Below are 115,343 nucleotides of genomic sequence, written 5' to 3'. Positions count from 1 at the left end.
CTGAATGCGGTCGATCAGCGTCGGCTTGATCTGCTTGCCGCCGTTGGCGATGACCGAATAGGCCGAAACCATGCGCAGCACCGTCGTTTCGCCGGCGCCCAGCGACATGGCGAGAACCGGGTTCATATGGTCGTAGATCCCGAAGCGCTCGGCATATTCGGCAACCAGCGGCATGCCCATGTCGGAGGCAAGACGAACCGTCATCAGGTTGCGGGAATGCTCGATCGCGAAGCGCAACGTATGGACGCCGCCGCCCTCGCCTTCGTAGTTCGTTGGCTTCCACACATCGCCATTGCTGAGCGTGATCTGCAGCGGATCGTCCAGAATGACCGAGGCCGGCGTATAGCCGTTATCCATGGCGGCCGCGTAGACGAAGGGCTTGAACGACGAACCCGGCTGACGCTTGGCCTGCGTCGCCCGATTGAATTCGGACTGCGCATAGGAGAAGCCGCCGACCATCGCAAGCACGCGGCCGGTATGCGGGTCCATGGCAACGAGACCGCCCTGCACCTTCGGTGGCTGGCGCAGGCGATAGCTGCTCGAATCGGCATTGCCGGTCTTCTGTACGTAGATCACGTCGCCGGGGCTCAAGACGCCGCCGGGCGATTTGACCGACTTGCCGCCGGCCGAGCGGTAGGCCCAGCGCATGTCGGCGGCAGAGATCGTGCCGCGCTGGCGCTCCGTCGACACCTTGCCCGCAGCATCGACGCGCGGCTGCAATCCGATGTCGACGCCCTGATCGGATACCGAAAGGACAGCCGCGACCTGCCATTCCGGCACGTCGCTCAGGCTTGGAACCTTGGCGAGCTCGGCTCCCCAGTCCTGCGAGGTGGCAATCTGCTTGATCGGGCCGCGATAGCCGCGACGCTCGTCGTAATCGACCAGACCATCCTGCAGCGCCTTGCGGGCTTCCAGCTGCATCTGCGGATCGAGAGACGTACGAACGGAAAGGCCGCCCTCGTAGAGGGTCTTTTCGCCATATTGATCGATCAGCTGGCGGCGAACCTCTTCGGCAAAATAGTCCGATGCAAACAGCGAAGGGCCGCTCTTCGGCTGCACGACGCCGAGCGGCTGCTTCTTGGCCTCTTCGCCGTCGCTCTGGCTGACATAACCATTCTCCACCATGCGATCGATCACCCAGTTGCGGCGCGTAAGGGCTGCTTCGGCGCGGCGGAAGGGATTGTAGTTCGACGGGCCTTTCGGAAGCGATGCCAGGTAAGCCGATTCGGCGATGGTCAGCTCGTTGACCGACTTGTCGAAATAGGTGAGTGCGGCGCCGGCGATACCGTAGGAGTTGAGGCCGAAATAGATCTCGTTCAGGTAAAGTTCGAGGATCTTGTCCTTGCTGTAGGCCTGTTCGATGCGGAAGGAGAGAATCGCTTCCTTGATCTTGCGGTCGAACGTCTGGTCGGCGGAAAGCAGGAAGTTCTTGGCGACCTGCTGCGTGATCGTGGACGCGCCGACGAAGCGGCGGCCCGAACCGATATTTTGCAGATTCACGACGACCGCACGCAGCAGACCGTTAACATCGACGCCGGGATGATTGTAGAAATTCTTGTCTTCCGCCGAAAGGAACGCCGCCTTGACGCGATCGGGAATGGCCTGGATCGGCACGAAAAGCCGGTTCTCGCGCGAATATTCCTTCATCAACGCGCCGTTGCCGGCGTGGATGCGCGTCGTTACCGGCGGCGCGTATTTGGCAAGCACCTCATAATCGGGCAGTTCCTTCGAGACCACGCTCAGATAGATGGCAGCCACAGCCGCTACACCCAGAAACAGGAGGCAGCCCAGGCCAAAGAAATATCCAATCAGTCTGATCATCTGATACTACCGGTGCTTGTTCTTCATGCGGTACGTGCGCGAGATCATCGCATAATCACGGGCGTTTTGCACGCTCGCGGCGTGAATGCAAGACGGCAATGGGACAAAGCCATGCTTCAGACGCGAGCAAATGATACTTCGCTGTAACGGCGGGAATGTGAGCAAAATAGGGCTCGCCGCCGGTATTCCAATTTCATCCAATTCTAAAGTGCGTAGCTGTTACATGGAAGCCACGGCGGATCGCCCTATCCGGAGCCCTCAGCCGCCGTTTGCAATAATCGCCACGCGATACTGCTTCACCGCCTCCGTCAGCCGATCGGCGACCTTCTGCCGCCAGTCGGGATCGAGCAGCAGCTTCTCATCCTCCTTGTTGGAGAGAAAGCCGAGTTCGAGCAGGATCGAGGGCACATCCGGCGCCGTCAAGACCTGGAAACCGGCATGGCGATGCGGGTTGTTGATCATGGAGACCTGGCCGTTGAACGAGGACAGCACATCCTGCGCCAGCGAAATGGAGAAGGCTTGCGTCTCGCGGCGCGTCAGGTCCATCAGAATATCGTTGACGGCGGTGGGTTGTGCCTTGCTCTCGGTCCCGGCGATCTGGTCGGAATTGTTTTCGCGATCGGCCACCTCACCGGCGAGCCGGTCGGACGCCTTGTCCGAGATGGTATAGACGGTCGCGCCGCGAATATCCTTCTGCTTCAGCGTGTCGGCATGCAGCGAGATGAAGAGCGAGGCGTGATTCTGCCGGGCGATCGTCACACGTTCGGACAGGGATAGATACTGATCCTTGTCGCGTGTCAGGAAGGCCTTGATGCCGGGTTGCGCATTCAGCTTGTCGGCAAACATCTTCGCAAATGCAAGCGTGATGTCCTTTTCCTGCGTGACACCGTCCGTACCGGTCGCACCCGCGTCGATGCCGCCATGACCGGCATCGACTGCAACGAGAAACGTGTTGGGATCGGCCTTCTGCGTCGGCTCGACCGGACCGACATCCTTGGCGGTATCGTCGGACGTCCAGCTCTGCTGCTTTACCAGCTGAGCAAATTGCTCGGAAGGCAGCATCTCGGCGTCAAGCACCAATCGCTGCCCCTTGCCATCCTCATTCGCCTGCACCTTGGCCGTCACCAGCTTCACCGGCTTTTTGGCCGTCAGCACGATGCGGGCACTGTCGGCATCCATCGTGCCGTATCGGATATCCTTGAAAAGACCGGTCGGCTTGAGATCGGCAGCTGGAAAACCGAATGCCGTCGCCGGGAGATCGACCACAATGCGAACGGGATTGTCGAGATAATGCACTGTGAAGGCGGGCTCGCGATCCATATCGATGACAATGCGCGTGCGGGCATCGTCGCCGGCGATGCGCGCGCCATAGGCAAGCAGGGGATCGGCCGCTGCCTCAACGGGCGCGAATGCAGAGATCGCTACAAGAATTGTCAGGGCGAAGGCCGCCGTTAGAAATCGCAAAGCCCTCACGCCATTCTCCGCCACATGCCGCAATCCCTTTACCAAGTGCCCAACGCGCCCCATATTGGTTTCGACGTTGTTTTTGAAGTCCCAATAACGAGAACCAAGTTTGACCTGATGGCCGCGCTCGGTGATGCGTCGGGAGACGAATCGACAAGACACCCTCCCGCGTCCTCATCATCCGACGAATCCATCAATATTATGGCATACTTGGCTTTTCCCTTGCTATTGTGACAGATAAAACATACAACGCATATTAGGGTAGAAGTGTTGACGGGATAGAGTCGTCGCAAAGGCAGCCACCTCGAGTACCAGGCGCCAATAAGCGGCATTCATCCGACGTCTGCAGTGCTTCTGCTCCAAACAGTGGATATCTGAATTTCCAGTTTCACACGGGGAATTCATCGGTGGAGAGCCACCAAACGCTCTTTAGAGAGCACATTCATCGGGCCCGATTGGGTCTTAGGCATAGTCGATCTCGCTTGGTTACGGATGTTACCGCAGCAGCTTTTTAAGAAAGTCAACAGACCCCAGGGAAGCAATGCCCCGGCCGCCGTCTGGATGCTGTCATCTCCGAATAAGCCATCGCGACTTTCATTATCCGGTGCAGCAACGGCGGAACACATCCGGCTTGTCCCAGTGACAGGCAGGCCCTCTTCCGCTTGCCGGCGCCGAGGAGCACAGCTTTCATGGCAGACAAAATGCTTATCGATGCGTCTCACGAGGAAGAGACGCGCGTCGTTGTCGTTCGCGGGAACCGCATAGAAGAGTTTGACTTCGAGTCCCAGCACAAGAAGCAGATACGCGGCAACATCTATCTCGCAAAAGTAACGAGGGTCGAGCCCTCGCTTCAGGCTGCTTTCGTTGATTACGGCGGCAACCGGCACGGCTTCCTGGCCTTTGCGGAAATTCACCCCGATTATTACCAGATCCCCCTCGCCGATCGTCAGGCGCTGCTGAAGGCCGAGGCTGAAGAGCATCGCCGCGAGGACGATATCGAGCATGTCGAGACAGCGCTCGACCTTTCGCAGCAGGAACAGCCGGATGTCGGCATTGTTCCGAAGGAGAGCGAAAAGGCCGAAGCGCCGGCCGCGATCGTGGAAGAGGCCCCTGCTGCCGAAGAAGCAGCGCCGGCCAAGAAGGCGAAGCCGCGCCGCAGCCGCAAGAAGACGGTAGCAGACGCTCCCGCCGAAGAAACGCCCGCGCCTGAAGCAACGGCCGCCGTCGATGCGCCAGGCGAGGATGAGGAAGGACCGTCGGGCGAAATGGCCGCGATGGTCGAGACTGATTCGATCTCCGAAGACGTCACGACCTCCAAGCGCCGTCGCGATGACGATGACGACGATGACGATCATGACCACGAAGAGGAAGTGATCGAATCCGTTGGCGCCGAAGACGCGATGGAAGAGGTTCCGGACCGCGTGCAGCGCAAGCCGCGCAAGCAATACCGCATTCAGGAAGTCATCAAGCGCCGACAGATCCTGCTGGTGCAGGTGGCCAAGGAAGAGCGCGGCAACAAGGGCGCGGCGCTGACTACCTATCTCTCGCTCGCGGGCCGCTATTCCGTTCTGATGCCGAACACGGCGCGCGGCGGCGGCATTTCCCGCAAGATCACCAATCCGCAGGACCGCAAGCGCTTGAAGGAAATCGCCAAGTTGCTTGAAGTGCCGCAGGGCATGGGCGTCATCCTTCGCACCGCCGGCGCCAACCGCACCAAGGTCGAGGTCAAGCGCGACTTCGAATATCTGATGCGCCTGTGGGAAAACGTCCGCACGCTGACGCTCGCATCGACTGCGCCTTGCCTGGTCTACGAAGAAGGCAGCCTGATCAAGCGCTCGATCCGCGACCTCTACAACAAGGATATCGGCGAAGTCATCGTCTCCGGCGAGGAAGGCTATCGTGAAGCGAAAGACTTCATGAAGATGCTGATGCCGAGCCATGCCAAGGTGGTTCAGCCCTATCGCGATATCCATCCGATCTTCTCGCGCTCCGGCATCGAGGCGCAGCTCGACCGTATGCTGCAGCCGCAGGTGACGCTGAAATCCGGCGGCTACCTGATCATGAACCAGACGGAAGCGCTGGTTTCGATCGACGTCAACTCCGGCCGCTCGACCCGCGAACACTCCATCGAAGACACTGCGCTTCAGACGAACCTCGAGGCAGCCGATGAAGTGGCCCGCCAGCTTCGTCTGCGCGACCTTGCCGGCCTGATCGTCATCGACTTCATCGACATGGAAGAAAAGCGCAACAATCGCGCCGTCGAGAAGAAGCTGAAGGAATGCCTGAAGAACGATCGCGCCCGCATCCAGGTCGGCCGCATCTCGCATTTCGGCCTTCTGGAAATGTCGCGCCAGCGCATCCGCGCATCGGTTCTCGAAAGCACCACGCAGATTTGCTCGCATTGCGGTGGAACCGGCCATGTGCGCTCGCAGTCCTCCGTCGCGCTGCATGTCCTGCGCGGCATCGAGGAATACCTGCTCAAGAACACCACGCACGACATCACCGTTCGCACCACGCCGGACATTGCGCTCTATCTCCTTAATCACAAGCGCCAGACGATCATCGATTACGAAGCCCGTTTCGGCGTTGCGATCGTCATCGATGCCGACAATGCCGTCGGTACGCAGCATTTCGCGATCGATCGCGGTGAGCCGGTTGCCAATCCGGTGAAGATCGAAAGCTTGTTCAACTTTGCAGCCATCCCTGACGACGATGACGACGATATCGTCATCGAGGCCGATGAGGAAGAAGACGAAGAGCTGGAAGAAAAGGCTGTAAGCACCGAGCAGCAGCCTGCCGCCCGCTCGGAGAACAATGACGGCAACCGCAAGCGCAAGCGTCGCCGCCGTCGTCGCGGCCGTGGCAATGATGGCCAAGCAGCTTTGGCTTCCGATGACGACTCCGCAGCAAATGCTGCTGAAGATGTCGAGGGAGAAGAAGGTGACGATGAGGACGCCGATGCCGGCGCGGAAAACGCCGCATCCGCCGGTGGTGACGACGACGACGCGCAGCAGAAGCGCAAGCGCCGCCGTCGCGGCAAGCGCGGTGGCCGACGCAATCGTGAAAACGAAGGCAACGAACAGGCCGTAAGCGATGAAGCCAATTCCGGCGAAACCGATGAGGCTGACGCCGAAGAAGGTCAGGAAGCAACCGTAACTGTAGCAGAGATCGCCGTTGCCGAAGGCGAAGCCGCCGTCGAGGGACAGCCCGCCATGGCAGCGGTCGAAACGGCAGCCATCGTCACCGAGGACGTCAAGCCCGCCAAGGGCCGCGGCCGCCGGAAGGCAAAGGCCGTCGAGGCATCGCCGGTCGAGACGCCTGAGGTCGAAGCAGCACCCGCGGCAGATGTCGAAATCGAAGCGGCCGCTGAGATCGCCGAAGTTCTGGACAATCCGGCAGAGGCGTCGGCGACCGAAGATGCGGCCAAGCCGGCCCGCGCCAATCGCGAATCCAACGTTTCCTCCTCCGCTCCGGTGGTAAAGTCCACCCGCACCAATGAAGGTGGCGACGGCGATGGAGATCCGACCAAGCCGAAGAAGGCTGGCTGGTGGCAGCGCCGCGGCTTCTTTTAAGAAGTTCTACAGCGAATGATTTGACCGAAATCCGGCCGTGGCGACGCGGCCGGATTTTTCGTTTCTGCTGACGGAGGCTTTGAAGGATGTGCGTAAGCGAGCCGGACAAAGGCACCGCTGTTTTGCGATTGCCCCAGAATCCAGAGCATTTCCGGCTTGGAAATGCTCCATCTCATTGTCTTCACACAATTCCGGTCGCAAGCCGCTTCGCACTTTTGCTGGAATCGCTCCAAGCGAAGGAACCAGGTCTGAAAAAGATCGTGACGCATCATATGCATGCAACTTCAGAGCCTGCGAAAATACTTCCACAAGTCTGCGCAAATCATTGATTGCAGATTCTATTTCAGCCAGGCCGCCATGCGTTCGGTGGCTTCCTCGATCTCGGTATTCGAGCCGGCATAGGAGATGCGCATCGCGCGATGCCCTTCCAGCGGATCGAAATCGAGGCCGGGCGTGGTGGCAACGTTGATTTCCGACAACATCTTTCGGGCAAAGGCCATGCTGTCATTGGTGAAGCGGCTGACATCGACATAAGCATAGAAGGCCCCGTCCATCGGCGAGGCGATGCGGAAGCCGATCTCCGGCAGCCGGCGCATCAGGAAATCACGGTTGCGGCCGTAGCTCTCGCGATAGATATCGAGTTCGGCACCCGCGCCGAGAGCCGCCTCGGCGGCAATCTGCGACAGTTCCGGCGCGGAGATATAGAGGCTCTGAGCCACGCGCTCGATCGGGCGGACCAGCCGCTCCGGCAAGACCATCCAGCCGATGCGCCAGCCGGTCATGCAATAATATTTCGAGAAGGAATTGATGACGATCGCTTCGTCGGTCAGCTCCAGCGCGCTCGTTTCCTCGCCGACGAAGGTCAGCCCGTGATAGATTTCGTCGGAGATGAAGGCGATCGAGCGATCGGCGCAATAGTCGGCCAGCGCCTTCAATGCCGCCCTGCCCGTCACCGTGCCTGTGGGATTGGCGGGGCTTGCGAGCAGCACGCCCTTCAGGCGCTTGCCGCTTGCTGCCTGTGCTGCTTCGAGGCTCTCGGGTGTCAGCGTAAACTGCGTTTCCTCGGCCACCGGCACTTCGACGACATCGAGGCCAAGCGCTGCAAGGATATTGCGATAGGCCGGATAGCCCGGCCGGGCGATGGCGACGCTGTCTCCGGCATCGAACAAGGTCAGGAAGGCGAGATTGAAGCCGGCCGACGATCCCGTCGTAATCGCAATGCGCTTGGGATCGATGCTCAAGCCATGGCGTAGCTGATAGTGGGCGGAGAGCGCCTGCCGCAGGGCCAGCGTGCCGAGCGCATCGGTATAGCCGATGCGGCCGTGACCGAGAGCCGCGCGTGCGGCCTCCAGCGCCGCCTGGGGCGCCGGATGGGACGGCTGTCCCACGGCCATCGAAATGACCGGGTGTCCGGCCTGGCGTCGCCGCGTCGCTTCCGCCAGCACGTCCATGGCATGGAAGGGTTCGACATCGCTGCGCTTGGATAGGGAAAACAAGATCAATTCTCTCTCGGATCGGATTGGCAAGCGACATTTGCCGCAATATCGGCTCGTTCACAATCCTGCGATTGCGGCTTTGTCGTGAAAATTCCTGTTTCTGGAAATAAGGACGCACCGTAAATTGCCAATGCCTATTTGCGGATGCTGACCCGACGATGCTATGGCGCATCTAGGAACGACGTCTCCGCTCAGATCCAAACGAGGACCCAATGACCTTTTCTCTCAAAAGCCTGCTGACGGTTTCGGCGATTGCCCTGACAGCATCCTTCGCCACAATCCAGCCGGCCGCCGCGCTGGATGACCAGCAGAAGAAGGAAATCGGGGAGTTCATCAAGGAATATCTCGTCGAGCATCCGGAAGTGCTGCTGGACGCCCAGGCGGCACTTGAGAAGAAGCAGGACGAGGCCCGCGTAGCGCAGTCGGCCCAGGTGATTACCCAGAACAAGGACGCGATCTTCAACTCCAAGGACGATGTGGCCATCGGCAATCCGAAGGGCGACATCACCGTCGTCGAGTTCTTCGACTATAACTGCACCTATTGCCGGCATGCGCTTGGCGACATGGACAAGCTCCTGCAGCAGGACAAGAATGTGCGTTTCGTCCTGAAGGAATTCCCGATCCTCGGCCAGGATTCGGTTGCCGCATCGCGCGTTTCCGGCGCATTCCGTCTGCTCGCGCCTGAAAAATACGCCGAGTTCCATCACAAGCTGCTGGGCAGCGACGGCCGCGCCTCCGAAGACACCGCCATCGATGTCGCCACCTCGCTCGGCGTCAACGAGGCAGCCATCCGCGCTGAAATGGCAAAAGCCCCGAACACCGACATGATCAAGGCGACCTACCAGCTTGCCTCCGATCTCAACGTCACCGGCACGCCCGCCTACGTCATCGGCAACGAGATGATTTCCGGCGCAATCGGGCTCGACGCCATCAAGGAAAAGATCGCCAACGTCCGCAGCTGCGGCAAGACGAGCTGCTGAACGGCGCGACAGCCGACCTTCGAAACGAGGAGGCAAACAGCCTATTCGCATTTTTCAGAACTTTAAAACGGCGCCGCGGCATCGTGCGGCGCAAAAATGCCAAAATCCCGGCGTTTCCACACCTAGAGGCACGCAACCTTCGCTCCGGGGCTTTCCTATAAGGCCTCGGGAGTCTATAGGTTGCGCTGCACTTTGACGGAACCTCTGATGGCGCAAACTATTTTCGTCCTTAACGGACCCAATTTGAATGCCTTGGGCAAGCGCGAGCCGGGCATCTATGGCGGCAAGACGCTCAAGGATATCGAGGCAGACTGCAAGTCCGTGGGCGAGAGCCTGGGCTTTGTCGTCGATTTCCGCCAAAGCAATCATGAAGGCGTGCTGGTCGACTGGATGCACGAGGCTGGCGACAGCGCCGTCGGCGTCGCCATCAACCCTGGCGCCTATGGTCATACGTCGATCGCACTGCATGACGCGATCCGCGCCATCTCCATTCCCGTCGTGGAGGTGCATATCTCCAACATCCACGCACGCGAAGAATTCCGGCACAAATCGATGATCGCGCCCGCCGCAAAGGGCATGATCTGCGGTTTCGGACCTCATAGCTACATCCTGGCGCTTCATGCGCTGAAATCCATCACCCAATAACAAAAATACAGGGCAAGAAATCCAATGGCTGAAAAGAAATCGGGTATCGACCAGGCGCTGATTCGCGATCTCGCCAACATCCTCAACGACACGGATCTGACCGAGATCGAAGTCGAGCAGGAAGATCTGCGCATCCGCGTGTCGCGCGCCGGCACGATGCAATATGTTCAGGCGCCGATCGGCGCACCGGCCGCTTACGCCGCTCCTGCCGCCGTTGCAGCAGCCCCGGCCGCTGCCGCTCCCGCAGGCAAGACCCGCAACCCCGACAACGTCGTGAGCGCGCCGATGGTCGGCACCGCCTATCTGGCGGCGGCACCGGGCTCGCCCGCTTTCATTCAGGTCGGCGCAGCCATCAAGGAAGGCCAGACGCTGCTCATCATCGAAGCAATGAAGACGATGAACCAGATTCCTGCGCCGAAGTCCGGTACGGTTACCGAAATCCTCGTTCAGGATGGAAGTCCCGTCGAATACGGCGAAGCCCTGGTCGTCATCGAGTAGGCCCGCCCATGCCCATGATTTCGAAGATTCTGATAGCCAATCGCGGAGAGATCGCTCTGCGCGTGCTGCGCGCCTGCAAGGAGCTCGGCATCGCCAGCGTCGCGGTGCATTCCACCGCCGATGCCGACGCGATGCATGTACGGCTTGCGGATGAGAGCGTTTGCATCGGCCCGCCGCCGTCTCGCGAAAGCTATCTCAACATCCACCAGATCGTTGCCGCCTGCGAGATCACCGGCGCCGACGCCGTGCATCCCGGCTATGGGTTCCTGTCGGAAAATGCCAAGTTCGCCGATATTCTCGAGGCACACGGCATCACCTTCATCGGCCCGACGGCGGATCACATCCGTATCATGGGCGACAAGATCACCGCCAAGACCACCGCATTGCAGCTCGGCATCCCGGTCGTTCCCGGTTCCGACGGCGAGGTAAAGACCGAAGCGGATGCGCTGAAGACCGCGCGCGAGATCGGCTACCCGGTACTCATCAAGGCAACCGCCGGCGGCGGCGGCCGCGGGATGAAGGTCGCGCGCACGGAAGCGGACCTGATCGAGGCCTGGTCGACGGCACGCACGGAAGCCGCAGCCGCTTTCGGCAACGAATCCGTCTACATGGAAAAGTATCTCGGCAAGCCGCGCCATATCGAAGTTCAGGTATTCGGCGACGGCGAAGGCAATGCTGTCCACCTTGGCGAACGTGACTGCTCGCTGCAGCGCCGTCACCAGAAGGTCTGGGAAGAAGCAAATTCTCCGGCGCTCAACATCGAGCAGCGGATGAAGATCGGCAAGATCTGCGCCGACGCCATGAAGAAGCTGAAGTATCGCGGCGCCGGCACCATCGAGTTCCTCTACGAAAATGGCGAGTTCTATTTCATCGAAATGAACACCCGCCTGCAGGTGGAGCATCCGGTCACGGAAGCCATCACCGGCATCGATCTCGTGCATGAGCAGATCCGTGTCGCCTCCGGCGGCGGCCTCTCGGTGACGCAGGATGAGGTGCATTTCCATGGTCACGCCATCGAATGCCGCATCAATGCCGAAGACGCCCGCACCTTCGTTCCCTCACCCGGCACGATCACGCATTTCCACGCGCCTGGCGGCCTCGGTGTCCGCATCGATTCCGGTGCCTATCAGGGCTACAAGATCCCACCCTACTACGACAGCCTGATCGGCAAGCTGATCGTGCATGGGCGCACCCGCGTCGAATGCATGATGCGCCTGCGCCGCGCGCTCGACGAATTCGTGGTGGACGGCATCAAGACCACCCTGCCGCTGTTCCAGGATCTGGTTTCCAATCAGGATATCGCCAATGGCGACTACGATATCCATTGGCTGGAAGACTACCTGGCGAAAACATCGGCCTAGCCTGTGCCCGGAGCGCGCGGCAAACGTCCCGGCATTACCCCGGAGATTTTGTTGCGCGCTTATTCCATCGGGCTTTTCCCGATGGCCGAATCGGCAGACGATCCGGAAATCTTCTGGGTCGAGCCGGAATTGCGGGGTATCATCCCTCTCGATACGTTTCACGTCTCCAAGAGCCTCGCTAAGAAGATCCGTCAGAAGCCCTTCGATATCCGTTTTGACACGGATTTTGAGGCCGTTATCTCTGCTTGCGGCGAGCAGACGAGCGACCGCCCGAGCACCTGGATCAACGAGACGATCCGCTCGCTCTACGCCACCCTGCACCATATCGGCCATGCCCATTGCGTGGAGGCCTGGGAAGGCGACCGCTTGGTCGGCGGTCTCTACGGCGTTTCGCTGGGCTCGGCCTTCTTCGGCGAAAGCATGTTTTCCCGCGCCACGGACGCCTCCAAGATCTGTCTCGTCTATCTGGTGGAGCGTCTGCGCGAACGCGGCTTCACCCTGCTCGATACGCAATTCACCACCGAGCACCTGAAGACGTTCGGCGCCATCGATGTACCGAAGGATGCCTATGCCAAGATGCTGGAGAAGGCGATGGAATCGCCCAATCTCAGCTTTTCAGAGCATTGATCCCGGATAACCGCTCGCAGGCATTGCAGTCGAAAACACTTCAAATTCTGATTGCAGTCTGCTATCCCTCCCAGCGAAGAGCGTTGGTGCATAGAGGTTCCGCTTTACCGTCGTAAATACCGGTCTCATCCAAATCACCCAGTGCATCGGGGCGGCATAACGCTGTCCGATGCGTATCTATGTCCATCGGGTGATGGCCTGAGACCGGTTTGGCATTGTCAAAACGCGCCCAACGCAGCCACCGCTGTCTCAGCTCTTCAGCCGTCCCGCAACATCGCCATACCGTGCCCTGACGGGCTTGTCTCACCGCCAGCTTGGTGGACTTCCAGAAGGAAGACCAAGACGGCATGTGCAATATTCTTCGGGTCCGATGGACCATTTCTCCTCAGACCGCACCCCAACCATGGATTGCCTGCAGCGGCTGCGGGTCTCTGAAACCCTTCAGATCGAGCGGCAAGATCCGGCTCAACGCCAATGGCAAGCGGCTCGATGCCTGGCTTGTGTACAAATGCATCGATTGCGACAAGACATGGAACCGAACCCTCTTCGAGCGTCGGACCGTTCACGATCTCGCCCCCTCTACGCTCGAGGCGCTGCAGCGTAGCGATCCGGATTGGGTGCGCGCCCAGGAATTCGATCTCGACGGCCTGAAGCGAAGGGCCAAGCATATCGACGAACCCTCGGATGCCATCATTCGGAAAGAGACGCTGCAGGCAGCAAGCGATTGGACAACGCTCGAAATCGCAATGTCGGTCGTATTTGCTCCAAGCCTCCGCCTCGATCGACTGCTTGCGTCAGAGCTGGCGATCTCGCGTTCGCGTCTCCAGGCTCTCGGCGTTGGTGGCAGATTGAAAGCCTATCCGGGCCACGGCGACTTGCTGCGTCACAGGGCCAAGGACGGCATGAGGATCGTCCTCGATCTGTCGGATATCGCCGATCGTCAAGCGATCGGTGAAGCCGCCGCTAATCCGAAGCAAAGCTAAAATTATGCCCGCAGGAGCACGGCTTCCGCGGGCTATCCAATTCTGCCGCGCATATCTTGAAAGCGACTACTTCGCGCCGGCAGTGTCCGGCGCCGGCACGTCCGACTTCTGCTTGCACTCTTTCAGCCAGACGTCATAGATCGGATGCTCGACCGCGTTGAGGCCGGGGCTGTCGGCGAACATCCAGCCAGTAAAGATACGGCGGATGCGGCGATCAAGCGTGATCTCGTCGACTTCGACGAAGCCATCCACCTTCTGCTGCTCGGTATCATCGCGCGAGTAGCAGGCACGCGGTGTCACCTGCAGCGCGCCGAACTGCACGGTTTCATTGATATAGACGTCGAAGGTGGTGATGCGACCGGTGATCTTGTCGAGGCCGGAGAAAACGGCGACCGGATTGGCGATGCGAGCCGCCTCGGCGTGAGAGGCCGACATAACGCCGGCCAGGAGAGCAAGACCTGCTCCCGATATTGCACGCAAAGAAGCGCTCCGCGTGAAAACCGTCATATCCGCCACTCTCCGCTTGGTCTCGGTCAAAGCGCCGAGCAAGAGCCGGCATCTCTCGCGCCTAAAGCCCAATTGTGGCCAAAGGACGAGCCGGCTCGTTATGCTCAGTTGCCCGGGGTCCAGGCGTCATAGTCGCCGGTCACGCGCGGACGCTCGCCGGCAACGGCCAGCGAACCCGGCGGGCGATAGGCCTGCGGCGAGCCGGTGAGGTTGGCGCGATGACCCTTTTCCCATTCCTTGGCGGCGTAGTTGTCCTTGGTCGGCGGAACGTCGGTGCGGTGATGCATCCAGCCGTGCCAGCCCGGAGGAATGGCCGAGGCTTCGGCATAACCCTTGTAGATCACCCAGCGCTTGGGGAGACCGTAGGAAGACATGCCGCCTTCGTAATAGACATTGCCGAATTCATCCTCGCCGACGCGCTTGCCAAAACGCCAGGTCGCAAAGCGCGTCCCCATTGTCTGACCATTCCACCAGGTGAAGGTTTGTACGATGAGATTCCACATGTCTTTTCCTCGATACCCGCTGAGGCGAGCGATACCAGAATTCGATAGCTTGCTTATGCCGCCACCAGACCGGCTTGTCCAGTGATTCCGGCAGGCAAACACGGTCATTTCAACGCCATCTTGAAACCAAGATGGCTCGGCTTGAAGCCTAATCTCTCATAGAAGCGATGGGCATCCTTGCGCGCCGCATTGGAGGTCAACTGCACCATGCGCATACCGCGGCCTTTTGCCTCGTCGATGCAGAAATTGATCATCGCAGCCCCGATCCCCTGCCCGCGCATGTCGCCCCGCGTCTGGACCGACTCGATAATCATCGCGGACGATCCCCGCCCGTGCAGCGAGGTGACGACGATCGTCTGGAAGGTACCGACGATCTCGCCGGCAAGCGCGGCAGCGTAAAGCGTCTGGTCCGACGACGCCCTGATGGTGCGAAAGGCACGCAGATAATCGTCATAGGCGGCGGGATCAGTCGTATCGCCATGCCCGCCTACGGCATCGGCGGCGAAGAGGCCGATCAGGGAAGGAAGGTCGGATTCTTTCGCTTCGCGGATAAGTAGTTCTTGTGAGGGCAATGTATCGTACCTACGTCTTTGTTCCGTGGGGGAACTGAAAAGCGCTCATGTTTACCAGTGACATATACACGATCAAATACTCGAAAGCTGAATTGGAATTTAAGGCAGCCGCGCAGATATTTGCTGCGATCCTGCTTGGCTTGATAGCTTTCCTTTCAGCGAAAGACCCAATCGGGAGCACACTCTGGGTCTCAATTGCCTTAGTAATAGCCTTCTTTGCCTGCTTGAATTTGCATAAACTTATCTTTCAAACGCAGAAGGCTATTTTGGTCATAGCACCTGAGGGAATTAAGGATATCCGCTTGGGACCGGATTTCATTCCTTGGGCTGCAATAGAGAAAATTGATGTTCATGGCCCCCGCCTCAGCGCAGCCACGCTATTTCTGGGCTTTGGGTTAATAATGGTTGCAGCCCTTTTTCTCACCGATGGCGGTGTTTACGCCGGATCGGGCGACGGAGGGCAGCCAAAGCATCATATTTGGCTTTTGATAGCTCCTGGTCAGCGAGTTGCTGGACAAATGCGCGGCTTTACGCGCAGCATCAAAAACGTCAACACAGACACACAACAGGTTTGTATCGCTACCTCGAATCTTACTCACGGAAAGCAACGGATTCTGGATCTGCTTCGCGGTTTCCATGCCCGATATGCGACTGTTGCCAATGCCGAGAACGTCGCCTAGTCAACGAGAAGAACATTGAGTGGTCAAGTGGAGCCAGCCGGCTACTGCGTAGCCAGCGGCTTCTCGAATATCAGCGTCGGCAAGCCCGACTGCCCCTGCCCGCTATTGTCCGCGCGGCCGGCTTCAACGAATCCATGCGCCTTGTAGAAGGCAATCGCCGGTTCGTTCTGCGGGTCGACTTCGAGACGCATGATCTCTGCGTCCGGGAAACAGGTCTCCAGTTCGGCGAAGATATCACGGCCGACGCCCTGTCGCTGATGGCGGGGGCTGACATAGAGCATGTAGAGCATGACGGTCTTGCTCATCTCTGTGGACATGGCGGCATAGCCCATGCCGCCGATCGTCCTGCCGTCATCGGCCACCAGGAATTCGGAGTTCTTGTTCGCCAGCCGCGCCTTCAACGACGCCAGAGAATGCCAGGAGGCATGCAGTTCGCTGACCTTGTTCGCGCCATAGATATGGTCGTAGGTCGCGTGCCAGGTCTCACCCAGCAGAGCGCGGACCTTTTCCAGATCCTGCTCGCCGGCGGTGCGGACGAAGAACACCGCTTATTCCTCTTCGATGCCGAGCTTGGCCTTGACCAGCGCCTGAACGGCTTGCGGGTTGGCCTTGCCGCCGGTCGACTTCATCACCTGGCCGACGAACCAGCCGGCAAGCGTCGGCTTGGCCTTGACCTTGGCGACCTGATCCGGGTTGGCGGCGATGATCTCATCGACGGCCTTTTCGATCGCACCGGTGTCGGTGACCTGCTTCATGCCGCGCGCCTCGACGATTTCGGCGGGATCGCCGCCCTCGTTGAGCACGATTTCGAACAGGTCCTTGGCGATCTTGCCGGAGATGGTTTCGGCCTTGATGAGATCGATGATCGCGCCGAGCTGGGCGGGCGAAACCGGAGTCTCTTCAATGTCCTTGCCGGTTTTGTTCAGAGCGCCGAGCAAGTCGTTGATCACCCAGTTTGCAGCAGCCTTGCCGTCACGGCCGGCAGCGACCGCTTCGAAATAGTCGGCGATCGCCTTTTCCGAAACGAGCACGGAAGCATCATAGATCGAAAGGCCGAGCTCGCGAACGAAGCGCTCCTTCTTGTCGTCGGGCAGCTCAGGCAGATGCTTGGCAAGCTCTGCGACGAAGGCATCGTCGAATTCCAGCGGCAACAGATCCGGATCGGGAAAATAGCGGTAGTCATGCGCATCTTCCTTGGTGCGCAGCGACCGCGTCTCGCCCTTGTTCGGATCGAACAGGCGGGTTTCCTGATCAATCTTGCCGCCATCCTCCAAAATACCGATCTGTCGGCGCGCTTCGTATTCGATCGCCTGGCCGATGAAGCGGATGGAGTTGACGTTCTTGATTTCGCAACGCGTGCCGAATTCACCGCCTGGGCGCCGAACGGAAACGTTGACGTCGGCGCGCATCGAGCCTTCGTCCATGTTGCCGTCGCAGGTGCCGAGATAGCGCACGATCGAACGTAGCTTCGTCATGTAAGCCTTCGCCTCGTCGGACGAGCGGATATCCGGCTTGGAGACGATTTCCATCAGCGCAACGCCGGAGCGGTTCAGGTCGACATAGGACATGGTCGCATGCTGATCGTGCAGCGACTTACCGGCGTCCTGCTCCAGATGCAGACGCTCGATGCCGATCTCGATGTCTTCGAACTGGCCCTGACGATCAGGTCCCAGCGAAATGACAATCTTGCCTTCGCCGACGATCGGGTCCTTGAACTGCGAGATCTGATAGCCCTGCGGCAGGTCGGGATAGAAATAGTTCTTGCGGTCGAAGATCGAACGGTTGTTGATCTGAGCCTTCAGGCCGAGACCGGTTCGCACCGCCTGCTTGACGCATTCCTCGTTGATGACGGGCAGCATGCCGGGCATGGCTGCATCGACGAGCGAGACGTTGGAATTCTGCGGCTTGCCGAACTCGGTCGAAGCGCCGGAGAAGAGCTTGGAATTGCTCAACACCTGGGCATGGACTTCCATGCCGATAACGATTTCCCAATCGCCGGTGGCACCGGGAATGAAGCGTTTCGGATCTGGCGTACGGACGTCGACAAGGGTCATGGGAAGCTCTTGAAATGCTGTTCTTCTGAACTTTGTGAGGTAGAGCAATTGGCGAGGCGGCGCAAGGCTTTCGGCGCGCGGATACGCTATATGCCCGGCCCGTAAACGCCGTCGCTCTCGTCGACCAGCGATTTCGAAAGCCCGACTGTGGGAACGTCGCTATCGAGCTTCGGGGAATAGACGATCGACAGCCAGCGGATCTCATAACCACGCGCCCTGAAGAAGGCGATGGCATCCGTATTGCCTGCATGGCTCTGTAGGGAAACCTTTTCCAGTCCCTGCTCGCGCACATCCGCTTCGATCCGCGCCAGAAGTGTCGAGCCGAGCCCGCGCCTCAAGAAATCCGGATCGATCCAGAAATCGGAAATTGCCTCGTCCAGCGCCTCGCGCGCTGCCCAGCCGACCGCCTCGCCGTTCAGCTCGATGACTGATATCGTCAGCCAGAGATTGCGGGTGAAATTCGTAAAGGCTTCGCTTGCGCTCTCCAAAAGCTCGCCCGTGCCGCCGATCGCACCCATGGCCTTCTGCCAGGAGCGCAGGCCAATACTCGCCAACACCGCGGTTTCACCCTCATGGGCATTGCGAATATGGATCATCGAGCCCCCGCCATTTCCGGTAGTAAAGCACCGGAGCGCGGCTTTTTCCAGCGGCGAGATTCATGGACAAACCTCACTTCGCTGGCCATCGATATGGTTGAGGCTTGACTGTCGGGTGCAACCTGTTTTACACACGGCGCCTCGACGGAGTTTTTATGTCCACCTTTTGTCAGACCCGGTAAAGGCCTCGCTCGCAAGTTCTCTTGCGTGCCGGGCCTTAAAAAACGAAGCCCCGACTTCCCTTGAGGGAAGCTTCGGATCGTTTTGTTGCGCCCTATGGCGCATTACGGATTCTGACTCCAATGGATATTTCACGCGCGGAACAGCGCATTCTCCACCTGCTCGCCCAGGGCGGCCGCATCGAACTCGAACGCACTGAAAAAAAGAAGATCGAGACCGCCAGTTGCTACACGCGCGACGGCTGGCTCTATCCCGATTTCAACATCGAGCTCTTTCGCAGGCTCAGACGCCTGAAGGCCATCCGGTCCACTGACGGCCAACCCTACCGGATCTCGGAAAAGGGACTGAAGCTGGTGAGGGCGCAACTGGATAATCGGTAAAGCAAAGATGAGAGCCGCTCAAAGGGGCGGCTCTCATCTGTTGATGCGGCTACGGGACGACTTGCCGATGGCGGTTAGAATGTTCTGATGATGTCCGCCACCTGCCCGCCCAGGCTATCGCTGTCTTTCAGCGCGGCAGCACGTTTTTCGCTGACGGCGGCAATCTGGTCTTCGCTATCCGCCAGGGCCTTCAAATAGCGCTTCTTCAAATCGCTATTCTCAGGCACCGCGCCGATATTCCGTCGTATGCGCTCCTGGTCATTGGTGAGCTTTTCTATTTCATTGTCGAAATTCTGCAGATCGCTTTGGGCGGCGACCTGCTTTTTGCGCATCTCAGCCAGGTTCGCGAGCTTGTCGGTGAGTGCCTTGTCCTGTGTCGAAGCCGACCATCCGAGCAGCATGTCCGGATCGGTATCGACCAGGGCGTAGCTGTTGCTTTGGAGCTGCTCGTCGACCGCCGTCAGTGTCTTCTCGGTGCCGGCCGGCACAACGATCTTGAGCCGTTGGTGTGTTGCCGTCTTGCCGAAGCCTTCAGCCGAGGAGAACGTCCAGCCATCCCTGATCGGGTGCTCGACGATGACGGTCCGTTCGCCGTCGAGCGCGCCCGAGACGGTATAGGTCGTCGTCTGGCGATATTTGACGACGGCATTCATCACGCCATCCGAAACCTTCAGGGAGGCGATCTCCTCGGTCGGCGTCTGCTGCTCGCTGATCGATACCTTGCGATCGGTGGCGAAGCTGGCAAGCCGCGTGTCGTCCTTTGGCAATGCGGAGAGCTGGGAATCGCCGATATAGCCGGTCTTGCTGTCGTAGAGCGTCAGAATTCCCGCCGGCATGCTGACGCCGGTGGTGTTCTTCAGCATCACGGCGGCGATGGGATTGCGATAGGCGCTGCCCGCCCGATACATATCCACCATATCGGCCTCCACATCCGCATCCATGATCGGCACCGACAAGGTATCGCCGTTAGCGAGATCATAAGTTCCGGGAAGTTCAAAGGTGGCCGAGATATCGCTTTCGGTCGCGGTGGCGGTGTTGCCGGCGGCAACTTGCATTGGTTCTGCCGGCCGCGCCAATTCATCACTCGCGTAGGCCTGAGCGTCGGCCATCTTTCTGGCCTCATTCCTCGCTGCCCCGGCAGGAGCGGACATTACCGGCGCCATGCTCGACCCCAGACGTAGCCTGTTGGAGAGGTCGCCGCTGTCAGCATCGGGCACATTGTTCGACGCCGTGTTGACCGGCACCTCCTGCCGCTCGCGCCAATAGAGCTGGTGCAGACCCTGCTTCAGCGTCACCGGCTCGGCGGACGTCAGTGTCAGCTTGATGCCCTTCCAATCCTCGCCGCTTGCATTTTCCAGCACCGTCCACGCCTGCAGGCGCGCCTTGTCATTTCCCTCGACGACGACCTTGTAGGCCGTTTTCCAGATCGGCGACGGGACGACATAGGTCAGGCCGATATCGCCGCTGTTCTTGACGCCGTTCACCTTGATATCGATGGCGCGGGTGCGATCGTTCTTGCCGCGGGCAATGGCTGCCGCCGCCTTGGCGAGCTTTGCCCGCATGTCGGGATCGTCGAGCCGGACGGACGCATCCTCGCCGAGCGCCAGCGTCTCCACCGCGCCATCCTTGTCGATAACGGTGAGCAAGGGCACCGTCGTCTTCTCGTCGATTTTCCTCGTCTCGATGCCAAGAATGCTTCCCTCGACCGTTTTGCCGCCGCTCGTGACGGACACCTTGCCGCCCTGCATCGACGTCAGAAGCGACGGCACGGATGAGAACGCCTCCCGCGTGAACGGCAAGCCTTTGAAGGTTTCCTGCAACGGCTTCGGCCCGGCAAGCGACATGCCCGCCACCGAGCCCGCGGACCCGTTGACCACAAGGCTCTTCAGGATGTCATTCACCTGATCGAGGGGAACCTCGATCCGGATCACGCCGTCGCTATTGACATCGGCCGATCGGGAAACCTCGGCCAAGCCGCCAGAGGACAGGGTAATGGATCGAATGGCCCCATTGTCGGCCGCCAGCGAGATCGCCGGACATGACACGCTAAGGAGCAGGATCGCCGTAACTTGCTTGAGCATGAAGAGACCTTCCGATTCGGTTGCAAAGGATGAGACCAAGCGGCCCGCTGCAATTTATGATCGTGTTTCGGTCCAAAATGTGATGCCGACTGGGCGGAATATTGACAACCACCTGGGGCCGGTCCTCATGCACGTCTTTCGCTATTCTTGACGGCCATTCGCAATCCCGTTACTTCATCGCTTATGAGAAAGAACCGCGCCCTTAATTCTGCAGCCCCGCATTTTGATGCGGTGTTTCTTGCGCGCCGATTTACTTGCGGCCAGCCGGACGGCTTGGCACGCGGTTTCTGATGCGCTCAATCTAGCGCGCATTTTCTCCGCCTAGGTTCCAGCCTCCAGCGTGGTCGTGACAGGTACGCACTCGTGCGCCCATCCTCCAGCCCAATGCTAAAGGAGCCCATCTCATGGGGAGCCATAATTTAACCCGCGCTCAACTCTCGACCGCGCTTGCAAAACGCGACCTCTCCGATCCGGAAGAGGGAATTCATGCGGTCAATATTGTCGTCGATCAAATAAACCAGGCGCTTAGAAAAGCTTGGTCAATCTCACCCGAAGTCCACCGGCGTTTGCCCATCGTGACCGTCGCAGAGAACTATGATCGGCTCTACTATCCTGGCGATGCTCCGGCTCGATCCGAGCGATATGCTCGCTATCTGGGTCACGATCTGATGCTTCGCACCCAGATGACATCGAGCATTCCGGAACTCCTTTCTCAGATTCGGGGCGAAGAGGTCGACCGAGTACTGCTATGCCCCGGTATGGTTTATCGCCGCGATTGCGTCGACCGAAATCACGTCGGAGAACCGCATCAGCTTGATATCTGGCGCATTACCGATGGCGCCCGCCTCAATGACGGCGATCTAAGCGATATGATCGCTTGTATTGCCGAGGCGCTGTTGCCCGGCAGACGTTGGCGAATTCAAGCCGCTGACCATCACTACACCACAGACGGGCTGGAAGTGGAGGTTGAGATTGACGGGCGGTGGCTGGAGATTCTCGAATGCGGCCTGGTCCATCCGCGGCTGCTTGTCGATGCAGGGCTGGAGCCAGACTTATGGAGTGGCCTGGCAATGGGAATCGGGCTCGATCGCATGGTCATGTTGATCAAAGGTCTCGATGATATCCGTCTGTTGCGCTCGATGAACGCACAGGTTGCTCGCCAAATGGATAATCTCGATCCGTGGCAGCCGGTTTCCAAATACCAAGCCACAACACGCGATCTTTCGATTGCCATTCACACTGGGGCGGAGCTTGAGGAGATCGGTGACCGCCTTCGGCTCGCCCTTGGAGATGAGGCCGAACTGATCGAGGATGTTTCTCTCCTCGGCCGCCATCCAGCGACATCATTGCCGCAGACGGCAAGGCAACGGCTCGGTCTACGATTGGATCAGGAAAATCTGCTCCTTAGGATTATCTTGCGCTCGATCGATGGAGACATTGGCCGGGACGCAGGCAACCAGATTTACGACCGGGTTTACACCGCTCTGCATGAAGGAGACGCCGCCGGCTATTCGCGATGATTTCCAATCGGGCGGTCGTTGGCCGCCCGATTGTTCTATCCATTCATGATATGCAAGCCGCTCCGCGAAGCCCTTATATCAGCGACAAACACGCTCCAGATGCACTTTCGTCAAATTGATCGAAAGCGCAGCATCAAACTCTTCGCCTTGCCATACGATTTTGAAGCCGTGTTTCTGGTAGAGGCCGATTGCTGGGACGTTGCTGGCGAGAGTGTCGATCTTCTGTGTCGCGACGCCTTCCAGCTCCATGCTGGCAATGAGGTGCTGCAGAAGCCTGGAACCGACGCCCCTGCCATGAAATGCAGGGTCCACCCACAGATCGGAAATATTATCGGGACGCTCCTCGCGGGCGATCCAGCCAACGACGACACCATCAATTTCGGCAACGATGACTTCGCTCTTCGCGTTAGCAGGATAAGCAACGAAGGCACGGCGAGCGGCTTCGATGACGGCTCCGCTCTGAAATCTGGCATCCAAGGCACCGCCGCTCAACCAAGCGGCAAAGCCGACCGCGCCGACCATGTCGTGATCGGCGGCGGCCATAGGTCTTAGAAGGATAGTGTTTACCACCACTTCGCCGGCGTGAACTTGCCGGCGGCCTGTTCGATGACGTGGGCGGTCTTGAAGAGGGTTTCTTCTTCGAACGGCTTGCCGATGAGCTGCAGGCCGAGCGGCAGGCCCTTCGGGTCGAGGCCGGCGGGGACGGCGATGCCGGGGAGACCGGCCATGTTGACCGTCACCGTGAAGATGTCGTTCAGGTACATCTTCACCGGATCGGAAGCGAGGTCCTCGTCAGCAATGCCAAAGGCCGAAGACGGCGTAGCGGGCGTCAGGATGGCGTCGACGCCGGCGTTGAAGGCCAGTTCGAAGTCGCGCTTGATCAGCGAGCGAACCTTCTGGGCGCGCAGGTAGTAGGCGTCGTAATAGCCGGCCGAGAGAACATAGGTGCCGATCATGATGCGGCGCTTCACTTCCTGGCCGAAGCCGGCGGCGCGCGTCTTCTCATACATGTCGACGATGTCCTTGCCGTCGACGCGGAGGCCGTAGCGAACGCCATCGTAGCGGGCGAGGTTCGAGGAAGCCTCGGCGGGAGCGACGATGTAATAAGCCGGCAGCGCATATTTCGTGTGCGGCAGCGAGATGTTGACGATCTCGGCGCCGGCATCCTTCAGCCAGGCAATGCCCTGCTGCCAGAGCGTCTCGATCTCTTCCGGCATGCCGTCGACGCGGTATTCGTTCGGAATGCCGATCTTCATGCCCTTCAGCGACTGGCCGAGCGAGGCTTCGTAATCCGGCACCGGCAGATCGACCGAGGTCGTGTCCTTCTTGTCGACGCTTGCCATCGACTTCAAGAGGATGGCGGCGTCGCGCACGTCGCGGGCGATCGGGCCGGCCTGGTCGAGCGACGAGGCGAAGGCGACGATGCCCCAGCGCGAGCAGCGGCCATAGGTCGGCTTGATGCCGACGGTGCCGGTGAAGGCGGCCGGCTGGCGGATGGAGCCGCCCGTGTCCGTAGCAGTCGCGCCGGCGCAGAGATGCGCGGCAACGGCTGCAGCGGAACCGCCGGACGAGCCGCCCGGAACCAGCTGCTGGTTGGAACCCTCGGCACGCCAGGGGTTGATGACCGGGCCGTAATAGGAGCTCTCGTTGGAGGAGCCCATGGCGAACTCGTCCATGTTGAGCTTACCCAGCATGACAGCGCCGTCGTTCCAGAGGTTCTGCGTGACTGTAGATTCATAGCGCGGCTTGAAGCCATCGAGAATGTGGCTGCAGGCCTGGGTGTGGATGCCTTCGGTGCCGAACAGGTCCTTGATCCCGAGCGGAATACCTTCGAGCGCGCCGGCATTGCCGGCGGCGAGGCGTGCATCCGAGGCCTTGGCCATCTCGCGCGCCTTGTCGGGCGTGACAGTGATATAGGCATTAAGCTGACCGTTGGCCGCGTCGATCGCCGAGATATAGGCCTCGGTCAGTTCGGTGGCGGTAATCTGCTTGGCGCGCAGCTTGTCGCGGGCTTCGGCAATGGTCAGGCTGGTGAGTTCGCTCATTTTGTTTCGCTTCAGATCTGGAATTGGGCAACGGGTCGGAAAGGCTCGAAAGAACCGTTATTCGACGACTTTGGGCACCAGGAAGAAATTCTGATCGGTATTCGGCGCATTGGCGACGATGTCGGCGGCCTTGTTGCCGTCGGTCACTTCGTCGGTGCGCTTCTTCATTGCCATCGGGGTTACCGAGGTCATGGCCTCGACGCCATCGACATTCACTTCGGAGAGCTGCTCGACGAAGCCCAGAATGCCGTTCAGCTCGCCCATCATCCGCTGCGCTTCGTCTTCATTGACGGCGATGCGGGCAAGATGGGCGACGCGTTTGACGGTGGCGAGATCGACGGACATGGCATTCTCCGGATAGGATTTTTCACACTCGCTATAAAGGCCATGTCCGCCATACGCAACGGGTATCGTCAGGCAGAAACGCTCTCGCCGACCTTCGGCGCGGCGACCGCGGTCTTCGAACCTTCCATGCCGGCGATGAACTTTTCCGGGGTCTGGTCGATGATCGGGAAGGTGCCGTAATGGCAGGGAATGGCGGTCTTGAAGTTGAAGAAGCGCTGGCAGGCGAGTGCGGCGACGGCTCCGCCCATGGTGAAGCGGTCGCCGACGGGCAGGATGCCGATATCGGGCTGATGCAGCTCGTTGATGAGGGCCATATCCGAGAAGATGTCGGTATCGCCCATGTGGAACAGGCTCGCCTCATCATCAAAATGCAGCATCAGGCCGTTGGGGTTGCCGAGCGCGTGCGAGACGCCGTCCTCGGTGATCTGGGCGGAGGAATGGAGCGCATTCGTAAAGGTGGCCGAGAAGCCGCCGAGACCGACAGTGCCGCCGGTATTACCCATTTCCAGCTTCTCGACACCCTTGGTGCTAAGCCAGGAGGCCAGATCGGCATTGGCGAGAACGACGGCGCCGGTATCCTTGGCGATCTGGACCGTGTCGCCGACGTGATCGGCATGACCATGGGTCAGCAGGATGTGGGTTACGCCAGCTGCGGCATCCTTGATGTTGAGGCCAGCGGCCGCAAACGAGGAATTGTACGTCAGGAAAGGATCGATAAGGATTTTTGCCTTGGCCGTTTCGATGCGAAAAGCGGCGTGGCCGAGCCAGGTGATCTTCATTGGATTGCTCCTTAAGACTTGATTTGAAATGGAAGGCTAGTGTCCGGAGCATTTCCGGTGGAAACGCTCCGTCTATTTGTTCTTCCGCATCTCCGGACGCAAAACCGCTGTGCGCTTTTGCTGGAAATGCTCTAGGAGATATCCCAAACCGCAGCAAAGAAAAGCGGCTTTGACTTCAATTTGTTTTGACGAGAGCGAGACCCCCGATGACGACGCTGACCATCGAAGACCTAGCCGTGATGTTGCTGCCCGGCCAGGCGATTGCAGGCCTCGACCTCGGCACGAAGACGATCGGACTTGCCATGTCCGATCTCGGGCGGCGTTTTGCGACGCCACGCCCGGTCATCAAGCGCGTGAAGTTCACGCAGGACGCCGAAACACTACTTGCCTTCGCCGAGAAGGAGAAGGTGGCGGCCTTCGTCATCGGGCTGCCTGTCAATATGGACGGCTCTTCAGGGCCGCGCGTGCAGGCGACCCGCGCCTTCGTGCGCAGCATGTCGGAAAAGACCGCCCTGCCCTTCGTCTTCTGGGACGAGCGGCTTTCGACCGTTGCGGCCGAGCGGGCGCTTTTGGAAATGGACGTCTCTCGCGCCAAGCGCGCCGAGCGCATCGACTCGGCGGCGGCCAGCTTCATTCTTCAGGGAGCCTTGGACAGGCTGTCGGCACTCGGAAGAGCAATCTTGCTTGATCCCGACGCCTCCTGACGGCGCTTCCACCATCCAATGACGGCGGCGCGACGGCGAAAGCCATAGATCGCGAAGACCAGCACGCTGTCGAAGGCAATGGCGCGGGCGACCAGCGGCGGGATGGTTTCCGGCGGAATCCCGAGGATCTTGCCGTAGATGTCGAAAACCAGATCGTGTGCCTGTCGCGTCAGCATGAAGATGCCGAAGCTCATGTCGTAATACGACAGGTAATACCAAGCCCCAAGGAAAGAAACTGGGGCGGCCCAGCAAGTCAACAACCACTTCATGCGGTACCTCTTCGACGCTGAAATTGCGTCGTGCCAGCCGACAGGACGAGCCAGTTCGACAATGCCATGGCGCTCAACACCATTGCGGGCAGCGTGATATCTAGTGCGAGCACGGCGAAGAACATCACCGCCGTCACGAGAAACACTAATTTTGCGGGTCTCAACCCCATGGCTGCACGCTTGATGGTTAACTAATCGTCTCTTCACAGTGACGAGTTAACCGCTGCGGCGCAATGTAAACCAATTGTTAAGGTTAACGGCACGGCGGGCTTGTGGATATCCCCCGCTTGAGCCCCGGCATCAGCCGTAGACGCCGCGCACGATCCGCTTCAGGGCCGTTGCCGCCTTCTCCCAATCCTTGCCGTTTTTCAAGGCAAGACCGGCGCATTGATCGCTGACGGCTGAAGCCAGAACGATATGCTGGATCGCCGCAAAGATCATGGCGTTGACGGCCTGGGCATCGACGCCCTTTGGCGGCACCAGCGAGCCACGCATCCGCTCGATCCAGCCGGCAAGCGCCTTGGAGCGGGCTTCCGACAGCCTGCGGACCTGCTCGCTATTTTCCGAGACTTCCCAGGCGACGATGCGGCGCATCAGCGGATCGGCGCGCAAGGCATCGAGAAAGAGCAGCGACAGGCGCTCCATCAGATCGCCATAGGTCAGCAGAAACATGCCGCCGGTATCATCTGGGATGCGATCCGCGACCCAGCTGCCAAGATCGGTGCCGATGGCCTCCACGAGACCATTGAGACCGCCGTAATAGCGGTAGATCAACTGCTTGTCGCAGCCGGCCCCACGGGCAACAGCATTGATACCGAAATTCTGGAACCCCTCCTCCGCCAGCAGCCGCTTGGCGGCATCGAGGATTGCCTGCTGGGTTGCGGCGCGATTGCGCACGCGCTTTTCCACGATCACAGGCACTTCCAAGGGGATTTTAACGGCTGCATTTGCGGGGGCCATCGACTCGACTCCAATCTGTCACCGAGCGGTGAATAGCAAGCCGGATCGTCCCGAACAACAAAGCTGCTGAGGCCGGTATCGCTCAAACCCACAAATCCACAGATTAAAGAGACTGGCCGAACCAGACAGTAGTTTCCGATGCGAGACCGGGCGGCAACTCGACGGGCACGAAGCCGCGCGACGACCAGAATCGGATGCCGCCATGATTGCCGATATTGGCGCCGAGATGAATACCCTTGACGCCGTTGGCGCGCGCATTCTCGATCCAACGATCCAGCAATGCCGTGCCAATGCCCTTTCCCTGAGCCCTCGGCAGCAGATTCATATGAATATGCGCAGGGAAGCGCGCGATAAGAACAGCAGGCGCGTGCTTGGGATGGTGGATCGCCGATATCCGCTTTTGATCGGCATTCCATAGCGCCGGGTCGCCTGCCGGGTCGGCGTAGCGACGCCGCAGGTCTGGCCACCACTCGCGCTCCAATCGCTCCTCGAAAGCATCAGTATCGAAGACACCGGAGATGTAGCCGAAAACGCCCTCATCATCCTCTGCAACGAAAACCAGCTCAGGGTGGAGCGTCGCATAGGGTGCGGAATAGATGTGCCCGATCAGGCGGCCGTCATGATGGAGCGGCGTCGCATCCTTGCCGGCATCGCCGGTCAGTAACGAGATGGCGTAGAGCTGATCGATGTCACCGGTCTGGACGGTTCGAATTGAGGCCATGCTCAGGTCGCCGGCGGATACAGCAGATCGACGATGTAGCTGGCGTCGAAACGCGAATCGAGCATGCCGTAGGTCGCGCGCCAGCCACCGGCAAGGCGGGTTTCGATGAAGGCATCGGCGATCTTGCCGGCACCGAGGCGATAAAGTTCGGCGGCACCGGCTGCGAGCGCCATCTGCTCGACCAGCAGACGGGCAGCGCCCTCGTCCTGCTCGCAAAGCGCCATGGCCGCGCGCAGCACGTCGATGGTCTTCTTGCCGGCCGGGCCGAGGTCGCGGGCAAGACCGGCAAAGACAGTCTCGAACAGGTCTTTACCCCGGTTCAATACGCGCAGCACGTCAAGCGCCATGACGTTGCCGGAGCCTTCCCAGATCGCGTTGACGGGAGCTTCGCGGTAATGGCGGGCAATCGGACGCTCCTCGATGTAACCGCTGCCGCCAATGCACTCCATGGCTTCATAGATCAGCGCCGGCGCGATCTTGCAGCACCAGTATTTGGCAACCGGCGTCATGACGCGGGCATAGGCGGCGTCTTCGCTGCTGCCGCTCGCCTTGTCGAAAGCCTCGGCCAGACGGAAGGCGAGCGCGGTGGCTGCGGCGACATCGAGCGCCATGTCGGCGAGGACGCGGGTCATGATCGGCTGGTTGACCAGCATCTTGCCGAAGACGCTGCGGCCGCGCGCATGATGCACGGCTTCGGCCAACGAAGCACGCATGATGCCGGCAGAGGCCAGCGCGCAGTCAAGCCGCGTCAGCGTCACCATGTCGAGGATCGTGCGGATGCCGCCATCGGGCGCCCCAAGCAGGAACCCGAACGTATCGGTGAACTCGACTTCCGAGGAGGCATTCGAGCGGTTGCCCAGCTTGTCCTTCAGCCTCTGGAAGTGCAGACCATTCGCCGAACCATCCTCCAGCAGCCGCGGCACGAGGAAGCAGCCCATGCCGTCCTTGGTCTGGGCCAGCATGATGAAGGCATCGCTCATCGGCGCCGACATGAACCATTTATGGCCCGACAGCCGATAGATGCCTTCGCTAACCTTGTCGGCGCTCGTCCGGTTGGCGCGCACATCCGTGCCGCCCTGCTTTTCCGTCATGCCCATGCCGATGGTGACGGCGCTCTTCTGCATGGCCGGCTTGTTGGACGAATCGTATTTGCGCGAGAGAATTCTCGGTGCCCAGTCCTTCTGCACGGCCGGCGATGCCATCATGGCGGCCACGGAGGCGCTGGTCATCGTCAGGGGGCAGAGGTGGCCGCATTCGAGCTGAGCCGTCAGATAGAATCGGGCGGCGCGCACCTTGTGCGAGTGGCCCTTCGCCTCCGGATCGGCCTGTGCATCCCAGATCGAGGAATGCAGGCCCATCGCCATGGAACGGCGCATCAGCGCATGCCAGGCCGGGTGGAATTCGACGACATCCAGACGCTCGCCGCGCGGACCATGGGTGCGCAGCTGCGGCGTGCCCTGGTTCGCCATGCGCGCCAATTCCTGCGCCTCGTGCGAGGTGACGAAACGCCCGTGCTGCTCCAGCTCGTCACGCGTAGAACGCGGCAGACCGGAGGTGAGATCGACGATCAGCGGATCGGAACGATAGGCATTGATACCGGTCCAGAGACTTGGCTGGTTCAGGTCGGCAAAAGGGTCGTCAGTCCGGGTCGGTTGGGTCATGAATCGCTTGTAGAGCAAGAAGGTTGCAAAGGGAAACTGGAAGTTATGTCTCCCACCGGCATCGCTCCTGTAGCGGGATTCGGGCGAAATTGCATGGGGAACAAACGGGCTCGACGCACACCCCCGCTTGCCCCATCGGCGCTCCCTCTTTATAGACCGCGTGACGAAATCCAGAGGGCAGGTTCATGGTCTTCTTTCCCCACCGCCACCTCATCGGCATCAAGGGCCTCACCGAGCAGGATATCACCTATCTTCTCGACAAGGCCGACGAGGCGGTCAAGATCAGCCGCCAGCGCGAGAAAAAGACATCGACGCTTCGCGGTCTCACGCAGATCAATCTCTTCTTCGAAGCATCGACGCGCACGCAATCCTCCTTCGAGCTGGCCGGCAAACGGCTCGGCGCCGATGTGATGAACATGTCGGTCGGCAACTCCTCCGTCAAAAAGGGCGAGACGCTGATCGACACCGCGATGACGCTGAATGCGATGCGGCCCGACGTGCTCGTCATCCGCCATTCGAGCGCGGGCGCTGCCGCACTGCTGGCGCAGAAGGTTTCCTGCTCCGTCGTCAACGCCGGCGACGGCCAGCATGAGCATCCGACACAGGCGCTGCTCGACGCGCTGACGATCCGCCGCGCCAAGGGCAAGCTTTCGCGCATCATCGTCGCCATCTGCGGCGACGTTTTGCATTCACGCGTCGCCCGCTCCAACATCCTGCTCCTGAACGCCATGGGTGCGCGCGTCCGCGTCGTTGCTCCCGCCACGCTGCTGCCGGCCGGCATCGCCGACATGGGCGTCGAGGTTTTTCATTCGATGAAGGAAGGGCTGAAGGACGCCGACGTCGTGATGATGCTGCGGCTGCAGCGCGAGCGCATGTCCGGCGCCTTCGTACCGTCGGTACGCGAATATTATCATTTCTACGGGCTCGACGCCGAAACCCTCAAGGTCGCCAAGGAGGATGCGCTCGTCATGCACCCAGGTCCGATGAACCGCGGTGTCGAGATTGCCTCCGAAGTCGCAGACGGCCCGCAGAGCGTCATCGCCGAACAGGTGGAAATGGGCGTCGCCGTGCGCATGGCCGTCATGGAGACCCTGCTCGTCTCGCAGAACCAAGGGCCTCGCAGCGAGGGAGTGGGCGCATGAGCAACTCGATCGTCCTCCAGAACGTCCGCATCATCGATCCCTCCCGCAATCTCGATGAGGTCGGCGCGATCGTCGTCGAAGACGGCGTGATCGTTGCGTCAGGCAAGGATGCGAAGAACCATGCAACCCCAAAGGGTGCGGCCATTCGCGATTGCAACGGCCTCGTCGCCATCCCTGGCCTGGTCGACGCGCGTGTCCATGTCGGCGAGCCCGGTGGCGAACATCGTGAAACCATCGCCTCTGCCAGCCGTGCGGCAGCAGCCGGCGGCGTCACCTCCTTCATCATGATGCCGGACACCGACCCGGTCATCGACGACATCGCTCTTGTCGAATTCGTCAGGAAGACGGCACGCGACACGGCCGTCGTCAATGTCTATCCGGCAGCGGCCCTGACCAAGGGGCTTGCCGGCGAGGAGATGACGGAAATCGGCCTGCTGCGGGAAGCCGGAGCCGTGGTCTTCACCGACGCCCATTCCAGCGTCCACGATAGCCAGGTTCTGCGCCGCATCATGACCTATGCGCGAGAATTCGGCGCGGTCATTTCCTGCGAAACGCGCGACAAATATCTCGGCGCCAACGGCGTCATGCATGAAGGCTTGCTGGCGAGCTGGCTCGGCCTCTCGGGCATTCCGAAGGAAGCCGAACTGATCCCGTTGGAGCGCGACTTGCGCATCGCGACGCTGACGCGCAGCCACTATCACGCCGCCATGGTCTCTGTGCCGGAATCGGCCGAGGCCATCCGCCTAGCCCGCTCCCGCGGCGCCAAGGTCACCTGCGGCATCTCGATCAACAATCTCGCGCTCAACGAGAACGACATCGGCGAATATCGGACCTTCTTCAAACTCTATCCGCCGCTGCGCTCCGAGGATGACCGCACGGGCATGATCGAGGCGCTGGCCGACGGCACGATCGACATCATCGTGTCCTCGCATGATCCACAGGACGTCGACACGAAACGCCTGCCGTTCGGAGAGGCCGAAGATGGTGCTGTCGGGCTCGAAACGCTGCTTCCAGCCGCACTTAGGCTTTATCATAGCGGCCAGGTCAGCCTGATGCGGCTCGTCGATGCACTCTCGACACGCCCGGCGCAGATCTTCGGTCTCCCCGCCGGCACGCTGAAGCCCGGCGCCAAGGCCGATATCGCTCTCATCGATCTTGACGAACCTTGGATTGTCGCGAAAGACATGCTTTTGTCGCGGTCGAAGAACACACCCTTCGAGGATGCGAGAATGAGCGGCCGGGCGGTTGCAACCTATGTCGCCGGCAAGCTGGTTCACAGTCTCTAAGGCGGCCTCAAGGGTTTACGGAGAATAGACGTGATGGCGGATTTCTGGACTTGGCAGCTTACCCCGCAGACCGTGCTGGCCGCCCTCGTCATCGGCTACCTCCTCGGCTCGATACCCTTCGGCCTGTTGCTGACGCGCATGGCCGGCCTCGGCGACGTCCGTAGTATCGGCTCGGGCAATATCGGCGCGACCAATGTGCTGCGTACCGGCCACAAGGGGCTTGCTGCGGCAACCCTGCTGCTCGACGCCTTCAAGGGTACGGCCGCCGTCTTGATCACCGCGCATTTCTTCGGCGAGGACGCCGGCGTTCTTGCCGGTTTCGCTGCCTTCATCGGTCATATCTTCCCGGTCTGGATCGGCTTCAAGGGCGGCAAGGGTGTGGCGACCTATCTCGGCATCCTGCTCGGGCTCGCGCCGCTGATGGCCCTGATTTTCGCCATCGTCTGGCTGGCGATCGCCTTTACCACCCGCTACTCCTCGCTTTCCGCACTGGTTGCAACCCTTGTCATACCGGTTGTATTGTGGATATTGGGGGTCGATAAGATCGCCGCCGTGATGGCGCTGATGACCATCATCTCCTGGTACAAGCACAGGGCCAACATCGCCCGGCTGACCGCGGGAACGGAAGGCAAGATCGGAGCGAAGGGATAATGGACACAGGCAGCGCAAGACGAACCGGAGTTGCGCTGACCGAAAAACAAAGGATCGCCTGGCTCAGGCTCATCCGCTCCGACAATGTCGGTCCGTCCACCTTTCGCGATCTGATCAATCATTATGGTTCGGCGGAAGCCGCACTCACCATGCTGCCGGAACTTTCGCAGCGTGGCGGCTCCACGCGCGCCATCCGCATTGCAGACGAGCGGGACGCATTGCGGGAGCTGGAAGCGGCACATCGCTTTGGCGCGCGCTTTGTCGGTATCGGCGAACCGGATTATCCGCCTGCTCTTCGGGAAATCGATGGCGCTCCGCCGCTGCTTGCGGTCAAAGGCATCGTGCCGACTGCAACCCGCCCGGCAATCGGCATCGTCGGCTCGCGCAATGCCTCGATAAGCGGCGCCAAATTCACCGCCATGATTGCTCGCACCTGTGGCGAGGCGGGCTATATTGTCGTTTCCGGTCTGGCGCGCGGGATCGACACGGCAGCCCATCGCGCCAGCCTTGCGACCGGCACGATCGCCGCCATGGCTGGCGGGCTTGATCGGCCCTATCCACCCGAGAATATCGGCCTCCTTAACGACATCTGGGACGGCAACGGGCTCGCCGTCAGCGAAATGCCGTTCGGCTGGGAGCCGAAAGCCCGCGACTTCCCGCGCCGCAACCGCCTGATATCAGGCATATCGCTGGGCGTCGTGGTCGTCGAGGCGGCAACCCGCTCCGGATCGCTGATCACGGCGCGTCTTGCCGGTGAATTCGGCAGGCTCGTCTTCGCCGTTCCCGGCTCGCCGCTCGATCCGCGCTGCGAAGGCACCAACGACTTGCTCAAGGACGGCGCGATGATCGTGACGACGCCGAATGATATCGTCGAGGCGCTGCGGCCGCTCGCCGAACCCGATCTCTTCCATCCGCGCCCTCCCGAAGCGCCGGTCGAGCGAAGCAAGCCGCCGTCCACGCTCCCCGATGATGCCGAGCGCGACCACATCGTAGAGGCACTCGGGCCGACACCGGTGGAGATCGACGATATCGTCCGTCACACCGGGCTGCCGATCTCGGCTGTTCATTCCATCCTTCTCGAACTGGACATGGCCGGCCGGCTGCATCGTCATCCCGGCGGATTGGTGTCGATCTCCATGCAGGATTGAAAACTGTGACACGCATACCAATTCTAAGCATCGCGTCGTCGCGCCAAGCGCAAAAATCGCCTTCGCCTCTTGACCGCGACGATTTCCCTGTCCATGTCGGAAAGCCGGGAAGACGGAAAAACCCGGTATCTCCCGCGTCTTATACCGACGCGACCTCATATTCAGAGACTTGATGATGAACGTTGTAGTGGTGGAATCGCCGGCCAAGGCCAAGACAATCAACAAATATCTGGGACCCGGATATAAGGTTCTTGCTTCCTTCGGCCATGTGCGCGACCTGCCCGCCAAAGACGGTTCGGTGCTGCCGGACCAGGATTTCGAAATGCTGTGGGAAGTCGATGGCGCTTCGCAAAAGCGCATGAAGGACATCGCCGATGCGGTGAAATCCTCCGACGCCCTGTTTCTCGCGACCGACCCGGATCGCGAGGGCGAAGCCATTTCCTGGCATGTGCTCGATCTGCTCAACAAGAAGCGTGTCATCAACGGCAAGCCCGTCAAGCGCGTCGTCTTCAACGCCATCACCAAGAAGGCCGTGCTCGACGCGATGGCCGACCCGCGCGATATCGACGTGCCGCTGGTCGATGCCTACCTCGCCCGCCGTGCTCTCGATTATCTCGTCGGCTTCAACCTGTCGCCGGTCCTGTGGCGCAAGCTACCGGGCGCCCGCTCTGCAGGCCGTGTGCAGTCCGTGGCGCTTCGCCTTGTCTGCGATCGTGAATCCGAGATCGAGCGCTTCATCTCGGAAGAATACTGGAACCTTTCGGCCATCCTGAAAACGCCGCGCGGCGACGAATTTGAAGCCCGGCTCGTATCCGCTGATGGTAAGCGTCTGCAGCCGCGTGCGATCGGCAATGGCGACGAGGCCGGCAGGCTGAAGGCCTTGCTCGAAGGTGCCTCCTACGTCGTCGACACCGTCGAGGCAAAGCCCGTCAAGCGCAATCCGAGCCCGCCCTTCACCACGTCGACGCTGCAGCAGGCCGCCTCCTCGAAGCTCGGCTTCTCGGCATCGCGCACCATGCAGGTGGCGCAGAAGCTCTATGAAGGTGTCGACATCGGCGGCGAGACCGTTGGTCTCATCACCTATATGCGTACCGACGGCGTCCAGATGGCCCCCGAAGCGATCGATGCGGCACGCGCCGCCATCGCCAACCAGTTCGGCGACCGCTATCTGCCGGAAAAGGCACGCTTCTATTCCACCAAGGCCAAGAACGCTCAGGAAGCGCATGAAGCGATCCGCCCGACCGATTTCGACCGCGTGCCGGATCGCATCCGCAAGTTCCTCGATGACGATCAGCTCAGGCTCTACGACCTGATCTGGAAGCGCGGCATCGCCAGCCAGATGGCATCGGCCGAAATTGAGCGCACCACCGTCGAGATCCTGGCCGACAATGCCGGCAAGAAGGCCGGCCTGCGTGCCGTCGGCTCGGTCATCCGTTTCGATGGCTTCATCGCCGCCTATACCGACCAGAAGGAAGATGGCGAGCAGAGCGACGACGGCGAAGAAGGCGGCCGTCTGCCTGATATCAATGCGCGGGAAAATCTCGCCAAGCAGAAGGTCAACTCGACCCAGCATTTCACCGAACCGCCGCCGCGCTATTCGGAAGCGTCGCTGATCAAGAAGATGGAAGAGCTCGGCATCGGCCGCCCGTCGACCTATGCGGCGACGCTCGCGACCCTTCGCGACCGCGACTACGTGACCATCGACAAGCGCAAGCTGCTGCCCCAGGCCAAGGGCCGACTGGTGACGGCCTTCCTCGAGAGCTTCTTCACCAAATACGTCGAATATGACTTCACCGCCGATCTGGAAGAGAAGCTCGACCGCATTTCCGCCGGCGAGCTGAACTGGAAGGACGTGCTGCGCGATTTCTGGCGCGATTTCTTCGCCCAGATCGAGGATACCAAGGAACTGCGCGTCACCAACGTTCTCGACGCGCTGAACGATGCGCTGGCGCCGCTGGTCTTCCCGAAGCGCGAAGACGGCAGCGATCCGCGCATCTGCCAGGTCTGCGGCACGGGCAACCTGTCGCTGAAACTCGGCAAATACGGCGCCTTCGTCGGCTGCTCGAACTATCCGGAATGCAACTATACCCGCCAGCTCTCCTCGGAAGGCGGTGCGGAAGCCGAATCGAACGGATTGAACGAGCCGAAGGCGCTTGGCGCCGATCCGGTGACGGGCGAAGAGCTGACGCTGCGTTCGGGCCGTTTCGGACCCTATATCCAGCGGGGCGATGGCAAGGATGCCAAGCGCGCATCGCTGCCACGCGGCTGGAAGCCCGAAGATATCGACTATGAAAAGGCGATGGCGCTGATCTCGCTGCCGCGCGATATCGGCAAGCACCCCGAAACCGGCAAGATGATCTCTTCCGGCATCGGCCGCTACGGTCCCTTCCTGTTGCATGACGGCGGCTACGCCAACCTCGAAAGCGTGGAAGACGTCTTCACGGTGGGCCTCAACCGCGCGGTGACATTGATCGCCGAAAGGCAGAGCAAGGCCGCCGGCGGCAAGGCACGCGGCGCGGCAGCGGCGCTGAAGGAGCTCGGCGAGCATCCGGATGGCGGCGGTGCGATCACCGTTCGCGACGGCAAGTACGGCCCCTATGTCAACTGGGGCAAGGTCAATGCGACCCTGCCGAAGGGCACGGACCCGCAGGCGATCACCGTCGAGGAAGCGCTCGCCCTGATCGCCGCGAAGGCCGGCAAGAGCGGCAGCAGCACCAAGAAGGCGCCCGCCAAGGCAAAGACCGCGGCAGCCGGCGCAAAAGCGACGAAAACGACCGCCAAGCCGAAGGCTGCTGCAAAGAAGCCCGCGGCCAAGACGGCAGCGAAAAAGAAGAGTGCAGAGTGAGCAGAGAACCGCGCGGCAGGAACCCATCGTCGGAACGACGTTCCGGCAAACCCGGCCGCGCCGGTAAGGCAGGCGGTGATGCCGAGCCGATGATGGCGATCGAGCACGGCGTTCTGCCGCCGCGCGAGGTCATTCTGCGTTTCATCGCCGATCATCCGCAGCAGGCTTCCAAGCGCGAGCTGGCCAGGGCCTTCGGCTTGAAGGGCGAGAGCCGCGTCGCGCTGAAGGAACTGCTGCGCGAACTCGAAGAAGAAGGCATGGTGCAGAAGAGCCGCAAGTCGCTCATCCGCCCCGGCGCGCTGCCGCCGATTGCCGTTCTCGATATCACCACCCGCGACAAGGATGGCATGTTGATCGGCCGTCCCGCCGAATGGGCTGACGAAAACGGCGTTGCTCCGGCTGTCATGATCAAGCAGTCCTCCTCGCCCGCCGGCCGCAACGGCAAGGGCAAAGCGCCGGTCGCCGGCATGGGCGACCGCATTCTTGCAAAGATCTTCCCGGCCGTGGATCGCGGCGGCCCCGCCTATACCGCTCGCATCATCAAGGTTATCGACAAGCGCCAGGGTGCCTCCATGGGCGTCTTCCGCGAGACGCCCGGCGGCGGTGGCCGGCTGATGCCGATCGAACGGCGCGGCGAGGAAATGGCGATCGACCCGGATTATACCGGCGGCGCGAAGGATGGCGATCTGGTCGAAGTCGAAGTGGCACGTCTCGGCCGCTTCGGCCTACAGCGCGCCAAGGTTCTCACGGTCGTCGGCTCGGTCGCCTCGGAAAAGGCGATCTCCATGATCGCAATCCATGCACACGGAATACCGCATGTCTTCCCGCCTGCCGTCATCGCTGAAGCGGATGCCGCTAGGCCCGCGACCATGTCGCATCGCGAGGATTGGCGCAGCCTGCCGCTGATCACCATCGATCCGGCCGACGCCAAGGACCACGACGACGCAGTCTATGCGGAAATGGACCCCTCGCCCGACAATCCGGACGGCGTGATCGTCACCGTCGCCATTGCCGACGTGTCCTGGTATGTGCGTCCCCATTCGCCGCTCGACCGCGAGGCGCTGAAGCGCGGCAATTCGGTCTATTTCCCCGACCGCGTCGTGCCTATGCTGCCGGAGCGCATCTCCAACGATCTCTGCTCGCTGAAGGAGGGCGTCGATCGCCCCGCCCTTGCGGTGCGGATGATCTTCTCCAAGGAAGGACGCAAGGCGGGCCACACCTTCCATCGCATCATGATGAAGAGTGCCGCAAAGCTTTCCTACCAGCAGGCGCAGGCTGCGATCGACGGCCAGCCCGACGACAAGACCGGGCCGATGCTGGAACCGATCCTGAAGCCGCTCTGGCACGCCTACGAGACCTTGAAGAAGGGCCGCGACCGGCGTCAGCCGCTCGAGCTCGACATGCCCGAGCGCAAAATTCTGCTGAAGCCTGACGGCACGGTCGATCGCGTCGTCGTGCCGCCGCGCCTCGACGCGCACAAGCTCATCGAAGAAATGATGATCCAGGCGAACGTCGCCGCCGCCGAGACGTTGGAGAAAAGGAAGCAGGTACTGATCTACCGCATCCACGACGGCCCGACGCTCGCCAAGCAGGAAGTGCTGCGCGAATTCCTGGCGACGCTCGGCATATCGCTCCCCAAGGGCGGCAATGTCCGGGCAAACAGCTTCAACGGCATTCTGGCGAAGGCCGAGGGCACGGCGCATCAGACCATGGTCAACGAGATGGTGCTGCGCTCGCAGAGCCAGGCGATCTACAGCCCGGACAATATCGGGCACTTCGGCCTCAATCTGATGAAATACGCCCACTTCACCTCGCCGATCCGCCGCTATGCCGATCTGATCGTGCATCGCGCGCTTGTGGGCTCGCTCGGCTTCGGCGAAGGCGGGATCACGCCGGACGAAGAGGCGGCGCTCGACGATATCGCCGCCGAGATCTCCACCTTCGAGCGCCGCGCCATGGCTGCCGAACGCGAGACCGTCGACCGGCTGATCGCCCATCACCTGGCAGGCAAGGTTGGCGCGGAATTCGAGGCACGTGTCGGCGGTGTGACAAAATCGGGACTTTTTGTCACCCTGCCCGATTATGGCGCCGACGGTTTCATCCCCATATCTACGCTCGGCACCGATTATTTCATCTATGACGAGGCCCATCAGGCGCTGACGGGTGAAAGAACCGGGCTCGGCTACCGTCTCGGCGACGATGTGACTGTGAGGCTGGCGGAAGCCGTGCCGCTTGCCGGAGCGCTGCGCTTCGAGATGCTGAGCGACGGCAAGCCGATGCCGACCGCGGTGCGCTCCTTCCACAAGGCGACACGCCGCAACAAGAACCAGGCCCGCAAGGCGCCGGGCACGAGACCGCCGCGCGGCCGCAGATAAAAGACGGCTGCCGGCACGGAGGAAGCGCATTCATGACGGGCAGCCCATCCGACTCCCCCATCCGCTTCGGTGGCTCAGACGAGAGCGAGCGTCCGCTCGGACGGTCGATTTGCCGCGGCATGCTGAACCGTTGCCCGCGCTGCGGCACAGGCAAACTCTTTCGCGCCTTTCTGAAGCCTGTCGACCGTTGCGCGGTCTGTGACGAAGATATTTCCCATCAGCGCGCCGATGACCTACCACCCTATCTGGTAATCCTGGTTCTCGGCCACCTCGTCGTCGGCGGCTATATGCTGACGGACATGGCCTTCAAGCTGCCGCTCTGGGCGCATTTTTCCATCTGGACACCCATCACCATCATCGCGGCGCTCGCCATCATCCAGCCGATCAAAGGCGGCGTCATCGGCCTGCAATGGGCGCTGCGCATGCACGGCTTCGGCGGCCACGACGACAGCCCGGAAGAATGGGATCAAGGAAACGGCCAGTCGTGAACATGCCGTTCGGTTCATGCTGTCAATCTCTCTCGATGGCAGAGATTGTTTCCGCGCATTGCGCCCTTATATCGGGAATTGCTGACGTTTTGTTGCTTATTCGTGCTTCAGGCGAATTGCTTCACCGGCAAGCGCTTGACATCAGCAGCATTTCTTGTCTGAACATGCCGCGCGTCATAGGGACCATTCCGGAGGGTGTGACCGATCACATGAAAGCCGACCCGTCACCTGAATTTGGCCGAGCCGTGCCTTCCTGTGTTCCGCATTCGGATCGATTCGCCCGCCTCACGCCCCAGGGATTTGTTTATGCTTGAACCGACGAACGACAAGGCCGGCCATGTTGAAGAAATTCACTGGCCTTCGCTCGTCGCAGCCATTGCCTCCGTGTCCGCCGTGGGCATTGCCATCGGATTGGGCCTGCCACTCCTCAGCATCATCCTGGAAAAGCGCGGCATACCCTCGAGCCTGATCGGCCTCAACACGGCGATGATGGGCGTAGCGGCGATGCTTGCCGCGGTCATTACGACGAAACTTGCGCATCGCTTCGGTGTTGTGCAGACGATGATCTGGGCCGTCATACTTTCCGCACTGAGCTCGCTTGGCTTTTATTATGCCGACAATCTGCTGCTGTGGTTTCCGCTGCGCATCCTCTTCCATGGGGCGACGACGACGCTGTTCATCCTGTCGGAATTCTGGATCAATGCCGCTTCGCCGCCCTCCAAACGCGGCTTCGTGCTCGGCCTCTATTCCACGGTCTTCTCTCTCGGCTTTGCGGCCGGCCCCCTGCTCTTCTCGCTCGTCGGCAGCGAGGGCCTGATGCCGTTCATCATCGGCGCCTGCATCATCCTGGCCGCCGCCATCCCGATTTTCATCGCCCGCAACGAGAGCCCGATCGTCGACGAGAAGCCGGAGCTGCATTTCGTGCGCTACATCTTCCTGGTGCCGACGGCAACGGCTGCGGTTTTCGTGTTCGGTGCCGTGACCGTCGGCGGCGGCTCGCTGTTTACCAGTTATGCGACACGCCTCGGCTTCAACGAATCACAGGCCGCATTGCTGCTGACCGTCATGGGTGTCGGCAATTTCGTCTTCCAGATTCCGCTCGGGCTGCTTGCCGACCGTATGCGCGACAAGCGGCCGCTGCTGTCGATCATGGCCACAATCGGGCTCGTCGGCGCGCTGCTGTTGCCTTCACTGTCCTCCAACTGGATCATTCTCGCCATCATCCTGCTTTTCTGGGGTGGCTGCGTTTCGGGCATGTATACGGTGGGCCTCAGCCACCTCGGAACGCGGCTGACCGGCGCCGATCTCGTGGCGGCCAATGCGGCCTTCGTTTTCTGCTATGCCATCGGCATGGTTCTCGGGCCGCCGACGATCGGTACGGCGATGGATTTGGTCAACCCCAGCGGTTTTGCCTGGGCTGTGGCCTTTTTCTTCGGCCTTTATGTCTTCCTTTCGGGGATACGATTGCTTTTCATGGGCAACAGAGGTTGACTTTTCGGGCGCGATTTGTATTTTCGCGCCAGAATTCGCCGTGGACCTCCGCACTGGCCGTCCACGGCGTTCATTTTTATTAAAGGCAGGACGACCATGGCCAAGGCTACCACTATCAAGATTAAGCTGCTGTCGACGGCCGACACCGGTTTCTTCTACGTCACGACGAAGAACAGCCGTACGATGACGGACAAGATGACGAAGACGAAGTACGACCCGGTTGCTAAGAAGCACGTCGAGTTCAAGGAAACGAAGATCAAGTAAGTTTCCTAAACTTCAGGTTACAAAAAGGCGCGACCGACAGGTTGGCGCCTTTTTTGTTTTGTTGGCACTTTCCCGATCGGCGTCCCATTTTGCTTCACCGGGTAAGAATGTCCGAGCGCTGGAGCAACAAGAAAAAACGCCGCCTTCGATGAACGAAGAGCGGCGTTTTAAATTGGGGGCCGGCTAGCCTGCAAAACGGCACGAGGAACCGTTATCTTCTGCCTGCCAGCCGACCGACCCCACGACCCAGGAGATGCGGCGGACCTGAGCATCATGGGGTATCTTGGAACCCTTGCGGGTTGTCTGTGTACGGGACTAAATTCGCGCGAAATCGAAAGGAAATCAACAAATTCTTAATGATAAAAAATACTTGTCTGCTCGGATGGTTAAAATTCATGACTTTGGTGGAAAGGAATGTCCGATAGTCTTAGGGAAATAAAGTCAAGAAATCATCAAGAATAAAGTGATAAATCCTCCTTTGGTAGAAAAGATCGAATACAGATATTCAAGAGTATTTGAATATACAAATTACTTTCAGTTAATCCCCTACCGCCAAGCCCGTGTCTCTTCAACAAACCACAAACAAAACAAAACTATATAATAAGACAACAGGAATATTTCAAAAGTACTCCTGAAGCGAAGGCACCTACCAAAACCAAAAGTATAGGTATGCGGATTTTCTCTAAACGAGACCTAAGTGGCAATGTCCGCAAGATAAAGAACAAAAAAATTTGAATCGTTGTTCAAAACCTGAAAAATACCCTCGATATTGATGGGTTACCGCCATTCTCGGCCGTTTCCCACTATGCCGCTGAGGCGACGACCCTGTTGCGGCCCGCCCTTTTGGCTTCATAAAGCGCCAGATCGGCCTGCTTCATCAATTGCTCCGGCGTCTCGACTGTCTCCAAACGGCACGAGATCCCGAACGATGCGGTGATGTTAAGCACTACACCGCCATCGCGTAATTTCACCGGCATATTTTCTACCGCAGCGCGCAGGCGTTCCGCGACCGCAGCGGCAATATCAGCGGGCGTGTCCGGCATGACCACAACGAACTCCTCGCCCCCATAACGGCAGGCGAGATCGGCGCCGCGCACCGTGGAACGGATTCTCGCGGCAAACTCCTTCAGCACTTCATCCCCGGCATCGTGACCATGGGTGTCGTTGACGGTCTTGAAGCGATCTATGTCGGTAATCAGGATCGAAAGCGGCCGACCCCGCGCCAGGGATCGGTCGAAAAGCACCTTGAGGTGATTGTCGAGATAGCGCCTGTTGTGCAAGCCGGTCAGCGCATCGGTGACGGCAAGCTCGATGGTCTGCTGCACGCTGGCGCGCAGGCGGTCGTTATAGCGTTTGCGGCGTATCTGCGTCAGGCACCGGGCCACGAGTTCATTCGGGTCGATCGGCCGAACGATATAGTCGTTGACGCCGAGATCAAGCGCACGGACGATCATGTCGTCGGCGCCCTGCTCCGTCACCAACAGCACAGGCAGAAAGCGCGTGCGCTCCAGCGAACGAAGCTGCGAGCAAAGGCGCAGCGGGTCGTAGTCGTCGAAGTTCGAATTGACGATGACGAGCTCGAACGGCCGCTCAGCCGCTTCGAACAGCGCGGCCTGCGGATCGGACATCGCGACGACCTGGGCAATCGGCTTGAGCGTGCGGATGATACGCTCCTGCGAATTGGCACGGCTGTCGACCAGCAGCACCTGACCGGCTTCCTCGGCGCGGCCGTCGCCGGCCCGCATCAGATCGTCGATACCGAAATTGCGCGCCGTCTCGTTGCGCATGGACAGTTCGTCACTCAAAGTCTTGAGGCGAAGCAGGCTCTTGACGCGCGAAATGAGCTGCAGGTCATTGACCGGCTTCGTCAGGAAGTCATCGGCACCGGCCTTCAAGCCGCGCACACGGTCGGCGGGCTGATCGAGCGCCGTCACCATGACGACTGGGATATGTGCGGTGCGCGGATCGGATTTCAGCCGCTCGCACACCTCAAAACCATCCATGCCGGGCATCATGATATCGAGAAGGATGAGATCGACCTGCGTATTCGCGCAGATGGCGAGCGCCTTCAAGCCATCCTCGGCCGTCAGCACTTCGAAGTATTCGGCCAGCAGCCGCGCTTCCAGAAGCTTTACGTTGGCCGGAATATCGTCGACTACCAGAATGCGTGCGGTCATCAGCTCTTCCCCATCATCAGGCGTCGCCCAGATAGGTCTTAATGGTCTCAATGAATTTCGGCACCGAAATCGGCTTCGAGACGTAAGCCTCGCAACCGCCCTGGCGAATGCGCTCCTCATCACCCTTCATGGCGAAGGCCGTAACCGCGATTACGGGGATGACGTGCAGATCATCGTCTTCCTTCAGCCATTTGGTGACTTCCAGGCCGGAGACTTCCGGAAGCTGGATATCCATGAGGATCAGGTCCGGCCGGTGCTTGCGCGCGAGATCGAGCGCCTCCATGCCGTTACGGGTCTGGATCGTCGTGTAGCCGCAAGCCTCGATCAGATCGCGAAAGAGCTTCATATTCAGCTCGTTGTCTTCTACAATCATTACCTGCTTAGGCATGGAAAGCTGTCCCTGCATCCGGTATTGCATCCATTCTCTCGAAATATAGGGTCGCGAGGAACCGATTCCAGAAATACTTGAATCGCAAACTACCGGCATTTGGTTGAAAAATAGGTAACTCACCCTTCAAAATGCAAAGTAACTTCAAGAACCCGAAGAAGAGCGCGGCTGACCCGCAAGAGACAGCGATTGCCGTACTCGGCTGGCTGGCCAACGAACCGGATATGTTCGGCCGCTTCTTGGCGCTGACCGGTGTAGAACCGGCGCAGCTGCGCAACGCCATCAACGAACCTGCCTTTCTCGCCGGCATGCTCGACTTCCTGATGGCCCATGACCCGACATTGCTGGCCTTTAGCGAGGCCAGCGGCATTCCGCCGGAGGCCGTTGCCGCCGCATCGGCGCATTTTTCGCCGCCCGGTCTAGCCTCTGGAGAATATTGACCATGGATGCGCCGCTCGAATTCGACGTATCGCATATTCGGCTGCAGGAGCGGCCGTTGATCGTTTGCGATGTCGACGACGTCGTCTTGCATTTCTTTGAACCTTTCCTGACCTTTATCGGCGTCGAAGGCCATGAGTTCCTGCCGCGCTCCTTCAGGCTGACCGGCAACATCGTCTCCAGGGCCAACGGCTCCGCGCTGGAAGAAAAGGATGTCCACCGGCTGATCGAGGCCTTCTTCGAGGCGCAGGAACAATGGCAGACGCCCCTTGATCGCGTCGTCGATACGCTCGATGCGTTTTCGAAAGATGCAGACATCGTTTTCCTCACCGCCATGCCGCCGCAATTCTGGGAGCAGAGACGGCGGCTTCTCGACAGGCTCGAGCTTGCCTATCCGCTGCTTGCGTCGCTGCAGCCGAAAGGGCCGATCGTGCGCTCCCTGCATCGGCAGCGCGCGATGCCCGTCGCCTTCGTCGACGACATGGCCCACAATCTGCATTCGGTCAGCGAGCATGTTCCGGAATGCCTCCTCATCAACCTGAAGCCGGATTCCATCGTTCACCGCATGGCGCCGGCAGCAGCCGCGGGGATTCCGGAAGCCAACGAATGGACCCAGGCAGCGCCGCTGATCCAGGCCCATATCGCGCGCTGACCACACCCGACCGCCCTCAAAGAACGAGGCGCATCAGTGGCCTGCCATCCTTGCGCTTCGCAACTTCCGAAAATCCGGCAGCCTCGAATATGCGCTGCGAGCCGACATAGAGGCCGACGGATTTCGACTGCTTCGTACGCTCGATCGGACAGCCTTCCAGCAGCCGCGCCCCGGAAGCGCGGGCGAAATTCACGGCCTCCGACAACATGCGATGGCTATGTCCCTTGCCACGATCCTTCGAATTCATGAAGAAACAGCTCACCGCCCAGACCGAACCATCCTCCGCATCGGCGGGATCGAGCGGGCGCGATACGGTCTTTTCAGAGTTCCATTGCGGCAACTCGGCACGCGGACCAACCTGCACCCAGGCGACTGGCTGCCCATCGATGTAGCCGATGAGGCCGGGCGGCGGTCCGGCCAAGATGCGCTCCCGGATAAATTGCTTCTTCGCTGCCGCATCCATGGTCTTGCGTTGCGATGTCGGGACACGGAAATGGGTACACCAGCAGCCATAGCAGGCGCCGCTTGGCCCGAACAGCGCTTCGAAATCGCCCCAGCGACCTGGAATCAAGGGTTCCACGCTTAAGTTCTGCACTCCGTCGCCCCTCCCTGTTTTCCGGCTTGAGACTCGCAAGCTTAAAACATAAAGTGACGATGTTCAATTTTTGTTCTCGTTCAATGACCCATGCGCCCGACAAGATCTCAGGCTTCTGTCGCGATTGCTTGAGCGAGCAATCGGCGGCACGAACGCGCTGTCGGAGCTGCGGCAGCCCTCGCCTCGTCTACCACCGGGAACTCTACGCGCTGACGCTGGCGCATATCGATTGCGACGCCTTCTACGCCTCGATCGAGAAACGCGACAATCCGGAGCTGGCTGACAAGCCGGTCATCATTGGCGGCGGCAAGCGCGGCGTCGTCTCCACCGCCTGCTATATCGCCCGCATCCATGGGGTGCGCTCCGCAATGCCGATGTTCAAGGCGCTGGAAGCCTGCCCGCAGGCCGTCGTTATCCATCCGAACATGGAAAAATACGTCCGCGTCGGTCGCGAGGTTCGGGCCATGATGCAGGAACTGACGCCACTGGTGCAGCCGCTTTCCATAGACGAAGCCTTTCTCGAACTCGACGGCACACAGCGGCTCCATCACGATCCGCCTGCCCGCATCCTGGCCAAATTCGCCAAGCGGGTAGAGCAGGAAATCGGCATCACCATTTCGGTCGGGCTCTCCTATTGCAAGTTCCTCGCCAAAGTGGCCTCCGACCTGCAGAAGCCGCGCGGCTTTTCCGTCATCGGCCGCGAAGAGGCGCTCTCCTTTCTGGAGCCGCGATCGGTCACGACCATCTGGGGTGTCGGCAAGGCCTTCGCCGCGACACTGGAAAGCGACGGCATTCGCACCATCGGTCAACTGCAGGGCATGGAGGAAGGCGACCTCATGCGCCGCTACGGCGTTATCGGGCAGCGGCTTTTCCGTCTCTCGCGCGGCATCGACGACCGGACCGTGCATCCGAACGAAGCCGCCAAGAGCGTATCTTCCGAAACCACCTTCTTTGAAGACATCTCCCGCCATGAGGATCTCGTGCCGATCCTGCGCGATCTTTCCGAGAAGGTTTCCCGGCGTCTGAAGCGCAGCGGCATTGCCGGCCAGACGGTGGTATTGAAGCTGAAAACGTCGGACTTCAAGATCCGCACGCGCAATCGCCGGCTGGAGGACCCGACCCAGCTTGCGGACCGGATTTTCCGCACGGGCCTACGTCTGCTTGAAGCCGAAACCGACGGGACGAAGTTCCGCCTCATCGGTATCGGCGTCACCGATCTTGGCGATGCCGACCGCGCCGACCCGCCCGATCTTATCGACGTACAGGCGACGCGGCGGGCCGCAGCCGAGGCTGCGATGGACAGACTCCGAGAAAAATTCGGAAACAAGACGGTCGAGACCGGCTACACGTTCGGCGGGAAACGCCATAAATAACAAGTAATTATGATAAATCACCCCTCGGTGACAACTGACTACAGTCAGAAGTGTACCGTCACGCGCGCGATTCTTTGCGCGGATAAAGGTCGGATTCAAACTTTTTTGGTAAATTTCCATTAGGACTTGGATTCTGTGTATTCCGGGCGGCGTGAATTCGTCGTCGATTGTGTTTTGCGTACGGGTTCCTATGCGTCTATCGGCTGTATCGACCATTTTTCTCGCCTGCCTGACAATCTCAGGCTGTGCCGCCCGAGGCGAGCGCGAAGCAGCGCAAGCCGCTCCGCCTTCGAAAGAATTGACCGGCTCCATCACAAAGACCAGCAGGGCAGTGCCATCCGTCGAAATCGGCGAAACGGTTTCGCGCGTCGAGCAGCAGCAGGCGCTCGCAGTCGCCATGCCGACGAATCTGCGTCCGGAGGGCATCATGCCTTCAGACCAGAGCGACGACGACACGCCCGTGCCGCTGCAACGGCCGCTTGCCATGCTTTCGCCATCGAACCCGGTGCCCCGCGCTCTGCGACAGCAGCCGATGCAGATCTACAGCCATCGTTTCCGCGATGCCAAGCCGATCAATTTCGGTACGTCCACCTCGCCCCGGAAGCTCGCGGTCCATGGCGTCGATGTCTCGCGCTGGCAGGGCGAGATCGACTGGGACACGCTGCGCACGCAGGGTGCGAACTTCGTCTACATCAAGGCGACGGATGGCGGCGATCATCTCGATCCCATGTTCAAGAAGAACTGGCGGGCCGCTCAGCAGGCCGGCCTGAAGCACGGCGCCTATCACTTCTTCTATTGGTGCCGGACCGCCGGAGAGCAGGCAGACTGGTTCATCCGCAACGTGCCGAGGGAAGCAGGAGCCTTGCCGCCTGTCATCGACGTGGAATGGAACGGCGAGTCGAGCTGCAAGCGGCGCCCCTCGCGCGAGCAGGTGCTTGCCAAGATGCAGGTGTTCATGGACAAGCTGGAAAAGCACTACGGCCAGCGTCCGATCGTCTACACGGCGCCGGATTTCTATCGCGACAATCTGAGCGGCGAGCTGCTCAACTATCCTTTCTGGCTACGCTCCGTTGCCGCCCATCCTTCCAAGGTCTATCCGGGCCGCAGATGGCTGTTCTGGCAGTATTCCGGCTCCGGCGTCTCCCATGGCGTCGACGGCAGGATTGATCTCAACGCCTTCCACGGCAGCGAACAGGACTGGCACAACTGGGTGGCGTCCAGCGCCCACTAACCCGTCTAAGCTCAACTTCCTAGTCATCGCCGAGGCAGAGTTTGACCGCTCCGCTTCGGCGATGTCGTATTTGTCGATGGCGACGCAGGCCCCTCCTTCTGAAGAGCAACAAGGCGATGCTTTTCGGCAAGTCTTCCTTAAACTTCGAAGTCTAACCTTGGGCGCAACGAGTATTGCGTTTTGGTTTGTGTCTATGAAGCCGTTTTTATTGCTTGGGCTGGGGCTGCTGTCAGCCACCGCCCTTTCTCATCCCGCCGTTGCTGCGCCGGATGCCCGCACCCTGCAGATCGTGGTATCGAAGGACAGGCAGTCGCTTGCGGTCTATGACGGCGACAAGGTGGTCGCGACCTCGAAGGTTTCGACCGGCAAACGTGGCCACACGACGCCGAGCGGTATCTTCTCCATTCTGGAAAAGAAGGTCTATCACGAGTCCAATCTCTATTCGGCTGCGCCCATGCCCTTCATGCAAAGGCTGACATGGTCTGGTATCGCGCTGCATGAATCCAACTCGGTTCCGAATTATCCGGCCTCGCACGGCTGCGTGCGAATGCCGAAAGCCTTCGCCAAGATGCTTTACCAGATGACGGAACGCGGCGTGCATGTCGTCATCGCCGATCAGCCACTGGTGCCGCAGCCTTTCGAAAATTCCATGCTGTTCCAGCCGCAGCCGGCACCTCCACCGGCGCTGTTTTCCGGTATCGAGCTTCGCCCCATGACGGCAAGCTTTCTGCCGCAGGGACAATCCTTGCAGGTTGCGACCAATGATGTGACCTCGATCCAGATACCGAAGGCGCAGGAGACCCTTGCGCCGCCTGCCGATCCCGCGCCGCTCAGCATCCTCATCACCCGGCGCGGTCTGCGCGAAAATGTCCGTGACCTCCAGGGCATTCTAAACGGCATGGGTTTCATTGCCGGAACGCCCGATGGCATGCTCGGGCCGGCGACTGTGCAGGCGATAGAAGACTTCAGGAAGGCACACGACATCAAGACGACGGGCGGCCTTGTCAGCCCCGCGCTGATGAAGGCCGTCTATGCCGCCGCCGGCAAGGGCGAGCCGCCAAACGGCGCGATCATGGTCCGGCAGAATTTCAAACCGCTCTTCGAAGGTCCCGCCATCATTGCCGAGCCGCAGGAGGCGCTCGGCGTGCATTTCTTCACCGCCAATGCGATCGACCGCATCAGCGGCAAGGCCGACTGGTTCGGCATGACCCTCGAAGAAGATCTGAGCAAGCAGGCGAAGAAGCGCTATGGCATCACCAGCGAGGAGCAATCGCAGTCCCTCGATGCCGCAGGACAGGCGCTCAGCCGCATCACTATCCCCGACGATGTCCGCCACCGCATCGAGGACCTGCTGACGGCCGGGTCGTCGCTGACGATTTCCGACACCGGCATCGGGCCTGAAACCGGCAACGAGACCGATTTCATCACCGTCACCAACAATGGTGCGCTGGGTAAGAAGGGCTAGAGCGCTTCTCCGGGAGTTGCTCTAGACCAGCTCCACGTCGATCACGCCCGGCGCCGTGCGCAGCGCGGCGGCGATTTCCGGCGTGATGCGATATTTGTCCGGCAGCGCCACCTCAACCTCGCGCATCCCTTCCTCCTTGATGACGATGAAGGAGACGAGGCCGTCGCCCCTGGCATTCAGATGCGCGGCAACCGCCTTCAGCGGTCCGGAATCGCGGACATAGACCCGCAGCGCCTTCTGCATCTGCAGCGACTTTTCCTCCAGCGACTGCGCCGTCTGCAGGCGCAGGCTGATGCCTTCCGGGCGCTCGTCCGCCTGGGCGGTTATGACGAAGGATTTGCCGACTTCGAGAACATCGCGATACTGGTTGAGCGTTTCCGAGAAGAGCACGGCTTCGAACTGGCCTGAGGCATCCGAGAAAACGAAGATGCCAATCTTGTTGCCGGTACGCGTCTTGCGCTCCTGCTTCGAAATCACCGTGCCTGCCAGGCGCCCATTGCCGGCGCCCCGCTTCACCGCGGCGGAGAAATCGGCGAAGGGCTGCACGCGCATCTTGTCGAGAACGCTCTTGTAGGTGTCGAGCGGATGCGCCGTCAGATAGAAGCCGAGTACCTGAAATTCACGCAGCAGCCGCTCCGAGGCGAGCCAGGGCGTGTAGGCCGGGAACACGATCTTTTCCGGGCCCGAGGCCGCACTTCCAAACATGTCGTGCTGGCCGCTGCGCTTGTTTTCCTGCGCCACCTGGGCATAGCCCATGATGCGGTCGAGACCTGCGATCAACTGGGCACGGTCGATCTCGAAGCAATCGAAGGCACCGGCGCAGATCAGGCTTTCCAGGACGCGACGGTTGATCTGCTTAGGATCGATGCGCAGGCAGAAATCCTCGATACCGGCAAAAGGCTGATCGCCACGCACCTCGACGATATGGTCGACGGCGGACTCGCCGACGCCCTTGATGGCGGCCAGCGCATAATAGATGCGATTGTCGCCCGTCTCGAAATGGCGGAACGACGTCTGGACCGAAGGCGCGATGACCTCGATACCCAGACGCTTGGCATCCTGCCGAAAGTCGTTGACCTTTTCGGTGTTGGACATATCGAGCGTCATAGACGCTGCCAGGAACTCCACCGGATAGTGCGCCTTCATATAGGCGGTCTGGTAGGAGACGATGGCGTAGGCCGCGGCGTGCGATTTGTTGAAGCCGTAGTTGGCGAACTTCGCCAGGAGATCGAAGATGACGTCGGCCTGCCCCTTCGAAACCTCGTTCCTGATGGCGCCGTCGACGAAGCGCTCGCGCTGCTGGTCCATCTCCGCCTTGATCTTCTTGCCCATGGCGCGGCGCAGAAGATCGGCCTCGCCGAGCGAATAGCCCGAGAGTACCTGAGCGACCTGCATCACCTGTTCCTGGTAGACGATGACGCCCTGCGTTTCCTTCAGGAGGTAATCGATCTTCGGATGGATCGATTCGATCTCTTCCTCACCATGCTTGCGGGCGTTATAGACCGGGATGTTCTCCATCGGACCGGGGCGATAGAGCGCCACAAGCGCGATGATATCCTCGATGCAGTCCGGGCGCATGCCGATGAGCGCCTTGCGCATGCCCGCACTTTCCACCTGAAACACGCCGACTGTCTCGCCGCGCGAAAGCATGTCATAGGTGTTCTTGTCTTCGAGCGGGATGCTGGCGAGATCGACGCTGATGCCGCGCTTGGCGACGAAATCGACGGCGGTCTTGAGAACCGTCAGGGTCTTCAGGCCGAGGAAGTCGAACTTCACGAGGCCGGCCTGCTCCACCCATTTCATGTTGAACTGGGTGACCGGCATGTCGGAGCGCGGATCGCGATACATCGGCACGAGCTTCGAGAGTGGGCGGTCGCCGATGACGATGCCGGCGGCGTGCGTCGAGGCGTGGCGGTAAAGACCCTCGATCTTCTGGGCGATATCGAGAAGACGGGCGACCACCGGCTCCTTGTCCGCCTCTTCCTGCAGACGCGGCTCTTCCTCGATTGCCTTGCTGAGCGGCGTCGGATTGGCGGGATTGTTCGGCACCAGCTTGCAGATCTTGTCGACCTGTCCATAGGGCATTTCGAGCACGCGGCCGACGTCGCGAAGGGCGGCGCGCGCCTGCAGCGAACCGAAGGTGATGATCTGCGCCACCTGCTCGCGGCCATATTTGGCCTGCACGTAGCGGATCACCTCTTCCCGCCGGTCCTGGCAGAAATCGATGTCGAAGTCCGGCATCGAGACGCGTTCAGGATTGAGGAAGCGCTCGAACAGCAGCGAGAAGCGCAGCGGGTCGACGTCGGTGATGGTGAGCGCGTAGGCGACGAGCGAGCCCGCACCGGAACCGCGACCCGGGCCGACAGGGATGTCATGGCGCTTGGCCCATTTGATGAAGTCGGCAACGATCAGGAAGTAGCCGGGGAACTTCATGCGCTCGATGACGCTGAGCTCGAATTCCAGCCGGTCGCGATATTCCTTCTCCTCGTAGCCCGGCGCCATGCCGAGAGAGGCGAGACGCTGGTCGAGGCCTTCGACTGCCTGGGCGCGGAGTTCAGCCGACTCGGCGCGTACCGCCTCCTCCGCATCGTCGGTGGCGCCGGTGAAGCGCGGCAGGATCGGCGCCCGCGTCTTCAGAACGAAGGAGCAGCGACGGGCGATCTCGACGGTATTCTCCAGCGCCTCGGGCAGATTGACGAAGAGCTTCGCCATGTCAGCCCGGCTCTTCAGATAATGATCCGGCGTCAGACGGAACCGCGTATCGTCCGAGACGATTGCATTGTGGGCGACCGCCATCAGCGCGTCATGGGCGTCGTAATCGTCGCGCGTCGGGAAAAAGGCCTCGTTGGTCGCAACGAGCGGAATCTCGTGCTCGTAAGCCATCGCGATCATCTTCTGCTCATGGCGACGATCATAGGTGCCGTGACGCTGCAATTCGACATAGAGCCTGTCGCCGAACATTGTCTTCAACATCAGCAACCGGGACAGCGCCTGGGCGGCGTGCCCCTCTTTCAGCGCCATATCGACCGGCCCGCTCGACGAGCCTGTCAGCGCGATCATGCCCTCGGTGCCGATCTCATCCAGCCATGACGCCGCGATGTGAACCGCACCATTGCCTTCGCCGCCGAGATAAGCGCGGCTGACGAGATCGACGAGGCGCTCATAGCCCCGCTCGGTAGCGGCGAGCAGCACGATGGACGGCAGCTTCGCCAATGCCTGCTGCGGCCCGCGCTTCTCGCCCTCGCCGCCATCCTCCATGTCGATTGACACCTGGCAGCCGATGATCGGCTGCAACCCCTCATCCATCGCTTTCTGCGAGAATTCGAGAGCAACGAAGAGGTTGTTGGTATCGGTGATGGCAATGGCCGGCTGGCTGTCGCCGGCAGCCTTGGCCAGTATCTTCTTGAGCGGCAATGCGCCCTCTAGCAGAGAATAGGCAGAATGAACCCTGAGGTGTACGAATTCCGGCATTTCGCCGACCGGCGCAACCGCGCCGCTGTCACCCACATCCGCCATCTCAAACCCTTCCGCATGCTCGTATGAATCGGCATCATTTTCGGCATTGCGGATCGTAAAGTCCATAAGTTGTCCCCATCAAATATGGGAACAGCATGTGCAAACGGGGGATAAGATTCACATCGCCATCATGATGAGGGAAAAGCTGGCAACGAACATCACGATGGAGGTGAATGCTGCAACGTCTCGAATGATATCGGTCATTTACGCGCTCCTTACTCGTTATGTTTCTTTTTTGTTCTATTTTTGTTCGAGAGTCAATAGACGCTTCAATAAATTTCATCCCCGGCTTTTCGACCTCGGATGGACGGCGGCTCGACCCGACGCTATGCAAGGCAAACCGGGGGAGATTACGATGAAAACACTGGGCTGCGCTCTCATTCTTCTTGCCCTTGCTGCCACGGCTCATGCCGAGGACGCAATCGCGCCCGGACGCATCGTCGACGCCGCGATCGGCGACTGGAACGAGGACGGCAAACCGGATCTCGCCCTATTGGTGGCACCCGCCTCGGATGATCAGGCTGACAATTCGATCTGCACCTACATCTATCTACGTGACGACGAGCATTCCTTGCTGAAGCTAGCCGCAAGTGCGCCGAACAAGATATGGGGGAGTGTCGAGCCCGGCGGTCTCGTCGGCCAGGAACCGTCGATCTCAGCACTGCCGAACGGTTCAATCGCAATCGCCTCGCAGAATGACAGCGTCGGACGCGACCGCTGGGAGCAGACGCTGACACTTGCTTATCGCAACAGCAGTTTCGTGGTCGCCGGCTACACCTACGCCTCCCGCGATACGCTCGAACCGGACAGCAGCCATAGCTGCGACTACAATGTGCTGACCGGCAAAGTGACGAAGGATGGCAAGGCGCTGAGGGCCGATGCTAGGACTGTCAGCATCCAGGACTGGCGGGACGATATGGGTCAGAAGGCTTGCGGAAACGACCAATAGCGACAGACGTTCTCTTTTTGTTCTTTACAAATCTTCCGACGAATGACATTGTGACCGCTCACCAAAATGGAGAGTGGTCATGCCGGATCTTGCCGCGCTGAACGATTTCATTGTCACCGCCAAGGCCGAAACCTATGTCGGCGACGGTGAGAGGCTGCCCTCCTGCCGCAGCGGCTCGCACGACATCGGCTATGTCAGCGGCCGCTGGCGTTATCTCGACAGCTATTTCGGCGGCACGGATTTCGCCGGACAGGAGCTCGTCTGGCTTGACGACGAGCCGGTCTGGGCGATGAATTATTTCGGCCACATCATCGAGCCCGATCTGATCGACAGCACCCGCGCCGGCATGGTCATCAAGGCAGCACTGCTGCGCCTCTATCTGGATGAAAGGCGCTTTCTCGGCGGCTTCGAGTTCGAGCACGCCTTTGGCCGCTATAGCGACCAAAGCACAGGAACCTGCGACCATTTTATCGGCCATGAGGCCATCATGGTAAGAGAGCGCAAGGCCTACGAGCTGGACTATCGCGGCGGCTTGATCGTTCCCTAAAGCACGTCACGATCTTTCAGATTCGCTTCCTGTGCTCTAGGTCTTTGATTTTGCACATGTCGTTGTCGCAAAACCGCTCCGCACTTTTGCGCGACATGCTTTAACGAACGATCAGACTTCCACCACCTTGCCGTCACTGAGCGTGACGCGGCGGTCCATGCGGGCGGCAAGCTCATGATTGTGGGTGGCAATCAGGGCGGCGAGGCCCGATTGGCGCACCAAGGCTTCCAGCGCGTCGAAGACATAATGCGCTGTTGCGGGATCGAGATTGCCCGTCGGCTCGTCGGCCAGCAACACCAGAGGGGCGTTGGCCACCGCACGGGCGATGGCGACGCGCTGCTGCTCACCGCCGGAGAGTTCGGCCGGGCGATGGTCGCCGCGATGGCCGATGCGCATATAATCAAGAAGCTGGGCAGCGCGGACGCTCGCATCCTTGCGCGAGAGGCCGGAAATGAGCTGCGGCATCATGATGTTCTCGAGAGCAGAAAACTCCGGCAGCAGATGATGGAACTGATAGACGAAGCCGATCTCGCTGCGGCGTACGGCCGTGCGCTTGTCGTCGGGCAAGGCTTCACAGGCCTGACCATTGACGAGCACCTCACCGCCATCCGGATGCTCAAGCAGGCCCGCGACATGCAGGAGCGTCGATTTTCCCGTGCCCGATGGAGCGACAAGCGCCACCATCTCGCCGCTGCGCAAGGTGAAATCGGCGCCCTTCAGGATCGACAGGCGCGTCTCCCCCTGCCCGTAATGACGCTCCACGCCCGAGAGCTGGAGAACGACGTTGCGTTTCATCAAATGCGAATTCCTTATTCGTAGCGCAGCGCCTGCACCGGATCGAGCCGCGAGGCACGCCAGGCCGGAAAGATAGTCGCAAGGAAAGACAGCGTGAGCGCCATCACAATGACAGAGACGGTCTCACTGAAATTCATTTGTGCCGGCAATTTGCTGAGGAAATAGACTTCCGGATTGAAGATCACCGTGCCCGAAATCCAGGAGAAGAATTGCCGGATGGACTCGATGTTCAGGCAGACCAGGACGCCGAGTATGACGCCGGCAAGCGTACCGACAATACCGATTGCCGCCCCCGTCATGAAGAAGATACGCATGATCGCGCCCGATGTCGCGCCCATGGTGCGCAGGATGGCGATATCGCTGCCCTTGTCCTTCACCAGCATGATCAGGCCCGAAATGATGTTCAGCGCGGCAACGAGGACGATCAGTGTCAGGATCATGAACATCGTATTGCGCTCGACCTGCAGGGCCGAGAAAAAGGTAGCGTTGACCTGCCGCCAGTCTGTCAGAAAGATCTGTCGTCCGGCGGCCTCCTCTATCTTCGGCCTGAGATCGTCGACGTCATCCGGATTGGTTATGAAGAGCTCTATCTTCTCGACGATGCCTTCAACGTTGAAGAAGAGCTGCGCCTCCTCGAGCGGCATGAAAACCACGGAGGAATCATACTCCGACATGCCGACCTGGAAGATACCAGAGATCGTATAGGCCTTGACGCGCGGATTGACGCCGAAAGGCGTGACGTCGCCATCGGGGGCCGTGAGCGTGATCTGATCACCGACCGTCAGACCCAATTGCTGCGCAAGGCGGCTGCCGACCAGCACGCCCTGCCCGGAGGCGAAACCGACCATATCGCCGGAAACGATGTGATCCGACACCGACTTGAGTTTGGTCAGATCTTCCGCCCGAATACCGCGCACCAGTGCGCCAGTGCCGGAGCCGCCGCGGCCGGAGGCGAGCGTCTCGCCCTCGACGAGCGGCAGAGCCATGGTGACGCCGGGGACGGCAGAAAATTTCTTCGCCAGCTCAGCATAATCGTTCAGCGGCGAATCGATCGGCTGCACGACAACGTGACCATTGAAGCCAAGGATCTGTTTGAAGAGTTCGGCGCGGAAACCGTTCATGACCGCCATGACGATGATCAGCGCCGCGACGCCGAGCATGATACCGACCAGCGAGAAACCGGCAATCACCGAAATCGAGGCCTCCTTGCGCCGGGAGCGCAGATAGCGCCAGGCGACAAGCCGTTCGAATCCGGAAAACGGACGAGACGATGGGCCGGCCTTGAGCGAATTTTCCTGCTGTTCCACTGCCGCACTCACCGCCATTCGCCTTCCATCCTTTGTATCGTCAATCAGCCCGCCAGCCGCTTGAGTGCTGCTTCGACCGTCATCGTCTCGCGAGCGCCGGTCTTGCGGTCCTTCACTTCCACTTCGCCGTTCGCGATCGATCGCGGGCCGACGATGATCTGTACCGGCACGCCGATCAGATCAGCCGTCGCGAACTTCGTTCCGGCACGCTCGTCGCGATCGTCGTACAGCACGTCCTTGCCGGCCTTCGACAGTGCGGCATAGACCGTTTCGCAAGCCTCGTCACAGGCCTGGTCTCCAGCCTTCATGTTGATCACCACGACATCAAACGGCGCGACCGAATCCGGCCAGATGATTCCGTTCTCATCATGCGATGCTTCGATGATGGCGGGAACAAGGCGTGTCGGACCAATACCGTAAGATCCCATGTGGACAGCGTGTTCCTTGCCGTCCGGACCCTGGACTTTCGCACCCATCGGCTCGGAATATTTCGTGCCGAAGTAGAAGATGTGGCCGACCTCGATGCCGCGCGCCGACAGGCGTTCGCCCTCGGGAATAGCATTGAAGGCAGCTTCATCGTGCATTTCCGAGGTGGCGGCATAGACCGAAGTCCACTTGTCGAAGATGCTCTTCAAGCCCGCGACATCATCGAAATTCGTGTCTTCACCGGGGATGTCGAAATTCACGAAATCCTTGTGGCAGAAGACTTCCGACTCGCCGGTGTCGGCAAGAATGATGAACTCATGGCTGAGCTCGCCACCGATCGGGCCAGTATCGGCGCGCATCGGGATCGCTCTCAAGCCGAGGCGGTCGAAGGTGCGCAGATATGCCGTGAACATCTTGTTGTAGGCAATTACGGCGCCTTCCTGCGTCAGATCGAAGGAATAGGCGTCCTTCATCATGAATTCGCGCGAGCGCATCGTGCCGAAACGCGGACGGATCTCGTCACGGAACTTCAGCTGAATATGATAGAGGTTCAGCGGCAGGTCCTTGTAGGACTTGACGGAGGACCGGAAGATGTCGGTGATCATCTCCTCATTGGTCGGACCGTACAACATGGGCCGGTCCTGCCGGTCCTTGATGCGCAGCATCTCCTTGCCATAGGCGTCGTAACGGCCGCTTTCCTGCCAGAGCTCGGCCGACTGCAGCGTCGGCATCGACAGTTCAATGGCGCCGGAGCGGTTCTGCTCCTCGCGGATGATCTTGTTGACCTTATCAAGCACGCGCTTGCCCAGCGGCAGCCAGGAGTAAATGCCTTGCGACTGCTGGCGGATCATGCCGGTGCGCAGCATGAGCCGATGGGAAACAATTTCAGCCTCTTTAGGATTTTCCTTCAGAATGGGCATGAAGTAACGAGACAGACGCATGACGCTTGTTCCAGCTGGTTTGACGTTCCGCACATGGCGGAATCGTTAGCAAATTATGTACTGGAGGCAGTTCATAACTGCTTCGGCGCAGGAAGGAAACCCGCATTCTTCAATAGAAGAATTTGACAAAAGCCCGAGAATACAGGGGATAGAGACTATTTTTGATGTTTCGAAAAAGCGCACGTTTATAAGGATTTACGACAGAAATCCGTCAACGGAAAAATTCTGCGCGACTGTAGCAAAAAAGCAAAAAAAAGGATGACAAAGCTCAATGTTTGAGCTAATTTTAGCTCACAAAAGAGGCAAGAAGGCTAAATTCTTGCCGTTTCGCGGTCAAGTCTTGGGAGGATCAGATCTTAGGCGCGTTCACTCGCTGCCCCGGCAACGGATAAGGATCACGCGATACTTTAAAACAAGGCTTATAGCCTTGTTTTTTTTTGCTTTCTCAGCGCCTCAATATTTCCAAGCCTGCCTGGAACCTTTGGTTCGCTCTTCAGCTGAAATAATATACATGACCTGTAAATTCTTTGCGCCACCCTCATGACAGGCGTGTGACGAATTGATGGCAATCGCGAGGCGCCCACTTTCCAGGCGCCTTTCATCTACAATTTAGATCACTTGTAGCTTGGAACGATCTGGGGAATGGAGTCTATGCTCAGCCCGAAATAGTGCGAGGCGACATACCAGGCGCCATAGATGAGCGCCGACACCAGCGTCGTGACAAGAACCACCCGCCAGGCACGAAATTTCGTCGGCGCGCTTTCGACCGTGCCAAGGATAACATGCTCATCCTCGGCCTGGGTGCGCAGACCGAACGGTAGGACGGCGAAAAGCGTAATCCACCAGATGACGAAATAGACGGCGAAACCGGCGGCGATCTGCTGTGCCATTATGCTCCCTCCGAGACGAGTTCATCGCCTCTTCCTCTTCCAGGCTGCTTATAGGGGCAAAGCAGTCGTCTTTCAAAGCGCCGATCAGCGTTTTAATGTCACACTTGCTCAAGCTCGATGAGCGTGCCGAAGAAATCCTTCGGATGTAAAAACAGCACCGGCTTGCCATGCGCACCAATTTTCGGCTCGCCATTGCCGAGCACGCGCGCGCCCTTGGCAACCAGTTGATCACGTGCGGCGAGGAGATCGGCAACCTCGTAGCAGATGTGATGCATGCCGCCATCCGGATTCTTCGCAAGGAAGGCAGTGATGGGCGAGGCTTCGCCCAAAGGTTCCAGCAGCTCGACCTTTGTGTTGGGCAGCTCGACGAAAACGACGGTAACGCCATGTTCCGGCAATGCCTGCGGGGCAGATACCGTCGCACCGAGCGTTTCGCGATAGGCCCTGGAAGCAGCGGCAATGTCTGGAACGGCGATTGCGATGTGATTGATACGTCCCAGCACGGCGCTCTCCTCCCCGATCGGACCGTAAACTCAGCTACCCGTGCGGGTTACAAAGACAGTGACGATAGGCTTTTTGCCCCAGCCCTGGTTGGCGGCGGCGCGCACCGCGCGGCGAGCGGCCTCCTGCAGCATGTTCAGATCCTTGCGGCGGGCGCGGGGAATGCTCTCGATGGCGCTGACGATTGCATCGAAGAGCGTATCTTCCATCTCCTCGCCCTCGTCATCATAGGCCGGCAGGCCGATCGCCACCAAATCCGGATCGCCGACGATGTCATAACGGGCATCGAGCACGACGTTGACGGCGACGTGACCGACATAGGAGAGCTTCTTGCGCTCGCCGATCCCCATCTCATCGAAATCGCCGATCAGAATGCCGTCCTTGAAGATACGCCCATGCGGCGCCTCGCCGATCACCTCGACGGGACCGGGCGCAAGACGGACAACATCGCCATTGCGTACGCGCGGTACGGTGGCAATGCCGCTTTGTTCGGCCAGTTCCTTGTGCGCGGCCAGATGCGTCGCCTCGCCATGCATGGGAATGACGACCTTCGGGCGCGTCCACTCATACATCTTCTGCAGTTCGTTGCGCCGGGGATGGCCTGAGACATGCACGAGCGCCTCCGCGTCGGTTACGACATGGACGCCCTGTTCGATCAGGCCGTTCTTGATATCGCCGATAGCCTTCTCGTTGCCGGGGATGGCGCGCGAGGAGAAGACGACGATATCGCCTGACGCAAGCGCGACATTGCGCATTTCGTCCCGTGACAGCTTGGCAAGTGCGGCCCTCGGCTCACCCTGGCTGCCAGTCAAAATGACCACGACCTTGTCACGCGGGATATAGCCGTATTCGTCTTCGGCGATAAACGGCTTGATGCCCTCCATCAGGCCGACATCGCGCGCGACATCGACGACGCGCTTCAGCGAGCTGCCGAGCAGCAGCACTTCGCGGCCCGCCGCCTCGGCAGCCTCGGCAATGGTGCGGATGCGGCCGACATTCGAGGAGAAGGTCGTGATCGCCACCCGGCCTTCGGCATCTTCGATGATCTTGCGCAAGCTTTCCGAAACGTCCTTCTCCGAGGGAGAAACGCCATCTCGGAGCGCATTGGTGGAATCGCACATCAGCGCCAGCACGCCCTCGTCGCCGATCTGGCGGAAGCGAGTTTCGTCGGTCAGCGGACCGAGCGAGGGCTCATGATCGATCTTCCAGTCGCCAGTGTGAACGACATTGCCGAGCGGCGTGCGGATCATCAGCGACATCGGCTCGGGGATCGAATGGTTGACGGCGACGCCCTCGATACTGAAGGGGCCGACATTGATACGGTCGCCGGCCTTGAACGGAGTGATCGGAATCTCACCCATCGTCTTTTCATAGTCGCGCTTGGCTTCCAACAGGCCAGCGGTAAAGCCCGAGGCATAGACGGGGACGTTCAGACCCGGCCAAAGATCGTTCAGAGCGCCATAATGATCTTCATGGGCATGCGTGATGATGATGCCCTTGAGGTTCTTGCGCTCCTTGGCGAGGAAACGGATGTCCGGCAGAACCAGATCGACGCCGGGAAGATCCGGCCCAGGGAACGTGACGCCGCAATCGACCATGATCCACTGGCGCTGCTCCGGCGGGCCATAGCCGTAGAGCGCGAGATTCATGCCGATTTCGCCGACGCCGCCGAGAGGCAGAAACACCAGTTCATCTTGTTTCGCCATGTGATCCCTACCCATTACCTAAAGAAAACGTCGCCCGCGGCGATCGGCATGATCCTGCCGTCGTCGGTCTCGAGCATCAACAGGCCATTATCATCGATTCCGGAGAAATGGCCCGAAATCGAGCGATCCGGCAAGTTTACCGTGATCTTTTCTCCGATGCCGCATGCAAACTCACGCCAGCGGGCTGTAATTTCCCGAACGCCCTTGCCGCGGTTCCAGACATCGAGCGATTCGGACATGGCAGCATAAAGATGGGCAAACAGCTCGTCCGGCGATACCATCGAACCCTGCTGCCTGAGGCAGGTGACCGGATACATCGGATTGTCAGGCATGACAGCGATGTTGATACCGATGCCGATGACGAGCGCATGACGGCCGTCCGGCAAGGCCTCGCCTTCGATCAGGATACCGCAGGTCTTCTTCCGGCCGATCAGGATATCGTTTGGCCATTTGATCTCGGCCGGCTCGGCAGCCAGCGGCAACACTGCGCGCACCGCCCGATGGACAGCAACCGCGACCGCAAGCGGCAACGAGCCGAGACGGTCCATGGGAGCGGGATCGATCAGAAGGAGAGATGCGTAGAGATTGCCTGCTTCCGACACCCAGGGACGTCCGCGGCGGCCACGTCCGCCCGTCTGGCGCTCGGCCGTCACCCAAAGGTTCCCGGGATCGCCTGCGCGTGCGCGTTCGAGGCACACGCTGTTTGTGGACGAGGTTTCCTGAAGGGCATCGTGCCGGAAGTCGGCGAGCGACTTCCGGCCGTTGGTATCAGACGCCATCAAAACAGCGTCGCAGCAGCGAGATCGGCAGCACCGCCGATTGCACCGCCGAAGAAGACGTAGGCGATGACGAACAGGCCGGAAAGGCCGAAGACCAGGCGCAACGAACCAGCCGTGCGCGCGAATTCGTCCTTGGCTTCATCGAACCACATCACCTTGATGACGCGCAGATAGTAGTAGGCGCCAACGACCGACGAGAGAACGCCGATGATGGCAAGCGCATAAAGATGCGCCTGGATGGCAGCGACGAAGACGAAGTACTTCCCGAAGAAGCCGGCGAGCGGCGGAATGCCGGCCAGCGAGAACATCAGCGCCGTCAGCACGACCGCCATGAAGGGATTGGTCGCGGAGAGACCGGCAAGATCTTCAATGGTCTCGACCTGGCGGCCGTCCTTGCGGCGCATAGCCATGATGATGGCGAAGACGCCAAGTGTCATGACCATATAGATGACCATGTAGAGCATGACGCCGGAGACGCCCGTCTTGGTGCCGGCGGCAAGGCCTACCAGCGCGTACCCCATGTGACCGATGGAAGAATAGGCCATCAGTCGCTTGAAGTTGCGCTGACCGATTGCGGCGAAAGCGCCGAGCAGCATCGAGGCGATCGAGATGAACACGATGATCTGCTGCCAGTCGGCCAGCACCGGATGGAAAGCGGTGACAACGATACGGGTCAGGATCGCCATGGCGGCAACCTTCGGGGCAGCCGCGAAGAAGGCGGTGACCGGGGTCGGAGCGCCTTCGTAGACGTCCGGCGTCCACATATGGAACGGCACGGCAGAGATCTTGAAGGCCAGACCGGCAAGCACGAAGACCAGACCGAAAACGAGGCCGAGCGAACGTGTCTCGGCACTCAGTGCCGTCGCGATCGCATCGAAGGTGGTGTGGCCGGTAAAGCCGTAGACCAGCGACATGCCATAGAGCAGCATACCGGAGGACAGGGCGCCAAGGACGAAATACTTCAGGCCGGCTTCGGTCGACTTCAGGCTGTCGCGGTTGATGGCGGCCACAACGTAGAGCGCCAGCGACTGCAGCTCCAGCGACAGATAGAGCGAAATCAGATCATGCGCGGAAATCATCAGCAGGATGCCGAGGGTCGCCAGTAGCAGCAGGACCGGGAACTCGAAGCGATCCAGCTGCTGCTCGCGCGCCTGCCCCATGCTCATGAACATCGCGACGATCGAGCCGACCAGCGCGACGATCTTCATGAAACGGGAGAAACCGTCGGCGAGATAGGCGCCGCCATAGGCGAGCCCTTCGCCGGGGACAAAGATGATCCAGAGACCGGCCACCGCGAGAACCGCAATGGCAAGACCGGTGACCGTGGGTCCGGACCGCTCGCCCGAAAAGACGCCGATCATGAGCAACGCAAGCGCACCGACCGCCAGGATGAGCTCCGGAATGGAAAGATGCAGGCTTGCAAGAATTGTGTCAGCAGTCATGTCGAATAGGTCCCGTCATCAATTCATCGACAGCGCAACATTCTGCGCAGCGTGCAGGGCAGCGGTATAATTGTTCACCAGCAGATCCACCGAGGCCGCTGTGGCATCGAAGATCGGAGCCGGGTAGACGCCGAAGAGGATCGTCAGCGCAATCAGCGGATAGAGGATCAGCTGTTCACGCGGCGACAGATCCAGCAGCTTCTTCAGGTTTTCCTTGTCCAGCACGCCGAAGATCACCCGGCGGTAAAGCCAGAGCGCATAGGCCGCGGACAGGATGACGCCGGTGGCGGCGAACAAAGCGACCCAGGTATTGACGCGGAAGACGCCGATCAGGGTCAGGAATTCGCCGATGAAGCCTGAGGTGCCGGGCAGACCGACATTGGCCATAGTGAAGACCATCATGGCGACGGCATATTTCGGCATGTTGTTGACGAGGCCGCCATAGGCCGCGATTTCGCGGGTATGGGTCCGGTCGTAAATCACGCCGACGCAGAGGAAGAGCGCGCCCGAGACGATGCCGTGCGACAGCATCTGGAAGATCGCACCCTGCACGCCCTGCTGGTTGGCCGCGAAGATGCCCATCGTCACGTAACCCATGTGGGCGACCGAGGAATAGGCGATCAGCTTCTTGATGTCTTCCTGCATCAGCGCCACCAGCGAGGTGTAGATGATGGCGATAACGGACAAGGCGAAGACGAACGGCGCGAAATATTCCGACGCGTTCGGGAACATGCCGAGCGAGAAGCGGATGAGACCGTAGCCGCCGAGCTTCAGGAGAACGCCTGCCAGGATGACCGAGCCGGCCGTCGGCGCCTGAACGTGCGCGTCGGGCAGCCAGGTATGAACCGGCCACATCGGCATCTTCACCGCGAAGGAGGCGAAGAAGGCAAGCCATAACCACGTCTGCAGCTGCGGCGGGAACTTGTAGGCGAGCAGCGACGGAATATCGGTCGTGCCGGCCTGCCAGTACATCGCCATGATGGCAAGCAGCATCAGCACCGAGCCGAGCAGCGTGTAGAGGAAGAACTTGTAGCTGGCGTAGACGCGATCCTTACCGCCCCAGACGCCGATGATGAGGAACATCGGGATGAGGCCGGCTTCGAAGAAGACGTAGAACAGCACGATATCCAGCGAGACGAACACGCCAATCATCATCGTCTCGAGGACGAGGAAGGCGATCATGTAGTCCTTCAGGCGCTTTTCAACCGAGAGCCAGCTTGCCAGCACGCAGAAGGGCATCAGGAAGGTCGACAGGATGACGAACAGCATCGAAATGCCGTCGACGCCCATGTGATAGCTGATGCCGCTGGTCAGCCAGTCATGCTTCTCGATCATCTGGAAGCCCGGATTGGCATTGTCGAACCAGATCCAGACGAACAGCGACACGATGAATGTGACGATGGTGGTCGCCAGCGAGATGTTCAGGATATTCCGGCGGCCGTTGGCGCCGTTCTCCTGCGTGAACAGCAGGAGTAGGACGCCGACCAGCGGCAGGAACGTGACCGTTGAAAGAATAGGCCAATCGGTCATCAGAGGGAACTCCCGAGCATCATCCAAGTAACGAGGGCGGCAATGCCGAGCAGCATCGCGAAGGCGTAGTGATAGAGGTAGCCGGTCTGCAGGCGCACGACGCGGTTGGTGACATCGACGACGCGGGCGGCAATGCCGTTCGGGCCGATGGTATCGATGACCCCGATGTCACCCTTCTTCCAGAGGAAGCGGCCAAGCGCCTTGGCGGAGCGAACGAAGAGGAAGTCATAGAGCTCGTCGAAGTACCACTTGTTCAAGAGGAACTCGTAGAGCACGCGCTGCTGCTGAGCCAGCCTGCGCGGCGTTTCGGGCGACTTGATGTACATGTACCAGGCAACCCCGAAACCGACGACCATCGCAACGAAGGGGCTAAGCTCGACCCAATGCGGGGCATGCTCCATCTCTTCGAGGATCTTGTTGTCAGGCAGCGTGAAGAGCGCGTGCTTCCAGAACTCCTCGTAGTCGTGACCGACGAAGTAATCGTGGAAATACCAGCCGGCGAAGACGGCGCCTATCGCCAGCAGATAGAGCGGGATCAGCATGACATTCGGCGATTCATGCACATGGTGCATGACTTCGTGCGAGGCACGCGGCTTGCCGAAGAAGGTCATGAAGATCAGGCGCCAGGAATAGAAGCTGGTGAACAGCGCAGCGATGACCAGCAGCGTGAAGGCAAAGCCCGAGGCCGGATTATGCGACGTATACGAAGCCTCGATGATCGCATCCTTCGAGAAGAAGCCGGCGAAACCGATCGGCGAGAACGGAATGCCGACGCCGGTGATCGCCAGCGTTCCGATGATCATCATCCAATAGGTCTTCTTGATGTGCGTGCGCAGGCCACCCATATGGCGCATGTCCTGCTCGCCGTCGACGGCGTGGATGACCGAGCCGGCGCAGAGGAACAGCAGCGCCTTGAAGAAGGCGTGCGTGAACAGATGGAAGATCGCTGCGCCGTAAGCGCCGACGCCGAGGGCGACGAACATGTAGCCGAGCTGCGAACAGGTCGAGTAGGCGATGACGCGCTTGATGTCGTTCTGCACGAGGCCGACGGTAGCGGCGAAGAAGGCGGTGATCGCGCCGATGATGGTGACGAAGGTCAGGGCATCAGGCGAAAGTTCGAAGATCGGCGACATGCGGGCGACGAGGAAGACGCCGGCGGTGACCATGGTTGCGGCATGGATGAGCGCCGAAACCGGGGTCGGGCCTTCCATGGCGTCCGGAAGCCAGGTGTGCAGCAGGAACTGCGCCGACTTGCCCATCGCGCCCATGAACAGCAGCAGGCAGACGCCGGTCAGCGCCTGCGCGCGATCGAGATGCATGCCGAAGAGGTTCAAGACGATATCGCCCGGCTGGCCGCCCTGCCCTGCGGCAAAGCTCTGCGCATTGCCGAAGATGACGTCGAAGTTGATCGAGCCGAAGAGGGCGAAGACGCCGGCAATGCCGAGCACGAAACCGAAGTCGCCGACACGGTTGACGACGAAGGCCTTGATCGCGGCTGCCGATGCAGAAGGCTTCTTGAACCAGAAGCCGATCAGCAGATAGGAGGCCAGACCGACGCCTTCCCAGCCGAAGAACATCTGGGCGAGGTTGTCGGAGGTCACCAGCATCAGCATGGCGAAGGTGAAGAGCGAGAGATAGGCGAAGAAGCGCGGACGATGCGGATCGTGATGCATGTATCCGATCGAGTAGACGTGAACCAGGGTCGAAACCGAGTTCACGACGATCAGCATCACGGAAGTCAGGGTGTCGATCCGCAACGACCACGACGCGTCGATGCCGCCGGACTGTATCCAGCGCAGCACCTCGACCTTGATCGGTCCGTCCGTATGGCCGAGCGCCACCGTGAAGAAGACGACCCACGAGAGGACGGCAGCGACGATCATCAGGCCGGTGATGACGTATTCCGAAGCCTTGGCGCCGATCGCGCGGCCGAAAAGGCCGGCGATAATGGCGCCGATCAGGGGAAGAAAGACGATAGCCTTATATAAAAACATAGCTTTATCAGCCCTTCATCACGTTGACGTCTTCAACCGCGATGGAGCCGCGGTTACGGTAGAAGACGACGAGAATTGCCAGACCAATGGCAGCCTCGGCGGCGGCGACGGTCAAAATGAATAGAGCGAAAACCTGGCCGACGATGTCGTTGAGGAACGACGAGAAGGCGACCATGTTGATGTTGACCGCGAGCAATATGAGCTCGACGGACATCAGGATGATGATGACGTTCTTGCGGTTGAGAAAGATACCGAAAACGCCGAGCACGAAGAGGATGGCGCTGACCGTCAGGTAGTGGGAAAGTCCGATGACCATGTTCTTGTTCCTTTGATCCTCGTGCCTCGCCTCAGACGCCCTGACCCGGCTTGACCTTGACCACCTCGACGGCGGTCGCGGGCGTGCGGGCGACCTGTTGGGAAATGTTCTGACGCTTGATGTGCGTACGATGCTTCAATGTCAGCACGATCGCGCCAATCATTGCCACCAGCAGCACAAGGCCGGCAATTTCGAAGAAATAAACGTAATTGGTGTAGAGCACGTCGCCGAGGGCGGCTGTGTTCGTCCGGGTCGCCGGCGCCGGGATCGGCATGGCGACGGACTTGGCGATCGTCGGCGAGATCACGCTGCCACCGATGACGACGATGAGCTCGGCCGCGAGGATGACCCCGATCAATGCGCCGATCGGCGCATATTCCAGAATGCCGGCCCTCAATTCCGAGAAGTCGATATCGAGCATCATGACGACGAAGAGGAAGAGAACCGCCACGGCGCCGACATAAACGACCAGCAGGATCATCGCCAGGAATTCAGCCCCCATCAGCAGGAAGAGGCCAGCCGCGTTGAAGAAAACCAGGATGAGGAACAGGACCGAATGGACCGGATTCCGCGCCGAGATGACCATGAACGCCGACGCCACTGCGACAAAGGCGAAGATATAGAAAAAAAGAGCCTGCAGACCCATGTTGGTGCCTTTTTCGTCTTCCCCCGGGCAGCAGGGAGTATCCCCTGCCCGATGGAGCTCGGTCGGACGACTTTCGTCCGGCAAGCCCCGGTCTAGATTCAACCGCGACGGCGATGCTATCGACCGCCTGTCACGGCATATTCAAAACTCCGCTCAGCGGTACGGCGAATCCAGCGCGATGTTGTGCGCGATTTCGCGTTCCCAGCGGTCGCCATTGTCCAAGAGCCGCGCCTTGTCGAAATAAAGCTCTTCGCGGGTCTCGGTGGCGAATTCGAAGTTCGGCCCTTCGACGATGGCGTCGACCGGGCAAGCCTCCTGGCAGAAGCCGCAATAGATGCACTTCACCATGTCGATGTCGTAACGCACCGTGCGGCGGGTACCGTCGTTGCGGCGCGGCCCGGCCTCGATGGTGATGGCCTGGGCAGGACAGATGGCTTCGCAGAGCTTGCAGGCGATGCAACGCTCTTCGCCGTTCGGGTAACGGCGCAGCGCATGTTCGCCACGGAAGCGCGGGCTGACCGGCCCCTTTTCGAACGGGTAGTTGATCGTTGCCTTCTGCTTGAAGAAGTAACGCATCGACAAAAAGAATGCGCCGACAAATTCCTTGAGGAACAGCGAGCTGACGGCGTTGGAAATTCCGGCCATCTTCAACCTCCAAATCTGCTTGAAGCGAGGATCGACATCATCATGCCCATCCCGCCAGCTTCAGCACGAATGCAACGATAACGACCATGGCGAGCGACAGCGGCAGGAAAACCTTCCAGCCGAGGCGCATGAGCTGGTCGTAGCGGTAGCGCGGCACGAATGCCTTCACCATCGCGAACATGAAGAACACAAAGCACGACTTGAGCAGGAACCAGATGATGCCCGGAACCCAGTTCAAGATCCAGATATCGACCGGAGGCAGCCAGCCGCCGAGGAAGAGGATCGTCGTCAACGAGCACATCAGGACGACGGCTGCATATTCGCCGAGCATGAACATCATGTATGGCGAAGAACCGTATTCGACCATGAAGCCGGCAACCAGTTCCGATTCCGCTTCCGGAAGATCGAAGGGCGGACGGTTCGTCTCAGCCAGTGCCGAAATGAAGAACACGATGAACATCGGGAACAGCGACAGCCAGTGCCAGTCGAGGAACGAGGCCGGCAAGCCGAGCTTGGTGCCGAGGCCCGTCTGCTGCGACAGCACGATGTCTGTCAGGTTCAGCGAACCGACGCACAGCAGCACGGTAACGATGACGAGGCCGATCGAGACTTCGTAGGACACCATCTGCGCGGCCGAGCGCAGCGCGCCGAGGAACGGATACTTCGAGTTCGAAGCCCAGCCGCCCATGATGATGCCGTAAACTTCGAGCGACGAGATCGCCAGAATGTAGAGGATGCCGACGTTGATATCGGCGACGACCCAGTTCTGCGCCACCGGCACGACGGCCCAGGTGGAGAGCGCCAGCACCACGGAAACCAGCGGAGCCAGCAGGAACACGGTCTTGTTGGCGCCGGCCGGGATGATCGGCTCCTTGAACATGAACTTGAGCAGGTCGGCGAAGGACTGGAACAGGCCGAAGGGGCCGACGACGTTCGGGCCGCGGCGCAGCTGGACGGCCGCCCAGATCTTACGGTCGGCAAGCAGAATGTAGGCGATGAAAATCAGCAGGCAGACCAGGAGCAGCAGCGACTGGCCAATCATGATCAGCGCCGGCCAGAGATAGGTCGAAACGAATGAGTCCATAGTCCTGTGCCCTTACTCTGCCGCAACGCGGAAATTGTTGCGGGCCAATGCCGAGCACTCAGCCATGACAGCCGATGCGCGCGTTATCGGGTTCGTCAAATAGAAGTCTTTGATCGGCGAAGCAAATGCCGATTTGCCCATCGCGCCGGCTTTTTTCGCAAGTGCGGCAATTTGGGCGCTATCGCCTTCGGCAATCTCGTCGATGCCGGCGAAATGCGGGAAGGCTGCATAGAGCTTCGCGCGCAATTCTCTCAGCGAATCAAAGGGAAGCTTCTTGCCGAGCACGTCGGAAAGGGCGCGGATGATGGCCCAGTCCTCGCGAGCGTCGCCCGGTGCGAAACCGGCGCGATTGCCCATCTGGACGCGGCCTTCGGTGTTGACCCAAGTGCCCGACTTTTCGGTGTAGGCGGCGGCAGGAAGGATGACGTCGGCGTTCTGAGCGCCGTTGTCGCCATGCGAGCCGATATAGACGGTCAATTTCGCGCCCTTGCGGCTGAAGTCGAGCTCATCGGCGCCGAGCAGGAAGAGAACGTCCATCGACGACAGCATGGCAGCCGCATTGACGCCCTTTGCGCCCGGCACGAAGCCGAGATCGAGGCCGCCGACGCGCGAGGCCGCCGTGTGCAGCACGGCAAAGCCGTTCCAGTCTTCCTTGATGACGCCGACGGCTGCGGCGAGCTTGGCGGCATTCGCCAGCACTTCGGCACCGTCTTCGCGGGTAAGAGCGCCCTGCCCGATGATGATCATCGGCTTCTGGGCGTTCTTCAGGACGTCGGCGAAGCTGTGCGAGCCGCTGACGAGATCGGCCAGCGTATCCGGGCCGGCGCCGAGATAGTCATAGGAGTAGCGAAGATCGGCAGCTTCGCCGATCACGCCAATCGGGAATTTGCCGCGGCGCCAGCGCTTGCGGATGCGCGAGTTCATGACAGCAGCCTCGAAGCGCGGATTGGCGCCGACGATCAGCAGCGCATCGGCGGCTTCGATACCCTGGATGCTCGGGTTGAAGATGTAGCTTGCGCGGCCGAGCGACGGATCAAGCGCCGTCCCGTCCTGGCGACAGTCGAGATTTTCCGATCCAAGCGATTTCAACAGCTCGCCGAGAGCGTACATTTCCTCGACCGAGGCGAGATCGCCGGCGATGGCGCCGATCTTGTCGCCGCTGGTGGCCGAAACGGCCGACTTGATGGCAGCGAAGGCATCGCTCCAGCTTGCGGGCTGCAGGCGGCCGTCCTTGCGGACATAGGGCTTGTCGAGACGCTGCGTCTTCAGGCCGTCCCAGATGAAGCGGGTCTTGTCGGAGATCCACTCTTCGTTGATCTGCTCGTTGACCCTCGGCAGCACGCGCATGACTTCGCGGCCACGCGTATCGACGCGGATTGCCGAGCCGAGCGCGTCCATGACGTCGATCGATTCGGTCTTGTTCAGTTCCCACGGACGGGCCGTGAAGGCGAAGGGCTTCGAGGTCAGTGCGCCGACCGGGCAAAGGTCAACGACGTTGCCCTGCAGCTCGGAGGTCATCGCCTGCTCGAGATAGGTGGTGATTTCGGCATCCTCGCCGCGGCCGATGAGGCCAAGCTCGGAAATGCCGGCAACCTCCGTCGTGAAGCGGACGCAACGCGTGCAGTGGATGCAGCGGTTCATCACGGTCTTGACGAGCGGGCCGATATACTTGTCTTCGACGGCGCGCTTGTCTTCCTGATAGCGCGAGCTGTCGATGCCGAAGGCCATGGCCTGGTCCTGCAGGTCGCATTCGCCGCCCTGGTCGCAGATCGGGCAATCCAGCGGGTGGTTGATCAGCAGGAATTCCATCACGCCTTCGCGGGCCTTCTTGACCATCGGCGTATTGGTGAAGACTTCCGGAAGCTCGCCGTTCGGGCCGCCGCGGATATCGCGCACGCCCATGGCGCAAGAAGCCTGCGGCTTCGGCGGGCCACCCTTCACCTCGACGAGGCACATGCGGCAATTGCCGGCCACCGACAGTCGTTCATGGAAGCAGAAGCGCGGGACTTCGGCGCCGGCTTCCTCGCACGCCTGGATAAGCGTGAAGTGATCCGGAACTTCGATCTCTTTACCGTCAATCTTCAGTTTTACCATCGTCCACTCAGTCCTATGTCACGTCTTCAGCCCAACCTGGCCGCAGACAATTTCATGATCGCAAACCGGACTGCCACCGGCGCGGCATGAAACCGCATGGCACCGGTTCGCTCACAATAAGCTTTGCCAAGCCTTGTCCCCACAAGACCAGCTTTGCGATCGAGCCATGCGGGTCACACCCGCAGCGTCTCCATCGCCTTCATTCACCCTCCCCGGCCGTTGATACAGCCGAGAAATAATCTCAACTCCGGCCCTTCGGCAGCAGCGCCTTGGCCTGGCCGACCCAATCGTCGCGCCGGATGCGGCCGTCAAAGCCGAATTCCGCGTCGACCCGCTCGACGTCCGCATCGTTCCAGGCGGCGATATCGGCAAAGCGCTTGATGCCGCGTCCGTTCAGCACCTGCTCCAGCTTCGGACCGATGCCGGAAATCCGCTTCAGATCGTCGGCCTTCTCGGCCACCTTCCGGCTGCGCGCTGGGGCCCGCCTTTCGGCACCTGGCGCAACAACTTCAATCTTCGCCGTCTTCTTTGCAGTTGTTGCCGCCTTGGATGTGGCGGCAGCAGGCTTCGGCTCGGCCTTCTTCACCACAACCGGCTTCTGCCTTGCAGCAGCCGGCTTCGGTGCGACTGGCTTCGGCGCAGCTGCCCTGGCAACGGGCGCTGCCTCTACAGGTTTTGCATCCTCTGCCCCACCATTCCTAGCAGCCGGCTTCGCAGGCGCCGAGGCCTGAGGCTTTTCGTCTTCCAGGGCTTCGGCCAGTTTGGTGGTTGCTTCAACCGCGCCCTGGAAAGCCCCGAGGAATGCGCCCGCCAGCTGCGAGGTAAAGCCGAAGCCGATCGCCGTAACGGCGGCAAGAGCTGCCGCCGGATGGGCCATCAGCGGGTGGATCGGCATGATCGGCGCGTTGCCAAAGATACCCGCGGCGACGCGATGAAGATCGGCCGATGCATTATCGGTCTCTCCGCTGTCCTGCCTGATATCGTTGGTCTTCGCCATCTTCGATCCTTACTCGGCTGCTTCCAGTACCGCGCCGTGGCTTGTGGCGTTGGCGGTATACTGGTCGATGCGCTTCTCGATCTCGGGACGGAAATTGCGGATCAGGCCCTGAACCGGCCATGCGGCTGCGTCACCGAGCGCACAGATGGTATGACCTTCGATCTGCTTCGTCACCTGGAACAGCATGTCGATCTCGCGCTTCTGCGCGTTGCCGCGTGCCATACGCTCCAGAACGCGCCACATCCAGCCCGTTCCTTCGCGGCACGGCGTACACTGGCCGCAGCTCTCGTGCTTGAAGAAGGCCGAGATGCGGGCGATCGCCCTGATGATGTCGGTCGACTTGTCCATGACGATCGCGGCCGCCGTACCGAAGGACGACTTGACTTCGCGCAGGCCGTCGAAATCCATCGGGCAATCGATGATGTCGGCCGCCGGAACGACCGGGCATGACGCGCCGCCGGGGATGACGGCAAGCAGGTTGTCCCAGCCGCCGCGAATGCCGCCGCCGTGCTTTTCGACCAGCTCACGGAAGGTGATGCCCATCGTCTCTTCGACCGTGCAGGGACGGTTGACGTGACCGGAGAGCATGAACAGCTTCGTGCCGACATTGTTCGGACGACCGAAGGAGGAGAACCACCCGGCGCCGCGACGCAGGATCGTCGGAGCAACGGCAATCGACTCGACGTTGTTGACGGTGGTCGGGCAGCCGTAGAGGCCCATATTGGCCGGGAACGGCGGCTTCAGGCGCGGCTGGCCCTTCTTGCCTTCCAGGCTCTCGAGCAGCGCAGTTTCCTCGCCGCAGATGTAAGCGCCGGCACCATGATGAACGTAAACATCAAAGTCCCAGCCGAGCTTGTTGTTTTTGCCCAGCAAACCCGCATCGTAGCATTCGTCGATCGCCGCCTGCAGCGCTTCGCGTTCACGCATGTATTCGCCGCGAACGTAGATGTAGGCGGCATTCGCACCCATGGCAAAACCGGCGATGACGCAGCCTTCGATCAGCGTATGCGGATCGTGGCGCATGATGTCGCGGTCCTTGCAGGTGCCCGGTTCGGATTCGTCGGCATTGACGACGAGATAATGCGGACGGCCGTCGCTTTCCTTCGGCATGAAGGACCACTTCAGACCGGTCGGGAAGCCTGCGCCGCCACGACCGCGAAGGCCGGAAGCCTTCATCTCGTTGATGATCCAGTCACGGCCCTTTTCGAGGATTTGCTTCGTGCCATCCCAATGGCCGCGCGACATCGCGCCTTTCAGGGATTTGTCCTTGAGGCCGTAGATATTGGTAAAGATGCGATCCTGATCTTGTAACATGCTTCACCTCTTACCGCGGCTTCTTGCCGAAGACCTTGATATATTCCGCTTCGCCACCCTTAGCGAGTGCCTCAGCCTGCCTGACCCACTCGTCGCGTTCGATCCGGCCCTTGAAATTCAGATAGCCGTCGACCCAATGGCGCTCGGCCTCATGCCAGCTCGCAATCTGCGCGAAGGTAAAGATGCCGAGCTCGTGCAAGGTCCCTTCGATCTTCGGGCCGACGCCTGAAATGAGCTGCAGATTATCCGGCTGTGCGGGTCTTTCGATACCGGCCGGGCGATTCTTGTCGTCAAGCGACGGCTTCCCGGCGACAGGCTCGGCGGCGGCTGTGCCCGAAAGCGGCTGCGTTTCGGCCGCTTTGGCATTCTTGGCTGCTTCCTTCGGTGCCGTTGCCGGCGTCTTCAGGCTCTGATTGGTCTCCGCATCCGTGCTCTTGGCGCGGCCGGCTTCGGACGGCGGGATCGACACGGCTTCAGCAGTGGCCTTGGCCACCTTGCTTGCCGTGCTCTTTGCTTTCGCCTCATCCGATAGGAGAGAGGTCAAGCCACCCTCCGGAGCGGAGAAAACGCGATCGATCTGCGGACCGGTCGGAATTTCATGGCCCTTGCCTGCGGCGAAGGCATCGATGATCTCTTCGAGACGTGTCGGCGTCAGATCCTCATAGGTATCCTTGCCGATCACCACCATCGGTGCGTTGACGCAGGCGCCCTGACATTCGACCTCTTCCCAGGAAAGAGTGCCGTCGGCATTGCGATCAAAGGCATGATCGTTGATGCGGCTCTTGCAGACCTTGATCAGCCCCTCGGCGCCACGCAGCATGCAGGGCGTCGTGCCGCAGACCTGAACATGGGCGCGCGTACCGACCGGGTTCAGCTGGAACTGCGTGTAGAAAGTCGCGACTTCGAGCGCCCGGATATAGGCCATGTCAAGCATGTCGGCGATCGATTCGATAGCCGCCTTGGTGACCCAGCCTTCCTGCTCCTGCGCACGCATCATCAGCGGGATGATCGCGGATTGCTGGCGACCATCGGGATATTTCTGGATCGTCTTTTCAGCCCAGACCGCATTCTCCTTGGTGAAGGCGAAGGCAGCAGGCTGGAATTGATCTTCGGCTAGTCGACGAACGGACATCTTTCACGCCTTATCTCAGTTTAAGGACCCACACCGCGTATTCGTCAGAGACGAAAATTCGCAGGCATAGGCCGACTGGTCTTTCTGCATAAACAAAACGAACTTGCCGCCATTCGGCACAGCGGCCTTGATTTGATAACCGCGAGACAGGAGATCCGCGACAGTCGCATCTCCTCCGCTCGCCGTAACCCCATTTCCACCTTGCGCAGAATTCGTGCTCGTCGCATTCGAACCCTGCAAGTTGATGCTTGGCAGGCCCTGCGTCTTGACGGCCTGCTGTGCCGACGCACCGCAGGCTACCAGAAGCGCCGGAATAACAACCTGCCAGGTCCGCATCAACGATCGACCTCACCGAACACGATATCGAGCGAACCCAGCACAGCAGCGACGTCTGCCAGCTGGTGGCCGCGGCACATGAAGTCCATGGCCTGCAGATGCGCATAGCCCGGCGCACGGATCTTGCAACGATACGGCTTGTTCGAGCCATCGGAGACGAGGTAGACGCCGAATTCGCCCTTCGGCGCTTCGACGGCTGCGTAAACCTCGCCGGCCGGCACGTGATAGCCTTCGGTGTAGAGCTTGAAGTGGTGGATGAGAGCTTCCATGGAACGCTTCATTTCGCCGCGCTTCGGCGGAACGACCTTGCCATCCAGCGACGAGACCGGTCCGGCCTTGGCATCGCCCAGCAGGCGATTGACGCACTGCTTCATGATGCGGACGGACTCACGCATTTCGATCATGCGGATGAGGTAACGGTCGTAGCAATCGCCGTTCTTGCCGATCGGGATATCGAATTCGAGATCGGAGTAGCATTCGTATGGCTGGGCCTTGCGCAGGTCCCAGGCAGCACCGGAGCCGCGAACCATGACGCCCGAGAAGCCCCAGGCCCAACAGTCTTCCAGCGAGACCACGCCGATATCGACGTTGCGCTGCTTGAAGATGCGGTTGCCGGTCAGAAGGTCGTCGATATCGTCGAGCGCCTTCAGGAACGGATCGCACCAGTCGCCGATGTCCTGAACCAGTTTTTCCGGAAGATCCTGGTGAACGCCGCCCGGACGCACGTAGGCTGCGTGCATGCGCGAGCCTGAGGCGCGCTCATAGAACACCATCAGCTTTTCGCGCTCTTCGAAGCCCCAGAGTGGCGGCGTCAGCGCGCCGACGTCCATGGCCTGCGTCGTGACGTTCAGGAGATGCGACAGGATACGGCCGATTTCCGAATAGAGAACGCGGATCAGCTGGCCGCGGATCGGGATGTCGATGCCGAGCAGCTTTTCGACGGCCAGCGCATAGGCATGCTCCTGGTTCATCGGCGCCACATAGTCGAGGCGATCGAAGTAAGGAACGGCCTGAAGGTAGGTCTTCGTCTCGATCAGCTTTTCAGTGCCGCGATGCAGCAGGCCGATATGGGGATCGACGCGTTCCACAATTTCGCCGTCCAGTTCGAGGACAAGACGCAAAACGCCGTGCGCAGCCGGATGCTGCGGGCCGAAATTGATGTTGAAGTTGCGAACGTTATGTTCTGTCATGGCGGCGATGCTCGCGTTTTCAGAATTTCATAGAATGGCAGGCCGAAGCCCGCCACACGCCAACAATCAGGCTTTCGCCTTCTCGTCGCCCGGAAGCACGTAGTCGGTGCCTTCCCAAGGAGACAGAAAGTCGAAGTTGCGGAATTCCTGCTTCAGTTCCACAGGCTCATAGACGACCCGCTTGGCGGCATCGTCATAGCGAACCTCGACGAAACCGGTCGTCGGGAAGTCCTTGCGCAGCGGATGGCCTTCGAAACCGTAGTCCGTCAGGATACGGCGCAGATCCGGGTGTCCGGTGAAGAGGACGCCGTACATGTCCCAGGTTTCGCGCTCGAACCAATCGGCGCCAGGATAGATGCCACAAGCCGACGGCACAGGCTGATCCTCGCCGACCGGAACCTTGACGCGGATGCGCAGGTTCTTCTTTGGCGACAGCAGATGATAGACGACGTCGAAGCGCTCGGGGCGCTGCGGCCAGTCGACGCCGCAGATGTCCGTCATGTTGACGAAGCCGCACTTGGCATCGTCGCGCAGGAAGGTCAGCAGGGCGATAACGTTTTCGGTCGTCGTCGTCACGTTCAGCTCGCCATACTTGATCTCGCTCGACGAGATCAGGGCGCTGCGAACTTCCGTGAGGTAGGCGGCGAGCTCGTTCAGGGCTTCACTCATGATACCTTGTCCCCTGCCTTACCGTTCGATCGTGCCGGTGCGCCGGATCTTCTTCTGCAGCAGAAGCACGCCGTAAAGCAGCGCTTCTGCCGTGGGAGGACAGCCCGGAATATAAATGTCGATCGGAACGACACGGTCGCATCCGCGTACGACGGAATAGGAATAATGATAGTAGCCGCCGCCGTTGGCGCAGGAGCCCATCGAAATGACGTAACGCGGCTCGGGCATCTGGTCGTAGACCTTGCGGAGCGCGGGCGCCATCTTGTTGGTGAGCGTGCCGGCGACGATCATGACGTCGGACTGGCGCGGCGAAGCGCGCGGCGCAAAACCGAAACGCTCGACATCGTAACGCGGCATCGACACCTGCATCATCTCGACGGCGCAGCAGGCGAGACCGAAGGTCATCCACATCAGGGAGCCGGTGCGGGCCCAGTTGATCAGCTCATCGGTGGAGGTGACCAGAAAGCCCTTGTCGGCAAGCTCGTTGTTGATCTCGCCGAAGAACGGATCGTTGCTGCCGACTGGTCTGCCGGTCGCGGGATCGATGATCCCCTTCGGTTGCGGCGCCACGAGCGGCGTGTTGCTTGGGGCTACTCCCATTCCAGGGCTCCCTTCTTCCATTCATAGATAAAGCCGATGGTCAGCACCGCGAGGAACACCATCATCGACCAGAACCCGAACCAGCCGATCGCACCGAAGGATACGGCCCAGGGGAAGAGGAAGGCGACTTCCAGGTCGAAGATGATGAAGAGAATCGATACCAGGTAGAAGCGGATATCGAACTTCATGCGGGCGTCATCGAATGCGTTGAAGCCGCATTCATAGGCCGACAGCTTCTCGGAATCAGGCGCCTTGAAGGCGACGGCAAACGGCGTAATCAACAACGCCAGGCCAATCACCAGGGCAATACCAATGAAAATCGCTATCGGAATATAGGAACTGAGCAGTCCAGTCATCATGTCCATCCCTGCCTGCAATCAGCGCCGGGGCGGCGCATCTGAGCAAATGCCCAAGCAAGCGAAAGAGTGTTGCAACAAAGCCGTGGTTAGCGCAGCCGGAGCGCGCGCGCAAGCCTTTTGAATCTGTCCGTTAGGGTACTATCGAGCGGTAGATATCAATGTGTTGCGACGGCAACGCGACAAATCGGCGCTGATGCGAAAGGGCTCTTTCGCAATCGCAATAAATTGATGTTTGATTGTAATGGCTTGGAGAAAATGGCGCGAGTGACGGGGCTCGAACCCGCGACCTCCGGCGTGACAGGCCGGCACTCTAACCGACTGAGCTACACCCGCGCATTGTTTGGCCTTTCAGCCGAGGCAGACCCGGAATTTATCTTGAAATGGCGCGAGTGACGGGGCTCGAACCCGCGACCTCCGGCGTGACAGGCCGGCACTCTAACCGACTGAGCTACACCCGCATTTCATTTCAAGCATTCCAGATGCTTCCGCACCCATCAAAGCGGCCCTCGCCGTTCGATGAGCGGCTAACTACGGGGTTCGTGTTTGGGTGTCAAGCAGGTTTGAATACAAATCGATGACAGAGCGCGAATTGTTTTGGACAAGCCGTCCTGCAATTTTCCGCTCCGTCGATTTGGCATGGCAGGTTCCCGCCCCACGCATTTCATAGACGCCTGATATGCACAGGAACAATCCGGCGGATCTCATATCTGCACATTGGGATAACCACGATCGAGGATGCGCAAAACTCAAAAAAATCAAAAAATCTTCACAAACACTCTTGCGGTTTTTCCTCGTTCCGCATAGATCACGGCCACCGAACGCGGCGGGCAAATGACCTGCTTCGCAGAAGGGCGATTAGCTCAGTTGGTAGAGCGCCTCGTTTACACCGAGGATGTCGGGAGTTCGAGTCTCTCATCGCCCACCACTCCCAAAAAATCACATTGATTTTCCATCGTTTTCTTCCTTGTTTGTCTCACTTGCCGTTTTTGGCTCGAAAAGTGGGACACTTGAGCGCTTTTCATATGCCGCCTTGCGCTCGAATGCGTTCGTCCGCATGCGCCGCTTTTCAGCCTTCTCGATATAGATTTGAGCCGTCTTGAAATTTGTCCATCCGAACAACGCCATTAGCTCAGGAGCCGATGCACCGCTTTCGGCGTATGCGACGGATGCAGCCTTGCGCAGGCCGTGGGACGAGCAATGCGGCAAACCCGCCTCCCCGCACCAGCGGGAGAAGGCGTTTCCGAAGCTCTCTATAGTATAAGGAGTGCCGCGAGCGCTGAGGACATAGGAATCAGTGCCGACTTCCGTCTTTTCCAGCGCATCTATCAGCTCCGGCGTAAGGCGAGCTTCCATTTCCACAGGAAAGCGGTTGCGGCCCTTATAGGCAGTGAAGCGCGTCCAACGCTCGCCCTCACGCTTGAACTCGTTCTTCGGCCCGATGCGCGCAGCGTCGGAACGGCGCGCGCCAATGTTGATCATGACCTCCATCGCGAGGCGCGGTGTGGTGCCAATGGCCCAATGGGCGCGAAACTGATCGATCTCATCAGGCGTCCATGTATGAAAGCCGCCCTTTCGCTTGTTGATCGGCTCGATACCAACGGCTGGGTTATGGCTGACAAGCGCCGGCTTCTGGTTCATCGCCCAATTGAAGACGGCGCGCAGAACCTTCACCAGCTTATCGGCCGCTCCAGGCGTATCCTTACGAGCCTGCTGGCTCTTTTCCATGTCTTCGCGACGATACTTCTTATACGGCAACTCACCCGCCTTCTCCGCGAATCGGGTGAGAACGCTGCGCTTGTCCCTCTGCGTATCAGCCTCGAATTTTTTGAAGGCAGCCGAGCGGTAATACTGATCAAAGAGCCAGTTGAAGGTTTCTTCGCGCGGCATTTCTGGCTTTTTCGGCGCCTGCTCAGATTGCAGCGTGGCCTTAGCGGCCCAATAGGCCGCCATGAATTCGCGGGTAATGTTGCCCGTGGCATCCTTAAAAGTTTCGCGGATACGGATCTTGTGCCGCCCTTTGATTCGGACGTAGTAGCGATCGTTCCCGCGCTTGTCGGGATCGTGCACAAGGTAACGAAGCTCTGTCTTCATCACGCCACCATATTATCAAACGGGTTTTCGCCCCCGTCGTCTGCATGCGATTCGCGGTACTCGTTCAGGGCCTGCCACGCTGCGCGAATCAACTCGGTGTCCCAAAGGACAACGCCGCCGATCTTCCTGCCCTCTGGCATAAGACCGTCCTGCACCCAGTTATCGAACAGGGAGGGTGAAATCGCCAGAGAAGCCGCAACCTCGTCTCGGCGAAGCGCGAAACGAGGCAACGACAATGAGCGAAGGGTTGCTCCGGCTACACTTTTCATGAGCGTCCCTCAAAACCGGCTGCTGCGAACTCTCCTCCCGAAAAGGAGCGCAATAGGTGCAGCGCATAATCCGAAGCCACCCCGCACAAATGCTCGTTGCTTAGAAACAGATTAGCCTTGCGTTGAATATCGCCCAGCGAAGCACAAGGGTACGCAGCAAGGGCCAAAAGCGCCTTCTCTTCCGTGTCCGCTTCGGACGTATTGGCAGGAACCGTGCCGCCCTTTTCGGTGTCGATCCATGCGGCGTGCGCGGCCTTCCACGCGGAAATGCAATCTTCCAGTCTGGATGCATTGTCGGCCTTAGCGGCGGCGCGCATTTCGTAAGAGAGCTGCAGAAGCTCTTCGGAAAGCTCAGTTGCGATACGGTCGGCGCGGGTTGCGCGATCCACAACGTCGCTCGTCATAAAGTCGATGTGTCTGCGTTCGCGCGCATCAATCTGATAATAGTCGTCGGCCCAAATTGCCTTGATATGATCGCTTGCCTTGCGTCCCGGAAAGAGAACATCAACGATATGGCTCGTCGCAATTTCGGCAGCGCAAAGCGTATCCTGCGTATCGCCGGTCAGGCAGTCTAGGCGGGTGGCAAGTTTAGAAAGTCGGTCTAGAGCGGTTGCGTGATCGATATTTTCTGTAGTACGTTTTCTCTGCACTTTGGTGCACCTTTCGAAGAGGTTAGATAAAAAGCCGACGCAGGTTCCTAGGCCGTTGCGTCGGCTTTTTTCGTTTCTACGTTTGATGCCTCCATTCCGACTTCAACGAGTTGCCGGATTGCTTCCGCGCGGGTGCGGATGCGTTTCGCAAAGCTCCAATCGTCGATTTTTTCCACCATCGTCGGCTCCATCATCATCGGAACTCGAACCGTCTTCTTCTGCATGAGACCTCCAAATTCTATGCAATCTGCACCAGATGTGCCGATTTTTTCACTATTGATCTCCCAGCGTGTTTAGTCAATAGATTGCTTGCGCAATGTGTGCCGATTTTTTGAGAGATGTTATGGTTGAGCCGCGAGAAAATCGTGTCCATATGATGCTGTCGAATAGCGAGATGGAGGCCATAGATGATTGGCGCTTTGCAAATCGCATCGCAACTCGCTCAGATGCTATCCGCCGACTTTGCCATATCGGATTGACGTTTGATGAACATCGCGCGGAATTCATAGAGGCGTTCAAAGGCCAGTACGAAGAGCTGACAAAGGCACTACCAATCCTTGCGGATACGGTGCACGGTCAAGATGCGACGGAACGCGAGAAGGCGCTCGGCCAAATTGTCCTGCGCACTATATCAAAACAGATATCATCGTTGGTGCTCGTCCGCGTTATAACTGGGATAGCAAACAACGCGAAAGCCGATCGAGAGATAGAGGATATTTTGAAAGATACCCGTGAACTTACGGCCGGCCTTTCAGATGAATTCCAAGACGGCCAGACAAAGACTGATATCGATTAAGCTTCTCCATCTTGCAGCATGATAGCATATCCGCTATATAGCATACATGAGATGGACAGTCGAAACGCACGATGCCGCCGATGCTGAAATCGAGGCATTGCCTCCCGGCCTTCAGGCGCGATTGATCCGTCTTATGGAGGCCGTCGAAAATGTCGGCCTTGAACAACTGCGCGAACCGCATGTGAAGCATCTCGAAGGCAAGCTTTGGGAGCTACGCGCCAAGGCGGCCGAAGGCATCGCGCGCGGCATCTACGTGACCGTCACGGGCCGTCGTGTCATCGTACTGCATGTTTTCGTGAAGAAGTCACAGAAGACGCCACCGGGCGCACTGGCGATTGCCAGAGAGCGAATGAGCGAGGTGAAGCCATGACCAAGATTGCCGAACTGAAAAAGAAGCTTATGAGCAACCCCGAATTCCGGCTGGAGTACAAGAAGGCGGATGCAGAATTTCAGCTTGTCGAAGCCCTTATCCGCGCTCGGACGAAGGCGAATCTTTCACAGGCAGAGCTTGCCCGCCGCATCGGCACCACGCAATCGGCCATCGCACGGTTGGAAGGCGGCGGCGTATCGCCTTCGCTGAATACCTTGCGGCGCTACGCTGAGGCCACCGGCTCGAAGCTGGAAATCAATCTGATTCAGCCGTGAAGGGCGGCAAGGTGACACGGCCTTGAAAGTCTAAGCCACTGAATCCGTTTCAATTGGGAACAGCTTAGAATGTTCATATCTTTTCTTGTGCCACCGTTCCCCGCTTTAAAGACCATTCCCTGCGGAAGTGGCTTTGGAGAGCGTTTTAGCCGAAATTCGGTAGCAGCGCAGTTCTAGCGAGAGGACCCAGCATGAAAGTGTTGATCAATAGCTTGGCGGCCCTATGTGCGTTCGGAGCGTCATGGTTCTGGTACAAGTCAGCTTCTGTGTTCGTCCCGGACCCTCCTGCGGGCGCATTTGCAGAACAGGTCATGCCCGCCTTGGCCGATTATCGAGAAGCTGTGCGACGCGCGGCGCAGGCGAATCGTTGGGCGGCTTTGCTCAGTGGAGCGTCGGCGGTATTCGCAGGGATTGGCCTTGTCTGGCCGTCATAATGTTGGGGTTGAAATAACAAACGCCTGCGGAATGGCGGGCCGTTTGGGATTACATTGTTGGCTAGACAGGCGAAGAAAGCACAGTGTCACGCTGTTAACAATCCCCTTCAAAAGAGCCATAAAACGAAGCCCTTGATAACGTCTCGAGCAGCGCCGAGGGCTAATCCAGTCATTACGGTAGTGGCGATTGTCCTATGAACATACCAACCAATACGGCTCTTTTTGTAGTACTCCATCGGTGGAAACAGCCAGCGAATATATTTAAAGACGAATTGCGCCACCAGTAGCGAGAGTAAGAGTGTGTATATCCCCAATATAACGTTCAGGAAAATTGACTTATTTTCGAGCCAATTCGCAATCTCTTCTCCTCTATGGTAAAACAACCAAAGTAGTACCGGCAAAAATATCAGATATACGAAATAATCGTATGTGCCCGATCCGTGAATCACTGGTCGAAAGGCTTGCCTTTTTTTAAAGAAATTTTGAATCCGATCAGTGGTCGAAATTACCCAATCTTCATCTCTTCCGCTAACATTGATGACGCTGCGATTACTCGAAGGGTTGGAAGGCATCGATTGAATATCGATTTTCAAAGACGGCTTGTCGAAGCCGATAAACGCCTCCACCGCATTTAGAGGAGTAACTTTGATCGCTCGCTGGGCGTAAGCGACGTTGGAGACAAACATAGACTTCAGGTCGTCCGGAAATGAATATTCATCAGTCTTAGGTATTCCCAAGCCCTGAACAGAATCGCCGTTAGTGGCGAGATAATTGTATTCGATTTGCACGAATTCATTGACTCGATCGCGTGCTTGCTCAGGACTTTCGAACCCGCTGAGGTCAAGACTATTGTATTCTAAGATCCTTGCTTTCTCATTCACCTCATTCAAGAGCTGGCAAAACTCCTTAATGTCCTCGGCAGACAAGACTATATTCTTTGGAAAAATGTCGCGCCGATACTGCGGAATACGGAGCGGTTTCGTGTTAGCGAGGTCGTTCTGGGCCTCTGCCGCGGGCTGCGTCTCAACAATTTTTACTTCGGTGCTCAATCGAACTTTCCCCAGTGTTAGCAGCGTACAATATTGAGTTTACTGATTCCGGACAACTATAGAGCTAGCCAATCCTCTGGCTTATCTACTGGCCTAACCGTTCCAACCGAATAATCGTCGAGACGCGTTAGATCTTGTTACATCGGCAACTTCCGCAGCCCGCCGCTATTCTCGCGCTCTCTGTGGCACCTAGGGGCGATCCAACGCCTCGGCGCCGTGAGGAGACGTGCTGCTGGAAGCGATCGTTGATAGCCTGTCCGCTTATCAATTTTGCCCGATCACACAAGAGACCCTGCCAAGCATACCAAGCGCCGAAGCGAGCGGCGTCCACAGCCGTATAACTCTAAGGGCGGCCGCCCGACTGGACTGCCCGCTTGTTCGGCATAAACTGAGCCAAATATCGGAGGGGACATCTTATGGCAACTTGGCGGAATGACGTGGTGACGGCCTTGGAGAGTATCGGCGGGCAAGGATCTCTGTCAGAGATCTATGAAGCGGTTCGAGCAAATCGCCAGGACACCCTTCCAAAGTCGTGGGAAGCCATCGTCAGACGCGAGTTGGAATACAACTCCAGCGATAGCGAAAGCTATAAGCGTCGGTATAACTTATTTCGAAGCGTGAACGGCATAGGTTCAGGAGTGTGGGCTCTGCGGGCAAACGGTCCAGATACTAATCGCACCGACAGGGAGATCTGGTCAGAAGGAGAGGTCACGGCACTTGTGGCTGACTACTTCGCAATGCTGAACGCAGAAATCCTTGGTCAGCCGTATTCGAAGACGGATCATAGAAAAGTCTTGATGCGGACTGTCTCAAGAACGGAGGGCTCAATAGAGCGCAAGCATCAGAACGTGAGCGCGATACTGCAGAGGCTGGGTTATCCATGGATCGATGGATATAAGCCGCTGGGAAACTTTCAGGACGCCCTGCTTCGGGAAGTATTGCGTCATATTTCGGACCGGATCGTCTCTCTGGATGCTGCGATCGCCTCCCCTGAGATATCAGACACGACAATTCAGACGGTATTTGTCGATCGCCCTGCCGGTAATGAACGATCTCAATTTTCGGTCGAGATCGAACAACTAGACCCTAGGCTTGATCTTGCAGAGCGTGACGCCAAAAATCGTGACCTCGGACGAGCAGGAGAGGAATTTGTCATCTCTGTCGAAAGAGCTCGACTGGCCAATGAAGGCTTGGGACATCTGGTAGCTGATGTCTCCTGGATTGCTCGCGATATAGGCGACGGCTTGGGATATGATGTAATTTCGTTCGATGAGAACGGCGAGGAGATCTTTATTGAAGTAAAGACGACGCGAGGCGGCGAGAATACTCCATTTTTCATAACCGAGAACGAGCGCATGACTGCCATCCGTAAGGGTGGTCGATATCGATTATATCGGGTGTTTCAATTCAGTAGGCGTCCAAAAATCTACGTAATTCACGGGCCTCTTGATGACGTTCTGCATCTCGATGCGACGGTGTATCGCGCCATGATCGCGCGCTAGATTATGCTATCCGGCTGATAGCTTCGTTCACTGCTTTCATCAAACTATCATAATCTTCGAAGAATTGTGGGACCGTCGCGACAGCTCTGCCCATCGTTTCTGGATCTGGATAACGCGGCACATGGATCGAGTATGGTTCGTTGATGAAGCCAATCATCTTCCCAATCCGCTCATCGTTTTGAAGACCAAGATCAATTGATCGGAGATAAAGCTTCTGAAGTTTGTGGCCGTATTTATGTTTCAATTCCTCTCTACTCTCTCCTTTCGAGAGTAAATAGGCTTTGAGTACCAATTCAATTGCGAGGCCAAATAATGCAAGTTGCGGCCATAGAGGCATGAATCCAGGGTGAAAATCTGGGAGTATTCTACACGCACTATAAAAGTCATGAGCGCGTATTAAATAGTCCCTGGGAACTAACAAATCAGGGTACGCAAGCTGTTCTTGATCCATTTAGCGCGACTCCATATTACTGAGACCTGCCTCGCCGGAATCTCCGAGAAAATTTTCACAACGATGAAGAATTAAACGCCGCACGCATCGAGTCAACCAATAGCTTCATGCATATTGCTCGCATTGCCTTGGGCGCTGTACTTGTTCTCGCTGCCAAATACGATTGAGTATAACTCCGCGAAGATTCCTAAGGCCGCGTCAAGTAGCTGGCCACGAACGGTCCCATAGCAGCGGGTCAAAGACAATCAGTTGAACGAAGTAAGCCGCCAGACTAGTTGGCGGCTTATGACATTGGGAGTTCTCACTTCATCTTCAAACGAATAAGAAGCTGCGGACGAATGCAGATCGGCAGGACATTCGACTCGGTGTGAATTTCGCGACCCTTGTCGTGCGGAAGATCGTCAGTGGAGACGAATACCTTCGTATCCGGGTCGGGGCGGCGGTTCGCGCCGCTGATCGTGTCCGGAGGCGCGATGTAGCGCTTGAAGAACGGTGTCCCGAGCGGAACCACAATCGCCTCATCATCGGCCACGGCCTTGCGAGAAACCAGCGTGCCGTTTGACTGGCGAACCTTGTATTCCTCGTCAATGCGCTCAAGCGTCAGGCCGGCATAGGAGAAGGTGTCCTGAATGTCATCGCGGCCCGGATTGGGCGTCTCGCCCTTGTAGCCGCGCAGCTCTTCCAGCACGTTCGGATGGCCCACATACTTGTCGAAGAACTCGCCACCGGCAAGGACGCGAAGGCCGGATGCCGGCGTGCCGCGCAGCTCACGACGGATATAGGCTTTGACCTGCCGATTGAGCGGCGCGATTTCGGTGGTGGCGGTGTCGAGATCGTATTCGACGCTATGTTCGATCAGGTCGAACTTTTCGTAGACGTTCAGCAACTGCTTGCCTTCGCCATCGAGCACGATGCCGTTTAGCGCACCCCAATCGAGGTAGCTGTGCGTCAGATCGTGCTTGCCGCGCATGTTGATGAGGCGGTCGTTATAGACATCCTCAAGGCTCGCCATGATCACGTCGCCTTCGCCCCAGGTCGTGAGGTTCTGAATGTCGGCCGGCGTGATCGCGTCATCGAGCGGGAAATGCGGGATATCGAAGGACACGCCGCTCTTGTCGCCGCGCATGTTGAGGTTCGTTTCGCCACCACGTTCGCGGGCCGGAATGACGGTCAATTCCTGCTCGGAAACGCCGAGGCGGACATAGGTCGTATGGATCGGCGTATCGGTGAAGATGCCGAGCTGCGCCGGGCGTCCGGTCACGTAGGGCGGAATGTTGATGCTCTCGGTCAGCCGGTCGTCGGCAAATTCGGGAGCGTTGAGATAGTCGAGTGGAGTAGGCACTGGATTACACTCCCATGCGTGCGATGATGCCGAGGGCGGCAAGTTGATCGAGGGCGGCTTGTTTCTGCGCGGCGGTGATCGCGGCGGGCCAGACGAGGTTTTGCAGAACGACTTGCGCGCGGCGCTTGAGGTTGACTACCTCCTGATCGCCGGCGGTCGCGTCCGCGTGCTGAAGGATGATGGCAGCGGCAATCTGCGTGCCGTCCGTCGCATCGGGAGCGAGCGGCTTGAACTTGCCGCCGTTCGTGAGTTTTCCGAGGACGGTTCCGGTCACGACCTTGCCGGAACCCGAGCCGAGGATATCCGTGTCGCGGGAGAAGCGATTTCTACCCTCGTCTTTGACGATATCGCTTTCCGTTTTGTAGCTAAAAGTCTGCATGACGGCTCCCCTATTCGATGCCGTGACGGCGCTTCATGTTGGCGGAGAGGCTGGCGCGCTTGCCGGTGTCGGATTTCGTAGGAGGCGGGCCAAGAACAGGATAGCAATTAAGACCTTGCGCGTTCATACGGCGCGGCGGCACGTATTCTTGTTCGACCGGGGCGGCGCGCGGCGCGGCGTTCATGAGTGCGACGGCCTCTTCAACAGACATGCTGGTTTCAAAGGCCAGGTGCTCGGCAAGCGCCTCGCGGCCTTCGGCCTCGTCGGATTTCATGATGGCCTTCAGGCGGGCTTTGACTGCGTTGGCTGCATCATCCTGCGGCATGGTTTTCTCCTTGGGTTTCGGCGCGTTCTGCGCCTTCTGCGGGTTGCTGGAACCCCAGTTTTTGGAAGCCGCAAGCGCCACCAGCTTTTCAGGCGCGTTGCGGAATTGGCGGTAATCGAAGGCAGCGACAATCGCGCCGGACTTGGCGCTGCTGGCATCCGCGAAACCAGCGCTTGCCGCCTCTTCCGGCGTGAACCACGTTTCGGCCTTCATGATTTCGCGGCAGGCGGCGACGCTCTTGCCCGACTTCGCCGCATAGACACGGGCGTAAGCCGTCGCGAGCGCTTCAAGGGCTTCAATGGTCTTGGAATGATCGTTGCTGTTGCCGATGGTGACGGCGGCAGGGTCGTGGATCATCATCACGGAACCCGCCGCCATGGTGACTTTCTTGCCGGCCATTGCGATCAGCGAGGCGGCGGATGCGGCAATGCCCTCAACGACGACATCGACGCGACCGGGATGGGATTTCAGGAGCGCGTAAATCGCGGCACCTTCGGTGGCGATACCGCCCGGAGAATTGATGTGGACGGTGATCGCGGCTTTGTCATCGAAGCCGGCCAGCGCATAAAACACGTCCGTCGAGGTGAAGCCCTCTTCACCCGATGGAAACTCGCCGGATTGCACGGAACCGGTCAGGCGAATGATATTCTTGTCAACGATGACGCTCATTTCAGGAACTCCCCAGAGCAAAGGACGGCGCGCGGATCGGCGTCAATGCGGCGAAGCACGTCGATCCCGCAGTGTTCGGCATGGCGAATGATCGCCTCTTCGGCGCATTCAAGCTCCAACAGCTCGCGTTCGGCCTTTTCCAGCTCGCGAGCGCGATCAGCGGCCGAGATGCCTTTTGCAGAGCCGTAGCTTTTAGAGATCGCGCCGCCGATCAGGTCGCGGAGCGGCCCGGCAATCGCAGCGGCGATGAATTCCGTAGGAACGCCGCTGGTCGGCTGGCGATAGCCGGCAGTGACGAAACGGGCAGCAAGGTTTTCGACGGCGCTGCCAGCGGTTGCCACCTTGATCCAGTCGTTCAAACGCTGCAAGGCTTCGTCGGGCGAAACTGGAGCTTGCTGGATTTTGCCGATGGAATAGCGCTTGAGGACGATGCGCTTGCGGATATCCTCAAGCGTCGTCAGCAGCGTTTGGCCGCCCGCGACCGACTTTTCCACGATGCGGCGGAGATCGATATCGCTCATTGTGCGCCTCCGTTCTGGACGTGCTGCGCGGCCCACGCTTCGCAGGTCTTACGCAGGCGATGGGCGGCGGTCGCACGCTCCTGAAGCAGTTCGATCGAGGCTTCCTGTTCCTCGATACGCTTGTCGATTTCGGACTGTTTGGCGCGAAGCTGCTCGATGCGGCGGCGGATGCTGCCGCGCTCGCTGGCCAACCCGTCGCGGCGCTGTTCTGCCAGAAGCTGGCGACGAACCTCTTTCGAGGCGGACAAGTCCACGTCGAGCGTGGCGCGGGCCTGTTCGAGCGCGGCGTTTTCGCGGGCGCTGATCGTGCCGAGCACAGTCAGGCGGCTAAGGTCGATGGTCATTCGGTATATCCCCGTTGATGATTTGGAAAATCCCAGCCGCGACCTGAAATTCAAACGGGCTCTTGAATTTCACGTTCGAGGATCTGGCGAAGGCGGGCTTCCTGCGGCATCCGCATTCCGGCGTTGAGGACACGCCAGAAGGTCGTGAACGGCTCCGAAGACGGCGCGGAACTGGCGCTTTTCTCGCGTTTCCAGCGCCCGGCCTCGTAGCGCTCGAAGGCTTGCCGCATGCGGCGGCTGGCAACGCTCGGAGCCAAGGTGCTCCACTCCGGGTGAATGTTGCGAAGGTGCCGCAACATGTCGTCGCGCTGGGCGTTCTTCATGGCATTCGCGGCACTGATGCCGCCATGGCGACGCGTTCCGAAGGCTTGATCCAGCGAGATTTCGCCAGCGGTTTCGAGGAAGGGCGAGAGCCCTTGCAGCAGGAAGAGCGACAGGTGGTGAGGAAGCGGACGGCCCGCCGCCACATAGTGCGCGACCTGCCCCAACCAGCGCAGTGTCGTTTTCGGGTCGGTGCTCGCCTTAGTCACGGCCACCACCCGTGCAGATGCGTGCAAAATACGTGTGCACACGTGTATCCGTGTACCGCTTGCGAAGGGTGCAACTGACGAAATCGCGCAGTCCCCCAGGCCCGTCCAGCAGGCTCTTTGGTCGCACGGTCCCTGAATGGGGGGCTTGCCGGCAGTCTGCGCGGCTATGTGTCCGCCGCCGCGCGAGTGTCTCCATCGCGCTAGCCATCCTGATCGTCACTCGTGCGAGCTGAGACGCAGAGAACCATCGGCGCGCGTGTGCAAGTAGGCAGGCAATCGGTGCTGTCGCAAGCATTCGTCACCGCCTTGCGGCACGTAACGGTCGATTGCCTTGAAGGTGAACACGTTGACCCTGCCAAGGGCTATCGACATGCAGCACCTTCAAAGCCTTTTTCACGACTTCGTCGTACTCAAAGAGAGAGTTTTTATCTCTTGTCATTGAAGTGCTCAAACCTTTGAACCCTATCGCCTTCATGATCCAGCGAAGCCACGAGGCGCAAACGATCTTGATGATGTTGGTGAGGCTCTTGCGCCCTTGCTGCGGGCGCTCGCGAACGCTGATATGCGCAAGCTGCTTAGAGCGTGCCTTGCGGATAGCGTTCTGCACCGACGTACGGCCGACGCCGGCTATCTTGGCGATCTCGTCAATGCACAGGTCACAGAAGCCCTTGAGCTTGCACCGCTCTGCGATGACCGCCAACACGGCGCGCTCGGCTTCCGAATAGAGCGCGCGAATGTTCGCCGGCATGTTGCCGCCGCCCGCCCAGGTGCGACGACGTGCAATCTCCTTGTTACGCTGCTCGTCTGTCGGCTTAGCACGTCTTACGCGCTTCACGATACGCTCAGCGGCCATTGCCGCGCCCTGACGCTTGTAGGTCTGAGTGGCGGCCTTAGTGCCGTTCCCGCTTTCATAGTGCTGGTCAAGCGAAGCATCGGCACGTGACATCAGGCGCGGCAAGGTACGCAAGAGTGCATTGCTGACTTGGAAGGAGCTGGCCATCACGCCACCCTCCCGAACTGCAACATGTGGGCCGCCTTCGTAACCTCGATGGCTTCGAGGTTCGAGATACCAAACTTGCTTTTAAGAAACGGAATTACCGGGCCATCGATGGCCAAGCGATTGAGGATAAGCCAGCGTGCAGCATCCTCAATTGATGAGACAGTACCATTTCCGAAACACTGAAAAGCCTCAACTTTTTCAGATGTCTCATTTGCCGCTAAACTATTGTTTTTAGGGGCTTCTTGTGGGCTCTCATCGCCCACCATTTTCCACAGATTGAATTGTCAGTTTGATTGGCCATCGGCGGATCGTTGCGATCGCGATGAACGGCTCCAGGCGGCCGATCCGTTCGGCTTAGTAATTGCCGAGAATAATGACGGCGAGAAGCACCACGGAAACAAGCACGAGGGCCGCTATGATAACAAGCAGCTCCTTCAACATGAATCGTTCCATCTTGCTGTCATCCATGGCGTTTGCTCCCGGCAAACCGTTGTCCGCATTCATTCCCAGTGTCGAATCGCCGCGCTGGGTTCCGTATCAGTCCACATGTAAGCAGCCACATTGTCAATTTCAGCCTGCAGGGCGTCGTCGGGCTACCAATTCCTCGTTCATCGTCCTCACGGTACACGAAGCTTCATCGGCCGCTGTCTCGGCGGCGGGTCGATGTAGGCGTCAGGCAGATTGACCGTCCGCGATAATAACCTCTCAGCGATCTGTGCGGCGGCGGCGCGTGCCCCCTCCCCGGAACAGAAGTTGCCACGCACCTGCAAAGCCGCGGCCAACAGGCGAAAGAATGCGCCACGCAGCTCCGGCGACGGCGCCGCCGGCTCCAGCCAGAACTGATCCAAGCTCCCCTGGTCGCTCAAGCCGTCGATATCGTAGATCGCGGCGCCCAGCACCTTGACCGGCTTGCCCGCCTGCAGGGCCGAAAGCGCTGCAGTCGAATTGACGGTCACCATGCCCTGACTGGCGGCGATCAACCGGTCGAGGCTGCCACCGTCGATCAGATGGATGCGAGACGACAATCCGCATGAGGCGTCGATGCTGTCGACATAGGCCCGCCAATCCACGAGCCCGTGGTCGAGCGGATGGATCTTGAGGACGAGATGCGCGTCGGGAGCGGCATGTTCCGCGAAGGAGCGGAGAATCAGCCGGATGGCATCCTGCTGCTGGTGAAAGGGCGAGTGCGCTCGAAGCTGGAAATCGGTCTGAAGCTGCAGCGGATAGACGAAGAATCGCCTATCGCCGGCAATCAGATCATCGATGACGCCCTCCGCCTCTCGTGCCCTTCTGCTGCTGGAAGGAAGTTTCTTCAGCCACCCGGCATATTCCATCAAGGGATGGTAGAGTCCGTGCCGCCGGTAGCCTGGGTAGAGAAACCACAGAAAGACGGTCGGGAGATAATAGGCGAGATCGTAAAGCGCCTCCGCCAGAAAAGTCTGGCTATAACGGCGCTTCCAATCCGGTTCCGGCAGCTTGGACGACGCCTCCATTATATGGGAGGGGTCGGCCGGAAAGTGCGAATTGGAGGAGAGGCCGTCTCTCTCGAGCGTCACCCAGTCCGGCCGCAGATATCCCATCTCCACGACATTGACGGCGACGCCTGCGCGCTGCGCCTCTTCGATGGCGACCCGATGATAGGGGCGCTCCTCGCCGTGCAGAATCATGTCGGTGACGCTCTCCGCCTCGATTCGCTGCCTGACATAGGCGCGCCAGCCGGCAAGGTCGCCGCGATAATTGAAGGCACCGTGCCAGCGCCACGAAATCCAGTCTCCGGCATTCAGGTTGATGCGGATGCAGCGGCTGCCGGCCGCTCCCAAGATCCTGGCGATCCCGACGAACAGCGGCGAGGACGGCCCCTGCAGGAACAGGAAGACGCGCGGGCGCGCCGCCTCCTCCGCATTGACCATCACTCCGGAACCTCAGTGGCAAGGCCTGCATAGTGCAGCAATGTGCCGATAAGGTTCCAGGGCGCCTCTTCCTGCGCCGGTTGCGGCTTTTGGGAATGCGCGCGCGCGCGACCGAGAGGAACGATGACGTAATCGGTCCGCGGATCGGGGAACGGATCGGCAAAGGCCTTCAGCAAGGGCGCATGATCGCCATAGAAGAGAAGCCATACCGGGCGATCCAGCCTGTCGAGATGATGGGCGAGATTGCCGAGTGCATGATCGGCGCGCATCAGGAGCTCGCCGTAGATATCCACCGGATTGACGAGATCGCCGCAGCGGCCCGGCTCCCACGGGCCGTGATTCGCCATGGATGCGACAAAGAGGAAATTCTTGCTCGTTCCATCGTCATCGATCATCCGAATCACGCTCTTTGTCAGCTGGAGGTCGCTGACATAGGGGCCGTCGCGTTCCGGATTGTGATCGAACTCGTCGAGCATCATCATCCGGTCGAAGCCGAGCTGCGGCAATGCCTTGTGACGCAGAAAGAACGTCTTGTCGTAGGGGTGGACGAACTGAGTCTTCCAACCCGCCTTTTTCAAGCGCGCCGGCCAGACGACATCCTTGTAGTGGCTGGCGCGCAGATAGGGGTAGCTGGCGTCGATATGCACATTTTCGGGCAGCAGCCCGCTCAAGACAGCGAATTCGGTTCGCAGCGTATAGCCGCCCTCGAAGACGCTGGTCATGCGGCCCCATTGCGCGGCCTGCTCACGCAGACGATCGAGATTCGGAAGCTTGATGTTGTCGACCCCGAAATGTCTGAGGTCGATGAAGGATTCGGATTGCCAGATGACAATCAGCGGCTCGTCTTCACCATGCTCCCAAAGCTCTTGAAGCGCCGACATGAAGCGCCCGGAGAGTTCCGCTACGATTGCCTCGCGCCTGACACCGACCCAGATGACGTAGTGAAAGACGACAGAGGCGAAGGTGCCGAATCGCACCGTATCGATCTTCACGTCAACCTTGCCGAGAAATTTCTGCGTTAAACGGCAGACTGGTTCGCTGACGACCCTGCTGAACAATGCAAACCATGGGGCAAAGGCGACAGCCAGCATCAGCAGGACCCATAGCAACCCGTTCGACGCCGGCAACACCGATGGTTCAAGATACATGTAGAGGCCGCTGAGGCCGAAGACGTAAGCGAAGGCGATGATCCAGAAGACTATATTCAGCGAGGTCGCGTAAAAAATCTCCTTGTATTTGAAGACATCCACGACAAGCGCGATGTCTGAAAATACCAGAGGCTCGCGGATGAACTCGAACTTCGCCCTCGATATGCCCGTGAAGATGACGAAGAAGCTGATGACGGCCTGCGTGCTGTAGATCGGCCGCCAGGAAATGGCGAAGAAGGCGGCATAGATCAATATGATGACCGGAATTCTTGCCACCCAGTCACAGGCCACCCGCCGCCAGCTTCTTTTCATGCGGTTCTCGGCATTGATGGCCGCCGGCATCGCGAAAGGATCGGTCAGAAAGACGATGACGCAGGAGAACGCGAAGCCGGCAAGCGTCAAAAGAATTGGAAAATCATGAAGCTTCAAGATTGTGCCATCCAAATGCCCACTGCTTGCGCAGCATTCTCCACATTCGCGAGGAACGGGCCGCCAATTCCCTGACTTACCTTCTCTTGCACTTGTTTTGCCGGCAGCGCAACATCGGCGGTTGTTTCGTATTACTAATCATTATCAAAACCATGCTCGGCGGCATCGGCAAGGCCGCGACCCGATTCCCCACCAAATATTTTTCGCGTCTTGCGCGAAAACCACCATTGCAGCGATGGTTTTATCAGCGGCCCGAAGAAAGCAAGCGCCGTCAGCGAAAATCCGAAATGGATTCTTTGCCGGCCTTGGTCCATTCCCCGGACGATTCTTGCCGCAACCGCCTCGGCACTCCACGGCCTGACGGACCCCATCAACAGCTCCGCTTCGCGAGGTCTCAGAGATATTTCCCGGAGGTATTGCGGCGTCAGCGTATCGGGCGGGAAGCAGATGGAAATCTGCACCGCCGAAGTGGCAGCCTCGGCGATCAAAGCTTCGGCAAAGCCGGCCAGCGCCGACTTGGATGCGCAATAGGCGGTATAGCCGAAGATGCCGATCAAGGCAGCGCCGGAGGAGATCATCATGATCCGGCCGCTGCGCCGGCTCTTCATTCCCTTGTAGACAGCGCGAACCGCATTGGCGGTCCCGAGGAAATTGATCGAGATCTGTTCGTCGAAAACCGATGCCGGCATTTTATCGAAGGCGCGAGGCTCAACGATGCCCGCAGAAGCGATGAGGATATCGCAGGGGCCGAAGGATGCTTCACAAAGCTCCATCGCCTCTGCGGTCTGTGCGGCCGAGGCCACATCAACGGAGGCTGCCCGGATAGAAGCGCCGTCGACACCGGGAAGCGATGTGATCTCGGCTCGCGCCGCCTCAAGGCGTGCCGGATCGCGCGCGAGAAGCGAAACCCGATATCCCCGGGCCGCATAAAGCTTCGCTACCGCCAGACCAATTCCGCTTGAACCTCCCGTGACGATAATATGCATGAGACAATCGCCCCGAACTTAGGAACCGCCTTGAGCCTGGGCCATGGGCAGCAGCTGCATCATTTTGTCCATATCCAGCGAAGCAAGACCGAAATTGCGGTCTTTCAAACTCTTGAGTTTTTCCGCCGTAAGCGTGACCGCATGGCGGATCTGCTCCTCGGTGTGATTGCAGGTGATGAAGAAGCGAAGGCGCGCCATGCCCTCCGGCACGGCCGGATGGATGATAGGCAGCACATTGACGCCTTCGGCCAGCAGGTCATTCGAAAGCTGGGCCGCACGAAGCGAATCGCCGACGATGACGGGCACGACCGAGTGGCCCATGCTGAGACCGGTATCGAGGCCGGCCGCCTTTGCCCGCTCCAGAAACAGATGGCCATTGCGCCTGAGGCGCTTGGTTCGCTCCGGCTCGGACTGGAGAATATCGAGGCCGGCGATGGCTGCGGCGGCGAGAACGGGAGAAAGGCCGACGCTATAGACGAAACCGCCGGCTTCCGCTTTCAGAATATCGACCAGAGCGCCGCTGCCGGCAATATAGCCGCCGCAGCTCGATGTCGTCTTCGAAAGCGTGCCCATCCATATATCGACGTCGCGAGGGTCAAGATCGAAATGCTCGAACGTGCCGCGGCCGTTCTTGCCGAGAATGCCGAGCGCATGCGCTTCGTCGACCATCAGCCAGAAACCGTAGCGCGCCTTCAGTTCCAGCAGTGCCGGCAGGTCGGCAATATCGCCATCCATCGAATAGATGCCTTCGACGATGACCAGGATACGACGAAAATCCGATGACAGCGTCTTGAGGATATTCTCGAGGCTCTCGACGTCGTTGTGCTGAAACAGCCGCCGTGCCGCGCCGGAAAGCTTGATGCCGGCGAGCGCGCTGTTGTGAATGAATTCGTCGTGTATCACCAAGTCCTGCGGCCCCATCAGGCAGCCGATAGCGGCGACATTGGTCAGATAGCCGCTGACGAAGCAGACGGCGGCATCGACGCCGTAGACCGCGGCGAGCTTTCGCTCGAGCTCGACATGATCAGGCCGCTCGCCTGCAACCAGGCGGCTCGCCGACGCCGAGATTCCGAAGCGATCGATCGCTTCCTTGGCACGTTCGGCGACATGCGGGTCGGTATTGGTTGCGAGGTAATCGTAGGAAGCAAAGTTGATGAATTCGCGTCCGCCGATGCGCGTCGTCGCGCCGGCGGCTGCATCGTGGGACCGATAGAAGGGGTTGGCGACGCCAAGCAATTCGCCTGCCATTCGCTGTGTTGCGACGCGCTTATATTCAGGCAGATCCTCAAAGCGCGTCGCCTGGCGCGGCTGTGCCTGCGGCTGCCTGTTCAGCCGTTCGGTTCGATTGCGGCCGGAGGATTCGCCGACGCGGCGCATCTGCTCGAGCAGCTTGCTTTTCTTCTGCTCCGCCGGGTCGCCATCATTGGCATCATACGTTGTCACTGCACGGCCCTTTTTTCCTGTTCCGCGGCATGGCTGCGCGCCAGGCGTTCGACCACGCCGTCGCCAGCTGCTGTGTCGCCGCCGGCGTCATCGCCATTGCGATTCATGACACGGTCACGCAAACGGCTGACGACATCGCCAACGGTCGTGCCCTCGCCGACACCGCTCAAGGGAATATCGAAGCCGGTCTTCTGCTGGAAGCTCATGCCAAGCTCCATGGCCATCAGGCTGTCGAGGCCGATATCCTTCAAGACCTTGTCGGGTGTCACCATGTCTTCGGTCACGCGCAGGATGGCCGCAATCTCCGCAGCGACGAGCGCGTGCAAGGCGGCTTGGGCCTCCTCTTCCGATTTGCCCTTGATCAGCTCCTTGAGATCGATGCTGTCTCCCTCGTTCAGGGCCTGATGGCTGCCCGCATGACGCATCAGTGGTTCGAACAGCGACCGGCCGGAGATCGGCAGCAGACGAACGGCGTTCCAATCGATCTCGGCGATCATGACCGCCGCGGCATCGACTGCGCCCCTGTCCGCCAGCATGTAACGCTCGACCTGCTCCAGCGCGTCGCGCGCCTTCAAAGCTGCCTTGCCGATGCGCTTGGCGAGGAGATCGTTGACTTCGCCGTTGCGAGCCAGAAAGCCCTTGTCGGCAATGGCGCCGAAGCCGACGGCGAGCGCGGGCTTGCCGGCAGCACGACGAGCGCGCGCCAAGCCTTCCAGATAGCCGTTTGCCAGCACATAGTTGGCCTGCCCGGGATTGCCGAGCATGGTGGTTGCCGAGGAGAACAGCAGGAAAAGCTCAAGCCTGTCGTCCCGCGTCAGACGATCGAGGATTTCGGCACCGCGGATCTTGACCTCAAGAACGGGGCGATTGCGCTCCGGCGTCAGGTTGGAAAGAAGCGCGTCGTCGAGCACCATGGCGGCGTGAATGACGCCCTTCAGCGCTCCTTCGGTGCGAAGCAAGGCAAGCAACGCCTCGACCGCGGTCGCATCGGTGATATCGCAGGCATGCAGCGTCGCAACGACGCCCCGCTTTGCCCAGCCTGCCACCGCCTTCTTCGTTTCCGCGTCGGCAATGCCACGGCGCGAGCACAGCGCTATTCGGCGCGCGCCCTTCGAAACAAGCCAATCGGCGGCGGACAATCCGAAACCGCCAATGCCGCCCGCAACCAGGAAAATGCCCTTCGCATCCAAGCGCAAGGATTTCGCCGGTGTCCGCAAAACATTGTCGACGCCGGGAACAGGCGGCCGCACCACGATCTTGCCGATATGGCCGGCGTTCTGCATCAGCCGGAAGGCGTTGCCGATCTCGTCATAGGCGAAGGCGCGGTATGGCAGCGGCGTCAGCTTTTCCTCTGCGAAGAGCTGGCCGATTTCCGTGAAAATGCGCCGCGTGAGGTCGGGAACATTGACCAGAAGCTGATCGGCATCAATGCCGAAATAGCTGACATTGCGCCGGAACGGGCGCAGGCCGATCTTGCGGTCGGCATAATAGTCGCGCTTGCCCAACTCCAGGAAGCGGCCGAAGGGTTTGACCAGCTCGATGCTGCGTTCCATCGCTTCGGAAAAGAGCGAGTTGAGAACGAGATCGACACCTTCACCGCCCGTCAGACGCCGCACGCCGGAGACGAAATCCAGAGAGCGGGAATCGAGCACATGATCGGCGCCGAGCATTTCCAGGAAGCCGCGCTTCTCAACAGTGCCGGCGGTGGCGATCACCTTGGCGCCCTTCAGCTTGGCGATCTGGAGCGCGGCGAGACCGACGCCGCCTGCAGCTCCATGGATCAGAATGGTTTCACCCGGCTGAGTGCGTCCGAGTTCGACCATGGCGTAATAAGCGGTCAGAAAGGCCACCGGCACAGTCGCAGCCGCCACGGCTTCCATCTGCTCCGGCAGCTTGGTGACGCCGTCGCGACGGACCAGCACATGGGTCGAGAAGGCAGCAGGCCCGATCCCCATCACCTTGTCGCCCGGCCGGAGATCATCCACCGCATCGCCCACGGCAAGAATTCGCCCGGCGAATTCCATGCCGATCGTGGCGCCGGCAAAGCCGTCTTCCAAGGCTTCCTCGGGCAAAAGGCCCATTGCCCACATGACATCCCGGAAATTGAGACCGGTCGCCTCGACTGAGACGACAACCTCTCCTTCGTTCGGCATGGGAGGGCTCATCTCCTCCCAGGCGACGCTATCCAGACGACCACCGACATGCTGCCGGATCGTTGCCGCGGCGAAATCGCGGCGGCTTGCTTCGATGGCATCGAAAGGACCAGCGGCGGCCCGGATTTCCCGGACCTTTCCAGTCGAACGATCCAGGAACCATTCCCTATTGTCCGTTTCCCCCGTCATCAGAGTGTCGACGAGAGTGAGCATCCGGCTGCCATCCGCATCGGCATCCAGCAGATGCACATCAAAGGCGTCATACTCGTTCTGAAGGACGCGACCGAAGGCCCATAGGCCGGCATTGGCATCATCGATGGAGGCAGCCGACAACGGGGAGCCGCCCGGCGCAACGATGACAAGTCGGGGTTTTGCGCCGTCGCCACGCTGCGACAGCAGGTTCGCCAATTCCGTGAAGACCGAAAGACGGGACAGCGAGAGCTCCGCCGCATCGCCGCGCTTCACATCCGCAAGATAGACGACCCGGCTGGTCTCGCGGTCCATCGTATCAAGACCGCCGACAAGATCCGTAGACGATACGCCGAGATCGATGACCGTTATATTCTTGCCCAGCTTACCGAGGGCCTTCTTACCCTGCTCCGACAAGATCAGGATCGGCTCGGCGGCTTCCGCGACAGGGGTTGTCCCGGGCTGTCGCTCAGATACGGCCGACACCGTGATCAGCGAGCCCTCGGGGAAGGTCCGCTCACGGATCAGAGGCTTGGCGAAGCCTAACGTACCCAGGAGATCCGCGATCTGCTGCGGCGTGCCAAGCCGTCCGACCGGGAATTCCGCTGATTGGCTGTCGGCGAACCAGCCTTCGGACAGGCCGAAGACGAAATCGTTGAAGGCGCTCGGCGCACGATCGGCGAGCAGGAACTGAACGCCGCCGGCGGCGACCGTTCGGACAATCCGCTTGATGTCGTCATTGTGCCGCATCAGATGCTGGCTCTGATCGCCGGACGCGACGACGATATCGGCAACATGACGATCCGTCAGCTTGGCCGGATCGGCCACGATCACATGCGCATCACGCTCGAAAGCGATCTCCAATGCTCGCCGCGCTTGCTCGCGCGGCTCCGCGATCACGAGACGAGCGCCCGCGGCCGCGGCGATCACCGCCAGCTTTCGGCTGAAAGCAGTCGACACCGAGCCGACCTCAAGAACGTGCTCGATGATCCCAACATTGGCTTCAATGGTGGAAGCCAATGCCTCCGCGAGCATCGAGAGCCGCCGCTCGCTCAAGGGAGAATGGACAAGCACGTGCTCCAGCGTCGCCCCACCCGGATTATTTGCGCCCTGAGCCGCGGGCTCACGCTCCAGCACATGCGGGCGTATCATTGCCAGATGCTGAAGCGTCTCGCGATAGGCGTCTCCAACGAGGACACTCTCGGCCACGCGCCCGGCGTCCTCGCGGTAAATTTCCTGCAGCAATTCGGCCACCGGAGGTAGGGTCGGCTCCAGAGGGATATGCCACTTGCCGTCCTTCGTCTGCGCGATGCCGGCATCTTCAAGAATGTAAAGGCAATTGACGAGGAAAGACCTGAACTCGGGATCGCCGGGAAGGCCGGAGAATGCGACAATGCCGTTGCGGTCGGCAACCTTCAGCGCGATGTCATGGCAGGCGCGATAGATTGCGGCATCAAGAAGAAGGCTTGCATTATTAAGTGCATGGTTTTCGTCCGAGCCGTGTTCCGGGGAAACTTGCCGCGCATCGGCGCCGGCTTTGGCTCCGCCCGCGAAAAGAGCCGAAGGCATGCTCTCGTAATGAAACGCGACGGAATCGAGCGTCGCTCTGCGGCGCAGCTGCGTGCGGCGGAAACGGCTATCGTCAAGAATGACAACCGGCCTACCGCCTGCATCGAGCAAGGTGAAGCGCGCCTTGATCGAATTCGCGCTGAACCGATCGATCTCGATGGCGGCTTTGACGATCGGCCTTCCCTTGCCGAAGGCCCTCACTGTGCCGAAGTGAACAGGAATATAAGGCGCACCGGACTCATCACCCGAGAACTGATCGAACAATGCGACGAGGCCGTGAAACGCCGCATCGACCGACATCGGGTTGAGATTGTATGTCCCGAAGGGATGAGACGGCTGGGCCGCCGGTTTCAGATCCACCTCGATCAGATGGTGACCGAACGCCTCGGCCTTCGACAGAAGCTGGAAATGCGGGCCATAATGCAATCCGAAACGCTCCGCCGTTTCGTAGGTCACATCCGCAGTCAATGCGGATTTGCGCTCTTTGTCCGAGCGCTCCAGGGGCTTGCGATCTCCCTCGCCCGCCAGCGGCTTTCGGCAACGTCCAACCGCATGAACTGTCCATTCGTCATGGCTGAGGCGTTCGCGCGACCGGATCTCGATATCTCCGGTCTCAGGCGACAGGATGGTCGACAGTTCGACCATCCGATCCTGGGACAACTCGAGCGGCCGGATGATTTCGAGGTTGCCGATTTCAACTTCATCCGCATCGTAAAAACGTTGCGCCGCCGTTACTGCGATTTCGACGAAACCGCTGCCAGGCATGATTGCCTTGCCGTCAACCACATGTTCGGCAAGGTCTGGGAAAAGACGGGCATCGAGATGGTTCTTCCAATTCGAACCGTTGAGGTCGGTGCGCCAGCCGAGCAACGTATATGGGCTTTTGCGATCACGACCGAAAATGTCGATCTCGTCTGTCGTCGGGTACGTGCGAAGCTCCACCGGCTCGAAAGGCAGCGGCGGCAGCTTGACGAAGGCGTTGCGCGTGGCGCTGCCGCGTGCCCGCAGCGCAGGCGCGCCATTGGCTACCGCGCGTGCAAACGACTGCGAAACCGGATCATGGTCGGCAACAGGGGCCTCCCGCAGCAGGGTCGGTATCGCAATGACCTGAACCGATGCCGGCTTGGCGATCTCCGCCACATAGTTTGACAGGATCGGGCGAGGCGAAATTTCGATGAAGAGGTTGCATCCCATGGCGATGGCGGCCTGACAGCCGGCCTTGAAGAGCACGGGATCGCGCACGTTGCGCCACCAATATTGCGTATCCAGCAGGCGCCCATCGCGCAGTTCGCCGGTTACGGTAGAAATGAAGATGCCCGTCCCGCTATCCGGCACAAGATCGGGCAGGTCCGCGAAAAACGCCTCCTTGGCACGATCGATGATGGGATGATGGAACGGATAGTTGATATCCAGAACATGTGCGACGATCTGGGATTTGCGCGCCGCATCCCTGTAGGCCTCTATCTCATCGGCCGGACCGGAGATCGTTACCGAGTTCGGCGCGTTGATCGCCGCTATATATATATTGCGGAGGCCGCGGGATTTCGCAAAGGCCAGCGCGGCATCCTCGCCAAGCACGACGGCCGCCATCTTGCCTTCGCCGGCAAAAAGATCCTGATGCAGCGAACGCTTGGCAACGATCGCAACCGCCTCCGCGGCGGTCAGCGCCTTGGCGGCATAGGCGGCCGCGATCTCACCGACCGAATGTCCGAAGACGGCATCCGGTTTGACGCCCATCGACCACAGGCAATCCGAAAGGGAAGCCTGGATCGCGAACAACAGCGGCTGCGCTATCTTGGTATCAGCCAACCGCGCGGAGAGATCCGAAGCGATCAGTATGTCGGTCAGTTTCTCGCCGAGATAATATTCAAAGAGCGCGCTGAAGGATTGGAAACATTGCCGGAAATGGCGATTTTCCTGATAGGCGCCGACACCCATTCCCGCCCATTGCGAGCCGTTGCCGGAAAAAACGAAGGCGATCTTGGCGGCCTGCGCCGGTGCTTCGCCGGCCTCACCGACCGAATTCTTGCCCTCTAGATGCGCGTCGATCGCGGCAAGCACTGCGGCGCTATCCTTGGCGCGAGCCGCAAAACGATGGCGCATGGGCTCGCGATTGGCAGCGGCGGAAGCAACGATCTGGCGAGCCTCCTTGGGCTCGGCAGTTTCAAGACGGGCTCTGTATTCCTCGAGCAACGTCGAAAGAGCGGACGCCGTATGGGCGCTGACGGCGAAAACGACGCCCTCGCCCCGGATCGGCGGCTCCGGCGGCGCGATCGGGTCGGGATCGCTAATGACAACGTGAGCGTTCGTTCCACCGAAACCGAAGGAATTGATCCCCGCAAAGCGGGCTTGCTTTGCCGGCATAAGCTCGATCGTGGACGTGTTGACCCGAACGTTCAAACCCTCGAAGTCGATGGTGTCGTTCGGATGGTCGAAATGCAATGAAGCCGGGAGGAAATTATTCTCCAGCGCGATGACGGCCTTCAACAACCCGAAAAGACCGGATGCCGGTTCGGTATGGCCGATATTCGTCTTGATGGAGCCGATCGGCACCGGCGCCCGCCGGTTGCGGCCTATGACTTCGCCGATCGCCCATATTTCGGCGGGGTCGCCAACTTTTGTTCCCGTTCCATGACCCTCGATGAAGGCGATGCGATTGACATCGATGTTACGCCCTTCATAGATCGACTGCAGAAGAGCAGCCTGCGCCTCACGGGACGGCATGGAAATGCCGTTGGTGCGTCCCGAAGAATTGACGCCGACGGCATGTATCCTGGCATAGCTGCGGTCTTTCTCGCGCAGCGCAACGTCCGTCCGGCGCAATACGATCGCCGCGCCACCCTCCGCGCGGACGTAACCGCGGCCATTATCGTCATAGGCGCGGCAGAGCCCCTCCGGCGACAGCATGCGCGCCTGGGCAAAGCCAACGAAGGACATCGGGTTTAGCAGAATATTGATGCCGCCGACGATCGCGGTATCGATCTCGCCATTCTCCAACGCCTTTACCGCCTGGTCGAGTGCCACCAGCGACGACGAACAGGCCGTGTCGATCGTCATACTCGGCCCGCGCAGCCCGAATATGTGCGAGATGCGGTTGGAAACAATGGAAAGCGTGTTGCCCGTCATGAAATACGGGCTACCCGAGGCGGGGTCCTCGAGCGTCAGATTGCCGTATTCAAGAGAGGATGCGCCGACATAGACACCGACCCGCTGCCCCTCGAAACCGTCGATCGGCAGGTTTGCGTCTTCCAGAGCGCGCCAGACGATATTCAGAAGGATGCGCTGCTGCGGGTCCATCTGCATCGCTTCGCGCTGCGAAAGCCCGAAAACCGCGGGGTCGAAGGCGTAGACATTATCGAAGACGCCGGCTGCAAAACTATAGGTCTTTCCCTGAACACCCACAGCCGGATGCCAAAAGCGCGCAAGATCCCAGCGCTCCTCTGGTATACGGCTTACGGTGCAACGCCCCTCCTTGAGGACGAGCTGCAGTTCTTCAATCGAACCCGCCCCAGGGGCAACGCTTGCGCGCCCGATAATTTCAACTGTCATGATCTCTCAGCAATATTCGAAGAAATGCGCCAAACCGGCCAAGTTCAATATCAACCGTTCACACTATTATTATCTGTGGTTGTCACCGATAAAAAAACTGCGTGTGCGGCCAATATGCGGCAGTGCAACAATCGATGCAATATGCGATCTTCTACACCATCAACCCACGTCAAGGATCGCAATTCTTGCTTGCGACGGTTGCAATGTTTTCCGCAACTCAGTTCGCGATGATTTTCCGTTGCCGACAAGGCATGATCCGTCACAATCATACAGATGTCGGCATCAACAAATGAATAGGGCTTGCAGGTAGACTTGATAGAGCTGCTAACCCCTCTTTCGCCAGAACTACTGCCCCAAATTGACGGCGGTTGCCGCTCCCTGAGACGCGATACCTAGCGGCGTGCCGATAAGATTCAAGAACTTCCTGATGTCGACGGTCGGATGACGCGACACATAGATGACGTCGCGGTTCTTGACCGGGAAAATCTGCCCCACGATCAGGCTGTCGGGATTGGACATGTCGAAGCGATAGACGATCGGATAGCGTCCCTTGGCATCCGGCACCATCCCTTTACGCTGCAAGTCCTGGAAGCGAGCCGGGCCGAGCAGGATCTTGGCGATTTCAGGCTCTTCGTAGCGGAACAGGAAGAAGCCCTTGGCGTTGCTCGAATCGTCGATCGCACCATGACCGAGGGCGACGGCCTCGAGGAGGTTCAGATCGTTCGATCCGAACTCGATTCGTCCGTCCCCGCGGACAGAACCAAGCAGCGTGAAGGTTCTCGGATCGCGTACCAGGAAAATCTGGTCGCCCGGCTGGACATAGATATCTTCCGAAGGGTGCTCGATGATCGACTTCAGCAGAACCGTTCCGGTCCTGCTGCCCCGGACCAGCGTAACATAGGTTTCGTAGGGTTGGGTCGAGGGTCCACCGGCCTTGGCGATGACCTCGGTGATCTTTTCCTTCGTCAGATCCAGCGGCACCATGGAAGGACGGCCAACGGCACCCGAAACCGTGACGGTTCGTGACGGCGTGCCCATGCTCGTTACGATGACATCCGGCTCGACGGCCTTGGTCGCCAAAGCGGCCAGGATTGCCTTGCGAGCCTGATCAAGCGTCTTGCCTACAAATCGAACCGAGCCGGCATAGGGAATTGCCGCCGTGCCATCAGGCTGAATGACGATATCAAGCGACACCTGCTTCGATTGCGCCGTCGAAAACAAGCCATCGGAGCCCGCTTCGAAAATCGTGACCTTCAATGCATCGCCGACGCCGATAACGACGGGACCGACACCGCCGCCCATGCCAAAACGGCGATTAAGTGTCGAGGAAACATAGTCGGAAACCAGGCGCGCACTGCGGCTGTCGATGTCAACAACGTCGAAAACCGCAGCATTCCTGCGCCCCAGCTCTACGCTGGATTGGCCGGCATCTTTCACAATGGCGCCAGCCAGCGGTCCCTCGCTCGAGACGGAATTACACCCCGCCAGAACCACGCAACAAAGTACGGCGCCAATACGAAACAATTGAAAACCTCAAACTATTAGCTGCCGCGATTACCTGATGGCATACATCGACATGGAATGCATCAAATCTATCGACGCCTTGAAAAGCATAACGGGCGCGCGTCAACAAGCCCAAACGCCGGGAATACAATCAAAAAAATCGGGTGCGATCATCCGAACACACTCGGAACTCAGGGAGCGCCCGATCAGATCGGGTTTATAAGCGGCAAAGGCGCATAAGGCAATTTGTACGAGTATTTTTTGGAGATTTAAAATTAAAATTTTCTGAAAGATAAGAAGGACGCGTTAAGTAACGATATCAATAGAGAATCGCCTAACCAGCGACACTAAGTTTGGCCGAATCGCACTTATGCCGCTTTCCTTGGGATTACTATTGCCTGTAAAAGAGCTGAGTCCTGACTAGCAACCGATGCAGAGATGACAAACTACGACAATCGGAACTTGCCGGATTTCTGCCTTCAGCGAGAAGGCGAAATGGCTATCGTCGAAGCAGCCTCGGCAATCCAAGATTGTTCGCCGACATTCATCAATTTTGCCGGCTTGCTGCAAAATATAGCTTCGAGGCGGGGAACGGTTGGGGACCGTTGTGCGTCCGTTTGAGAGCGATCCCGCAATTCCTCCGGATCGGCAAGATGCCGATTGAAATGAAGGTTATGTATTAATGCTTGGGTTTTCAAAACGCTCTCAAAAGAAAGCATCGAAAAGTCCGCTGGAGATATTTGATCAATACGAGCAAGGCAAACCAGCGCATCAAAATGCCGTCGATGCCCTTCAGGGATGGAACTGTGCGTTTCCGCCGGAGCTTGGCCTCAACGCCGGCAAGCTGCCCCTTTATGCGGACGATCGCATTGATTGGGCATTACGGACTTTCGGATCGATAGAAGGCAAGACCGTTCTCGAAGTCGGTCCGCTTGAGGGAATGCATACCTATATGCTGCATAGCCAGCGGCCAGAGCGGATCGATGCAATCGAGGCAAACCGCCTCTGTTTTCTAAGGTGCCTGGTTACCAAGCAAATTCTGAACATCGACACCGCCTCCTTTATGCTGGGCGACATTCAGGCGTGGCTGACCGAACGTGAGGAAGCCTACGACTTTGCGCTTGCATCGGGGGTTCTCTACCACATGGCTGATCCCGGCGAATTTCTTCGCATGCTGGCAAAGCGGTCCAATGCGGTTTTCATCTGGACACACTTCGTGCTCGAGGACGCGATGCCCGAGGGCGACGTCCGGTGGCTGCCCTTCAGCGGCAAAGTGGAAACGAAACTGATAGATGGCATTGCGGTGCGCTATTACGAGCGCAGCTACCACCATGCCAATGCCAATGCGTCTTTCTGTGGCGGCATGAAAGACCGGCACTTCTGGATGCACCGAGATGACATATTGATGATGCTGCGCGCATTCGGTTTCAGTGACATTACCATCAGGGATGAAGATCTGAGCCATCCGGGCGGACCCAGCTTCTCGCTGCTGGCGCGAAAAGCGCCGAGCGACACCTGACGAGGTTCGAATGCCAAGGCCCGACATTCGCGATATCGATAGGCATCGCGATACATATGATGCTATGCAGGGTAGAATGAAGCCATTTCATCGTCAATTTCGGTCCTGCCTCGATCGGGCAAAAGCACCGGAGAAGGTCCGTGCTTTTTAATCTCGAATATGATCATGGCAATGTCGTCGAGGGTTATCTGATCCCCGATGGTTTTTCCGACAAGCCGCAAATCAGGGTCTCGGACGCCGACGGCGATCTGATGATGCTCCCGTGCGACCAGCTCAAACAGGCGGTTATCGATTCGGGGCGGCATGAAGATGGTCTTGTCGGGTTCAGGCTCGATACGGCGATCCTGCCCGATCTGGCGGAACGCACATCACTGATGATCCATGACGCCAAATCCGGACTGCTGATCTATCGGCGGCCGCAAGTCGCCAATACCATTCCGTTAAAAGTCGTGCGGCTTGAAACACAGCTGCTGCCGATGGTCAAATTCGACTATCATTGCGGCCGTCACTTTCAGTACGAGCTTTCGTCCGTCGAGCGCTTCGGTCACGAAACAACCCTCCAGGCCTTTCATCTGAACGCCATCCAGTCGATCTATATTAGCGGCCGGCTGTTGATGCGCAATTATGAAGAGTTCCTCGACAAGGGATTCAAGGCTATCGCTCTGCTCACCGATCCCTATTACGAACTTGCCTTGCGGATATTCCTTCTGAAACGAATGGCAAAAACACAGATTTCCTTCTTCGGCGACCGCGACAAGATCATCCTGGCGCCTGCCGCAGAGCATTTTGCCGAGGTAAATCTCGAAGACGAAGCGTCTCTCAAGGCAGCTTTGAAGAAGGCGCCCCAGAGCGTTAGAAACGTCATGGTGTCGCCCGTTACCCGGCAATTGGCGACGACCATACCGGAACAGACCGTTACACGCAGCGATGTCGCCACAGCGATCGACCTGCTGTCGCGCTTTGCGGTTGTCGGGTTCGATACGGACAGCCTCTATTTTCAACAGGCGGTCAGCGAGCTGATCGGAATTTCGATCGACGATTTTCCGTTGCCGCCCAGGCACACCACCCTTGAAGACGTTGCGACGCGGTTGCGTTCATTGCATATTGCCGAGCTTATGCTCGAAGAGGATTTGATTTTCGATCACTATGTGCGTCAGGCGATGAAACCAACCGCGCCCGAACTGCCGGAAACGATTGCAAGCTGAGATGCCGAAGCCAGTCATTGAAGATGTGATAGTTCAGGACTCTCCGCGGGTAAAAACGAGCCGGCATATCCTGCCGTCGCTGTTTCGGCGCAGGCTACCGGCTCAGCGCGCGCGCACCGATCTCGAGGACATCGAATATATACCGGTGCATGATGGCACCGAGCCTGAAACACAGCCGGGCGGCAAGCCGCCGCTAAGACTTATCGGCTTTCTCCTGCTCGTTATCCTGCCTTTCCTGGCGAGCTCGGTCTATTACGCCTTCATTGCTTCGGACCAATACGTAGCAGAGGCACGTTTCGCCGTTCGCGCCGTCTCGGGAACAGGCGATACCGGCGATGCGAGTGACCCCGGCGGAGCCGGCAGCGCTCTCAACATGCGCTCGGCTTCGCAGGATGCCTATGTCGTCACCAGCTTCATCCACTCGACGGAAATCCTCAATCGAATTGGCAAGAAACTCGATTACCGGTCGATGTTCGTCCGGCAGGATGCGGATTTCCTGTCGCGATTTGGTTCGTCGCAATCCGACGAAGAGTTCCTGAAATACTGGAACGATCATGTCAGCGCCTATATCGACGTCACCTCCGGTATCATCACGCTGAAGGTCAGAACCTTCGCACCCAGTGATTCCGTCCAGCTCGCGGACGCGATCATCGAGGAAAGCGAAAAGCTCATCAACGAGCTTTCCGAACGAGCGCGCAACGACATCGTGCAGAGCATGAAGGCTGATGTCCAGAAGAGCGGCAAGGCCTACGGCGATACATTGATGGCCCTCAATCAGTTTCAAAACGCATCCGGCCTTCTCAGCCCGCAGACGCAGGCCAAGAACAGCGGAACGATTCTGACGGGCTTGCTGGCTCAGAAGCTGGAATTCGAAACCCGCCTCTTCGTCATGCGGCAATCCAACGCCCAGAATTCTCCGACCTATCAGCAGCTCAATCTCGCCAAGGACAGCCTCGATGCGCAGATCGAGAAGATGAGATCGGAATTGACGGGTCCCGAGAATGCGAGCCTCGCGAAGGCCCTGCTGGATTATTCCAGGTTAGAGACCGATCGCATGATCGCGGAAAAGCTCTACGAGAGTGCGCAGAAGAACTACGATTCCGTGCTTGCCGAAGCTTTGCGCAAGACGCTCTACATAGCCGTTTTCGTCAAGCCAGTGCTGCCGGGCGAGTCCATTTTCCCGCGCCGCGTCAGCACGCCGCTGATCATATTGCTTGGCCTGATCGTCACCTGGGCGACGCTTTCCCTTATATGGGCATCCGTGGAGGATCACCGGATATGAGCGGGGAAGCGCCATGATCAGCTTCAAGAACGTCTCGAAATTCTTCAAGACGCAAGCCGGCAAGAAGGTCATTCTCGACCATGTGAATTGCGAGTTCGAGTCTGGCTATTCCTACGGCCTTCTGGGTGTGAACGGTGCCGGAAAATCGACGACGATCCGCATGATCGCTGGCACGATGTTGCCGAATTCAGGCAAGGTCAGCAAGAATGTTCGCGTGTCCTGGCCATTGGGCCTGGGTAGCGGCTTCAATGCCCTCATGACAGGGCGGGCCAATGTTCATTTCGTTGCCCGCGCATATGGCGAGGATGTCAGGCGCGTATCCCGTTTCGTCGAAGAGTTCGCCGAACTCGGAGACTATCTCGATGCTCCGGTGCGCACCTACTCCTCGGGGATGAGCGCGCGGCTGGCGTTCGGGCTCTCGATGGCGATCGAGTTCGAATGCTATCTGGTTGACGAGGTTCTTGCCGTCGGCGATGCGAGATTTCAGGAACGCTGCCGTATCGCGTTCGAAAACAGACGCAAGAACTCCGACATCATCATGGTGTCCCACAGCATGAGCATGATCAATACGCATTGTGACCGGGGCATGGTACTTGTCGACGGCAGACTTATCGTCTTCGATAAGGTAGAGCAGGCTATCGAAGCCTATTATAGATTGAACCGGTAGACTATCAGGGATCGACGGCAAGGCCCAATATGGCTCATGATACCGAAAACGCGCCCAAAACGCTTCAGCTCAGTGCGACTGAGCATAGCCGGAACGTGGCCACGAACCTGTCGGTGACCGCACGCAAACTGCGCTTCTCGACATCGCGCCGAAGCCAGCTGTTCAAGGCCGTCGGTCTGCGGCCACGCCCGATGCAGCAGATCATCAGCAAGGCCATCCTGGCATCGACCTTCCTGCTGCTTGTCGTTCCGAATGTCGCTTCAATCTACTATTTCACCCGCGTCGCATCCGATCAGTATCAGTCGGAAACGCGCTTTACGGTGCGAACGTCCACGCCGGCGCTCGGAAGCAACCAGATCACCAAGGTGACCGGCCTGCCACCGGCGCAGATCGTCCAGAACACCCTGATCGTCACCAACTTCATCAAGAGCAAGGACATGGTTGCCGCGCTTGAGGAGAAGGTCGACTTTCAAAAGATCTATGGGAACGATTCGATCGATCGGATTGCACGCCTGAAGAAGGATGCGAGTTCGGAAAAACTGCTCGATTACTGGGAAGATATGGTTTCTGTCAAAATCGACGCGAACAGCGGCATCGTCACGGTCAAGGCACGCGCTTTCACGGCACCCGATTCCCAGCGAGTATTGCGCGAGGTCGTGGCTGCCGCCGAAGTCGTGGTCAACGACGTCAACACCCGCATCTGGCGTGACGTCATCGCGACTGCCCAGGCGAATCTGGACAATGCAAGGAACCAGCTGCAAAAGGCGCGCGATCAGCTTTTGACGGCGCGCAACCAGACCGGAGTCCTCAGCGTCGAGGGATCATCGACCGTTCTTACGAATCTGATCTCGTCGGTGCAGAAGGAGAGGATAGATCTCCAGCAGAAATACGATGCACTGCTCGGAACGGTTTCGGCCGAAGCGCCGCAGATGCGCGTTCTCAAACGCGAGATCGACAGCAAGCAGAAGCAGATCGACGAGCTCAACAGCCAGATCGCGGGGCAGAACAAATCCGAGCAGAATCTTGCAGACGTCTCCGTGGATATGTCCCAGCGTGAGCTGGAACAAAGCCTTGCCGAGCAGCAATTCGCCACAAGCATGAAGACGCTCGAGCAGGTCAAGTTCGTCAGCAAGCAGCAGCTCCTCTATCTCGATACGTTCCTTGCACCAAGCCTGCCCGATGAGGCCGAATATCCACAACGAGCGCTCTGGATCGCTGGTATCTTTGGTGCGACGCTCTTTGCCTGGGGTGCGGCCTTTGGCATCCTCGCAAATCTTCGAAGTCGTCTGGCGTAGCTCGTTACGGAAGCCTCATGCAAGTTTTACGCGACATCGTCTACCAGTTGCTTCCAAGACCGCGGCCATCCGGAGCCCCGATGGAGGATGGCGAACGCGTTGCGAGACGTCTGCTCATTCTGTCGCGCCACCCCAATCCGAGCTTCAGCTACTATCTCGATGAGCGCGCCAAGACGCTGGGCGATATTCCGGTCATCACGAAAGGCCTCGACGATCCGCTTGACGCAATCGATAGCGACGGGCTTTTCGTCATCATCTGCCGCTACATCAAGCAGCCGCAATTGCGTTGGCTCGAGGAAAAGCGAGGTACGCTTGCCGGCGTGGCCTATTTCGTCGACGACGATATTCCTGCCGTCGTGACCGGCAACGAAGCGAGCTGGCCCTATAAATTGAGGCTGATCAAATTGGCCGTCCGCCCGCTGCCACGGGTCAATAGATTGCTGACCCACGTCTGGACCTCCACCGAAACCCTGGCAAGCGCGCTTTCGATGAGAAGCCATCGGATCGATATTCTGCCCCCGCTTCCGGCGGATGCAGCTGATGTTGCGATCAATGGCAAAGATGATGGCGCGGCGCCGACAAGGATGGTCTACCATGCCACCGGCGTACATCGCCGCGAACATGAGTTCCTGATGCCGATCGTTAAAGCCGCGATGGAAAAGCACGGCAATCTGCATTTCGAAGTTTTTGCCGCCGGCCCGCTCGCCCGCCGCTGGGCCCGGCAAGGGATCGACCCAGCAAGAACAACGATCATCGCGCCGCTATCCTGGCCAGCCTATCTCGCAAAGACAACGCATCACCACGCCGACATTGCCCTGGCTCCACTTCTGTCGGGAAAGACGAATGCGAGCCGCTCCGACACCAAACGGATCGACATCAGCCGCCTGCAGGCGGCGGCCATATTTTCCCAATGCCAGACCTTCGAGCGCTGCGCCATCGCCGGAGAGCTCCACATTGGCAACACCGCAAATGAATGGCTTGCTGCTATCGACCTGCTCGTCGGCGATCGCGCGCGCCGGCTCTCTGCTCGCGATGCCACGCGACACTCGATCGAGAGAATGCGGCGGCATGCGACCCCGACATTTCCCGGCATACGTTTTGAACCTCTCAGCGGCGCGGGCTAAAGCTGGAATTTCACAGACAATGCTCCTCCCAGCATGTGGATGAAACCGATATTTCAATGAAACTCAAAATCATACCGAACGCCGACCTTGAACGAGAAACGTCCGCCGATGCGAATTCCAACCTATGGAAGTCCCTCGGGGATGATCCGGCATTCGAGATCAGATTTTCACCCGTCAGAAAGAAGCTGGTCGTCATCCATGTCGTTGCGACCGATGGACCAATAGATCCGAAATTCTATGTCAATCGCGGTCGCGGTTTCCGGGAGAAGGATACGATTTCCCTTCCGGAAGGGCATCACTTCGTCATCACCGCCAACATCGGCTCGGTCGGCTCGATCTGCGCGTTGCGTGCCGATCCAGCCAGTTTCCCGACGACATTCCAGTTCGCCGCCAAGGCCTTTTCATCCGAGAAATCTGCTGAAAGATACATTTCCGGCATCCTTGGCATGGATGCACGAACCAGGCGCATCGATCTCGGCAGGCTGCCTCAATACTGGATGAAACTGCCAAAGCTGCGCCTGGGAAAACGCCCCGCCAACCTCACCGTGCAATATGCCGACGCGAGCTATCGGCTTGCCTCCGAGCTGGCCGCCACGCCGGTATTGGCGACTGCTGGAACCTGGCTCAGCATCGTCGTCCCTGTCTACAATGCTCCAGCCCGCTATCTGGACGATCTCGTCAAGTCGTTCGAAGCGCAGGGTGAAAAAGGTACCGAACTCATCCTAAGCGATGATGGCTCGACATCGCCCGAAACACTCGGATGGTACGAGACCCAGCAATTGCCAGACAATGTCCGCTTCGTGCTCAACGAGCGCAACGGCGGCATTGCGGCTGCCACCAATTCCGGCCTGTCCCATGCGCAAGGGCAATGGATCGCCTTTCTCGATCATGACGATGTGATCGCCCCGCACGCCTTCAAGCTCATCCGGCATACGCTGGAGCAAAATCCGGAGGCGAATTTCCTCTATACCGACGAACTGGTGGTCGACGACGCCTTGAAGCCGACCGGCATCATGTTGAAGCCGGCCTATGATTCCGTACTGCTGACAGGCGTCAACTACATCAACCATTTCTCCATCTACCGCCACAGCCGGCTTCGGGAGCTCGGCTATCTTCGCACAGGCTATGACGGCTCGCAGGATTACGATCTGTTGCTGCGCTATCTGGAGGGCATTCCTGAAGACAGCATCCTACACCTGCCCTATCCGGCCTACTGGTGGCGGCGCAACGGCAGGACCTATTCGCGCACGTTCATGGATGCCGCCACGACGAACGCCAGAAGGGCGTTGACCGAGAGGTTCGAGCGTCAACAGCAGGTGATCGCGGTGGAGAGCGCTCTCACCAAGACCCTGCATCGGGTCGTCTTCGAAGTGCCCAGCGAATGGCCGAAAATCTCGATCATCATTCCGAGCAAGGATAATTTCGATCTGATCTCGCGTGTCCTCGGCGATCTCTTCGAAAAGACGGATTATCAGAATTTCGAAGTTCTGGTCGTCGACAACGGCTCCACGGATCAATCCGTGCTCGATCTCTATGATCATTACCGCCGAAGCGAGCCGCGATTTTCGGCATCCATCACGCCGGAGGCCTTCAATTTCTCGCGCTCGATCAATCGCGGCCTGAACGCCGCAACCGGTGAGCACTATCTGATCCTCAA

General features: G+C 59.3%; 105 protein-coding genes and 3 tRNA genes (2 of these 108 running past the window's edge). 40 read left to right on the top strand and 68 right to left on the bottom strand.

From position 1 onward, the window contains the following. Together ACIQWP_RS15690 and ACIQWP_RS15685 are read right to left on the bottom strand one after the other, a co-directional pair. On the bottom strand, nt 1–1,821 hold the 5' portion of the coding sequence (locus ACIQWP_RS15690; RefSeq protein ID WP_402788701.1) for a penicillin-binding protein 1A. Its footprint begins 639 nt before the window's first position; the window shows 1,821 of its 2,460 coding nt (coding positions 1–1,821); its start codon is at nt 1,819–1,821; its stop codon lies beyond the left edge, outside the window. Between the two features lie 258 nt (nt 1,822–2,079). Further along, nucleotides 2,080–3,330 carry an N-acetylmuramoyl-L-alanine amidase gene (locus tag ACIQWP_RS15685; protein ID WP_402788699.1) on the bottom strand — a complete coding sequence of 417 codons (1,251 nt, stop codon included), beginning with the start codon at nt 3,328–3,330 and terminating at the stop codon, nt 2,080–2,082. Between the two features lie 644 nt (nt 3,331–3,974). Here ACIQWP_RS15685 and ACIQWP_RS15680 point away from each other — a divergent pair. Continuing rightward, a complete protein-coding gene (locus ACIQWP_RS15680; protein WP_402788697.1) occupies nt 3,975–6,857 on the top strand; it encodes a ribonuclease E/G in 2,883 nt (960 codons plus the stop codon). Between the two features lie 338 nt (nt 6,858–7,195). Here the strand turns inward: ACIQWP_RS15680 and ACIQWP_RS15675 are convergent, their stop codons facing one another. Beyond that, nucleotides 7,196–8,353: a pyridoxal phosphate-dependent aminotransferase gene (locus tag ACIQWP_RS15675; protein WP_402788695.1), complete on the bottom strand. Its 1,158-nt coding sequence runs from the start codon at nt 8,351–8,353 to the stop codon at nt 7,196–7,198. 212 nt (nt 8,354–8,565) lie between these two features. Here ACIQWP_RS15675 and ACIQWP_RS15670 point away from each other — a divergent pair, with 212 nt between their 5' ends. The 6 genes from ACIQWP_RS15670 (at nt 8,566) to ACIQWP_RS15645 (ending at nt 13,447) form a co-directional block, all read left to right on the top strand. Continuing rightward, nucleotides 8,566–9,333 (top strand): DsbA family protein, encoded by a 768-nt coding sequence (locus ACIQWP_RS15670; protein WP_402788693.1) that lies wholly within the window; start codon nt 8,566–8,568, stop codon nt 9,331–9,333. Nucleotides 9,334–9,540: 207 nt separating this feature from the next. Then, entirely contained in the window at nt 9,541–9,978 is a 438-nt protein-coding gene (aroQ, locus tag ACIQWP_RS15665; RefSeq protein ID WP_402788691.1) for a type II 3-dehydroquinate dehydratase, read from the top strand. A 24-nt stretch (nt 9,979–10,002) separates the two neighbouring features. Continuing rightward, nucleotides 10,003–10,476: an acetyl-CoA carboxylase biotin carboxyl carrier protein gene (accB, locus tag ACIQWP_RS15660; RefSeq protein WP_402788689.1), complete on the top strand. Its 474-nt coding sequence runs from the start codon at nt 10,003–10,005 to the stop codon at nt 10,474–10,476. A gap of 8 nt (nt 10,477–10,484) precedes the next feature. Beyond that, nucleotides 10,485–11,837, top strand: coding sequence for an acetyl-CoA carboxylase biotin carboxylase subunit (gene accC, locus ACIQWP_RS15655; protein WP_402788687.1), 1,353 nt, complete (start codon nt 10,485–10,487; stop codon nt 11,835–11,837). 3 nt (nt 11,838–11,840) lie between these two features. After that, on the top strand, nt 11,841–12,464 hold the full coding sequence (aat, locus tag ACIQWP_RS15650; protein ID WP_402788685.1) for a leucyl/phenylalanyl-tRNA--protein transferase: 624 nt from the start codon (nt 11,841–11,843) through the stop codon (nt 12,462–12,464). Nucleotides 12,465–12,811: 347 nt separating this feature from the next. Next, complete coding sequence (locus ACIQWP_RS15645) at nt 12,812–13,447, top strand: DUF1062 domain-containing protein (protein ID WP_402788683.1); 636 nt, start codon at nt 12,812–12,814, stop codon at nt 13,445–13,447. Between the two features lie 66 nt (nt 13,448–13,513). Here the strand turns inward: ACIQWP_RS15645 and ACIQWP_RS15640 are convergent, their stop codons facing one another. The 3 genes from ACIQWP_RS15640 to ACIQWP_RS15630 all read right to left on the bottom strand — a co-directional run bounded on the left by ACIQWP_RS15640 (nt 13,514) and on the right by ACIQWP_RS15630 (nt 15,029). After that, the gene (locus ACIQWP_RS15640; RefSeq protein WP_402788681.1) at nt 13,514–13,954 is read right to left on the bottom strand and encodes a DUF2155 domain-containing protein; all 441 of its coding nucleotides are present in this window, start codon (nt 13,952–13,954) and stop codon (nt 13,514–13,516) included. Nucleotides 13,955–14,058: 104 nt separating this feature from the next. Next, nucleotides 14,059–14,457: an NADH:ubiquinone oxidoreductase subunit NDUFA12 gene (locus tag ACIQWP_RS15635; protein WP_402788679.1), complete on the bottom strand. Its 399-nt coding sequence runs from the start codon at nt 14,455–14,457 to the stop codon at nt 14,059–14,061. Nucleotides 14,458–14,561: 104 nt separating this feature from the next. Next, nucleotides 14,562–15,029, bottom strand: coding sequence for a GNAT family N-acetyltransferase (locus ACIQWP_RS15630; RefSeq protein WP_402788677.1), 468 nt, complete (start codon nt 15,027–15,029; stop codon nt 14,562–14,564). Between the two features lie 47 nt (nt 15,030–15,076). Between ACIQWP_RS15630 and ACIQWP_RS15625 the strand changes: the two genes are divergently transcribed. Then, on the top strand, nt 15,077–15,709 hold the full coding sequence (locus tag ACIQWP_RS15625) for a hypothetical protein (protein ID WP_402788675.1): 633 nt from the start codon (nt 15,077–15,079) through the stop codon (nt 15,707–15,709). A gap of 41 nt (nt 15,710–15,750) precedes the next feature. Here the strand turns inward: ACIQWP_RS15625 and ACIQWP_RS15620 are convergent, their stop codons facing one another. The 3 genes from ACIQWP_RS15620 to ACIQWP_RS15610 all read right to left on the bottom strand — a co-directional run bounded on the left by ACIQWP_RS15620 (nt 15,751) and on the right by ACIQWP_RS15610 (nt 18,359). Beyond that, nucleotides 15,751–16,254, bottom strand: coding sequence for a GNAT family N-acetyltransferase (locus ACIQWP_RS15620; protein ID WP_402788673.1), 504 nt, complete (start codon nt 16,252–16,254; stop codon nt 15,751–15,753). A gap of 3 nt (nt 16,255–16,257) precedes the next feature. Then, the gene (gene gatB, locus ACIQWP_RS15615) at nt 16,258–17,763 is read right to left on the bottom strand and encodes an Asp-tRNA(Asn)/Glu-tRNA(Gln) amidotransferase subunit GatB (RefSeq protein ID WP_402788671.1); all 1,506 of its coding nucleotides are present in this window, start codon (nt 17,761–17,763) and stop codon (nt 16,258–16,260) included. Nucleotides 17,764–17,849: 86 nt separating this feature from the next. Continuing rightward, the gene (locus ACIQWP_RS15610; RefSeq protein ID WP_402788669.1) at nt 17,850–18,359 is read right to left on the bottom strand and encodes a GNAT family N-acetyltransferase; all 510 of its coding nucleotides are present in this window, start codon (nt 18,357–18,359) and stop codon (nt 17,850–17,852) included. A 302-nt stretch (nt 18,360–18,661) separates the two neighbouring features. Between ACIQWP_RS15610 and ACIQWP_RS15605 the strand changes: the two genes are divergently transcribed. Then, a complete protein-coding gene (locus ACIQWP_RS15605; RefSeq protein WP_402788667.1) occupies nt 18,662–18,919 on the top strand; it encodes a YjhX family toxin in 258 nt (85 codons plus the stop codon). 74 nt (nt 18,920–18,993) lie between these two features. On the opposite strand, the gene ACIQWP_RS15600 is transcribed toward ACIQWP_RS15605, so the two are convergent. Further along, nucleotides 18,994–21,000: a DUF4139 domain-containing protein gene (locus tag ACIQWP_RS15600; protein WP_402788665.1), complete on the bottom strand. Its 2,007-nt coding sequence runs from the start codon at nt 20,998–21,000 to the stop codon at nt 18,994–18,996. 404 nt (nt 21,001–21,404) lie between these two features. On the opposite strand from ACIQWP_RS15600, the gene ACIQWP_RS15595 reads away from it, so the two are divergent. Then, complete coding sequence (locus tag ACIQWP_RS15595; protein ID WP_402788663.1) at nt 21,405–22,520, top strand: hypothetical protein; 1,116 nt, start codon at nt 21,405–21,407, stop codon at nt 22,518–22,520. A 78-nt stretch (nt 22,521–22,598) separates the two neighbouring features. Here the strand turns inward: ACIQWP_RS15595 and ACIQWP_RS15590 are convergent, their stop codons facing one another. The 4 genes from ACIQWP_RS15590 to ACIQWP_RS15575 all read right to left on the bottom strand — a co-directional run bounded on the left by ACIQWP_RS15590 (nt 22,599) and on the right by ACIQWP_RS15575 (nt 25,689). Further along, nucleotides 22,599–23,063 carry a GNAT family N-acetyltransferase gene (locus ACIQWP_RS15590; protein WP_402788661.1) on the bottom strand — a complete coding sequence of 155 codons (465 nt, stop codon included), beginning with the start codon at nt 23,061–23,063 and terminating at the stop codon, nt 22,599–22,601. A 20-nt stretch (nt 23,064–23,083) separates the two neighbouring features. Continuing rightward, nucleotides 23,084–24,565, bottom strand: coding sequence for an Asp-tRNA(Asn)/Glu-tRNA(Gln) amidotransferase subunit GatA (gene gatA, locus ACIQWP_RS15585; RefSeq protein WP_402788659.1), 1,482 nt, complete (start codon nt 24,563–24,565; stop codon nt 23,084–23,086). A gap of 57 nt (nt 24,566–24,622) precedes the next feature. Then, nucleotides 24,623–24,910 carry an Asp-tRNA(Asn)/Glu-tRNA(Gln) amidotransferase subunit GatC gene (gatC, locus tag ACIQWP_RS15580; protein WP_015339557.1) on the bottom strand — a complete coding sequence of 96 codons (288 nt, stop codon included), beginning with the start codon at nt 24,908–24,910 and terminating at the stop codon, nt 24,623–24,625. A gap of 68 nt (nt 24,911–24,978) precedes the next feature. After that, nucleotides 24,979–25,689, bottom strand: coding sequence for a metal-dependent hydrolase (locus tag ACIQWP_RS15575; RefSeq protein ID WP_402788657.1), 711 nt, complete (start codon nt 25,687–25,689; stop codon nt 24,979–24,981). 206 nt (nt 25,690–25,895) lie between these two features. Here ACIQWP_RS15575 and ruvX point away from each other — a divergent pair, with 206 nt between their 5' ends. Then, nucleotides 25,896–26,393: a Holliday junction resolvase RuvX gene (gene ruvX / locus ACIQWP_RS15570; RefSeq protein WP_402788655.1), complete on the top strand. Its 498-nt coding sequence runs from the start codon at nt 25,896–25,898 to the stop codon at nt 26,391–26,393. Here the strand turns inward: ruvX and ACIQWP_RS15565 are convergent. The 5 genes from ACIQWP_RS15565 to ACIQWP_RS15545 form a co-directional block, all read right to left on the bottom strand. After that, nucleotides 26,327–26,662, bottom strand: coding sequence for a DUF6105 family protein (locus ACIQWP_RS15565; protein WP_402788653.1), 336 nt, complete (start codon nt 26,660–26,662; stop codon nt 26,327–26,329). The genes ruvX and ACIQWP_RS15565 overlap by 67 nt on opposite strands. Then, the gene (locus tag ACIQWP_RS15560) at nt 26,659–26,832 is read right to left on the bottom strand and encodes a hypothetical protein (RefSeq protein WP_402788651.1); all 174 of its coding nucleotides are present in this window, start codon (nt 26,830–26,832) and stop codon (nt 26,659–26,661) included. Before ACIQWP_RS15560 ends, ACIQWP_RS15565 begins: the two co-directional genes overlap by 4 nt. 130 nt (nt 26,833–26,962) lie before the next feature. Next, nucleotides 26,963–27,622, bottom strand: coding sequence for a TetR/AcrR family transcriptional regulator (locus ACIQWP_RS15555; protein ID WP_402788649.1), 660 nt, complete (start codon nt 27,620–27,622; stop codon nt 26,963–26,965). A 103-nt stretch (nt 27,623–27,725) separates the two neighbouring features. Next, nucleotides 27,726–28,343, bottom strand: coding sequence for a GNAT family N-acetyltransferase (locus ACIQWP_RS15550; protein ID WP_402788647.1), 618 nt, complete (start codon nt 28,341–28,343; stop codon nt 27,726–27,728). A gap of 2 nt (nt 28,344–28,345) precedes the next feature. Beyond that, nucleotides 28,346–30,004, bottom strand: coding sequence for an acyl-CoA dehydrogenase family protein (locus ACIQWP_RS15545; protein ID WP_402788645.1), 1,659 nt, complete (start codon nt 30,002–30,004; stop codon nt 28,346–28,348). Nucleotides 30,005–30,189: 185 nt separating this feature from the next. On the opposite strand from ACIQWP_RS15545, the gene ACIQWP_RS15540 reads away from it, so the two are divergent. From ACIQWP_RS15540 to rpmG, 10 genes are all read left to right on the top strand, one after another. Beyond that, entirely contained in the window at nt 30,190–31,146 is a 957-nt protein-coding gene (locus ACIQWP_RS15540) for an aspartate carbamoyltransferase catalytic subunit (RefSeq protein ID WP_402788643.1), read from the top strand. Continuing rightward, the gene (locus ACIQWP_RS15535) at nt 31,143–32,432 is read left to right on the top strand and encodes a dihydroorotase (protein ID WP_402788641.1); all 1,290 of its coding nucleotides are present in this window, start codon (nt 31,143–31,145) and stop codon (nt 32,430–32,432) included. The genes ACIQWP_RS15540 and ACIQWP_RS15535 overlap by 4 nt, the downstream gene beginning before the upstream one ends. A 30-nt stretch (nt 32,433–32,462) precedes the next feature. After that, nucleotides 32,463–33,083, top strand: a complete 621-nt coding sequence (gene plsY, locus ACIQWP_RS15530) for a glycerol-3-phosphate 1-O-acyltransferase PlsY (protein WP_402788639.1) — start codon at nt 32,463–32,465, stop codon at nt 33,081–33,083. Next, a complete protein-coding gene (gene dprA / locus ACIQWP_RS15525; protein ID WP_402788637.1) occupies nt 33,083–34,231 on the top strand; it encodes a DNA-processing protein DprA in 1,149 nt (382 codons plus the stop codon). Before plsY ends, dprA begins: the two co-directional genes overlap by 1 nt. A gap of 175 nt (nt 34,232–34,406) precedes the next feature. Further along, nucleotides 34,407–37,076: a type I DNA topoisomerase gene (gene topA, locus ACIQWP_RS15520; RefSeq protein ID WP_402788744.1), complete on the top strand. Its 2,670-nt coding sequence runs from the start codon at nt 34,407–34,409 to the stop codon at nt 37,074–37,076. Further along, a complete protein-coding gene (gene rnr, locus ACIQWP_RS15515) occupies nt 37,073–39,451 on the top strand; it encodes a ribonuclease R (protein WP_402788635.1) in 2,379 nt (792 codons plus the stop codon). The genes topA and rnr overlap by 4 nt, the downstream gene beginning before the upstream one ends. Nucleotides 39,452–39,483: 32 nt before the next feature. Next, a complete protein-coding gene (locus ACIQWP_RS15510) occupies nt 39,484–39,939 on the top strand; it encodes a DUF983 domain-containing protein (protein WP_402788633.1) in 456 nt (151 codons plus the stop codon). Beyond that, a complete protein-coding gene (locus tag ACIQWP_RS15505) occupies nt 39,936–40,253 on the top strand; it encodes a hypothetical protein (protein ID WP_402788631.1) in 318 nt (105 codons plus the stop codon). The genes ACIQWP_RS15510 and ACIQWP_RS15505 overlap by 4 nt, the downstream gene beginning before the upstream one ends. Continuing rightward, the gene (locus ACIQWP_RS15500) at nt 40,246–41,430 is read left to right on the top strand and encodes an MFS transporter (RefSeq protein ID WP_402788629.1); all 1,185 of its coding nucleotides are present in this window, start codon (nt 40,246–40,248) and stop codon (nt 41,428–41,430) included. Before ACIQWP_RS15505 ends, ACIQWP_RS15500 begins: the two co-directional genes overlap by 8 nt. A 96-nt stretch (nt 41,431–41,526) precedes the next feature. After that, nucleotides 41,527–41,694, top strand: coding sequence for a 50S ribosomal protein L33 (gene rpmG / locus ACIQWP_RS15495; RefSeq protein WP_003547442.1), 168 nt, complete (start codon nt 41,527–41,529; stop codon nt 41,692–41,694). 803 nt (nt 41,695–42,497) lie between these two features. On the opposite strand, the gene ACIQWP_RS15490 is transcribed toward rpmG, so the two are convergent. Together ACIQWP_RS15490 and ACIQWP_RS15485 are read right to left on the bottom strand one after the other, a co-directional pair. Beyond that, nucleotides 42,498–43,871, bottom strand: a complete 1,374-nt coding sequence (locus tag ACIQWP_RS15490) for a PleD family two-component system response regulator (protein ID WP_402788626.1) — start codon at nt 43,869–43,871, stop codon at nt 42,498–42,500. Nucleotides 43,872–43,887: 16 nt separating this feature from the next. Next, the gene (locus tag ACIQWP_RS15485) at nt 43,888–44,259 is read right to left on the bottom strand and encodes a response regulator (RefSeq protein ID WP_402788625.1); all 372 of its coding nucleotides are present in this window, start codon (nt 44,257–44,259) and stop codon (nt 43,888–43,890) included. A 131-nt stretch (nt 44,260–44,390) separates the two neighbouring features. On the opposite strand from ACIQWP_RS15485, the gene ACIQWP_RS15480 reads away from it, so the two are divergent. Beyond that, nucleotides 44,391–44,699 (top strand): DUF3572 domain-containing protein, encoded by a 309-nt coding sequence (locus tag ACIQWP_RS15480; RefSeq protein WP_402788623.1) that lies wholly within the window; start codon nt 44,391–44,393, stop codon nt 44,697–44,699. A gap of 2 nt (nt 44,700–44,701) precedes the next feature. Continuing rightward, nucleotides 44,702–45,349, top strand: coding sequence for a hypothetical protein (locus ACIQWP_RS15475; protein ID WP_402788621.1), 648 nt, complete (start codon nt 44,702–44,704; stop codon nt 45,347–45,349). A gap of 16 nt (nt 45,350–45,365) precedes the next feature. Here ACIQWP_RS15475 and ACIQWP_RS15470 read toward each other — a convergent pair whose 3' ends face one another. Beyond that, nucleotides 45,366–45,944: a GNAT family N-acetyltransferase gene (locus tag ACIQWP_RS15470; RefSeq protein WP_402788619.1), complete on the bottom strand. Its 579-nt coding sequence runs from the start codon at nt 45,942–45,944 to the stop codon at nt 45,366–45,368. Between the two features lie 83 nt (nt 45,945–46,027). Between ACIQWP_RS15470 and ACIQWP_RS15465 the strand changes: the two genes are divergently transcribed. From ACIQWP_RS15465 to ACIQWP_RS15455, 3 genes are all read left to right on the top strand, one after another. Next, the gene (locus ACIQWP_RS15465; RefSeq protein ID WP_402788617.1) at nt 46,028–47,317 is read left to right on the top strand and encodes a DNA polymerase IV; all 1,290 of its coding nucleotides are present in this window, start codon (nt 46,028–46,030) and stop codon (nt 47,315–47,317) included. Between the two features lie 190 nt (nt 47,318–47,507). Continuing rightward, the gene (locus tag ACIQWP_RS15460) at nt 47,508–48,548 is read left to right on the top strand and encodes a GH25 family lysozyme (RefSeq protein ID WP_402788615.1); all 1,041 of its coding nucleotides are present in this window, start codon (nt 47,508–47,510) and stop codon (nt 48,546–48,548) included. A gap of 193 nt (nt 48,549–48,741) precedes the next feature. Beyond that, the gene (locus ACIQWP_RS15455; RefSeq protein ID WP_402788613.1) at nt 48,742–50,013 is read left to right on the top strand and encodes a L,D-transpeptidase family protein; all 1,272 of its coding nucleotides are present in this window, start codon (nt 48,742–48,744) and stop codon (nt 50,011–50,013) included. 21 nt (nt 50,014–50,034) lie between these two features. On the opposite strand, the gene dnaE is transcribed toward ACIQWP_RS15455, so the two are convergent. Then, entirely contained in the window at nt 50,035–53,529 is a 3,495-nt protein-coding gene (gene dnaE / locus ACIQWP_RS15450; RefSeq protein WP_402788742.1) for a DNA polymerase III subunit alpha, read from the bottom strand. A gap of 355 nt (nt 53,530–53,884) precedes the next feature. Between dnaE and ACIQWP_RS15445 the strand changes: the two genes are divergently transcribed. After that, nucleotides 53,885–54,478 (top strand): hypothetical protein, encoded by a 594-nt coding sequence (locus ACIQWP_RS15445; RefSeq protein WP_402788611.1) that lies wholly within the window; start codon nt 53,885–53,887, stop codon nt 54,476–54,478. A 79-nt stretch (nt 54,479–54,557) separates the two neighbouring features. Beyond that, entirely contained in the window at nt 54,558–55,025 is a 468-nt protein-coding gene (locus ACIQWP_RS15440) for a DUF5680 domain-containing protein (protein WP_402788609.1), read from the top strand. A 111-nt stretch (nt 55,026–55,136) separates the two neighbouring features. Here ACIQWP_RS15440 and ACIQWP_RS15435 read toward each other — a convergent pair whose 3' ends face one another. The 25 genes from ACIQWP_RS15435 to ACIQWP_RS15315 form a co-directional block, all read right to left on the bottom strand. Then, entirely contained in the window at nt 55,137–55,820 is a 684-nt protein-coding gene (locus tag ACIQWP_RS15435; RefSeq protein ID WP_402788607.1) for an ABC transporter ATP-binding protein, read from the bottom strand. 14 nt (nt 55,821–55,834) lie between these two features. Further along, nucleotides 55,835–57,145: a lipoprotein-releasing ABC transporter permease subunit gene (locus tag ACIQWP_RS15430; RefSeq protein WP_402788605.1), complete on the bottom strand. Its 1,311-nt coding sequence runs from the start codon at nt 57,143–57,145 to the stop codon at nt 55,835–55,837. A 26-nt stretch (nt 57,146–57,171) separates the two neighbouring features. Then, nucleotides 57,172–58,494 (bottom strand): proline--tRNA ligase, encoded by a 1,323-nt coding sequence (proS, locus tag ACIQWP_RS15425; RefSeq protein WP_402788603.1) that lies wholly within the window; start codon nt 58,492–58,494, stop codon nt 57,172–57,174. Nucleotides 58,495–59,108: 614 nt separating this feature from the next. Then, the gene (locus ACIQWP_RS15420) at nt 59,109–59,384 is read right to left on the bottom strand and encodes a DUF1467 family protein (protein ID WP_402788601.1); all 276 of its coding nucleotides are present in this window, start codon (nt 59,382–59,384) and stop codon (nt 59,109–59,111) included. A 98-nt stretch (nt 59,385–59,482) separates the two neighbouring features. Next, entirely contained in the window at nt 59,483–59,887 is a 405-nt protein-coding gene (mce, locus tag ACIQWP_RS15415; RefSeq protein WP_402788599.1) for a methylmalonyl-CoA epimerase, read from the bottom strand. A 30-nt stretch (nt 59,888–59,917) separates the two neighbouring features. Then, complete coding sequence (locus ACIQWP_RS15410) at nt 59,918–61,591, bottom strand: ribonuclease J (protein ID WP_402788597.1); 1,674 nt, start codon at nt 61,589–61,591, stop codon at nt 59,918–59,920. A 14-nt stretch (nt 61,592–61,605) separates the two neighbouring features. Then, on the bottom strand, nt 61,606–62,370 hold the full coding sequence (locus ACIQWP_RS15405) for a biotin--[acetyl-CoA-carboxylase] ligase (RefSeq protein ID WP_402788595.1): 765 nt from the start codon (nt 62,368–62,370) through the stop codon (nt 61,606–61,608). Beyond that, a complete protein-coding gene (gene nuoN / locus ACIQWP_RS15400; protein WP_402788593.1) occupies nt 62,370–63,812 on the bottom strand; it encodes an NADH-quinone oxidoreductase subunit NuoN in 1,443 nt (480 codons plus the stop codon). Before nuoN ends, ACIQWP_RS15405 begins: the two co-directional genes overlap by 1 nt. An 18-nt stretch (nt 63,813–63,830) precedes the next feature. Then, entirely contained in the window at nt 63,831–65,342 is a 1,512-nt protein-coding gene (locus ACIQWP_RS15395; RefSeq protein ID WP_402788591.1) for an NADH-quinone oxidoreductase subunit M, read from the bottom strand. Then, the gene (gene nuoL / locus ACIQWP_RS15390) at nt 65,342–67,336 is read right to left on the bottom strand and encodes an NADH-quinone oxidoreductase subunit L (protein WP_402788589.1); all 1,995 of its coding nucleotides are present in this window, start codon (nt 67,334–67,336) and stop codon (nt 65,342–65,344) included. Before nuoL ends, ACIQWP_RS15395 begins: the two co-directional genes overlap by 1 nt. Nucleotides 67,337–67,343: 7 nt before the next feature. Next, a complete protein-coding gene (gene nuoK / locus ACIQWP_RS15385) occupies nt 67,344–67,652 on the bottom strand; it encodes an NADH-quinone oxidoreductase subunit NuoK (protein ID WP_007689961.1) in 309 nt (102 codons plus the stop codon). Nucleotides 67,653–67,683: 31 nt separating this feature from the next. After that, nucleotides 67,684–68,298 carry an NADH-quinone oxidoreductase subunit J gene (locus tag ACIQWP_RS15380; RefSeq protein ID WP_402788587.1) on the bottom strand — a complete coding sequence of 205 codons (615 nt, stop codon included), beginning with the start codon at nt 68,296–68,298 and terminating at the stop codon, nt 67,684–67,686. Between the two features lie 153 nt (nt 68,299–68,451). Then, nucleotides 68,452–68,943, bottom strand: a complete 492-nt coding sequence (gene nuoI / locus ACIQWP_RS15375) for an NADH-quinone oxidoreductase subunit NuoI (RefSeq protein WP_068385913.1) — start codon at nt 68,941–68,943, stop codon at nt 68,452–68,454. Nucleotides 68,944–68,983: 40 nt separating this feature from the next. Next, nucleotides 68,984–70,027 carry an NADH-quinone oxidoreductase subunit NuoH gene (gene nuoH, locus ACIQWP_RS15370; protein ID WP_402788586.1) on the bottom strand — a complete coding sequence of 348 codons (1,044 nt, stop codon included), beginning with the start codon at nt 70,025–70,027 and terminating at the stop codon, nt 68,984–68,986. 12 nt (nt 70,028–70,039) lie between these two features. Next, complete coding sequence (gene nuoG / locus ACIQWP_RS15365) at nt 70,040–72,121, bottom strand: NADH-quinone oxidoreductase subunit NuoG (RefSeq protein WP_402788584.1); 2,082 nt, start codon at nt 72,119–72,121, stop codon at nt 70,040–70,042. Nucleotides 72,122–72,362: 241 nt separating this feature from the next. After that, nucleotides 72,363–73,118: a 5' DNA nuclease gene (locus ACIQWP_RS15360; protein WP_402788582.1), complete on the bottom strand. Its 756-nt coding sequence runs from the start codon at nt 73,116–73,118 to the stop codon at nt 72,363–72,365. Between the two features lie 9 nt (nt 73,119–73,127). Further along, nucleotides 73,128–74,432 carry an NADH-quinone oxidoreductase subunit NuoF gene (gene nuoF, locus ACIQWP_RS15355; protein WP_402788580.1) on the bottom strand — a complete coding sequence of 435 codons (1,305 nt, stop codon included), beginning with the start codon at nt 74,430–74,432 and terminating at the stop codon, nt 73,128–73,130. A gap of 10 nt (nt 74,433–74,442) precedes the next feature. After that, nucleotides 74,443–75,564, bottom strand: coding sequence for an NADH-quinone oxidoreductase subunit E (locus ACIQWP_RS15350; protein WP_402788578.1), 1,122 nt, complete (start codon nt 75,562–75,564; stop codon nt 74,443–74,445). Between the two features lie 15 nt (nt 75,565–75,579). After that, nucleotides 75,580–75,900: a hypothetical protein gene (locus tag ACIQWP_RS15345; protein ID WP_402788576.1), complete on the bottom strand. Its 321-nt coding sequence runs from the start codon at nt 75,898–75,900 to the stop codon at nt 75,580–75,582. Further along, nucleotides 75,900–77,090: an NADH-quinone oxidoreductase subunit D gene (locus ACIQWP_RS15340; protein WP_113233048.1), complete on the bottom strand. Its 1,191-nt coding sequence runs from the start codon at nt 77,088–77,090 to the stop codon at nt 75,900–75,902. Before ACIQWP_RS15340 ends, ACIQWP_RS15345 begins: the two co-directional genes overlap by 1 nt. Nucleotides 77,091–77,156: 66 nt before the next feature. Next, nucleotides 77,157–77,759 (bottom strand): NADH-quinone oxidoreductase subunit C, encoded by a 603-nt coding sequence (locus tag ACIQWP_RS15335; protein WP_402788573.1) that lies wholly within the window; start codon nt 77,757–77,759, stop codon nt 77,157–77,159. 18 nt (nt 77,760–77,777) lie between these two features. Continuing rightward, nucleotides 77,778–78,359, bottom strand: coding sequence for an NADH-quinone oxidoreductase subunit B family protein (locus ACIQWP_RS15330; protein WP_168805644.1), 582 nt, complete (start codon nt 78,357–78,359; stop codon nt 77,778–77,780). Continuing rightward, entirely contained in the window at nt 78,350–78,715 is a 366-nt protein-coding gene (locus tag ACIQWP_RS15325; protein WP_034489570.1) for an NADH-quinone oxidoreductase subunit A, read from the bottom strand. The genes ACIQWP_RS15330 and ACIQWP_RS15325 overlap by 10 nt, the downstream gene beginning before the upstream one ends. Before the next feature lie 259 nt (nt 78,716–78,974). Further along, nucleotides 78,975–79,051: transfer RNA gene (locus ACIQWP_RS15320), tRNA-Asp, on the bottom strand. Nucleotides 79,052–79,099: 48 nt separating this feature from the next. Further along, nucleotides 79,100–79,176, bottom strand: a tRNA-Asp gene (locus ACIQWP_RS15315). A 391-nt stretch (nt 79,177–79,567) separates the two neighbouring features. Here ACIQWP_RS15315 and ACIQWP_RS15310 point away from each other — a divergent pair. Next, a tRNA-Val gene (locus ACIQWP_RS15310) sits at nt 79,568–79,643 on the top strand. Between the two features lie 11 nt (nt 79,644–79,654). Here the strand turns inward: ACIQWP_RS15310 and ACIQWP_RS15305 are convergent. Genes ACIQWP_RS15305 through ACIQWP_RS15290 form a run of 4 tightly spaced genes read right to left on the bottom strand, consistent with a single transcriptional unit; the run spans nt 79,655 to nt 81,952 of the window. After that, a complete protein-coding gene (locus ACIQWP_RS15305) occupies nt 79,655–80,809 on the bottom strand; it encodes a tyrosine-type recombinase/integrase (protein WP_402788569.1) in 1,155 nt (384 codons plus the stop codon). Then, on the bottom strand, nt 80,809–81,078 hold the full coding sequence (locus ACIQWP_RS15300) for an AlpA family transcriptional regulator (RefSeq protein WP_285205901.1): 270 nt from the start codon (nt 81,076–81,078) through the stop codon (nt 80,809–80,811). Before ACIQWP_RS15300 ends, ACIQWP_RS15305 begins: the two co-directional genes overlap by 1 nt. Continuing rightward, on the bottom strand, nt 81,075–81,728 hold the full coding sequence (locus ACIQWP_RS15295) for a hypothetical protein (protein WP_402788566.1): 654 nt from the start codon (nt 81,726–81,728) through the stop codon (nt 81,075–81,077). The genes ACIQWP_RS15300 and ACIQWP_RS15295 overlap by 4 nt, the downstream gene beginning before the upstream one ends. 47 nt (nt 81,729–81,775) lie before the next feature. Further along, on the bottom strand, nt 81,776–81,952 hold the full coding sequence (locus ACIQWP_RS15290) for a hypothetical protein (RefSeq protein ID WP_402788564.1): 177 nt from the start codon (nt 81,950–81,952) through the stop codon (nt 81,776–81,778). A 119-nt stretch (nt 81,953–82,071) separates the two neighbouring features. Between ACIQWP_RS15290 and ACIQWP_RS15285 the strand changes: the two genes are divergently transcribed. The 3 genes from ACIQWP_RS15285 to ACIQWP_RS15275 are packed head-to-tail and all read left to right on the top strand — an operon-like array spanning nt 82,072 to nt 83,169. Further along, complete coding sequence (locus ACIQWP_RS15285; protein WP_402788562.1) at nt 82,072–82,524, top strand: hypothetical protein; 453 nt, start codon at nt 82,072–82,074, stop codon at nt 82,522–82,524. A gap of 46 nt (nt 82,525–82,570) precedes the next feature. Further along, a complete protein-coding gene (locus ACIQWP_RS15280; protein ID WP_402788560.1) occupies nt 82,571–82,894 on the top strand; it encodes a type II toxin-antitoxin system RelE/ParE family toxin in 324 nt (107 codons plus the stop codon). Further along, nucleotides 82,891–83,169, top strand: a complete 279-nt coding sequence (locus ACIQWP_RS15275; RefSeq protein WP_402788558.1) for a helix-turn-helix domain-containing protein — start codon at nt 82,891–82,893, stop codon at nt 83,167–83,169. The genes ACIQWP_RS15280 and ACIQWP_RS15275 overlap by 4 nt, the downstream gene beginning before the upstream one ends. A 541-nt stretch (nt 83,170–83,710) precedes the next feature. Here ACIQWP_RS15275 and ACIQWP_RS15270 read toward each other — a convergent pair. Then, entirely contained in the window at nt 83,711–84,652 is a 942-nt protein-coding gene (locus tag ACIQWP_RS15270) for a hypothetical protein (protein ID WP_402788556.1), read from the bottom strand. A 449-nt stretch (nt 84,653–85,101) separates the two neighbouring features. Between ACIQWP_RS15270 and ACIQWP_RS15265 the strand changes: the two genes are divergently transcribed. Then, on the top strand, nt 85,102–86,154 hold the full coding sequence (locus ACIQWP_RS15265; RefSeq protein WP_402788554.1) for a DUF3883 domain-containing protein: 1,053 nt from the start codon (nt 85,102–85,104) through the stop codon (nt 86,152–86,154). A gap of 1 nt (nt 86,155) precedes the next feature. Here ACIQWP_RS15265 and ACIQWP_RS15260 read toward each other — a convergent pair whose 3' ends face one another. The 15 genes from ACIQWP_RS15260 to ACIQWP_RS15190 form a co-directional block, all read right to left on the bottom strand. Continuing rightward, the gene (locus ACIQWP_RS15260) at nt 86,156–86,605 is read right to left on the bottom strand and encodes a hypothetical protein (RefSeq protein ID WP_402788552.1); all 450 of its coding nucleotides are present in this window, start codon (nt 86,603–86,605) and stop codon (nt 86,156–86,158) included. Between the two features lie 301 nt (nt 86,606–86,906). Beyond that, entirely contained in the window at nt 86,907–87,947 is a 1,041-nt protein-coding gene (locus ACIQWP_RS15255) for a major capsid protein (protein WP_402788550.1), read from the bottom strand. A 4-nt stretch (nt 87,948–87,951) separates the two neighbouring features. Further along, nucleotides 87,952–88,326: a head decoration protein gene (locus tag ACIQWP_RS15250; protein ID WP_402788548.1), complete on the bottom strand. Its 375-nt coding sequence runs from the start codon at nt 88,324–88,326 to the stop codon at nt 87,952–87,954. Nucleotides 88,327–88,336: 10 nt separating this feature from the next. Then, nucleotides 88,337–89,320, bottom strand: a complete 984-nt coding sequence (locus tag ACIQWP_RS15245; RefSeq protein WP_402788546.1) for a head maturation protease, ClpP-related — start codon at nt 89,318–89,320, stop codon at nt 88,337–88,339. After that, nucleotides 89,317–89,841: a hypothetical protein gene (locus tag ACIQWP_RS15240; RefSeq protein ID WP_402788544.1), complete on the bottom strand. Its 525-nt coding sequence runs from the start codon at nt 89,839–89,841 to the stop codon at nt 89,317–89,319. Before ACIQWP_RS15240 ends, ACIQWP_RS15245 begins: the two co-directional genes overlap by 4 nt. After that, nucleotides 89,838–90,185, bottom strand: coding sequence for a hypothetical protein (locus tag ACIQWP_RS15235; protein WP_402788542.1), 348 nt, complete (start codon nt 90,183–90,185; stop codon nt 89,838–89,840). Before ACIQWP_RS15235 ends, ACIQWP_RS15240 begins: the two co-directional genes overlap by 4 nt. A 50-nt stretch (nt 90,186–90,235) precedes the next feature. Further along, nucleotides 90,236–90,715 carry a hypothetical protein gene (locus tag ACIQWP_RS15230; protein WP_402788541.1) on the bottom strand — a complete coding sequence of 160 codons (480 nt, stop codon included), beginning with the start codon at nt 90,713–90,715 and terminating at the stop codon, nt 90,236–90,238. A 298-nt stretch (nt 90,716–91,013) separates the two neighbouring features. Then, on the bottom strand, nt 91,014–91,715 hold the full coding sequence (locus ACIQWP_RS15225) for a hypothetical protein (protein ID WP_402788539.1): 702 nt from the start codon (nt 91,713–91,715) through the stop codon (nt 91,014–91,016). Next, the gene (locus tag ACIQWP_RS15220; protein WP_402788536.1) at nt 91,715–91,978 is read right to left on the bottom strand and encodes a hypothetical protein; all 264 of its coding nucleotides are present in this window, start codon (nt 91,976–91,978) and stop codon (nt 91,715–91,717) included. The genes ACIQWP_RS15225 and ACIQWP_RS15220 overlap by 1 nt, the downstream gene beginning before the upstream one ends. Nucleotides 91,979–92,332: 354 nt before the next feature. Further along, nucleotides 92,333–93,625, bottom strand: a complete 1,293-nt coding sequence (locus ACIQWP_RS15215; RefSeq protein ID WP_402788534.1) for a capsule biosynthesis protein — start codon at nt 93,623–93,625, stop codon at nt 92,333–92,335. Next, complete coding sequence (locus ACIQWP_RS15210; RefSeq protein WP_402788532.1) at nt 93,625–95,202, bottom strand: LTA synthase family protein; 1,578 nt, start codon at nt 95,200–95,202, stop codon at nt 93,625–93,627. Before ACIQWP_RS15210 ends, ACIQWP_RS15215 begins: the two co-directional genes overlap by 1 nt. Nucleotides 95,203–95,336: 134 nt before the next feature. Further along, nucleotides 95,337–96,188, bottom strand: a complete 852-nt coding sequence (locus ACIQWP_RS15205) for an SDR family oxidoreductase (RefSeq protein ID WP_402788530.1) — start codon at nt 96,186–96,188, stop codon at nt 95,337–95,339. A gap of 18 nt (nt 96,189–96,206) precedes the next feature. Next, entirely contained in the window at nt 96,207–97,565 is a 1,359-nt protein-coding gene (locus ACIQWP_RS15200) for an aminotransferase class I/II-fold pyridoxal phosphate-dependent enzyme (protein WP_402788740.1), read from the bottom strand. A 62-nt stretch (nt 97,566–97,627) separates the two neighbouring features. Continuing rightward, nucleotides 97,628–105,091, bottom strand: coding sequence for a beta-ketoacyl synthase N-terminal-like domain-containing protein (locus ACIQWP_RS15195; RefSeq protein WP_402788528.1), 7,464 nt, complete (start codon nt 105,089–105,091; stop codon nt 97,628–97,630). A gap of 345 nt (nt 105,092–105,436) precedes the next feature. After that, nucleotides 105,437–106,615, bottom strand: a complete 1,179-nt coding sequence (locus ACIQWP_RS15190) for a polysaccharide biosynthesis/export family protein (protein ID WP_402788526.1) — start codon at nt 106,613–106,615, stop codon at nt 105,437–105,439. Nucleotides 106,616–107,276: 661 nt separating this feature from the next. On the opposite strand from ACIQWP_RS15190, the gene ACIQWP_RS15185 reads away from it, so the two are divergent. The 7 genes from ACIQWP_RS15185 to ACIQWP_RS15155 form a co-directional block, all read left to right on the top strand. Further along, nucleotides 107,277–108,113 carry a class I SAM-dependent methyltransferase gene (locus ACIQWP_RS15185; RefSeq protein WP_402788524.1) on the top strand — a complete coding sequence of 279 codons (837 nt, stop codon included), beginning with the start codon at nt 107,277–107,279 and terminating at the stop codon, nt 108,111–108,113. Nucleotides 108,114–108,253: 140 nt separating this feature from the next. Next, nucleotides 108,254–109,318 carry a hypothetical protein gene (locus ACIQWP_RS15180; RefSeq protein ID WP_402788522.1) on the top strand — a complete coding sequence of 355 codons (1,065 nt, stop codon included), beginning with the start codon at nt 108,254–108,256 and terminating at the stop codon, nt 109,316–109,318. A 1-nt stretch (nt 109,319) separates the two neighbouring features. Further along, nucleotides 109,320–110,600, top strand: coding sequence for a capsule biosynthesis protein (locus ACIQWP_RS15175; RefSeq protein ID WP_402788520.1), 1,281 nt, complete (start codon nt 109,320–109,322; stop codon nt 110,598–110,600). Between the two features lie 13 nt (nt 110,601–110,613). Beyond that, nucleotides 110,614–111,267 carry an ABC transporter ATP-binding protein gene (locus tag ACIQWP_RS15170; RefSeq protein WP_402788518.1) on the top strand — a complete coding sequence of 218 codons (654 nt, stop codon included), beginning with the start codon at nt 110,614–110,616 and terminating at the stop codon, nt 111,265–111,267. A gap of 113 nt (nt 111,268–111,380) precedes the next feature. Further along, on the top strand, nt 111,381–112,562 hold the full coding sequence (locus tag ACIQWP_RS15165) for a capsule biosynthesis protein (protein WP_402788516.1): 1,182 nt from the start codon (nt 111,381–111,383) through the stop codon (nt 112,560–112,562). Between the two features lie 17 nt (nt 112,563–112,579). Continuing rightward, nucleotides 112,580–113,686 (top strand): hypothetical protein, encoded by a 1,107-nt coding sequence (locus ACIQWP_RS15160; protein ID WP_402788514.1) that lies wholly within the window; start codon nt 112,580–112,582, stop codon nt 113,684–113,686. Nucleotides 113,687–113,742: 56 nt separating this feature from the next. Beyond that, a protein-coding gene (locus ACIQWP_RS15155) for a glycosyltransferase family 2 protein (protein WP_402788512.1) crosses the window boundary here: on the top strand, nt 113,743–115,343 show its 5' portion. It continues 586 nt past the right edge of the window; the window shows 1,601 of its 2,187 coding nt (coding positions 1–1,601); its start codon is at nt 113,743–113,745; its stop codon lies beyond the right edge, outside the window.

Origin of the sequence: Rhizobium sp. NPDC090279, assembly GCF_044769665.1 — a bacterium.
Lineage (GTDB): Bacteria > Pseudomonadota > Alphaproteobacteria > Rhizobiales > Rhizobiaceae > Rhizobium.
Note: the sequence above shows the minus strand (reverse complement) of the source record. Positions and strands in the feature narration are given on the sequence as shown.

What these genes read in the sequence shown, in the direction of transcription:
- ACIQWP_RS15680 (WP_402788697.1), top strand. Translation starts at nt 3,975, where the DNA reads ATGGCAGACAAAATGCTTATCGATGCGTCTCACGAGGAAGAGACGCGC.
- ACIQWP_RS15670 (WP_402788693.1), top strand. Translation starts at nt 8,566, where the DNA reads ATGACCTTTTCTCTCAAAAGCCTGCTGACGGTTTCGGCGATTGCCCTG.
- aroQ (WP_402788691.1), top strand. Translation starts at nt 9,541, where the DNA reads ATGGCGCAAACTATTTTCGTCCTTAACGGACCCAATTTGAATGCCTTG.
- accB (WP_402788689.1), top strand. Translation starts at nt 10,003, where the DNA reads ATGGCTGAAAAGAAATCGGGTATCGACCAGGCGCTGATTCGCGATCTC.
- accC (WP_402788687.1), top strand. Translation starts at nt 10,485, where the DNA reads ATGCCCATGATTTCGAAGATTCTGATAGCCAATCGCGGAGAGATCGCT.
- ACIQWP_RS15645 (WP_402788683.1), top strand. Translation starts at nt 12,812, where the DNA reads ATGTGCAATATTCTTCGGGTCCGATGGACCATTTCTCCTCAGACCGCA.
- ACIQWP_RS15640 (WP_402788681.1), bottom strand. Translation starts at nt 13,954, where the DNA reads ATGACGGTTTTCACGCGGAGCGCTTCTTTGCGTGCAATATCGGGAGCA.
- ACIQWP_RS15635 (WP_402788679.1), bottom strand. Translation starts at nt 14,457, where the DNA reads ATGTGGAATCTCATCGTACAAACCTTCACCTGGTGGAATGGTCAGACA.
- ACIQWP_RS15625 (WP_402788675.1), top strand. Translation starts at nt 15,077, where the DNA reads ATGTTTACCAGTGACATATACACGATCAAATACTCGAAAGCTGAATTG.
- gatB (WP_402788671.1), bottom strand. Translation starts at nt 17,763, where the DNA reads ATGACCCTTGTCGACGTCCGTACGCCAGATCCGAAACGCTTCATTCCC.
- ACIQWP_RS15610 (WP_402788669.1), bottom strand. Translation starts at nt 18,359, where the DNA reads ATGATCCATATTCGCAATGCCCATGAGGGTGAAACCGCGGTGTTGGCG.
- ACIQWP_RS15605 (WP_402788667.1), top strand. Translation starts at nt 18,662, where the DNA reads ATGGATATTTCACGCGCGGAACAGCGCATTCTCCACCTGCTCGCCCAG.
- ACIQWP_RS15600 (WP_402788665.1), bottom strand. Translation starts at nt 21,000, where the DNA reads ATGCTCAAGCAAGTTACGGCGATCCTGCTCCTTAGCGTGTCATGTCCG.
- ACIQWP_RS15595 (WP_402788663.1), top strand. Translation starts at nt 21,405, where the DNA reads ATGGGGAGCCATAATTTAACCCGCGCTCAACTCTCGACCGCGCTTGCA.
- ACIQWP_RS15590 (WP_402788661.1), bottom strand. Translation starts at nt 23,063, where the DNA reads ATGGCCGCCGCCGATCACGACATGGTCGGCGCGGTCGGCTTTGCCGCT.
- gatA (WP_402788659.1), bottom strand. Translation starts at nt 24,565, where the DNA reads ATGAGCGAACTCACCAGCCTGACCATTGCCGAAGCCCGCGACAAGCTG.
- gatC (WP_015339557.1), bottom strand. Translation starts at nt 24,910, where the DNA reads ATGTCCGTCGATCTCGCCACCGTCAAACGCGTCGCCCATCTTGCCCGC.
- ACIQWP_RS15575 (WP_402788657.1), bottom strand. Translation starts at nt 25,689, where the DNA reads ATGAAGATCACCTGGCTCGGCCACGCCGCTTTTCGCATCGAAACGGCC.
- ruvX (WP_402788655.1), top strand. Translation starts at nt 25,896, where the DNA reads ATGACGACGCTGACCATCGAAGACCTAGCCGTGATGTTGCTGCCCGGC.
- ACIQWP_RS15565 (WP_402788653.1), bottom strand. Translation starts at nt 26,662, where the DNA reads ATGAAGTGGTTGTTGACTTGCTGGGCCGCCCCAGTTTCTTTCCTTGGG.
- ACIQWP_RS15560 (WP_402788651.1), bottom strand. Translation starts at nt 26,832, where the DNA reads ATGGGGTTGAGACCCGCAAAATTAGTGTTTCTCGTGACGGCGGTGATG.
- ACIQWP_RS15555 (WP_402788649.1), bottom strand. Translation starts at nt 27,622, where the DNA reads ATGGCCCCCGCAAATGCAGCCGTTAAAATCCCCTTGGAAGTGCCTGTG.
- ACIQWP_RS15550 (WP_402788647.1), bottom strand. Translation starts at nt 28,343, where the DNA reads ATGGCCTCAATTCGAACCGTCCAGACCGGTGACATCGATCAGCTCTAC.
- ACIQWP_RS15545 (WP_402788645.1), bottom strand. Translation starts at nt 30,004, where the DNA reads ATGACCCAACCGACCCGGACTGACGACCCTTTTGCCGACCTGAACCAG.
- ACIQWP_RS15540 (WP_402788643.1), top strand. Translation starts at nt 30,190, where the DNA reads ATGGTCTTCTTTCCCCACCGCCACCTCATCGGCATCAAGGGCCTCACC.
- ACIQWP_RS15535 (WP_402788641.1), top strand. Translation starts at nt 31,143, where the DNA reads ATGAGCAACTCGATCGTCCTCCAGAACGTCCGCATCATCGATCCCTCC.
- dprA (WP_402788637.1), top strand. Translation starts at nt 33,083, where the DNA reads ATGGACACAGGCAGCGCAAGACGAACCGGAGTTGCGCTGACCGAAAAA.
- topA (WP_402788744.1), top strand. Translation starts at nt 34,407, where the DNA reads ATGAACGTTGTAGTGGTGGAATCGCCGGCCAAGGCCAAGACAATCAAC.
- ACIQWP_RS15510 (WP_402788633.1), top strand. Translation starts at nt 39,484, where the DNA reads ATGACGGGCAGCCCATCCGACTCCCCCATCCGCTTCGGTGGCTCAGAC.
- ACIQWP_RS15500 (WP_402788629.1), top strand. Translation starts at nt 40,246, where the DNA reads ATGCTTGAACCGACGAACGACAAGGCCGGCCATGTTGAAGAAATTCAC.
- rpmG (WP_003547442.1), top strand. Translation starts at nt 41,527, where the DNA reads ATGGCCAAGGCTACCACTATCAAGATTAAGCTGCTGTCGACGGCCGAC.
- ACIQWP_RS15490 (WP_402788626.1), bottom strand. Translation starts at nt 43,871, where the DNA reads ATGACCGCACGCATTCTGGTAGTCGACGATATTCCGGCCAACGTAAAG.
- ACIQWP_RS15485 (WP_402788625.1), bottom strand. Translation starts at nt 44,259, where the DNA reads ATGCCTAAGCAGGTAATGATTGTAGAAGACAACGAGCTGAATATGAAG.
- ACIQWP_RS15480 (WP_402788623.1), top strand. Translation starts at nt 44,391, where the DNA reads ATGCAAAGTAACTTCAAGAACCCGAAGAAGAGCGCGGCTGACCCGCAA.
- ACIQWP_RS15475 (WP_402788621.1), top strand. Translation starts at nt 44,702, where the DNA reads ATGGATGCGCCGCTCGAATTCGACGTATCGCATATTCGGCTGCAGGAG.
- ACIQWP_RS15465 (WP_402788617.1), top strand. Translation starts at nt 46,028, where the DNA reads ATGACCCATGCGCCCGACAAGATCTCAGGCTTCTGTCGCGATTGCTTG.
- ACIQWP_RS15460 (WP_402788615.1), top strand. Translation starts at nt 47,508, where the DNA reads ATGCGTCTATCGGCTGTATCGACCATTTTTCTCGCCTGCCTGACAATC.
- ACIQWP_RS15455 (WP_402788613.1), top strand. Translation starts at nt 48,742, where the DNA reads ATGAAGCCGTTTTTATTGCTTGGGCTGGGGCTGCTGTCAGCCACCGCC.
- dnaE (WP_402788742.1), bottom strand. Translation starts at nt 53,529, where the DNA reads ATGGCGGATGTGGGTGACAGCGGCGCGGTTGCGCCGGTCGGCGAAATG.
- ACIQWP_RS15445 (WP_402788611.1), top strand. Translation starts at nt 53,885, where the DNA reads ATGAAAACACTGGGCTGCGCTCTCATTCTTCTTGCCCTTGCTGCCACG.
- ACIQWP_RS15440 (WP_402788609.1), top strand. Translation starts at nt 54,558, where the DNA reads ATGCCGGATCTTGCCGCGCTGAACGATTTCATTGTCACCGCCAAGGCC.
- ACIQWP_RS15435 (WP_402788607.1), bottom strand. Translation starts at nt 55,820, where the DNA reads ATGAAACGCAACGTCGTTCTCCAGCTCTCGGGCGTGGAGCGTCATTAC.
- ACIQWP_RS15430 (WP_402788605.1), bottom strand. Translation starts at nt 57,145, where the DNA reads ATGGCGGTGAGTGCGGCAGTGGAACAGCAGGAAAATTCGCTCAAGGCC.
- proS (WP_402788603.1), bottom strand. Translation starts at nt 58,494, where the DNA reads ATGCGTCTGTCTCGTTACTTCATGCCCATTCTGAAGGAAAATCCTAAA.
- ACIQWP_RS15420 (WP_402788601.1), bottom strand. Translation starts at nt 59,384, where the DNA reads ATGGCACAGCAGATCGCCGCCGGTTTCGCCGTCTATTTCGTCATCTGG.
- ACIQWP_RS15410 (WP_402788597.1), bottom strand. Translation starts at nt 61,591, where the DNA reads ATGGCGAAACAAGATGAACTGGTGTTTCTGCCTCTCGGCGGCGTCGGC.
- ACIQWP_RS15405 (WP_402788595.1), bottom strand. Translation starts at nt 62,370, where the DNA reads ATGGCGTCTGATACCAACGGCCGGAAGTCGCTCGCCGACTTCCGGCAC.
- nuoN (WP_402788593.1), bottom strand. Translation starts at nt 63,812, where the DNA reads ATGACTGCTGACACAATTCTTGCAAGCCTGCATCTTTCCATTCCGGAG.
- ACIQWP_RS15395 (WP_402788591.1), bottom strand. Translation starts at nt 65,342, where the DNA reads ATGACCGATTGGCCTATTCTTTCAACGGTCACGTTCCTGCCGCTGGTC.
- nuoL (WP_402788589.1), bottom strand. Translation starts at nt 67,336, where the DNA reads ATGTTTTTATATAAGGCTATCGTCTTTCTTCCCCTGATCGGCGCCATT.
- nuoK (WP_007689961.1), bottom strand. Translation starts at nt 67,652, where the DNA reads ATGGTCATCGGACTTTCCCACTACCTGACGGTCAGCGCCATCCTCTTC.
- ACIQWP_RS15380 (WP_402788587.1), bottom strand. Translation starts at nt 68,298, where the DNA reads ATGGGTCTGCAGGCTCTTTTTTTCTATATCTTCGCCTTTGTCGCAGTG.
- nuoI (WP_068385913.1), bottom strand. Translation starts at nt 68,943, where the DNA reads ATGGCCGGAATTTCCAACGCCGTCAGCTCGCTGTTCCTCAAGGAATTT.
- nuoH (WP_402788586.1), bottom strand. Translation starts at nt 70,027, where the DNA reads ATGGACTCATTCGTTTCGACCTATCTCTGGCCGGCGCTGATCATGATT.
- nuoG (WP_402788584.1), bottom strand. Translation starts at nt 72,121, where the DNA reads ATGGTAAAACTGAAGATTGACGGTAAAGAGATCGAAGTTCCGGATCAC.
- ACIQWP_RS15360 (WP_402788582.1), bottom strand. Translation starts at nt 73,118, where the DNA reads ATGGCGAAGACCAACGATATCAGGCAGGACAGCGGAGAGACCGATAAT.
- nuoF (WP_402788580.1), bottom strand. Translation starts at nt 74,432, where the DNA reads ATGTTACAAGATCAGGATCGCATCTTTACCAATATCTACGGCCTCAAG.
- ACIQWP_RS15350 (WP_402788578.1), bottom strand. Translation starts at nt 75,564, where the DNA reads ATGTCCGTTCGTCGACTAGCCGAAGATCAATTCCAGCCTGCTGCCTTC.
- ACIQWP_RS15345 (WP_402788576.1), bottom strand. Translation starts at nt 75,900, where the DNA reads ATGCGGACCTGGCAGGTTGTTATTCCGGCGCTTCTGGTAGCCTGCGGT.
- ACIQWP_RS15340 (WP_113233048.1), bottom strand. Translation starts at nt 77,090, where the DNA reads ATGACAGAACATAACGTTCGCAACTTCAACATCAATTTCGGCCCGCAG.
- ACIQWP_RS15335 (WP_402788573.1), bottom strand. Translation starts at nt 77,759, where the DNA reads ATGAGTGAAGCCCTGAACGAGCTCGCCGCCTACCTCACGGAAGTTCGC.
- ACIQWP_RS15330 (WP_168805644.1), bottom strand. Translation starts at nt 78,359, where the DNA reads ATGGGAGTAGCCCCAAGCAACACGCCGCTCGTGGCGCCGCAACCGAAG.
- ACIQWP_RS15325 (WP_034489570.1), bottom strand. Translation starts at nt 78,715, where the DNA reads ATGACTGGACTGCTCAGTTCCTATATTCCGATAGCGATTTTCATTGGT.
- ACIQWP_RS15305 (WP_402788569.1), bottom strand. Translation starts at nt 80,809, where the DNA reads ATGAAGACAGAGCTTCGTTACCTTGTGCACGATCCCGACAAGCGCGGG.
- ACIQWP_RS15300 (WP_285205901.1), bottom strand. Translation starts at nt 81,078, where the DNA reads ATGAAAAGTGTAGCCGGAGCAACCCTTCGCTCATTGTCGTTGCCTCGT.
- ACIQWP_RS15290 (WP_402788564.1), bottom strand. Translation starts at nt 81,952, where the DNA reads ATGCAGAAGAAGACGGTTCGAGTTCCGATGATGATGGAGCCGACGATG.
- ACIQWP_RS15285 (WP_402788562.1), top strand. Translation starts at nt 82,072, where the DNA reads ATGGTTGAGCCGCGAGAAAATCGTGTCCATATGATGCTGTCGAATAGC.
- ACIQWP_RS15280 (WP_402788560.1), top strand. Translation starts at nt 82,571, where the DNA reads ATGAGATGGACAGTCGAAACGCACGATGCCGCCGATGCTGAAATCGAG.
- ACIQWP_RS15275 (WP_402788558.1), top strand. Translation starts at nt 82,891, where the DNA reads ATGACCAAGATTGCCGAACTGAAAAAGAAGCTTATGAGCAACCCCGAA.
- ACIQWP_RS15260 (WP_402788552.1), bottom strand. Translation starts at nt 86,605, where the DNA reads ATGGATCAAGAACAGCTTGCGTACCCTGATTTGTTAGTTCCCAGGGAC.
- ACIQWP_RS15250 (WP_402788548.1), bottom strand. Translation starts at nt 88,326, where the DNA reads ATGCAGACTTTTAGCTACAAAACGGAAAGCGATATCGTCAAAGACGAG.
- ACIQWP_RS15245 (WP_402788546.1), bottom strand. Translation starts at nt 89,320, where the DNA reads ATGAGCGTCATCGTTGACAAGAATATCATTCGCCTGACCGGTTCCGTG.
- ACIQWP_RS15240 (WP_402788544.1), bottom strand. Translation starts at nt 89,841, where the DNA reads ATGAGCGATATCGATCTCCGCCGCATCGTGGAAAAGTCGGTCGCGGGC.
- ACIQWP_RS15235 (WP_402788542.1), bottom strand. Translation starts at nt 90,185, where the DNA reads ATGACCATCGACCTTAGCCGCCTGACTGTGCTCGGCACGATCAGCGCC.
- ACIQWP_RS15225 (WP_402788539.1), bottom strand. Translation starts at nt 91,715, where the DNA reads ATGGCCAGCTCCTTCCAAGTCAGCAATGCACTCTTGCGTACCTTGCCG.
- ACIQWP_RS15215 (WP_402788534.1), bottom strand. Translation starts at nt 93,625, where the DNA reads ATGGTCAATGCGGAGGAGGCGGCGCGCCCGCGCGTCTTCCTGTTCCTG.
- ACIQWP_RS15205 (WP_402788530.1), bottom strand. Translation starts at nt 96,188, where the DNA reads ATGCATATTATCGTCACGGGAGGTTCAAGCGGAATTGGTCTGGCGGTA.
- ACIQWP_RS15200 (WP_402788740.1), bottom strand. Translation starts at nt 97,565, where the DNA reads ATGCGCCGCGTCGGCGAATCCTCCGGCCGCAATCGAACCGAACGGCTG.
- ACIQWP_RS15195 (WP_402788528.1), bottom strand. Translation starts at nt 105,091, where the DNA reads ATGACAGTTGAAATTATCGGGCGCGCAAGCGTTGCCCCTGGGGCGGGT.
- ACIQWP_RS15185 (WP_402788524.1), top strand. Translation starts at nt 107,277, where the DNA reads ATGCTTGGGTTTTCAAAACGCTCTCAAAAGAAAGCATCGAAAAGTCCG.
- ACIQWP_RS15175 (WP_402788520.1), top strand. Translation starts at nt 109,320, where the DNA reads ATGCCGAAGCCAGTCATTGAAGATGTGATAGTTCAGGACTCTCCGCGG.
- ACIQWP_RS15170 (WP_402788518.1), top strand. Translation starts at nt 110,614, where the DNA reads ATGATCAGCTTCAAGAACGTCTCGAAATTCTTCAAGACGCAAGCCGGC.
- ACIQWP_RS15160 (WP_402788514.1), top strand. Translation starts at nt 112,580, where the DNA reads ATGCAAGTTTTACGCGACATCGTCTACCAGTTGCTTCCAAGACCGCGG.